Genomic DNA, 115,343 nt, shown 5'->3' with positions numbered 1-115,343 from the left:
CCCCCAAATTCCCGCCAGCCATGGTCATGGAGTTCCTGCTGCGCCACCATGCCCGCACCGGCGGTGCCGATACCGACACCTCAGCCCTGCACATGGCCACCCACACCGCCCATGCCATGGCCCGGGGCGGGATGTACGACCAGCTCGGCGGCGGCTTCGCTCGGTATTCGGTCGATGCCCAGTGGATCGTGCCCCACTTCGAGAAGATGCTCTACGACAACGCGCTCCTCGCCCGCGCCTACGCCCACCTGTGGCGCGCCACCGGCGACGAGACGGCCAAGCGAGTGGCGGTGGAGACGTGCGACTGGATGGTCGCCGACCTGCTCACCCCCCAGGGCGGCTTCGCCTCTGCCCTCGACGCCGACAGCGAGGGGGAAGAGGGGCGCTACTACGTGTGGACCCCTGCCCAGCTGCGTGAGGTCTTGGGGCCCGACGACGGGGCGTGGGCAGCCGAAGTGTTCGGCGTCACCGAAGCCGGCACGTTCGAGCGCGGCCGTTCCGTGCTGCGCCTGCCCGAAGCGAGCCGTCCGCGGGAAGAACCCGAGCGCTACGCCCGTGTGCGCGCCCAACTGCTCGCCGCCCGCGCCACCCGCGTCGCCCCCGCGCGCGATGACAAGGTGGTAGCGGCCTGGAACGGGCTGGCAATCGCGGCTCTGGCCGAGACGGGGGCGCTGTTAGCGCGCCCGGATCTGGTGGAGCGCGCCCGCGCCACCGCGCGGCTCCTCACCGACCTGCACATCCGTGACGGTCGGATCGTGCGCACGTCACGCGACGGCGTCGCTGGGGACAGCGCCGGCGTGCTGGAAGACTACGCTGATGTCGCCGAAGGTCTGCTCGTGCTGCACGGCGTCACCGGCGAGCCGGAGTGGGTCGCCACGGCCGGCGAGCTGCTCGACGCGGTGCTGCGCCACTTTCCCGACGGCAACGGCGGCTTCTACGACACCGCTGACGACGCCGAGGCCCTGTTCAACCGCCCCCAGGACCCCACCGACAACGCCACCCCCTCGGGCGCGTTCGCGGCTGCGGGCGCCCTGGCCAGTTACGCGGCCCTCACCGGGTCCCCGCGCCACCGCGACGCGACTGCCGCGGCGTTGGCGCCGGTCACCACACTGGCCCGCAAGGTGCCGCGCTTTGCCGGGTGGGGGATGGCAGTCGCCGAGGCTTTCCTTTCAGGGCCCCTGGAGATCGCGGTGGTCGGCTCCGAGGCCGATCCCGACACCGACAGTCTGCACCGTGCGGCCCTCATGGCTGTGGCCCCTGGCGCCGTGGTCAGCCGCGGCGACGGTCACGACGATAAGGGGATCGGGCTGCTCCGTGATCGCCCCTTGGTGGCGGGCCAGCCGGCAGCCTACGTGTGTACCGGTTTCACCTGCCGAGCTCCCGTGACCACCGTGGCGGAACTCCGCGAGGAGGTTGGTGCGGCCTAGCCATACGCTGGGCGCCCTTCCGGAGGCAGTCTCGTCAGCCCGTCAGGGGGCCGTGGGGCGGGGCCGTATGGGGCTGGGACCGTGGCGTCCTCCCGACCCCAGGGCGACGGGGAGAACTCGGCTCTCATCGTTACCGGATGTGTGCTTCTCCCGGTAGCGAGCGAGACCGAACGGGAAATACGAGAAAAAACCGTTGACTTGCTCCCCGTGGTGAACGAGGGGGGTTCCGACTGTGCCTGAGGGGACGGTTCCGCTCACGAGGGCTGCCTCACGGCAGCGGTTTCCCGCTTGGTCGCCGACTGCGGACGGGAGGTCCCGTGCCGTCTGCCACCGGTTCCACAGGCCTCGCCCGCGTGGTCGCGGGCTGCGGCTCGACCAGCCGCAACGACACCGCCGACACCTCGGACAAAACCCCAACTCGCCGGTCTTCTTCCACCGGCTCAGCGCCGCATCGGTCCGAGCATAGGAGGTCTGCTCGCCGCGTTCGTGCCAGGCGGTGTGGCGCTGGGCCAGGGTCGTGTGCCACATCAGCCGCACACACCCGAACGTGCGCCCCAACGGGGCCGCCTGCTCGGGGGGCGGACAGGCCCGGCGCTTGTACGTCATCCGCACCTCCCGCTTGTACAGAAGGAAACGACATGAACACACCACGCACCGGATTTCTCCCCGACATGAAAGCCGGGGCATCCCCCGGAAGAAACGGTGAACCTGGCGCGGCCCGCGTGCGTGTAATTGGAGAAAGGACGGGCTGTCGACAGGAGAGGGGCCAGTATGGGAGATAGCAACCATTCCTTCAGCGCGGCGCGCCAGGACCACGACCCCGGTTCCTCCCAGCAGGGGCGGGCCGGTGGCGGACCCGCTACGGCCGCCACCGCTGGAAGCGGTGTCGAGGAGCTGGTCAGGCGAGCGCGCGGTGGGGACCGCCGGGCGCTGGAACTCCTGCTGCGGCGGATTCGGCCGGAGGTCTTGCGTCGCTGCGCTCGTTTTTTGCCCTATCGGCAGGACGCCCAAGAGGCGTGCCGCCAGGCGCTCGCCCGCGTCGCTTCCGGGATCGAACGCTGCGCTGACGATTCGCGGTTCACCACCTGGCTGTATACGGTGGTGTCGAACTCGGCGCGCCAGACCTACCGGTCGATGAAGCAGCGTGCCGCTGTCGCGCCCGCTGAAGCCGGGCGGGCACCATGCCAGCGCGATCCGCGTACCACCAGTGTCATCGCTGGCTCGCGCGTGGAACTGCTGGATGTGCTCGACCAGTTGGAGCGGGAGCGTCCCGGCCTCGTGGCGCCACTGGTGCTGCGGGATCTCTGCCAGATGGACTACAGCGAGATCGCCGCTGAGCTGCGGGTGGCTCCGAACACGGTCAAGGCGCGGGTCCAACAGGGGCGCAACCTCGTGCGGAGATCGCTGGCCATGACATAGTCCGGTGAGCGGCCTATGGTAGAGGAGCCCCTGTCGCGTGGAACATCGGGGCCCGCGTTCCGTTGGCAGCCAGCGCTCTCGCGCGCGGGCGCATGGTCGTGCCCGGGCCTTCGCTCGTCATCCCTTTTCGAAGGCTCCTCTCAATACCAGCGAAAGGTAGCTTCTCATGGGGCTGCGTGATCCCCTGTACTGGCTCTACGAGCGGCGTCTGGAGCGCAAGCTCGGCAGCTACGAGATCCCCAAACATGTCGGCGTCATTCTCGACGGTAACCGCCGTTGGGCCAGGACGAGCGGACTCGCCAACATCAACAAGGGGCACCAAGCCGGAGCGGAGAAGATCTTTGAACTGCTCGGCTGGTGTAACGAAGTGGGTGTGCAGGTCGTTACGATGTGGCTGCTGTCCACGGACAATCTCTCCCGCCCCCGCGAGGAGCTCGACCCCCTGCTGCGCATCATCGAGGACACGGTGCGCAGGCTGGGCCGCGAGGGGTGGCGCGTCAACCCTATGGGGGCGCTGGATCTGCTGCCCGATCCCACTGCTCGTGCCCTGAAAGAAGCCGCTTCGGCCACATCCGGTTACCCGGGCCTGATTGTGAACGTCGCGGTTGGGTACGGAGGTAGACGTGAGATCGCCGATGCGGTGCGGGCGCTCTTGTACGCCGAGTCGGCCAAGGGCACCAGCATCGAGGAGCTCGCCGAGCGCCTCGATTCGGAGCACATCGCCCAGCATCTCTATACCCGTGGCCAACCCGACCCGGATCTGCTTATCCGGACCTCGGGAGAGCAGCGCCTGTCTGGCTTCCTGCTCTGGCAGAGCGCGCACTCGGAGTTCTACTTCTGTGAGGTCTTCTGGCCCGCATTCCGGAAAGTGGAATTCCTGCGCGCACTGCGCTCTTATGGCGCGCGGAATCGACGTTTCGGCTCATGAGCGAGGCTGTACCCCTCCCCACACCGCTGTCTACCGGAAGGTCATCGCAGTAACCCGCTGTTCACGCATCGGGCTTTTCCAGGGGCTTGCTCTTTGTTCCGAGCCGGGTACCGTCGAACACAGTGGATGGTGCGCATCCATCCGCTCGGGAGGCCCCGACTCATTGCTAGTTCTGGTTTGTGCGGAACTTAATTTGACGAGGGCCGGTCCCGGCCCTTGCGGGGCTGGTCCCGGTCCTTGGAATCCCGTGAGTCGAGGGCGCCCCCGCGGCGCTCAAGGGGAGAACGAGTGGCTAGTACCTCGATCCACCGCCGCGACCTTCCGTACCCCACCCCCTCGCTTGAGGGGGAGCGGCGCACCTACGTGCTCGACACCAGCGTGTTGCTGGCCGATCCCATGTCGATCACCCGTTTCGCTGAGCACGAGGTCGTCCTACCGATCGTGGTCATCACCGAGCTTGAGAGTAAGCGCTACCACCCCGAGCTCGGGTACTTCGCGCGTGAGGCGCTGCGCAAGCTAGACGATCTCCGGATCACCCACGGCAGCCTTGACGTTCCGGTTCCGGTCAACCCTGAGGGCGGCACTCTTCGCGTGGAGCTCAACCACAGCGATCCGAGCATTCTGCCTGCGGGTTTTCGCCTCGGCGACAACGACACCCGGATACTGACGGTCGCGCGCAACCTCGCGGGCAAGGACGGGGAGGCCGCCGAGGTCATCCTGGTCAGCAAGGATCTGCCCATGCGGATCAAGGCCGCTTCGATCGGGCTCGACGCCGACGAGTACCGCGCCGAGCTGGCCATCGAGCATGGCTGGACTGGCATGGCCGAATTGGAGGTTCCCGCCCACGAGGTGCAGGAACTCTTCGACAACGGCACTGCCGACATTGAGGCGGCCCGTGACCTGCCGTGCCACACCGGGCTCATGCTCCTGTCGGAGCGGGGCAAGGCGCTGGGACGGGTGCTGCCCGACAAGTCGGTGAAGGTGGTGCGCGGCGAACGCGACGTGTTCGGCCTGCACGGGCGCAGCGCCGAGCAGCGCATCGCCCTCGACCTGCTCACCGATCCCGAGGTCGGCATCGTGTCGCTGGGCGGACGCGCCGGAACCGGCAAGTCGGCGCTTGCCCTGTGCGCCGGGCTGGAGGCCGTACTGGAACGCCACCAGCACCGCAAAGTCGTGGTGTTTCGCCCGCTCTACGCGGTGGGTGGCCAGGATTTGGGCTACCTGCCCGGCAGCGAGTACGAGAAGATGTCGCCGTGGTCGCAGGCTGTCCACGACACCCTCTCGGCGGTAACCAACCAGAACGTCATCGACGAGGTGATCGACCGCGGGATGCTGGAAGTCCTGCCGCTGACGCACATCCGGGGCCGCTCGCTGCACGACTCTTTCGTCATCGTCGATGAGGCGCAGTCACTGGAACGTGGCGTGCTGCTGACCGTGCTCTCTCGAGTCGGGGAAAACTCCCGTGTGGTGCTCACCCACGACGTCGCCCAACGCGACAACCTGCGCGTGGGCCGCTACGACGGTGTCGTGGCGGTGATCGAGAAACTCAAGGGTCACCCGTTGTTCTCCCACATCACCCTGAACCGCTCCGAGCGCTCGCCCATCGCGGCGCTGGTCACAGAGATGCTGGGCTCCTGACCCGCGCGCCCGGCCGCGCCGCTCCCGGCGCGGCCGGGCCCCACCACGGCCGAAGCTGTGGGGAGCCGTTTCCCTTCTTTGGGAGCGCGGTCGCCGCGCGCAGCGCCGCCGCCCGGCCCGTGGTCGGCTCCTCCGGCGCCCGGCCCCCGAAGGACGCCGCCCCCTCCGCCGGTGTCCCGGCGGGCGCCGGAGGAGGTCAATCCATGTCGCTCAGTACGCGGCCCAGCCGCCGCAGGTCGCGCAGCCGCCGCTCGTAGCGGGCACCGACCAGCAGCAGCGCGACCCCCGCGGCGCCCACGGGTATCCAGTTCGGCAGCGCCACCACGATCTCCCACAGCGGCGGCCCCACCGCCTTGCCCGTGGCCAGCACCAGCACCACACCGCCGATCAGCAGCGGTGCCTGGAGCCGCCAGCGTGCCCCACACAGCGTCACTGTCAGCGCCACCGCCCCCAGTGCCGCCACCCGCCACGGTTCGGCCGGTACCGCGTAGCCCACCACCAGCCCGGGCACCAGCAGCAGTCCAAGGCCGGGGCCGTAGGCCAGCCACGTGCTCGTGCCGGTCCGGCGCCGCCGCCACTCTCGCCCCACCGCCAGCGCGGCCAGCGCCGGAAGCGCGGTGTAGGGCTCGGGGGCCGCCACCCCCACCCATCCCAGGAACAGCCACAGCGCGGCCAGCAGCAGCGTCGCACCCACCACACCGAACCACCAGCGGCCCTGCCGCGCCGCGCCCGCCAGGGCGATCGCCCCCAGACACGCCAGCGCCAGGCTCGTCAACTCCAGTCGGGTCCCGCCCGCGAAGGTCAACGCGATCGAAGCCGCCGCGAGCACGCCAAGCGACACCTCCGCGGCCACCACAACGGAGCGCTCCAACCGCACCACGCCGATCGTCGCCATGACAGCGGCGATCACCGCGATCGGCGCCAGCGCCGCCACGTCCGCCCGCGCCCCCAGCGCCAACGGCAGCGTCAGCGCGAACGCCCCGGTGGCCACTGTGGCGACCGCGGTGGCCCCCGCCACGAACGCCACCGGCTGCGGCAGCCTCTCGACGCCGGCGCGCCCCGTCTCGGCCATGAACGAGCACAGAGCCGGCCCCGTAGCGGCGATCACCGCCACCATGCCCAGCGTTACCAGCGTCGCCGGCCGCTCGGCCAGGCCCCACGCCACTGCCATCGACGCCGGCCACAGCGCCGCACCCCCCGACAGCGCGGCCAGCCTCGGCCGGGTGGTGAGCGTGCCCGCCCCCACCAGCGCGGTCGCCACGAACAACAGCCACCCCAACGCCACCCCGTAGGTCAAGCCCACCGTGGTCGCGTAGGGCGCCAACACCGGTGTGGCCAGCAGCACTGCCGCATGCGGCAGCAGCCGCGGCCGGCGGCCTCGCACCAGCAGCAGCGCCCCCAGCGCCACCGCGGCCACCACCACCGGCAGCGACGCCTCACCGTTCACGGCTGCCGCCCCCGGAGTCACCACCTCATCGGCGGGAGTGAGCATCCCCGCAGCGCCCGTCCCACGCCACACCGCGCTCAACCACGTGTACGGGCCGACCAGCACCAGCAGCAGTCGGTCGGCCACTGTGGCCAGCGCCACAGCCATCGTCGCCACGCCCACGCCGGCGAGCACCGTCGCCGCTCGCCGGCGCAGCGAGACCGTCAACGCCAGCAGCACGAGCGCCGCTCCGGCCCACACCAGCCCCGGCGAGGCCGGTGACCCGGCCCCCAGCATCGGAGCCAAGACCACCGTGGCCAGACCACCCCCGATCAGGCCGCCCCGCTGGTGCGGCCGTTGCCGTAGCGCGTCGATCCGCGCCACCGCCGCCACAGCCCCCGCCAAGGCCAACGCCAGGAACGGCTGCCGCCGCGGGTCGGCGCTCACCCCTGCATAGGGCAGTGCCGCCGAGCACGTCAGTACGGTCACAGTCACCCCGAACGCCGCCAGCGCCGTAAGCGACCGGACGGCGCCGGGCGCGCTCTGCCTGGTCCCGGCCGTGAACAGGGTCGCGGCGAGCACCGCGGCCCCGCTGACGCCGCTCAGGACCGCGATCGTGCGCACCGGATCGGTCAGCGCCCAGCCCGCTCCCAGTAGCGCCACGGCGGCGCCGGTCCACACAGCCGCGTGCGCACCCCAGCCGCCGGCCGCGGTCGCGCGCAGCCACAGCAGAGTACTCGTGGCCACGAGGATCGCCAGCCCAGCATCATGGGCCACCGGCAGGTGTGTCACCAGCAGCGGCGCCATCGCCCCCGCCGCGACGATCGGCGCCGTCGTCCCCACCCGGTGCCCGCGCCCCACGGCCGGCGCCATCGCCACGACCAGCAGCGCCACGGCACAGCTCAGCAGGAACACCGGCCCCGCCGGGGCACCGGCCATCGCCAACCCCTCCGCCCCCGTATCGCCGCGCCACGGGTCCATCACCGTGGACAGGGGGCCGGCCGCTGTCGCGGCGATCGCGGCGGCAACCACCAGCAGCGCGCTAACCGCGGTCCCGCCGGCGCTCGCGGCCAGCACCATCCGCGTGCGCGCAAGCCGCCACCGGCGCAGCCGCGCCGCCCCGCCCGGGAGCCGGTACCCGGCCGGTCCGGTGAGCCGCTGGGCCCCGAGCGTGCCCTCCGCCGCGGGAGCGTCGGCGGCGCCGGGGGAGTGCCCCCACCCTCCGCTGTCCGCCTTGCCCGCAGCGAAGCGGTCGCGCTGCCACCACTGTGCCTGCGTGTGGGTCGCCGCAACGAGCGCCAGGAGAGCGCTGACCGCCACCGGCAGCGCTGCCATGGGGGCGCTGCCGCTGCCCGCGGCCACGCTCACCGCGACCGTCGCCGGCAGCACCGCCGCCGCGTCGAGGGCCCCGACCTGGATTCCGCGCCGGCGTCCCAGCGCCAGGATCGTGGCTGTCCCCACGGCCAGCGCCGCCACCGCCAGCATCGCCAGCGCCGGCACCCCCGCCGTGGGCACCCCCAGAACCATCGCGGCCGAGGGCGGCGACGACGCGAGGAACCCGGCACCCACCAGGGCGGTCACCAGCGTCACCGCCCCCGCCGCGCAACCGGCCCGCAGCCGCGGCGCCGTCGCCGGCACCCCCGCGGTCACGGTGGCTGCCGCGAGACACGACAGCACTGCGATCGTCGCTGCGGCACCACTCAGCCCGGCGCCGACAGCCAGCACCGACACCGCCCCCGCCAGCAGGGCGGCGCTGTCGCGGCGCGCCCCCCATCCCATCGGCGTGTCGCGGTCGGCCGCCACCGCCACCGCGATCCCCCCGACAGCCACAGCCGTAACCAGTGCGACTGTGCCCCAACCGGGCAGCCACACCGCCCCAACCAGTCCCACCAGCGCCGCCAGCGCCGCGCAGTCGAACAACCAGTCGCTGCGCGTCCGTCGCCACGCGCCCCAGCCGGCGACCGTGGCGGCAACGAGCACGACGGCGGCTGTGACCCCGGCATCGGGCTGTCCCTCCGCCACCGTGATCACAGTCCCCTGCCACGGCGATCCGAACCACAACAGGTGCCCGACCGTGGCGTGGATCAGCAGCGGCAACGCCAGCGCCGTCGTCGCGGCCAGCGCGCAGCACGCGGCGACCTCCGCGCCGCGGCGCGTCTCGCCCTGTAGCCGGGCCGCAGCCACTGTTATGGCGGCTCCCGAGGTCGCCAGCGCCGTCACCGTCCAGCCGGCCGGCAGGGGGCTGGCAGCCGTCAGCACAACGGGAACGGCACCCCACGCCAGCATGGCCGCGCACCAGAACGCCGCTCGGCCACGCGCGGCTCCGGGCAGCGCCAACGCGGCGGCGGCGCCGGCCAGCACCAGCGCCGTCGCCGCCGCAAGAGCGGCCGGGGAGGCCAGGGGGACGGCCGTGCCGGGAGCCGCCATCGCGACGTATCCGGCCCGCGCCAGTAGCCACACGGGCCAGGCCGTCCCCAGGCACCCGGTCACCGCGGCCAGGCCAAGCGCCAAAGAGCGCAACCGCCCCCGCCCCAGCCACCGGGCCAGCGCCACGTCCCCCAAAGTCGTCAGGAGCACGGCGGTCGGCACCCACGTGGTGTCGGTGCCCAGCGCCGCCATAGCCAGGACCGTCACTGGCTGGGCCAGTACCACCGCCACCGCGCGCGGACCACGCAGCCGGACCCGCCACCCGTAGTAGCCCAGGAGCCCGGCGATGAGGGCCGCCGCCGTGGCGGCGTAACCGAACGGGTCGAGCCCCGATCCGATGAACCGCCATAACGCGAAGGCATCCAGGGCCAGGAGCACCGCGGCCAGGGCCCCAGCGGTTTCGGCGGTGGCACCCATGCCGCGCCGGCGCAACGGCACGGCACAGGAGGCGGTCGCCACCGTGACCCCTGCCAGGATCGCCGACTGGCCCCCGATACCGATGCGATCCCAGGTGACCACGGTGAACACCACCGCGGCGATCGCTACCAGCAGCCCGCCCAGCGCCAGCAGCGTGTTTTGCACCGACCGCGCCGTGATCTCCCGGGGTGGGCGCGGCGCGCGCCCTGCCGCCGGCGCGTCGGCGAGTGGTGGGGCCGGTGGCGCCGCCGGCGCGGCGACCGGTGCGGAGGAGCCGGCTGGGGCGTGTCGCGCCGGCGCTCCCTGGGCCTCGTGCGCTGCGGTGGCGCTCCGGTCGCGAGCGTGGGAGACAGCGGCGCGGCGAGCGGCGCGTTCGGCGCGCAGCCGTTCCAGGAGCGCGGCGTGCTCCGCTAGCAGGTTCGCTCGGTCCCGTTCAAGCCGGTACAGCGCGTCCGTCACCTGGAGTAGCCGCGCGGCCTCGCGGCCGGCCAGCGGCAGCCCGCACGTGCGGCAGTCCCCAGCCGAAGGAGGCACGGGGGTCGCGCACTCCGGGCAGCGCGGAAGAGGCGGGGAGGCGTTCATACCTGCCACGCTGCCAGCCGGCACGAGCACGCACCATCGTGTCGAGTACTCAGATCGCGTGAGTACCCCATCTCACCGCATTTTCCTTAACATCACAATATGTAGTTATATGCTAGGCAAAAAGGGTATTAATGTTCACTTTAGGTAGTGTGACATATATCATGGGCAGTTTTGTGTTACACGTCCGTGATCGTGCTGCAAGGTAGGCTTCGGCCTACCAAGGCCCCAGCGCGCGGGCTCGTAGCCTGCCCCCAGCGATTCGCTCTCCCGTGCGCGGCGATCTCCAGCGCTACCCCGCCCGCCGGCGGCAACAGCACGCTCCCCCTGAGAGCGTTCCCCTCGCGTCGGAGATCGTGCCACCCCCTCCGGCAAGCGACACGCGAAAGGCAGTTCCCTTGCTACGTAACGCCTTCCCGCTCCGTTCTCGCCGCGGGCGAGATCGCGCCACCTCTCCGGGCAAGCGGCGAGCGAAAGGGCAGTTCTCGCTGCGGAGCGCTCTCTCCCTGGCGTCTCGCCGGGGCAAGAAACGTGTCGCCTCGGCCAAGCGAGGCAGCGGCGGACGGTTCCTGCCCCGCACCCGGGGCACGCTGTGGGCCGTTACCGCCGCCGCCTCGGTCATGGTGGTGGCCGGCGCGGTGCTCGCCGCGATCGTCCTCATGGGAGACATGGACACCACCCCGGGCTCCGAGCAGGCGGCGGCCGACATGCGGGCCCTTCCCACCGTCTCGGAATCCGCCGCCTCGGAGTCCCCCTTCTTCCCCAAAACCCAGGAGACGGCCGAGGAAAACCTGGCCGCGCGCCTCGACGAAGCCAGGAAGAAGCGCCAGGAGGCCGTCGACTCCGCTAGGAGCGGCGCTGCCGCCGACGTCGCGGCCGAGCAGGAGGAAGAAGAGGAAGAGCCCGAGGAGGACACCGGCTCCGACGACACCGACGGCCCCGAGTACTCCGGTGACCCCAAGAGCATCGCCCAGGCCATGCTCGCCGACTACGGCTGGAGCGCCGACCAGTTCAATTGCCTGGAACCGCTCTGGGAGAAGGAGAGCAACTGGGACCACACGGCACGCAACCCCAGTTCGGGCGCCTACGGCATCCCGCAGGCCCTGCCCGGCTCCAAGATGGCCACGGCGGGCGCGGACTGGCAGACCAACCCGGCCACACAGATCGAGTGGGGCCTGGGCTACATCTCAGAACGGTACGGCACCCCCTGCGGTGCCTGGGAGAAGTCGCAGACCGACGGCTGGTACTGACCGCCGGCCGGCGCCCGCCGCTGGATGCGGTCAACAGCGCTGCGCAGGCCCCGCGCTCGGTGAGGGCGGTTGCGGGGGAGCGCCGGGCGCTTTGACCACGACGAGCTCGAACCGCTCGGCGACAGGTGAGCCGCGAGAACCGCCCAGCGACGACAACTCGCGGTGATCGGTCGCGTCGGCGGGGGCTCACAGGTTCGGGCGGAAGGAGTGGTTGACCTCGTCGATGATCCGCCGGTAGTCCGAGCGCTTGTCGGTGGGCAGGTCCCAGATGAGCCAGTGGGCCTCGTAGTCCGGCGACTCCTCGTCCTCCTCACCCACGAGGATCTCCACCCGAATCCGCGTGCGTTCGGGGTGGTCCTCGTGCTGCGCGGCGTCGGTGTAGGTGAACTCCCAGACGTGCCCGCTCCAGTGCGCCGGCAAGAAGTCCTCACCGTAGGGCTCGTCGCGTACGCGCTGGTAGTCCTGGAGTTCCTGCTCCCACGTCTGGGCCTCCCGGTTCTGCAACGCCTCCTGCGCCGAGGACACGTCCTCCGGGTCGTACCGGTTGAACGAGATGCTGATGGTCTCGCGGCTGTCGGGGTGGGAGATAGTGCCGCTTTCGTCGTAGTCGGTGGGGGTGACCTCCCAATCGTGGGGATAGGTCACCGAGGTTCTGTCGTCGACGTAGAGCCGGTACCGCGTCTCCAGCGGGCGGTTGACGAACCACACCGCGGCCACGGCGAGCACCACCACCACGACCAGCCCCCCTGCCACAGCGGCGTAGATCCCCCCGCGGCTACGGCGCTGCCGCACGGCGCCAGGAGCCCTGTCGCTCGGCGGCGGTGGACTCTGCATCGCCGCCTCAGCCCCCGATGGCGGGGCAGCGGCCCCCGCCGCCCCCGCTGATCCCGCCTGAGCCGCCGCTCCGGCGTACTCCGCCGCTCTCGCAGCCATAGGCGGTGCACTCCCCGCGGGCGGGGTGGCAGCGCCGCCTTGCCCCGTCGGATAGGGCGCTGTGGGCACTGTGGCGGCCATCATCTGCTGCGCCCGCACCGCGTCGAGCCGGCGCTGCGGGTCGCGTTCGAGCATGCCCAACAGCAGCGGTGTGAGGAAACCGGCCCGCTGCGGCGACGGCACCGGCGCCGACATCACCGCCGATATCGCCGCCGTAACCGTCTCGCGCCGGAACGGGGACTGCCCCTCGCACGCCGCGTAGAGCGTCGTCCCCAGGCTCCACATGTCGGAGGAGGTGTCCGAACGCTCGTTTTGCAGCCGCTCCGGCGCCATGTACTCCGGTGAACCGATCAGCGACCCCGTGCGCGTGATCGCGGTGTCGCCGTCGATCGTGGCGATACCGAAGTCGGTGAGAACGACGCGGCCGTCGTCGCACAGCATCACATTGCCCGGTTTGATATCGCGGTGGACCACCCCTTTGGAGTGCGCCAGCACCAGCGCCGACAGCAGCGACGCCGCGATCCCCGCGACGTGCTGGGCCGGCAGTGGCCCGTTCGTCTTGAGCACCCGGGCGAGGGAACGCCCGTTGAGCAGCTCCATGACGATCCAGGGGTGTCCCTCGAAATCGAGCACATCGTGGATGGCCACGACGGAAGGGTGCGACAGTCGCGCCGCCGACCGCGCCTCGCGCCGGGTCCGGGCGTGCATCTCCTCACGTTCGGACTCCGGCAGGTCGGGCGGGAGCAGCACCTCCTTGATGGCGACCTCGCGCTCCAGCTCGGGGTCCCAGGCCCGCCACACGACCCCCATACCGCCACGGCCGAGTTCCTCGCGAACCTGGTAGCGACCGGCCACAGTCCGATCGTGGGGGTGCTGTCCGTCTGTCATGGTGCCTCACGCCGAATCGTCAAGGGGAAAGCAAAGGGCGCCGTGGAAAGAGCCACAGCAGGATACGGGAAACGCCCGACACATCGGTGGGCGCGGCGCTTGGGGAGGGGATCTCGCGCCGCGCCCACCGATCCTGGGTGGCAGGCAGGGACTATCCGGACTGGGCGGTGGGGTTGGTCATCGCCAGCACGTCCAGCGCGGCGTCCAGTTCCGCCTCGGTGAGCTTGCCCTCAGCCACGTAGCCACGCTCGACCACCACCTGACGGATCGTCTTGCGCTGCGCCAGGGCCTCCTTGGCGACCTTCGCGGCCTCTTCGTAGCCGATGTAGCGGTTCAGTGGCGTCACGATGGAGGGCGAGGACTGCGCGTACTCGGCGCACCGCTCCTCGTTGGCTACGATGCCCGCCACGCAACGGTCGGCGAACACCCGGGAGACGTTGGCCAGTAGCCGAATCGACTCCAGCACGTTGCGCGCCATCATCGGCAGTTGCACGTTGAGTTCGAAGTTTCCGCTGGAACCGCCGAAGGCCACCGCGGCGTCGTTGCCCACCACCTGCGAGGCGACCTGGAGCATGGCCTCGCACAGCACCGGGTTGACCTTGCCGGGCATGATCGAAGACCCCGGCTGTAGGTCCGGGAGGAACACTTCGGTGAGCCCGGTGCGCGGACCCGAACCCATCCAGCGGATGTCGTTGGCGATCTTGGTGTAGCCCACGGCGATGGTGCGCAGTTGCCCCGACAGTTCCACCAGGCCGTCACGGGCGCCTTGGGCCTCGAAGTGGTCGCGCGCCTCGGTCAGCGCCAGCCCGGTCGCCTGTGCGATCTCGGCGATCACCCGGGAGGCGAAGCCCTCCGGCGTGTTGATGCCGGTGCCCACGGCCGTCCCGCCCAGCGGCAGCTCCGCCACACGCGGCAAGGCGGCCTCCAGCCGCTCCACCCCGTGACGCACCTGCGCGGCGTAGCCGGCGAACTCCTGGCCCAGCGTCACCGGCGTGGCGTCCATGAGGTGCGTGCGGCCACTCTTGACCACCGTGGCGAACTCTCGGGACTTGCCCAGGAGCGTGTCCTCCAGGTGCCGCAACGCCGGGATCAGGTCGTTGACGACGGCGTCGGTGGCCGCGATGTGGATCGACGACGGGAACACGTCGTTGGAGGACTGGGAGGCGTTGACGTGGTCGTTGGGGTGGACCGGACGGCCCAGCGCCTCGCCGGCCAGCGTCGCGACCACCTCGTTGGTGTTCATGTTGCTCGACGTGCCCGAGCCGGTCTGAAACACGTCGATGGGGAAGTGGTCGTGCCAGGAACCCTCGGCGACCTCCAGGGCAGCCGCGCGGATCGCCTCGCCGAGATCGCGGTCGATCACCCCGAGTTCGGCGTTGACACGCGCTGCGGCGGCTTTGATGTGGGCGAGAGCGCGGATGTGGGCGCGTTCGAGCCCCTGGCCGGAGAGGGGAAAGTTCTCCACGGCTCGCTGGGTCTGCGCCCGCCACTTCGCCTCGGCGGGGACCTTGACCTCACCCATCGAGTCGTGCTCGACGCGGAATTCACTCATCGGTTCGTGACACCTCCAGGAAGATTTGAGGTCAAGACTGCCAGACCCGCAGGTGGCGCGGCGCTCAGGGACGGCTTCGGCGCAGTGGCTGTCGACGCCGGCCCTGTCCAGGGCCGATGACACGCAGCGAACCCAGCAGCGAGAACCCGCCGATCTCCAGGGTCGGTGCCGCCCCGCTGCGCACCGGCCGGGTACTGGTGGAGCGCCGTCCCAGGAACGACCACCCCCGCACCCGCACGTCGACCCCCTCGGGCACTCGTACCCGTACCCGTCCCAGGAGCGTGGCGACGCTCATCCGCACGTGCCCCTCGGCGAAGAGCGCGTCGCGCATGTCGACATCGGCGGTGCCCAGCAGCGCGACCACGAGTTGACCGGTGCGCACCACCCAGCGGCCGGCACGCGCGTCGTCGCGCAGCAGCGCCGCCACCGGCCGCTCACTCAGGTGGATGGGCTGGTCGTGGGGCGCCACGAGATCGGCAGTGACGGCGGGGAGCTCACCGAGGACACGGGCACGCTGTACCCGCTCGGTGCGCTCCTCGAATTCCGGCAGGCTCAACCGTCCGTCGGTCACCGCCGCGCGCAGCACCGCCATCACGCGCTCCCGGTCCCGGTCAGAGGCCCGCAGCCGAGAGGCGGGCGTGTGCTCGCTCACGGCTTTACGTTACCGGGAGCCGGTGTCGACCCGCAGCAAAGGAAAATAACTGGAGAAACCAGTGCCATAGCTCCTACGGTGAGCCTTATGACGAGGCCGTCGCTCCACGAGCACACCGCGGAGACCATCGAAACTCCGAAAACCGCCATATCCCTACGTGGGGTGGTGAAGCGCTTCGGTAACATCACCGCTGTCGACGGGCTCAACCTCGATGTCACTGGTGGGATCATCCTTGGCCTGTTGGGTCCCAACGGCGCGGGAAAGTCCACCACGATGCGCATGCTCACCGCGCAGAGCCGCGCCGACACCGGTGAGATCACCATCCTCGGCCATCAGGTGCCGCGCGAGTCCAAACGCGCCCGTGCCCTCATGGGGGTCGTGCCTCAGCACGACAACCTCGACGAGGAACTCACGGTTCGCGAGAACCTTGAGGTGTTCACCCATCTGTATCGCGTGCCGCGCCGCGAGCGCGCCGCCGCTGTGCTGCGCGCCCTGCGGATCGCCCACCTGGAAAACCGGCAGAACACCCGCACCGACAAGCTGTCCGGAGGCATGCGCCGCCGCCTGCTCATCGCCCGCGGCCTCGTGCACCGGCCCCGCGCGATCCTGCTCGACGAGCCCACCGTGGGACTCGACCCGCAGATCCGCCAAGAGTTGTGGGGGCTCATCACCGCGCTGCGCGAAGACGGGGTCACCGTGCTGATGTCGACCCACTACATCGAGGAGGCCGAACGGCTCTCCGACGAGGTCGCGCTCATGGCCAGCGGCAAGGTTGTCAGCCACGGCGCGCCGAGCGACCTCATCGCCGAATACGCCGGTGCCGTGGTCGAGGAGTTTCCCAGCCGCCCCACCGAGATCGCGGATCTGGAGAAGCTCGCACACGGCGCTGGTTTCGTGACCCGACGCACCGGCGCCACCCTGTCGGTGCTGCACGCCGAGCAACTCTCCGGCGAACTGCGCGACCGGCTCGGCCCGGGAACCCAGCGCGCCGCCAACCTTGAGGACGTATTCGTCACGCTGACCGGGGAGACCGTGGATTGACCGCCGATACCGACACCGTTGAGACCGCCACGCGCAGGCAGGTAGCCACCTCGCCGCCCGGGCGCTTCGAGATCGCCCCCGTGGCCGGCGTGCTCGCCCGCGAGTGGGCGCTGTACCGCCGCAGTTGGGCCCCCACCACGTTCGCCGCCATCGTGGAACCCGTCATCTTCGTGCTGGCCTTCGGGTTCGGCCTGGGATCGCTGGTGGGCGCCATCGGCGGCTACAGCTACATCGAGTTCATCGGTACCGGCATCGTGGCCATGTCGGTGCTGTTCACCTCCATGTTCCCCGGCCTCATCGACACCTATGTACGCCGGGTGTTCCAGCACTCCTACGAGGGGATGCTCGCGGCGCCGGTCGACGTTCGGGAACTCGTCACGGCTGAGGCGAGCTGGATCGCCCTCAAGGCCGGTGTGTACGGGTGCGCGCCGCTGCTGGTCGCCCTCGCCTTCGGGTTGCCGCCGGCGCCCACGATGCTGCTCGTCCCGTTCATCGCGTTCGTCACCGGCTTCGGCTTCGCCCTGCTGGGGATCTGGTTCTCAGCCCTGGTGCCCTCGATCAAGACGATGGACTACATCATCTCCGGGGTGATCACGCCGTTGTTCATCATCGCCGGCACCTTCTTCCCGGTCGACACGCTGCCGTCGTGGGTGCAGGTGGCGGCCAAGGTGAACCCGCTGTACCACTGCGTGGAGCTGGTACGCGACGCCTCGTTCGGGCTGCGGCCCCTGGCCGACCTCGGCCATCTCGCCGCCATCGTGGGCTTCGTGGCCGTGGCCTGGTCCCTGGCGGTGCTACAGATGCGGCGGCGCCTGATCGACTGAGAGAGCCGAGGCCGCCGGTCGTCTGTTCCGGACCGGTCCAGGGGCTTGGCCCGCGGCTGCCCGCCTTCGCCGAGGTTCCTCGACCGCAACGAGCCGATGCTCCGCCGCTTCGTCAGCCGGGAGGTTCACCCGGTCCACACGGGTGATTGGGTGCCTCTTGGGGTGATGAGGGCGCCCTTCGGCGGCACCAGGCGGCGGGCTCCGCCGCCGCGGAGGTCCACAACTGCCTCTCCCCTGGGGGCGGGGTAGCCGGCGCGGGGCAGGGAACCAGCTACCCGTGTCGCGCCGGGCCGCCGCGACGGCTCGGCGTGGCGGAGCCGCTGCCCGCAGGCGCGGCCGACGCCGCCATGATGGCGTACTCCGTGACTGCCGGGCACACCCGGCCCGGAAAGCGCGGTCGGCCTCCCCCCTGGGGACGCCACACTTTCAGCGCGAGCCGACCGGCTACCGGCCGCCGCTGGGGGCCCAGCGCAGGTTGATCGACACGTCGCTGTCGGTGTTGTAGTCGACCGCCCCGCCGATCGCCCCCCACTGGTCGGCGTCGGCCATTCCCGACTGCTCGGCGAAGGGCGCCACCTTCATGTAGTAGCCCAGGTTGGCCTGCTCCAGCCCGACCATCGTGGTCTGGAAGTGCGCGTCCTCGCCGAGGGTGCCCGTGCCGGGACTCTCGTTGTAGACGAGCACGGCGTCGCCGTCGCCGGTAACGGTGGGCGGCTCGCTGTAGTTGCCGGAGGCGATCGCGTTGACCAGTTCGCTGATCATCTGCTGGTCGGCGCCTACCGCCCGGTAGTGGAAGAGGTCCTGCGACATACTGCCGTAGGTGTCCCAGCCGTCGCTTCCGGCGCTCAGTTCGGTGAAGCCCAGGGCTGTCCTGGTGCCCAACAGGCCGGTGAAATCACCTGGCAGCGAGATCCCCAGAGCCCCCAGCCCTTCCTCGAACTGGGCGAAGCCTTCGAGAGACTCCAGCGTTTCACGGTTGGCCTGCCACGCTTGACGCGCCATCTGGTCGAGTCCGCCACCGCCGAAGCCGAGCACGGTGTTCGCGGGCAGTTCCTCCAGTGCGCTGATTCCGGCCTGGTCTGACTGTAGCTGCTCATAGGGTTCACCATCGAAGGTGAAGTCCAACAAGTCGCCGCGCAACTGCATGTAGTCGGCCTCAATGCGCAGCGCCAGCACCAGTCGCCCCGTGAACTCGGGCATGCCGGCCATCAACTCTTCCGGGACCTCTCCCGAGGTGGAGACGCTGATCCACTCGTACCACCGGTTCATGTCCATCCATGCCGAGGCGATGTTGTCGTCGCCGGTGGTGTCCATGTCGGAGAGGTAGTCGGGGTTGGAGTCCAGCGTTCCATGGTTTCGCACCTGGGCGACGAGGTCGTCGAGTGCGGCCTCATTGCCCGATAGCAGAGCGAAACCGTCCCTGACCTCGAACGCGAAGTCACTGTCCCGTTGGATCTCGGTCAGCGATTCCCGCGCCTGGGCTTCGTCGGTCACGGCGACCGCCGCGGCCATGCTCACCCCTTCGTTGCTGCTGAGCATCGCCTCGGGGGCGTCAGTGGGCCACAGTGACACGCCGAACCTGCGTCCCAGCCACGGCTCGACCTCAGTGGCGAAGTCGACACCAGGCATCATCTCGGTGACGAGCGGTTCGGCGAACGACTGGTCTTGGGGGCCGGTCTCCTCGACCACGCTGTCGGGAAGCTTGCTGTAAAACTGGCCGTAAGCGGCCAGTTGTGCGCCTGTGGGCTTGAAGTCGGCCTTGGCGAAAGCCATCGAAGACGCCGGCAGCACCGACTCCGGCTGTGGTCCGCCGAAAATGTTCTCGACCACGGAGTCCGACGCCCACACCACCGTGGTCATCATCGCCAGGCTCAGCACGACCGCGATCGGGATCAGCCACACTGGACCACGCCGGGGCTGGCCACCGGGGGGAGACCCACCGTGGGGCGGGTGCCAGGCCGGCGGCTGGCCGGCCGGCGGCTGTCCCGGCTGCGGCCACGGTGGCTGCTGCTGGGGGGAGTCAGAATAGGACATCGGACCTCCGGTCTGGCATTCGGGAACCGTACGAAGGTACCAATCTCGGAACGACGAAAAGCCCTAGTGCCAGGATCTCGCCAGCGGCCCGACCGGTTCCCCGCCAGCCAGGTGACCGGCCCCGCGGTGGCGCGGTCGCCGCGGGGCGGTGAACAACGCTTAGAGCCAGGAGAGCCGGATCAGCCCGCCGCGCCGAAGTCGATCCCGCTGTAGGTGGCGAGCTTGCTGAGCCGGTGCTCGCTGTAGATCCGCCGGGTCGTGCCGCTGCGACCGCGCATCACCAGCGAGTCGGTGATGGCGCCCCGCTCCTCGTAGCGCACGCCGCCAACCAGGTCGCCCTCGGTGATGCCGGTGGCGGCGAAGAACACGTCCTCAGAGGACACGAGATCATCGGTGAGCAGCACCCGCGACAGGTCGTAGCCGGCCTCCTCGGCTCGGAGCCGCTCGGCATCGTCTTGGGGCCACAGTTTGGCCTGGATGACACCACCCAGACATTTCAGCGCGCACGCCGCGATGATGCCCTCGGGGGTTCCGCCGATCCCCAACAGCAGATCGACACCGGTTCCCGCCCGCGCCGCGGTGATGGCGCCGGCCACGTCGCCGTCGGTGATGAACTTGATCCGTGCGCCCGCCTCGCGCACCTCCCGCACGATCCGCTCATGGCGCGGCCGGTCGAGGATGACCACCGTCACATCGTTGGCTCTGCCACCCTTGGCGGCGGCGACCGCTTTGATGTTGTCGGCGATGGGAGCCTCGATATTCACTGCCTCGGCCGCCGCAGGCCCGGTCACCAGCTTCTCCATGTAGAACACGGCCGAAGGGTCGAACATCGAGCCGCGGGGACTCACCGCGATCACCGAGATCGCGTTCGTCATCCCCATCGCGGTCAACCGAGTGCCGTCGATGGGGTCCACCGCCACGTCGCACTCGGGCCCTGCCCCGTCGCCGACCTGCTCACCGTTGTAGAGCATGGGAGCGTGGTCCTTCTCACCTTCACCGATGACCACGGTGCCCTTCATGGACACGGTGCTGATCAGATGACGCATACCGTGGACGGCAGCGCCGTCGGCGCCGTTCTTGTCGCCGCGGCCCACCCACCGCGCCGCGGCCAGCGCCGCGGCCTCGGTCACCCGTACCAGCTCTAGCGCCAGGTTCCGGTCGGGAGCTTCCGCTGGGGGAGTAGAAACAGGGGAATCGCTCATGTCGGCCTCTCAAACGGATGAGTAGCCCCACGCAGCGCGTGTGGGCTCTTCCGGGTTCACAAACGCCGGCTCGACCCCCTGGAGCGAGCCGGCCTTGAGGCCAGACTATTGCGCTGACGTAGCCTCGACCTAGGCGGGCCGACCGTGCGCCGCCGTAGACGATGGGGTTTTCAAGTGGAGAAGTCGGAGAAACCGGATCGCGCCGCAAACCGCGGCGCGGCCACGCGAAGCGCGCTCCTCGAAGCGGCGGCACACGTCTTCCGCACCGACGGCTTCGCCGGGTCCGGCGTGAACGAGGTCGTTACGCGCGCCGGCGCCAGCGTAGGGAGCCTGTACCACCACTTCACGGGCAAGGCCGACCTGTTCCTGGCCCTCTACGAGGAGTTCCAGCAGCGCCAGCAGGACCGCACGCACCAAGCCGTCGCCCACGCCCGCGCCCAAGGAGAGCGCCATCCCGCCCGACTGATGACCATCGCCGCCCGCGCCTATCTGGAAGGGTGTATCGAAGAACGCGAGACCGCCTGGCTGTTCTTCAACGGCGACAGCCCGCCCGGCTTCGACTCCACCCTGCGCGACCGGCTGCGCCAGTGGACCGACCGCAACGTGGCACTGTTTCGCAAGGCCGAGGAACCGGTAGACGAGGCGCTGCTCATGGTGGTGAGCGGCACCATGCTGGTCGCGGTCAGCGAGATCGTGCGCCGTCCTGACGACGCCCAGGCACGCGAACTGGCCGACGACGTTATCGCCGTGCTCAACCAGCTCGTGCCGCTCCGCAGCCAGGAGACCTTGAGCCTGGGCGCCTTGGGGACGTGACTCGGGGGACGCTGTTTCAGCCGACCGGCTCGTTACGCAGGTCGCGCCGCAGCTCCTTCGGCATGGAGAACGTGAGACTCTCCTGGGCGGTCTCGACCTCCTCCACTGTGTCGAACCCGCGTTCGGCCAGCCGATCCAGCAGCTCCCGCACCAAGATGTCGGGGACCGAGGCGCCGCTGGTGACACCGACCGTAGTGATCCCGGTCAGCCACGAGTCGTCCAAGTGGGAGGCGTTGTCGATGAGGTAGGCGGTGTCGGCACCCGACTCCAGCGCCACCTCGACCAGGCGCACGGAGTTGGAAGAGTTGTTGGAGCCCACCACGATGACGAGTTCGCATTCCCGCGCCATGGCCTTCACGGCGTCCTGGCGGTTGGAGGTGGCGTAGCAGATGTCGTCGCTGGGCGGGTCGAGCAGGTTGGGGAAGCGCTCGCGCAGCGCACTGACGGTGGCGTTGGTCTCGTCGACTGACAGCGTGGTCTGCGACAGCCATGAGACATTGTCGGGGTTGCGGACCTCGACCTTGTCGACATCGTCGGGGCCGTCGACGATCTGGATGTGCTCGGGAGCCTCGCCGCTGGTGCCCTCAACCTCCTCATGGCCGGTGTGGCCGATGAGGATGATGTCACGGTCCTCGGCCGCGAACCGCTTGGCCTCCTTGTGCACCTTGGTGACCAGGGGGCAGGTGGCGTCGATGGTTTTGAGTTGGCGCCGCTGGGCCTCCTCGTGCACCTGTGGTGCCACACCGTGCGCGGAGAACACCACGATGGCTCCCTCGGGAACCTCGTCGGTCTCTTCGACGAACACGGCGCCGCGCTCCTCAAGCGTGCGCACGACGTGCGTGTTGTGCACGATCTGCTTGCGCACGTAGATTGGCGCGCCGTACTGTTCGAGGGCCTTCTCAACGGTGATAACGGCACGGTCAACCCCGGCGCAGTATCCGCGGGGGGTGGCGAGCAGGACACGGCGGCGATTCGTCGCAGTCATGGGCCCCATCCTAAAGGGACAACGCCCTATAACGCCTGCGATGAGTGACTCCATCTCACATCAGCGCGTATCGCGCATAACACATGGGGCTCACCTCGGTTCCGAGCCGGCGAAAAAGCCCGCTCCACCCCCTGTGAAAAGCCCTGACTCTCCTATTGTGACTAATCTGCGTAACACAACAGCGCCTGGGCAGCGGTCCGCCCCCGCCCACATGGCACGGCCGTTCACTCGTCGAGGGCCGGGACGCTACGCACCGCTGTGCTACCCACCCAGATCGCGAACATCCAGGAGTCCCCAAGTCCCATGTCGAAACCGTCCATCATCAACCGCATTTCCACCGCGGTTCAACGCATGTTCCGCAGGTCGCCCCAGACCGTGACGGGTGGCGAGTCCGAGGACCACACCACGAGGGCCACCCAGGAAGGGGCCCACGGCCAAGCTGGCGCCGCACCGGCAGAGGAGTTCACCACGGAGGCCACCAACTCCGCCGCCTCGCCCGTCACCGAGGGCTACGTGGAGAGCACCCCCGTCCCCCTGGCTGAGCAGCAGGCCGAAAGCAGCGATTCCACCGAGTCCCCACAGGCGGCCCCAGCGACGGACGAGCCGGCCGCCCAGACCGCTCAACCGTCCGCGGCCGAGGGCGACAGCGCCGGTGAGCAGGAGCAGGGCCACGACGACACCCCGGCCGGCGCCGACAGCGCCGACCAGGACGGCACACAACCGCCGTCGGCCGCTGCTTCCCAACCAGAGGAATCCCCGGCCACGGAGCAGCCGCAGGCCACGACCACCGACTCCGCAGTTCCCGACGTCGAGGACCTCCCCGTCCCCAACTACGACACCCTGACCCTGCCGTCCATTCGCGCCCGGTTGCGCAAGCTCACCGCCGATCAAGTACGCCAACTGCGGGCCTACGAGGCCGCCAACGCCAACCGCGCCGAATTCGTGCAAATGTACGACAAGCGCATCAGCAAGCTCGAAGCCGAAGCCGCGGCCGGCTAGCTTCTGCTGGGTGGCCCCGTTTCGCTATCGCCGGCAGGGCGGGCGCGGTAACCGCGCCCGACCCCGCCGCCGGACTATGGGCCGGCCGCGACCGGGCCATGCGGGAACGCGGCCGGAGCGAGCGGGGCAAGGTGTTCGTTCTGGCCTCCAGCTCGCCCCGCGCCACCCGCGGCGCCATGCGCGGGGGATTGTCCCCGCTCTCCTCTAGGCTCGACTGACATGGGTATGGAGAGTTCCCCCGAGGCGCCGCAGCCCGTCCGCACGGTCATGCAGGCTGTGGGCGGCTGGATCGGCCGGCTCGGTCACATCTGGGTCGAGGGCCAAATCGCCGAGCTCACCCGGCGCGGCGCGACCGTGTTCATCACGCTGCGCGACCCGGTCGCCAACGTCTCAGCCCGCGTCGTCTGCCCGGTGCGCACCCTGGAGGCCACAGCGTCGCCCCCGCAGGCCGGCGCCCGCGTCGTCATCCACGCCAAACCCGACTTCTGGGTCGCCCGCGGAACGTTCTCTCTGTTGGCGCTGGAGATCCGCCACGTCGGGTTGGGAGAGTTGCTGGCCCGGCTGGAACAGTTGCGCGCCACGCTCGCCGCCGAAGGGCTCTTCGCCGACACCCGCAAGCGGCCACTGCCGTTCCTGCCCGGCACGGTCGGCCTTGTCTGCGGCCGTGACTCCGCCGCCGAGCGCGACGTGCTGGAAAACGGCAAGCGCCGCTGGCCCGCCGTACGGTTCGAGGTGCGTGAGGTGGCTGTCCAAGGCGACCGCGCGGTGGGCGAGGTCCTTGAGGCCCTCAAGGACCTCGACGCCCACCCGGAGGTCGACGTCATCGTCATCGCCCGTGGCGGAGGCTCCCTGGAAGACCTGCTGCCCTTCTCCGACGAGGCGCTGGTGCGCGCGGTCGCGGCCACACGCACCCCCGTCGTCAGCGCCATCGGTCACGAGCAGGACAATCCCCTCCTCGACCTCGTGGCCGACGTCCGCGCCTCCACTCCCACCGACGCCGCCAAGCAGACCGTGCCCGATGTGGCCGAACAGCTCCACCTCATCCACCAGCTCCGCGACCGTGGCCGCCGGGTCCTCCAAGGCGGCATCGCCCGGGAGCAGGAGTGGTTGCGCAGCGTACGCTCCCGGCCAGCTCTAGCCGATCCGCTACGCGAGATCGACCGGTTGGCCGAGCAGGTCACCGGCTTGCGCGATCGGGCCCGCCGCTGTTTGCACACCGCCCTGTCCAGCGCCAGTGCCGACCTGTCCCACACCCGCGCCCGGCTACTGGCACTCTCGCCCGCCACGACCCTCGCCCGCGGCTACGCCATCGTCCAGCGCGACGACGGCACTGTGCTGCGTTCCGCACAGCAGACCAGCCCCGGCGAGGCCCTACGGGTACGGTTCGCCGAAGACAGCCTCGCCGTCACGGCCGGCGACACGATCGATCAGGAGAACAGTTCATGAACAGTGAGAACCCCGCCGAGGGCGGCGCCGCGGCCGGTACCGAACCGCAGGCAGACACCGAGCTCAGCTACGAGCAGGCCCGCGACGAACTCACCGACGTCGTGCGCCGCTTGGAGGCCGGCGGCCTCACGTTGCAGGAGTCGCTGGCGCTGTGGGAGCGCGGCGAACGCCTCGCCAAGACGTGCGAAGAATGGCTGGAGGGAGCTCGGGCCAAACTCGCCGCCACCATGGCCGCCGAGGACAGCGGTCAGGGCGAGGAGGACCCCGCCACGCCGTTTTGAAACCGGACGTCACCGTGGCGCAGTGGTCCCAGAGCCGGAGCCTCTCCCGCACCGCTTACTCGTCACTCGCGTCGGCGTTGCGTGCGGCCACTCATTTCGTCGCCCAACTCCCGCACGTTGCTCGACAATCCCCGCGCCAAGGCCACCACGAGCACGACCGCTGTGCCGGCGAACAGCCACGGCGCGATCTCGGCCAGCCGGGTGCCGATGCCGATGGTCAAGGCGCGCACGAAATCCTCACGGCCCAGGGTCAACACGATTTCGGCCGCTAACGCCGCCGTGAAGTAGGCCAGTGGCGGGCTCACACTCAAGACCAACAGGTCACCGCGCCGCACCAGCAGCGAACTGAGCACACACGCCGAAAAGAACGCCACCCCGTTGACAGCGGGGGCGCTCACCGCGTCGGCCAGCATCGCCGCGCCGAAGCTGACCACGATCGTGCCCACGATCGCTCCGCGCGCGGTCAGCCGTAGCCGCGCCGGGCGCGCCGCCCCGCTACGCTGCGGTGCCTCCTGCGCTCCGCGCGAGCGCTGGGGACCGCCACTGCCACCCGTCGTCATCGGTCCTCTCCTTGTCGCTGCCCAGTCGCCTCTAGGACAGGGGCGTGTGGCCCGGCTTCGTGACCGGCGCCTCGTCAGCGGTCGGCTGTTGGCGCGTCGCGGCACCGTCGCCGTCAACCGCCGCCCCGTTCAGGGCGCCTGGGGGGTCGCGGTCAGTGGGGGCCGTGTCCGACTGCGGCGAGCCGTCGCCGTTGTCGGACGTCTCGGGGACGGTCAACTCCGGCGAGGACAAGGGGCGTGCCTGCTCCGTCACTCCTCTGGGCACGTCCAGGTCGGTGTCGACCAGTCCCAGGTCGCTAAACCTGCGCGCGCTCACCAAGACGCGCCCCTCCAGCGATCCAACGGCCTGGTTGTAGGCGGTGACGGTGCGCGACAGCGCCTTGCCCAGCCCGTCGACGTGCCCGCTGAGGGTAGCCAGCCGACTGTGGAGCTGTTTGCCCAGTTCAAAGACGGTGCGCGCGTTTTCGCTCAGTGCTTCCTGCTGCCAGGCGTACTGCGCGGTGCGCAGCAGGGAGATCAGCGTCGTGGGGGTCGCGATGTGGACTCGCCGCTGCATCGCGTATTCCAACAGCCCGGGGTCGCGCTCCAGCGCCGGCGCCAGAAACGCCTCGCCGGGGATGAACAGCACGACGAACTCGGGCGCGGGGCTGAAAGCGGCCCAGTAGGACTTGGCCGCCAGTTGATCCACATGGGAGCGCACGTGGCGGGCGTGGGCGTCGAGAAAGCCTTCGGCCGGTGCCTGGCCATCTCCGTTATCGACGGCGTCCAGGTAGGCGGCCAGCGGAACCTTGGAGTCGACCACGATGTTCTTGCCCCCGGCTAGGCGTACGACCATGTCGGGCCGGCGCGCACCATCGTCGTCGGAACCGGTGGCCTGCTCGTCGAAGTCGCAGTAGGCGGACATGCCCGCGAGTTCGGCCACGCGGCGCAGTTGCAACTCTCCCCAACGTCCGCGAGCCTCCGGGCGCCGCAACGCAGTGACCAGGGAGCGGGTCTGTTCCCGCAGCCGCTCCGAGCCCTCCCGGACGTGGTCGACCTGCTTGGCCAATTCGGCGTGGGCGGCGCGGCGGCCCGCGTCGACCTCACGCAGTTGGGTCTCCACCCGCGCAAGGGTCTCCCGCAGCGGCGCCACCAAATGCTCCACGGCCTGGCGGCGTTGCTCCAGATCTTTGCCGGCCTCTGCGTTGACCGTGCGCAGCCGTCCCTCGGCCATCTCCAGGAATCGCTGATTGGTTGCGTCAAGCGCCTCGGTGGACAGCGACCGGAAACGCTCGGCGAGGCGCTCCTCGATATAGGAGGCCCGTTCTTCGGCGGCCTTGGCTCGCGCCTCGGTGGTCGCGTTACGACCGCGGGCGAGCAGCCACCCCAGGGCGACACCAATGGCGATTCCCACGAGGAGCATCAGTATCGAGTAAAGGCCGTCCATGACGGCCCATGCTCTCAAGCGCCGCCGCCGCAGTCGCGTACCAACGCGCGCCTACCGTGGCCAGGGCTGCGCATGGGGATGGCTATCGAGCGGGTCACCACCGCCTAGACTCGAACCCTGTGAGTCTGTCTATTGGGATCGTCGGCCTGCCAAACGTTGGCAAGTCCACGCTGTTCAACGCGCTTACCAAGAACCAAGCTCTGGCGGCGAACTACCCGTTCGCCACCATCGAGCCCAACGTCGGTGTCGTCGGCGTGCCCGATTCCCGGCTGGGGGCGCTGGCCGAAATGTTTGACTCGGCCAAGGTCGTGCCCGCCACGGTCACCTTCGTCGACATCGCCGGCATCGTCCGCGGCGCCTCCGAAGGGGAGGGCCTGGGCAACCAGTTCCTCGCCAACATCCGCGAGACCGACGCGATCTGCCAAGTCATCCGGGTGTTCGATGATCCCGACGTAACCCACGTCGATGGCGACATCGTGCCTTCGCGCGACATCGACACGATCAACGCCGAGTTGATCCTGGCCGACATGCAGACCCTGGAGAAGGCCGTGCCACGGCTGCGCAAGGAGGCCAAGACCAACGCCAAGGACAAAGACAAGCAGGCCACGGCCGATGCCGCCGAGGCCGCCCAGCGTGTCCTTGAGGAGGGCCAGCCGCTGTCTTCGGGAGGGCCGGCCGCCGGGATCGACCTCAGCCTGCTGCGCGAGCTGAACCTGATGACGGTCAAGCCGTTCCTGTACGTCTTCAACCTCGAAGCCGAGGAATTGGCTGACACGGAACTGCGTAAACGCCTCGCCGACCTGGTGGCGCCCGCAGAGGCGATCTTCCTCGACGCCAAGATCGAGGCGGAGTTGGCTGAACTCGACGAGGACGAAGCGGCCGAGCTCCTGGAGTCGATGGGCCAGACCGAATCCGGGCTTTCACAGCTTGCCCGGGTCGGCTTTGCCACACTTGGCCTCCAGACCTATCTCACCGCCGGGCCAAAGGAAGCCCGCGCGTGGACGATCAAGAAGGGCGCCACCGCCCCCGAAGCCGCCGGCGCCATCCACACTGACTTCCAGCGCGGCTTTATCAAGGCCGAGATCATCTCCTACGACGAACTCATGGCGGCGGGGGGACTCCAGCAGGCCAAGGCCGCCGGCAAGGTCCGGCTGGAAGGCAAGGACTACGTCATGCACGACGGCGATGTCGTGGAATTTCGTTTCAACGTCTAGCCACCCCGCACGGCCCGACCGGTCGGCGGGGCCGCAGCCCGCGCGACCCACCCCCTGAGAGGCACCGTGCGACAACCCCCGAACCACTCTCCACAACGCCACACTTTCCTATCCAACGATCGGTTTTCCCATTTCGGTCATACCCGAATGAGATCAACGACCTTGTCTATACCTCGCTTTGCCTGGTGAATTCTGCGAAGACGCAGCTTTGGTGAGAAGAAGAGCCGGGTAGAACCAGCGGGCTGGCTTGAAACGAACGAAACACGGTCGTGTAATCGCCGTGTAGATCCCAAGTCATGCCGCACCATAGAGGATGGGGTAAACAGACCAAGGCGGACGGCAGTGGCGCTCCCCGGCGGGCGCTTGTGGAACGGGATGGAGACGTGATGGCTCGCAAGTCGACCGCACGGCGTGGCGGCGCCCCCTCCGACAGCGCCTCCACCGCGTCGACGGCCGACACCTGGGAGGGCGTTCGAGCCCGTCGCCCCCGAAGCGGGGCGGGCGGACGCTGGTGGGTGTGGCTCGGCCGTGCCCTGCTGTGGGCGTTCATCCTCGTGGTTATCTTCAACGGCATCTGGATGCCGTTGCGCTCGGGCTTTGCCCAGCAGCCCGACCAGCCCTCCGAGGCCACCGACGCCCCCGACTTCCCCCGTACCGCCGCGGCTGCGTTCACGCTGCGCTTCGCCGAGGTCTACCTCAACACCCAAGACAGCGAGCAGCAGCGCGCCAGCGACCTCGCGGAGTTCCTCCCCGAAGGCCAGGCCGCTTCCCTCGCCACCGACGCCGCGACCCTGAGCGCTGAGAACATCCAGGTGCTCAAGGTCGAGGTCAAGGACGCCAACAACGCCATCGTCACCCTCAGCGCCGACATCAACGGCGCCCCCATGAGCCTCGATGTTCCCCTCTACGCCAGCCACGGCGGCTCCGCCCTCGTCGTCTCCGGCAGGCCGGCCCTGATCTCGGCTCCCACCAAGGCCCAACTGCCCGAGCAGGCCGGGATCACCGGCGACAGCCAAGTCCGTCGGGAGTTGGAGCCCATACTCGAAGGGTTCTTCGAGTCCTACGCCGAGACCCCCGAGCACCTAGCGCGCTACCTGGAGTCCGGAAGCTCCATCAACGCGCTGCCGACCGGTACGGTCTCCTTCGCCGAACTGCGGAAGGTGTTCGTGCCCACCACCTCCGAGCAGCGCAGCGCAGACGTGCGCGAAGTCCGAGCCACCGTGGTGTGGCGCCTTCCCAGCGACGGTGAGGACGACAGCGATGACACGGCCGAACTCGTCCAGAGCTATTTGCTGACTGTTGTCAAAGACGGCAGCTCCTGGTACGTCCGTGCCGTGCAGGGTGCCCCCAACTCGTTCGGTACGTGAGCGCCAAGACACGGAGTCGATCAGGGCGCCCCCAGTAAGGAGACGTGACAAGACCATGCAGAACACACCGATCAGACGGGATACACGAGAGGGCGGTCAGTAGATGCTCCCCCTCCTGATGAGTGTCGCCGACAGCGCCTCCAGCGCCTATGACGCGACGGTCGCCACGGTGCTCGCCGGGACGCCCGCCCCCACAGCGCCCGCCGGCCCCGACACCTCCGGGCTGGCGGACTGGCTACGCGGGTTCTTCGGACCGCTGTTTCTCGTCATCGTCTCGATTGTCGCGATCTTCTTCCTTTTCACCAGGGAGATCACCCGCTTCGCACAGTTCATCATCCTGGCCATCTTCATCGGAATCGTCTTCTACGTGCCAGGAATCATCGAAGTGATCGCGGTGGCCATCGCGCGTGCAATGGGCGTGACGACCGAGTAGGAGGCCGCAGACGTGGACCTGCCCACGTACACCAATATCTGGCGTATCGAGAAGCGGCTGTACAAGCTCTACGATTTTCGGCTGCCCAGGCCGCTTCCAGTCGTCACCTTTGGTGTGTGGCTGGGGGTCACTGTCGTCTGGTGTGTCCTGATGCAACTGGTCGGGATACCGTTCGCACCGCCCTTTGGCCATGTGGTGTGGCTCGTCCCGCCGGGCGTGATCGCCGTCTTGGCCTCGCGCCCGGTCATCGAAGGCAAAAGACTCAACGAGCTGCTGCTCTCCCAAGCCCGCTATATCGCCGAGCCGCGCGTCTACACGCGCCTCGCCCCGCAACACGAACCCACCGAGATCACGGTCACCGCCCGCGTCTGGCACCGCGCCTTTCCCGCGCGCGCCCGTCAGGGGCACCCCGCCACCGACACGGCTGAGACCGCCCGGGAGCACGGCGCCCCCGACCGTGGCGAGGTCGAGCACGAGTGGAACCACGAGCCCTTCGCCCAACCACTCGGCTCCCTCATGGCCGCCGCCGAACCCCCACAGCCGGCCCAAGCCGCCCCCGAAGCCGACCCCGAACCCACCACCGATGCCGAGCAGGGGCCTCCCGCCCTCGCGCCGGCGGCGCTGCCCACCACCGACATCGACCGTACCCCTCTCACCTCCCCGTCGGCCGAGCCGCGGGAAACCGCCGAGGAAGACCCGCTGGTCGTCAGGGCGGCCTCGCCGTCTCTGGAGCAAGCACCGGCCGAAGCAACCGAAACCGCCCCGGACGGCGACGCCTCGCCACAGCCGGCCCCCGCAACCGCGGCCACGGCCGAATCCGCCGAGCCCGCCCCCGCCACGCAGGACTCCCCGCCCAGCTCCCCCGCATTCGCACCCCACACGGAGGAGGAACCGCTCCACGTCCCCGGCACGTGGCCCTACGCCGAACACGATCACCACACCCCCGCCCCGAAGCAGTGGCGCCCGGTCCAGTCAGCTCAGCAGCCCCAGCAGGAACAGCGCCGGCGCCCCCGGTCGCTCGGCCGTCGCGTGCTCAACTACTTCGGCTTCGCCCTCCCCAAAGCTCCATCCAAGGACACAACGTCCTCCGACGGCGCGGCGCGGCACACTCCCGAGCCGTCGCGCCCCAAGGCGCCCAGCCGTCCCGACCCCCCCGAGCGCCACCGCGCCGGCGACGAGCCCGCTGCGCCTGCGCTCCCCGCGCCGTCGAACGAGGAGCCCGAAGAAACCGAGAACGCCCCCTGGTACACCTCTCTAGGCGTCTCCTCCGGGGAAACCCCCTGGCCGCTGTCCTCCAAGGCCGCCTACCAGCGCGGCGACACCCAGCCCATGGCCCCATCCGCCCCCGACCGCACGGTGGCGCGCCGCAGGGCCGAAGAGATCATGGCCGCCCCCGCACCCGACAACGAGCAGCCGTCAGCGGTCGCTCCCGAAACCGCCGGATGGCTGCCCCAGCCAACAGCCGAGGAAACCGATCCTCCAACAACCCAGGCCACCGACTCGGCTGAGGCCACGGGGGAGACCACTGCCCCGGCCGCCGCCGACCCCTCCCGGCCGGCCACGCAGGCCGCACCCCCCTCCGAGAACGCCCCCTGGAACCACGAGTGGGCGCGGCGCCGGCTGCGCGGGCGCGGCCAAAGCGCCGCGATCAAGCGCCGCCTGGAACGCGAACGCGCCCACACCCCACAGCCCCCCGAGCGCGGGCACGGCCTCGCCACCCCCGCCACCGCGGAGGAGGCCCAACAGCAGCAGGAACAGGCGCTGCCCCGGGAACGCCCCCACGCTGCCCCCTGGGAACTGGCCGACCCAGCGCCCCATCGCGACGGCGAGCCGACCGCCGAGATCGCGGACACGCCCGAAACCGCGGCCCCCACAGCCGAGCCCGCCACGCATGGTTCGGCCGTTGCCCCCGAGGACATCGGCGATCACCCGCTCGCGGCCACTGCTTCCGACACCGGTGAGCACACCGGAAGAGACAGCGACTCCCCCGAGGACACCGGGCTGTCACCGGCCCCCGACACCGGTCTCGTCCAGCCAGGACAACAGCCTGACCCGCTCACCGAGTGGTTCGGCCCCGAGGCCCCCGAAACCCAGCGGTCAACCCCCCACGCCCCCACCTCCGGCGCCGATGCGCCGCGCGACGACACCCCCCGCCGTGGCGGCTCCGGGCTGACCGAACGGCGCAAGCGACTGCGGCGGCAGAGCCAGCCCGCCACCCCGCCCTACGGTCAGCGTTCCGCCGACGCCGCAGCCCCCAGCGAGCCCACCGACCCGCCCCGCGAGCAGGAACCGCAGCCCGCCCCACCTGCCGCGGAACCCGCCCAGCCCGCCGAAGCCGCGGCGAACTCCGATCCGCCGGCCGCTCCACAGCCCGCACCGGATGAGGACCGCCCCACGGCGTTCCCCGGTGTCGCGGTCCCTCCCCCCACGGCCGACACCGCGTCGGGGCTCGGCGAGACCGCTCCAGCGCCACCAAAGGACCGCGCTGCCGAACCTAGCCGCCAGGCTCCCGAGGCCGCCGAACCGTCTCCCCAGCCTGTGGACCACGCCGCTCCGGCCGCCCCGCTCCAGTCGCCGGCGGCGCCTGCCGGCAACGCGGCCGGCTCTCCTCAGCCAGAGCCTGGGATCTCGACACCACCGGCCGACCGGGACGAGCGTGAGCCCGCCGCCAGTGAGGGGACCGCCTCGACCGACCCAGCGGAGTCCGTTGCCCCCGCTGGGGCTCACGACGCCCACGAGCGCCCCGCCCAGACCGGTGAGAGCACCGACTCCCAGGCTCTCGCCGACACGCCGCCAGCGGCCCAACAGCCCTCCGCAGCCGCTCCCAGCGATCCCTGGGGCAGCGACGCCCCGGCACCCACCGGTGACGCCGCCCCCCAGGCCCAGACCGCCGCGGCTTCCGCCGACGCCCCGGAGCCGCCGCAGTTCAAGCCGTCGCTGGAACTCGACCACAGCACCGGCGAACACGAGAGTTTCTCCGACGTCTCCGGTCCGCGCAGCCGCCGCACCCTGCACGACTTTGAAGCCGCTGAGCGCGCCGCCTTCCTCGCCCGGCGCGGCGATGCCGGCACAAACGACACCGCCGACTCCCCACCGCCGGCCCACCAGCAACGTTCCCGAGCCGCCGGGGACGCCGGACCCGCGTCGTCCTCCCCCAGGGGAGCGGCGCAAACCGAAAACACCGACGAACACACCAGCGCCCCCGCTGAGCCGCCGGCCGCCCGCTCCGCGGATCGGCTTTCCCGCGGCGTCCGGTCCGGTGGCGACCCGCACGCTTCGCCGCAACGGCTCGCCGCTTCCGATCAATCCTCCAGCGACGAGAGCGTCTTCACCCGCGTCGCCAACAACGCCAGTCGCATGGGGCAGCTCTTCACCCCCTCAGAAGGAGCCGTCCCCGAGGACCACACAGAAGCATCCACCGAGGACCGCGCCACCCCTTCCGCGGCCCCCGCGTCCAGCCGGCCAGACCAGCCGAGTGAACCGAGCCAGCCCACCGCCCAGGGCCCCCACGAGCCCGACACCCCCAGCCAAGGCGCCGCTGTCGACAAGCCAGGTCTGCAACTCGACCACGGAACCGGCGAACAGCAGCTACTGGCGGGAGCCCCCGGCATCGCCACACCCCCCGGAGACGACAACGGCACCGACACCGCCGTCGCCTCCGCCGACATCGCCGGCACCGGCCACTCCACCACCCCACCCGGCCAGCCAGAACACGCCGATACCTCCACCGGCGGCGCCAGCGGGCCCGCCCAACCGGAGGCCGCGCCCCCACCGGCGAGCAACGCTTCCCCCTCGCCCAGCGGCGGCACCCGCGGCTGGCGCCGGCTCGCCCGCGTGGTCACCGGCGGCAACGCCGCCACCCCCAAGACGGAACTCCCCGAAGGCGACCTCAGCCGCCTGCGCACCCCCATCGAGGGCAGCCGCCGCGTCGTCGTCCTCGGCTGCACCGGCGGTGCCGGACAGACAATGACAGCGCTCATGCTCGGCCACACCCTCGCCGCCTACCGCGACGGCCGCGTCGTCGCCGTCGACGTCAACCCGGGCAGCGGCGGCCTGTCCCGCCGCATCCAGGCCGAGACCCCCGAGACACTGACCTCGCTGCTGGCCAACACGGGAGGCGTGCACAGCTACCCCGGAATGCGCGGCTTCACCTCACAGACCAGCAGCGGCCTGGAAGTCGTCACCAGCTTGGACGACCCCTACGTGCAGACCCTCGACGACCGCGACTACGCCGGGCTCACGGGCCTGCTGGAGCGGTTCTACGAGATCACGCTGCTCGACCCAGCCGCCACCGGCGTGGCACGCGCCCTGCCCGTCGTCGACAGCCTCGTCCTCGTAGCCCCGGCCAGCGCTGACGCGCAACGCGCGGTCGCCATGACCTTTGAATGGCTCGATGGTCACGGCTACGGCCATCTGCGCTCTAAAGCGGTCGTTGTCGTCAACGGGGTCAGCAAACGCAGCCTCAACGACGTCGACGCCGCCGAGCACGTCGCCCGGGGGCGGTGCCGCGCGATCGTACGAGTGCCCTGGGACGATCATCTCGCCGCTGCACGCGACGTCATCGACGTCGACGCCCTGCGCACCACTACCCGCCGCGCCCACGCCGCACTGGGCGGGGTGCTCGTCTCTGGATTCGCCACCGCCTCGGATGCCGCCCGCCCCTCGTCGGAGGCACGGCGGTGAGCACTCCGGACACGACGCCACGACAGCGTGCTGCCGTGACCCCAGCCCCGCGCGCATGGGAGACGGCTGTCCCTCGCCGCTGCCGGCGCGCCCTGGCAGAGCAGGGGAGCGCCTCCCCAACGCCACGCGGCCTACCGCACCCGCCCCCGCGCCGCGCAGCCAAGCGTCGTCAGCGGCGCCCCCCAGCCTCGCCGACGGTGACCATCTACCACACCCCCTCCGGCACCGTCGTCGCCACGAGCAGCACTACCGGGAAGGACACGCCATGAACGGCAGCAGAGGCGCCAGCAGGCTGGCGGTCCGCTACTTCGACGACCGCGTCCTCCTCAGCGATACCGAAGCCTGGGCCTACTTTCGGCTGCCCACGGTCTCCTACGAGTTCTCCACCCCGGAAGAGCGCGAAACTCTCGCCACCAACATCACCATCGCCCTCGCGGCCATCCGCATGAACGACGCCGAGGTCCACCTGCGTGTCGCCCACCGCACCTACCCCGCGGCGTCATGGGCCACCAGGCTCGACCGCACCTCCGACTCCGGACCCGGCTGGTACGGCTACCTCGAAGAGATGTACCGCCACGTGTGGGCCAAAGACTTCTGGATCAAAGAGGTCTACCTCGGCGTCCGGCTCGGCCAACGGGGCGTGCGCGCCCAACTCTCCCAAGGCATCTTCTCCCAGCTCTTCACCGCCTACCAGCGCACTGAGCAGATCCTGGGTTTGGAGGACGACGCGATCGACGCCAAAGAGATCGAGCGCTGGACCGAACAGGCCGAACGCCTCGGCCGCGCCCTCTCCGCCAGTTCCCTGCACGCCCGCCACGCCTCCTCCACCGAGCTCGCCTGGTTGTTCCGCCACGCTGTGACCGGCACCGTCGAAGAGCCACGCCGCTCAGCAGCCGGCCGCCGCACGTGGGGGCGCGGCGAGATCGAGGCGCTCGTCGAAGGCGTCATCCACAATGGGCGTTCCATGCTTTGCCTGGAACAGCCCGCCGGCTCCACCTACGTCGCCTACCTCTCCTTCTCCCGCTTCCCCGACCTCATGGCCTTCCCCGACGGCGAACCGTGGCTGCACTACATGGACGCACTGCCGTTCCCCGTCGAAGCCAGCCTGCGGATGAAACTCGTCCCCCCGGCTAAAGCCAGCAAGGACGTCGGCCGCAAACTCGCCCACGCCCGCGACATGGACGCCCACATCCGTGAGGCCGGGGTGGAGGCCCCCATCGCCCTCGCCGAGCAGATCGATGCCGCGCGCATGCTGGAGCACGGCATCACCAAAGAGCGGCTCCCCTTCGTCTACGGCTGGCACCGCCTCATGGTGTCGGCACCCACTGAGGAACTGCTGGTGCAGCGGGTTGAGGCCGTCATCGAGCACTACCGCGACATCGGTATCGACATCGTCAACTCCACCGGCGACCAGTTCTCGCTGTTCTGCGAATCGCTTCCCGGGGACCGTATCCGGCTCAGCTCCTATGCGCAGCGCCAACCCCTGCGCACCATCGCCGGCGGTATGCCCGTCGCCACCGTCGACCTCGGTGACCGGGTCGATTCCTCGCAGGCGGGGTGGATCGGTCCCTACATCGGCGAGACGTTGGGGCGCGCGCGGTCGATCGTCCACTTCGACCCCATGGTGGCCGCTGCCCGCAACCGGCCCACCGCGATCGCCATCACCGGCGAGCCCGGCGGCGGCAAAACCACGTTGGCGCTGCTGCTCATCTACCAACTCGCACTGCGTGGGGTGACTGTCGCCGCCATCGACCCCAAGGGCGACGCTGAATCCCTCGTGCAGTTGTTGCAGCGCCGGGGCCGCAAGGCGCGCGTCATGTCCCTGGGCTCTGCCGAGCCTGGGCTGCTCGACCCTTTCGGGTTCGGCGACGACTTGCCCATGAAGAAGACGATGGCCACCGAGACCCTGCGGCTGCTGCTGCCCCGCATGAGCGAGGAACGGGAGTCGGCCATGATCCAGGCGGTCTCCGCTGTCGCCAACCAGCCACGTCCCAGCCTCGCCAAAGTGGTGGACTACCTGGAGGCATCGAACGATCCGGCCTCACGCAACCTCGGCGCTGTGCTGCGCTCCATGTCGGAGATGCGGCTGGCCAGCCTGTGCTTCGACCCGCAGGGGGAGCAGCAGATCGAGACGGAAGGGTGGACGACCGTCTTCACGCTCGGCGGTCTCACGCTGCCCGACTCCGCCATCCAGCGCGAGGACTACAGCTACGAGCAGCGGCTGAGTGTCGCCCTGCTGTACCTGGTCAGCCAGTTCGCCCGCCGCCTTATGAACGGGATCGACCGCAACCTGCCCAAAGCGATCTTCCTCGACGAGGCGTGGGCGGTCACCTCCACCCCGGAGGGAGCCAAGCTCGTTCCCGAAGTTTCCCGGATGGGCCGTTCGCGCAACACCGCGCTCATCCTGGTCAGCCAAAACGCTGGTGATCTGCTGAACGAGCAGGTCACCAACTGTCTCTCCTCAGTGTTCGCCTTCCGTTCCTCCGAGCGGGTCGAGGTCGACAGCGTCATGGCCCTGCTCGGGGTGGAACCCTCCGAGGAGCACACCGCCATGCTGCGCAACCTCGGTAACGGCGAATGCATCTTCCGCGACCTCGACGGCCGTGCGGGACGCATCGCCGTCGACCTTGTGTCGGAAGAGCTGCTGCGGTGGCTCGACACTAACCCGACGAGAGTACGGCCCGACGTTGAGGAAGACGGTGCCTTGATCAGCACTGGGCAGGAGCTGCGAGGATGACGGAATCGACCAACCGACGCCGAGGACCGCTGTGGCGCTTTGGCCGCACCGTGATGCTGGCCGTGCTGATGCTGGCCTTCGTCACGCTCCCTCTGGGATCGGTCCAAGCCGCCGTTCCAGGCTGCGAAGGGGACCCCGCGCCCCAGCCCGAAGCCGCAGGCTCAGGAGCCGACGGCCTGCTGGTGCCGCCACAGTCGCAGGCAGCCATTGACGGCTCTCCAGACGGGTTGCCTCCCGACGCGAGCCTTTATGGCCAGTACGGCACAGCGGGACAGCAGTGGCATGTCATCCGCGAGTCGTGCGTCGACAAACTCGACTCCAGCGCGGTGGCCACCCTCAGCAATACCGCATGGGATCTGTCGAAGACAATCAATCAGTCGACGATCACCGTCTACCAGGCCGCCACTTCCGACGGACTGCTCGCCAGCTTCAACGAACTCGTTGAGAATGTCATCGTCGAACTCCGTGAAGGGATCTGGCGCCCCCTCCTGCCCACCGTCATCATCCTCGGAGCGGTGTGGCTGGGCTGGTACGGCCTCATTCGGAAACGGGTCACGCTGACCATCGAAAGTGCCGTATGGATGGTGCTTGCTACGGCATTGGGAATCTGGATTCTGGTCAACCCCGGCCAGATCTTGAACTACGCCGGATCGGCGGTCAACACTGGGGGACAGCTTGTTAATACGACTGTCTCGCAGATCTCTGTTTCGGGGGTCTCTAATTCGTGTCCGGCCGGATCTCCGGAGATACAGAAAGCGGACTGGGAAAGCGAAAATGACTTCATGGTTCGCAAGAATTCTCAGATGCTCTGGACGGGATTGGTTTGCAGGCCTTGGGTGGCTGGGCAATTTGGAAGTGGAGTTATTTCTAGTAGTGCAGAAGAAAAATATGGCCTGGATCTGTTAAGGGCTCAAGGTATCAGTCGGGCTGAGCAGCAGCAGATAAGCCAAGGGGAAATTGATCCAGTTGAGCTTGCTGAAAGTAAGCAAGAGAGGTACGAAGAGATATCTCAGGATATCCAACGGACCTATCCCGAGATTTATCCTATTTTTGAAGGTGAGCAGCAAGGAAGTAGGCTAGGGGTTGCTACTTTGGCGCTTTTCTCTTCGGTTTTTGCCGGAGGACTCATCCTTGCTGGCTCTGTGGCGCTGATAGTTCTGAAAATCGGGTTCCTTCTTCTGCTGCTTCTTTCTCCGATTTTTCTTCTGATTGGTGTTCATCCAGGTTACGGTCGTTCTGTTTTGCTTCGCTGGTTTGAGATGGTACTCGGGCTTCTGCTGAAGCAAATATTTATTGTTCTTCTTATATCTCTTCTGGTGATGTGCTACGGCCTGGTGATGGGGCTGAATTTCGGTTGGGGTTTGCAGATGATTCTGCTTGCCCTGTTCACGGTTGCCCTCTTCATCTATCGCAAGCCGTTCGCTCACCTCTTTGCCTCGGTCAATGCGAATACCTTCACCTCTCGGATGGTCAGTGACGCGGTCAGCAGTAACGCGCTGAGTAAGAGCGCCAATGCCTTGCCGCCTGTGGCCTACATGCGGGCACAGAAGTGGGGGCTGAAGCGGGCCCCACAGTTGGCTTCTGCTGCGGGGGCCATCCCCGCCGGCGCGGGTGGGGGTGGGGCAGCCATGGGTGCTGCGGAGGCTGCCGAAGGTGGCCGAGCTCCCTCGACACCGGCCGAGAGCGACACTGCGGCGCAAGATGGCGCGACAGTCCGAGGTGAGGGTGGACGTGCCCGCGGAGTGGGGGGGTACGGTCGTGCGCGTGGAGGCGCAGCGCCACCGCCCCTCAACCTCGACAACCAGGCAGCTCGTGAGGACGGCGGACGCCAGCAAGGAGCTTCCCCGAGCCGTAGTTCGTCGCAGGCTCCCAAACTCAGCGATGCGGCTGCTGCCAGCGGAGGTCTTAGCTCCTCACCCTCCTCGGCTAGTAGTAGTGTCCCGCCTCGCCCTGCCGGCGGTTACACGGGAAGCGGCGACACTGGGTGGTCCTCGGTCTTTGGTGGCTCTGCAAAAGGCGGACAGCAGCGTCCCGCACCCCGCGCCAGAGCCAGTGGTGGGACAGCAGAGCCTGCTGAGCCCACCGAACGTCCGGAGTCCAGTTCCGGACGTGGAATATTCGACGGCCGTGCTGCGACTCCTCCCCGTGGCAAGGTTCCTCCCGAAGGCTCCCGTTGGGGAGGTTCCCGTAACAAACGCCAGGCACCACCCCCGCCGCGAGCCTCCCGGCCAGCATCGGAACAACGAGACGGCGACAACTGGTTCAGTTCGGGCACCAGTAGCAATGAGAGTCAGGGGCCGATCAACACCCCCTTCTGGGCCAGCTCCGAGGGGCAGCGCCGCCGCGATGCGAGCGGCGACATCCCGTTTTGGCTCCGTGAAGACGAGGACTGATTCAAGCTCAAGCGATAGGGCGTTGCGAGAGGGGGGAGCTGCCGGCTTCACTTCGCAACGCTCTACTAGGGCCGAACCCTCCCAGCCGTTTCTAACGCCCTGCTCCGATCGATCTCTTCTCGCACGGACTTCAGGAACAGTTTCTTATGCCCAAGCCCCTCTCTGATGGTCAGCAGCGTCTCGTCTTCGGTGTCCTCGTCTTGATTCTGATCGTCTTCGGTGTCTACCTCATGCTCGGTGGGTTCGACGGCGGCGACACCGCCGAAGAGCAGCAGGGCGATGAGAACACCACGAGCGAATCCGCGCAGCAACAGGAAGCTGCGACGCCCGTCCCGATCCCTACAACGGCGCTGGAAGACGCCAACGTCATGGACTGGTTTCCCTTCGACGAGCAGGAGTTTAGGGCCGCCGCCGCGGTGGCGCAGTCATTTGCGGTGGCCTACGGCACTGTGGACTACTCCAAGACGCCAGAGGATTATTACGACCGCTTGGAGGAATTCGCCACCGAGGACTACGCGAAGAGTCTCGCGCGGAACTCCGGTGCGAGTGCCCTATGGGGAGAGATGTCGGAGAAAGAAGCTGTAGCTGAAGGCAGTGCCAACATCGATTCAGTTCGTAGCTTCGACGATAGTTCTATCGTCTTCCTCATCAACGCGCAGTCGATCACTCAGGACGAGGACGGTTCACAGCAGGATCTGGGTGAGTTCGCGATCACGATGGTCCAGAACGGAGGCGAATGGAAAGTCTACGACTTTCAGCCTGCCGACGCTGGAAACTTCGGTGACCCCCAATGATGCGAGTACTCTTTCGGTCTCCCTATTCCGACGAAGGCTCATGCGCTACTTGGCTGGCCGTAGGGGTAGGCCTATTTATCATTGGCATCCTGCTCCTGAGCCTTGTACTCGTGCCTACGGCCATGTTCGGTCCCGGCGTGATGACAGCCGTAGGTGGGATGCAGTGCACCAGTGAGACCGAGCAGGTGGATTCTTCCGGTTACGCGGAAGACTCCATCCCCCAGAACTATCTCGACCTGTACAAAGAGGTGGGCGAGGAGAAGGGGGTTCCGTGGAACGTCCTCGCTGGCATCGGTCAGGTGGAGAGCGATCATGGCCGTTGGCCGGGAGAAGGCATCACAGAAGGTCACAATGCCTGGGGAGCCGCTGGTCCGATGCAGTTTGGTGCACTGGACGGATCTGCGGCCGGCAACAGTTGGGGCGGTGAGCCCATCATGCCTGTCGAAGAACGCCCCGAAGAAGGATACGGCCAGGACGGTAACGGCGATGGGGTTGTCAACGTTTACGATCCAGCGGACGCGATCCCCGCGTCGGCCGACTATCTTCTCGCTCACGGCGCGGAGCAGGATATGGCGGGCGCGATCTACGCTTACAACCATGCTTCGTGGTATGTCGACGACGTACTCGGTTGGGCAGAACAGTACGCGGCGGGAGATTTTTCCACCGACTCCGCTATCCAGACAGCCGTTGACTGCTCCCTAGACGCGGCAGGAGAACCGATCGGAGCGGCCCCCGACGAGCTGACCCAACAGGTCGTGGACTGGGCGCTCGCGCAGCGAGGTAAGCCATACGAATGGGGCGGCACGGGTCCCTACGCCTTCGACTGTTCTGGACTCATGCAGCAGGCCTACGCGAGTATCGGGGTCGCTATCCCACGAATATCAGAAGAGCAGTGGCGCTTCGGTCCGAAGGTACCTGAAGGGGAAGAGCAGCCAGGAGACCTAGTTTTTTTCGATGTACCCAGCCAGAATGGCTACTCCGATGCTCCCGGCCACGTCGGCATGGTGGTTGGCGACGGTCTGATGGTCGAAGCCTGGTGTACAAACTGCGGACCGATTGCAACTCGTGAGTATCATAATCCCAATCGTTCTGATGTTTTAGGTTTTACTCGTCCACTGGAAAATCGAGAAGTAAAAATCCAATTGGAGGAAAATGGTGGATAGGGGGTATGCAAATAAGGCGACTGGGGGGTTAAAAGGGTGGCGTGCCCTGGTTTCTATTCTTGTTTCCGGCACCTTAGCTGCCTTCGTTGTTTTTTCTATTGTTTTTTTGATATTTAGAGGGGTTTTCTCTTCTCTTTCTGATTCGGATTCAAATGGACATGCCACACCTACGTGGCAGCCTCTTGATACTTTATCAAAAAATGAATTGGATCTATGCGGAAAAACAATGAAAAAGCTAAATATAGTGACTGAACGGCTGGATTCTTCTGGTGACTATAAAGATAAAGAAGTGGGAACAGGAGAACAAAAAAGGCGAATAATCCGCGACGATTGCCAATGGAAGATTTCCTCCTCCTCTGGGGAGATGATCATGCATTTAGACTATCAAGTGGATATTCCAATTTCAAACAAATCGTCTGGCTTGAAAAGGGCGGAAGATAGATATAAAAAAGAAAAAAATGAAGCTGAAACTCTTTTTGGTTCATTAGAAGAAAAAGGACACCAAGAGAGTCTTGGGGAAAATATAGAATATTTCTATGGTTATCTTGAAAATGACGATAAAAAGCCTGCCTATGTTCTCGTTGGTCGAGACAGGATTGGTGTCTTTAAAATGCGCTTGCAGCAAAACGAAATTCTAATTGATGGTTCTCGCTTTGAAAAATCAGACTTTCTTGTTGTCGCAAGAAATGTAGTTCCTCATATTCGCACGAATCTCCAAAGATGGATTCCAAGTTGATTCAGTTTTTAGTTTTTATAGCTTCTTTTGAGTCGGGTGGCATCTCCCTGTGGGATGCGCGATGATGGCTCACTGTGAGCGAGATGCGCAACTCCGTGACCGGGGTACGTTCCGAGGTTCTGGTGCAGGCGGGCACCGTGCATGGCGGGGTGCACATTCACGATGATGGGGCTGGCCGGGTAGAGCCACAGCAGCTTCCGGTGGCAACTGCGACGTTTACGGACCGGGAGGGAGAGACCGCCCGCATTGAGCGTCTGATCGCTGCGGAGGATACCCCTGAGCGTCCCACGATTATCGTCATCACCGGGATGCACGGTTCGGGAAAGACCGAACTCGCCCTGCAATGTCTGGCCAGTGCCGCGGAGCGGTTTCCCGACGGCCGCTACTATGCTGACCTTTCGGGGCAGGCGCCGGCTACCGCCGCCGACCCTGGCGCTGTCTTGGACGTTTTTCTCCATGGTTCCGGCAACGGCACGAGCGTGACCACCGCCGACACGCAGGCGAAAACCGCGCTTTTCCGCTCGCTCACCGCCGACCGCGCTGTCGCTATTCTCTTGGACGACGCCCTCAACGTGGGGCAAGTGACCTCGCTGCTGCCCACCAGCGCGCGGGCACTGGTCATCGTCACCAGCACCTCGCCCCTGCCCGGACTCGCCAGCATGGGGGCCGAGCCGCTGCGCTTAGACCCCATGGACACCGAAGCCATCCTGGAGTTGTTTCGACGCCACCTAGCCCACATCGCCCCGCGTCGACTGGATAGTGAATCGCGGGCTGCTGTCCGGCTCGCGGAACACTGCCATGGGTTGCCTCTTCTTGCTCGGCTCGCCGCTGTGCGGTTGGCGGAAGATCCCTACGAGCCCATCGCCGATATCGTCGCCGAGATCGAGGCGCACGGTAGCTTGCGGGTCCTCAGCGACGGGCACGGGGAGAGCGTGTCGCTGTCCGCTATGCTCGACGCTTCCTACCGTCGATTGAGCCCGTCCGCCGCCCGTGTTTACCGCGCCCTTGGCGCGCACCCGGTACCCGAGTTTGACCAGTGGGCGGTCGCGGCGGTGTTGGGCGTCGACGTGGCTGCCGCACGCGGTCATCTTCGGGAGTTGTCGCGTGGCGCTCTGGTCGAGCCGGCGCCACATGGGCGTTACTGGATGCACAGCCTCGTCCATGAGCACGCTCAGACGGTGGCTGTTCAGGAGGGGGAAGGGGCGGAGAGCGCTCAAGCCGTCGCCGGTTTCGCCCGCTACTATTTGACGGCGGCGGTCGCGGCAGACCGGCGGCTCAATTCGCGGTGGACAGTGGGGCCCCACTACGACACGCCACCGCAGGTGGCCATCCCCGAGTTCGCCACCCCCGAAGAGCGCTCTGCTGCTTCCGAGCCCCAGCCGAGTGGGCTGACGCCGCTGGCCTGGACCGGCGACAACCTCCGGGCGATCATGGCTTTGGCTGAGCGCCATAACGACCCTACGCGCGGCCCGTGCGGTGAGCCGGGTTACGTTTGGCAGCTCGCGGAAGCCACCGACAGTTTCTTCCGGGCTCGGGGGCACTCCGCTGACCGTTTCCGGCTCGCCGAACTGGGCGCCCACGACGCTCGGGCCTGCGGGGACGTGTTCGCTGAGGCGCGGGTACGCAACCAGTGGGGGTTTGCGCTGCTTGACCACGAGCGCTTCACTGCAGCCTACGAGCAGTTCTCGTCGGCGCTTGAGCTGTCCGAGCGTGCTGAGGACCGGCGGGGGCAGGGGGCGGCGCTGGAGTGTTTGGGGATCGTCTCGTGGCGGATGGGACAGTTCGCCGCGGCGCTGGACTACATTGACCGCTCCCAGCCGTTTCTCGCGGAGTTGGGCCGGCCACGGTCTCTCGCGTTGCACCATCTGCACCGTGGCCGTGCGTTGGCGGGGTTGGAACGCTACGAGGAGGCACTGTCAGCGTTCGATCGGGCGTGGCAAGGGCTGCGGTCGCTGGCGGGCTCGGGGCAGCCGGACCGCGTCAACGAGGGAAAGGTTCTGCTCGCGCGGGGGGACGCGCTGGCCGCGTTGGGTCGGGGCCGCGAGGCTGTCACCGCTGGAAAGGAGGCGCTGGCGCGCTTCGTCGCGGCCGAGAGCAGGTTCCAGCAGGGGCAGGCCTACGAGGTGCTGGCGCGGGCGGAGGCGGCACGCGACGGCTCTGCCGCCGGCCGGGATCGGCTGCGTACTGCCCTGGCGATCTATGGTGAGTTGCGTAACGAGGCTGCGGCAGCGCGGGTGCGGTCGCTGCTGGGGGAAGGAGAGGAGTGACCCTGGCGCGGGCCAGATCTTTGCTGCGCCCGGGGTGTATCGGGGGTGGCCTCAGACGGCGTCTAGCGTCGTGGTCCCTACGGTCACCGTGGTGGTGGTCGTGTCGGTGGCGACAGTGAGTTGGCCGGGTTTGATCAGCGCGGCCTGCGGTGGTGCGGTTGCTGCCCGTTGGCACAGCACGCTGGCCAGTAGGCAGGGCCTGGGGGCGTGGGGGGTTGATTCCAGGGTGAGGCTGGCGTGGCGGCCGTCGCGGGTGCGCAGCAGGCAGTGGTCGGGGCCGTAGACTGCTGCGGCCCGCGCGCCGGGGCGGTGGTGCAGCGTTTCTGCCAGCCAGTCTGCCGGATCGTACGGCAGCTCGTGGGTGGGGCACAGGATGACGTCGGCGAGTTCGGTCAACCGCCGGTCGGGTTCACTGTCCCAGACCACGAGTAGGGCTTCGCTGGCCTGATGTCCGGGGGTTTCGTCGGCGTCGGGCGCGCGGTCGAGGGTGGCGGCGGGCAGGCGACGGGCGTCGACGCGGTGTCCGTCGTGGCTCCAGGTGAGGATGGTCCACAGCGCTGTAGGTGGAGTGGTCGGGAAGGCGGGGGGCGGGACTGTGGCGGTCAGCGGTGCGGTCGTTGGTTCTTTGGCGGCCATGAGGCGGTACATGGTGCGGCGTAGTAGGTGCAGTGAGCGGCCCGGCGCGGCGGAGAGCCAGCGGGCTGCGATGGTCTCGGTGGCGGGGCGTCGCCTTTCGGCCTCGGCGAGTTGGTCGGTGAGGGGACGGTCGAGTTCCAGGGCCGGCGCGGTCCGCAGCAGTTGGGCGATGGGGGAGGTGGGGTCGACGTCGTCGGCGCCGCCACGGTCGAGGAGAACGGGGCGGCCCAACGCCGCAGCGTAGTAGGGAACGGAACCGTGGTCTCCGATCACGGCGTCGGCTGCCAGTAGGGCAGCGCGCCACCCTTCGCGCGGGGGTACCAGGATGAGGCCGGAGCGTTGGGCCGCGGCCAGCCAGGCGTCGATTTGTCCAGGGCCGTGGCTGTACCAGATGTTGGGGTGCAGGATGAGAGCCACGCGGTAGCTGTCGAAGGCCAGTTCGGTGAGCAGTTGGTGGGCGAGACCGGGGTGACGGCCGAACAGCGAGTGCGGGCCCCATGTGGAGGTGAGGACGAGCAGGCGTTGCCCTTCGCGGAGCCCTAGAGCGTTCCGATGGTGCCGGCGTCGCGGTAGCCCCGCGATCAAGCGGTCATAACAGGGGTCGCCGGCGACCACGGTGGCCGGCAGTGCTTCGGGACAGTCTCGCGCCAGTCGCTCGCGTTGCTCGTGGTGGGAGAGCACGATCGCCGAAGGAACCAGTCGGCCCTCGTGCAGCAGCCATTCGGCGGAGAGGCCGAAAACTGTCGGCTCTTCCGCGCTTCCCGATTTCTGATTTCTGATTTCTGATTTCTGATTTAAGTACTTATTATATCCCATTCCATGTGGAATTCGTAGGATGGGGGCGCTCACCTCGTGCAGTTCTCCGCCCAGGCTGGTGGTGAGGGCCAGATCGAACGCCATATCTCTGGCTTGGTCCCAGGTGAGGACGGGGTAACCGGTGTCGGCTAGCAGGCGTTGCACGCCGTCGGTGAACACCGACGACCTGGTCCAGGTAAGGAATATCTGGACCCGTGGATCGTCGGCCAGGGCGGGCAACACGTCCAGCATGCGGGTGGCCGAGGTGACGTTGTGGACGATCGCCAAAACCAGCAGTGAGGGCCGCAGGGTTTGCCATTGGGGGTCGATCGCGCTCAACCGCTGGGTGCTGTCGACCGTTGCGGCCGTGTCGGTGTCATCGGTGTCCCATCCTGTGCCCACAACGGAGCAACTTTAGCTTTCCCGCCCCCTCCTAGAGGAACCACCCCTCGTGATGACCGGCTCTGCCGGGGAGCGGCGAACATCCGACTCGTGTGCAGAGCCGGAACGGTACCGTTGACGCATGGCGCGGGATAGACAGCGGCCGGGGCGGCGCAGGATCTTGGATGCGGCCGGGCGGCTGTTCTACGAGCAGGGGGTGCACAGCGTCGGCGTCGACAGCGTGATCGAGGCCGCTGGTGTGGCGAAGATGACTCTCTACCGCAACTTCGCGTCAAAAGCCGAACTGGTGGCGGCCTACCTGGCCGAGCGGGACGTGCGGTGGCGGACGGAGTTCGAGGCTCGGCTGGCCGGGGCCGGTGTGGAGCCGGTTGCGCGGGTGGGGATGGTTTTCGATGTTCTGGGGGAGTGGTTCGATTCTCCCGACTTCCACGGCTGCGCCTTTATCCGGGCGAGTGCGGAGAACACCGACGAGGTGGTCCAGGCGGCCATCGTGCGCCACAAGCAGTGGTTTCGGGAGTTCTTGCGAGGGTTGCTTCTCGACGCCGACGTGGCCGAGCCCGATCTCGTGGCAGAGCAACTCTTCGTGCTCGTGGAGGGGGCGATGGTAATCGCGGCGATGGAGGGGCGTTCTGTGGTAGCCGACCACGCGCGGCAGGCGGCCGAACGGCTGGTGGCCGACGCGCGAGTGGCCACCAGCCGCGTTACCGTGCTCAGCCAGGAGTGACCTCCCGGGAGAGGTTTCTCGTACGGTCAGGTGGTGGCGTAGATCTTCGACAGGTACTTCAGGCCGGTGTCGGGGAATACCGTGACGATGGTCGCCGGCACCCGCACTTCCTCGGCGAGCTTGCGCACGCCCCACAGGTCGGCGCCGGAGCTGCTTCCCGTGAGGAGGCGTGGGAAGGGCTAGGTAGCGCGGTCGCGGAAGAGGGAGATAGCGACGGCGCCGGCAAGGGCCAAGAGTGCGAGCAGGAGGAGACCAGGCGTGTAGCTGCCGGTCGTGCTCAGTAACGCTCCGAGGAGGGCGGGACCCGCTGCCGAGCCGATCCCCACGGCGGTGTAGGTGAGGCCGAGGAGGCGGCCCAGATCGGTCAAGCCGAACTGTTGGCTCAACACGACGCTGGTCAGCGCGATGTATCCGCCGTAGCCCAGGCCCAGCACGATGGAGAAGACGAGCAGGACGGCGTAGTTCGAGGCCGCTCCCCAGATCCAGAAGCTGAGTGCGATCACGATGGAGCAGGCGCGGTAGAGCACCAAAGTGCTGACCCGGTCGGCCAGCGCCCCCAGGGCGATTCTGCCGAAGACGCTGGCCAGTCCGATCGTCGAGACCAGCGCTGCCGCTGTGACCGCTTCCACACCCAGATCTCGGGCGGCCGGCGATAGGTAGACGAAGGGGACGTACAGCCCGATGTTGGTCAACAGGGCTGAGGTGTAGAACAGGAGGAACCGTCGGCGGCGTCGCCGGCGATCTGCGGCGTTTCGACTCCCCGGTTCCCGCGAGGGTGGAGGGTTCGCCATCAGCGCGGTCGCCAGGAGCAGCACCGCGCAGATCGCGACGGCATAGCAGCGGTAGGCCGTGGGCCAGCCGTAGCTTTCCACCAGCCAGGCCGAGACCGGCGGCACGATCACCGTGCCTAGGCCGATGCCGGAGACCACGAATCCGGTGGCTAGCGAGCGCCTACGCTCGAACCAGCGTCCTGTGGCGGTGACGATCGGAACGTAGACGCAGCCCACGCCCAGACCGATGCCGATCCCGTAGGCCAGGTAGGCCTGCCACAGTTCCTGGGTGTAGGACGTGGCGATCAGCCCGCTGGCGATCAGCACGGTCGCCGCCCCCAGCAGGAGGCGCGGCCCCACCCGGTCGGCCAGCGGTCCGCTGCCGACTCCCAGGCAGAAGAACACCAGGGAGGTCACCGAGAACACGGTCCCGCCGGCGGTGCTGGGAGCGCCGAAGTCCGCGGCCATCGCCACGAAGAACTGCCCGTAGCTGTAGGCCAGGCCGAAGGCGACGAACAGGGCCATGAACCCACCCGTCGCGGCCAGCCACGCCCGTGTGGAGTCGCGTTGCGCCGCTGCGGGGGACGACGGCAGCCGAAGATCTGTCCGATTCGCGGTTTCCTGAGGTGTCACAGCAAAAAAGATACAGACCTACCTCTCTCTTTTTAAGAGAGGATGGCGCACTGAGAACAAGTGGCCACGGATGGTCACGTGCTTGCCGTCGAACGAGGCGCTGTGTTAAGCGCCCAGTGAGGTAGGCGTCCGGCGTCGGCCGGGCGTGCGATCATCGCGGTTGCGGGGCCGCGTGTCTCTCTCGCCCCCTGACGTGACGGGCAGCCGAACGTCCCCGCGCTGTGCGATTATTCGGTCGCTGCGAGGAGGTGTGGCCATGACCACCGATCGGGGGTTTCGCCCCGCCGTATTGGAGGGGGTCCTCGAACGTGTCACCTACGCCAACGAGGACAACGGCTATACGGTCGCCCGTATCGATCCCGGGCACGGTGGTGAGTTGGTCACGGTGGTGGGCTCGCTCCTTGGGGCGCAGCCGGGGGAATCGTTGCGCCTGGAGGGGCGTTGGGGGTCCCATCCGCAGTACGGCCGGCAGTTCCAGGTGGAGAACTACACGACCATGCTGCCGGCCACCGTACAGGGGATTCGCCGCTACCTTGGTTCGGGGCTGATCAAGGGGATCGGGCCGCGGCTGGCCGAGCGTATCGTCGACTACTTCGGTGTCGAGGCCCTCGACGTCATCGAAGAGACGCCGCAGCGGCTCATCGAGGTGCCCAAGCTCGGCCCCAAGCGCAGCGATCTCATCGCCCGCGCGTGGGAGGAACAGAAGGCCATCAAGGAGGTTATGGTCTTCCTACAGGGCATCGGGGTGTCCACCTCGCTGGCGGTGCGCATCTACAAAAAGTACGGCGACGCCTCGATCTCGATCGTGCGCAACGAGCCCTACCGGTTGGCCACCGATGTCTGGGGCATCGGGTTCAAAACCGCCGACACCATCGCCCGCGCCGTTGGTATCCCCTCCGACAGTCCGGAGCGCGTCAAAGCCGGTATCCAGTTCACCCTGTCGGAGTCGACCAGTGACGGCCACTGCTACCTCCCGCGCGAACGACTCATCTCCGCGGCGGTCAAGATCCTTCAAGTCGACCCCGGGCTCGTCATTGACTGCCTGGCCGAATTGGTCGCAGAGGAGGGGGTGGTCGCCGAGGAGCTTCCCGGTAGCGAGCACGACGACGACGGCGAGCACGCCGTCACCGGTGTGTACCTCGTGCCGTTCCACCGGGCCGAGATCTCGCTGGCCAACCAGGTGCGCACCCTGCTCAACTGTCCAGAGGACCGCATGCCGGCCTTCGCCGACGTCGACTGGTCAGTGGCGCTGGAGTGGCTGCGCGAGCGTACGGGGGCCGAGTTGGCCTCCGAGCAGGAACAGGCGGTCAAGCTTGCGTTGACCAGCAAGGTCGCGGTACTCACCGGTGGTCCCGGCTGCGGTAAGTCGTTCACGGTCTCCTCGGTGATCACGCTCGCGGCTGCCAAGCGAGCCAAGATCGTCTTGGCCGCGCCCACGGGCCGGGCCGCCAAGCGGCTCACCGAGTTGACCGGTCACCCCGCCTCGACCGTGCACCGGCTGCTGGAACTCAAGCCCGGTGGGGACGCCTCGTACGACAAGGATCGCCCCCTCGACTGTGACCTCCTCGTCGTCGATGAGGCCTCCATGCTCGATCTGCTGTTGGCCAATAAGCTCGTCAAGGCCGTGCCTGCGGGGGCTCACCTGTTGTTCGTCGGCGATGTGGACCAACTGCCCTCGGTGGGCGCCGGTCAGGTGTTGCGCGATCTGCTTGTGCCTGGCTCGCCGGTACCCAACGTGCGGCTTACGCACGTGTTCCGCCAAGCCCAACAGTCGGGGGTGGTCACCAACGCGCACCGCGTCAACTCCGGGAAGCCTCCGCTGGTGCAGGACATGAGTGACTTCTTCCTGTTCTCCTCCGACGACACCGAGGCCACCGCCGAACTCACCGTCGATGTGGTCGCCCGCCGCATCCCCCGCAAATTCGGGCTCGACCCGCGGCGGGATGTGCAGGTACTCACCCCCATGCACCGAGGGCCGGCCGGTGCCGGCAACCTCAATACGCTGCTACAGGCAGCGCTTACACCACCCCGGGAGGGCCTGCCCGAACGGCGGCTGGGCGGGCGGGTCCTGCGCGTCGGCGACAAGGTCACCCAGATCCGCAACAACTACGAGAAGGGCGCCAACGGGGTCTTCAACGGCACCATGGGGGTGGTCAGCGGGGTGGACGTCGAGGAGCAGGAGGTGACTGTCCGCACCGATGAGGATGAGGACGTCAGCTACGATTTCGCCGAGCTCGATGAGATCGTCCACGCCTACGCTGTCACCGTGCACCGCTCCCAGGGCAGCGAGTATCCCGCTGTGGTCATCCCGGTGACCACGAGCGCGTGGATGATGCTACAGCGCAATCTGCTCTACACTGCGATCACCCGGGCCAAGCGCCTCGTCGTCCTCGTGGGGGCGCGCCGGGCCATTGCTCAGGCCGTGCGTAACGCCGGGGCGGGGCGTCGTTACACAGCGCTGGACAATCGGATCACGACGGCGGTGTGAATCGGCCCAGCGCCGCGGTCGGCCGCATTTTTCGTATCCGAGCAAGAACCTCCCGATGACAGCTCGTCATTGCCCCGTTGATTTCCGTGACCGCACCACGTGGGAGGCGGTAGCGATTTAGCCTCCAGATATGGAGATCAAAGCCGCGTCCCAAGCGCACATCGTGTCGGATGCGGAGCGGTTGCGCGTTGAGGCCCGCCAACTCGAAGCCGATGCCCCGGCGTTTCCCGACGATCGGGCGGCGATCTTGGCTGAGGCGGCGTCGCTGTGGCACTGTCTGGGCGACGACGAGCGTGCGCTGCGTCTGTGCGGCGAGGCGCTGGCCACGGGCGGCGCGGGAGAGGGGAGTCAGCTCGCGCGGCTGCGGCGGTTGGAGGTGTATGCCCATCATGGCCAGTGGTCTCACGTTGCCGCCGAGTTGCGCGCGTTGCGTGCTGAGCCGGTCAGCCCGCGGCCGGCACATTTGGTCGCTGAGGTACTTGAGCGTTTCGGCCGCCCCGGCGAGGCACTGGAGTTCTTCAGCTACGCCTGTGGCCCGCTGCTGACCGAACTCGACCGCGTCGAGCCCGCCGAAGCGGGGAAGTATTTGGTCTACTTCGACTCCGCGGAGGGGCGTGCCCGGGTTCGGGCCGCGCTAGGGATGCCTGAGGACGAGCTCGACGCTGTCATTCGTCGTTCCTACGAGGAGGAGACGGTTCCCCTCAACGGTGTCGACTGTGTGGCGCCGCAGCCCGGCGATGGGAAGTCCCCGGTTGCCGGATTCGTCGCCCGCGCCGATCTGGGGAGGTCGCACGGGTGGGAGCCGCTTGTTCCCGCCGAGTTCCGGTCGTTGGGGCCGCAGGAGTACCTCCTCCTGTTAGAGGGGGAGTGGCGCGTTTTCACCCAGTGCCGTCCGGGCGGGCTCACGCTGGTTCCCGTGCGCGTCGAGGAGTACCAGACCTTCGCCCGGCAGGTCGGTCCTTCACCATCGGCGCAGCGCCTCCGTCACGACTTCCTGCGTGAGCGGCTGCGCAGCGGTGATGTTGTCCACTGGCCGCCCCACCGCAACGCCGCCTGCTGGTGCGGGGCCGAGCGCAAGTACAAGAAATGCTGCGGTGCGCCACACCGTGCCTGAACGCTGTCGCTCTTTCCTTCCCTCCGCACGAGGGGCGGCCCCGTGGGTGTTGCTTCGGCCGGCGCCCACGGTGGGGGCCGCGCCGCTCCCAGGGGCTGGCGAGGGTCACTCCGGTTGTCGGTTTCGGCGCAGTACGACCTTGGCGCAGCTCAGGGTGAGCGCTGCGGCCTCGGAACCGAAGGAGAACGTCAGCCGGATCGACTCGGTGTCGTGTTCGGTGTCGACGCTGGCCACGGTTGTTCCGGAGTTCAGGCCGGGCAGGTGGTCGGCGAAACTGAAGTCGGTGACGCCTTGTAGGACCAGAGTGTGATCGGTGACGTTGTGTGCCTCGCGCGTGCGCAGGGTTACCTTCACCTGGTGCCCCTGCTCGTCGATGTGGACGTCTTCGAGTGTTGCTCCGTTAACAGCGTCGAGCGTGGCCATCCCGCCCGTACCTCCCCCATGACGGTCCCCTCCGGCGAGTGTTCTGCCCCATTGTCCACATATGCCCGGATTATCTGTTCGCCACACGGTCGCGGCCGATGTCGGCAGTCAGGTGCTACGTCCTTGGTCGCGCGAGGGCGCGGGTGGGGCAGTAGGGGAGTCAGACGCGAAGTGCGCGGGGGTGGAGTAGAGGGAGACGTCGTAATCAAAAATTAATAGAAACGCAAACATTGTGTTTGCGGGGCGGTTGGGGGTGGGTACGGGAAGAAAAGACTACGGCGGTACGTCCGCCGGCCATCTCCCGGTGTACTGGATCTCGAGACCCGGCATGGTCCCGGCTAATGACATGGAAAGGCACACGTTCCGTGGGCACCCTCTCTTGGATCGATCCCTCCCTACGGCTCACACCGGTCCAGGCCGTCAGCATGCTGCACAGCTATCTCACGGCGGCCGGTATGCGGCGGCTCTACGCCGCCGGGCATGCCACGGTGGCCTCGCTGTCGATCCGCGCCGGACTCACCGTGTGGTGCATGGGGGGAACCTTTCGCTGGTCCGACGAGCACGGGCACACGACGACCCACCCCGCTGACGACCCCGAGGGAGCGGCGCGCCGTCTCAGCGGGGTGTCCTCGTCCATGCCCGCCGCCGCGTGAGCGTTTCCGTCGGCTCCCCAGCAGGAGCCGGGCAGCTGGCGTGTTCGGGAGCCCCCGGCACCCCACCGGCAGGTAGCGGTTCCGGCGAGGCAGTAGCGTTTTGAGGCGTGAGCGATTCCTTGACCGTCGTCGGCGCCGCTATCGTCTGTGGAGGGGCACTTCTCGCCGCCCAGCGCGCGAGCCCGCCGCAGTTGCGTGGCAGGTGGGAGCTGCCCGGCGGCAAGGTCGATCCGGGTGAGACCGAGGAGGTCGCCCTCGTCCGGGAGTGTCAGGAGGAGCTCGGGGTCAAGATCCGTCCGCGCCTGTCCCTCGCCCGCGAGGTCGCCCTCCCGCTGCGCCCGCAAGCATCGCCGGCGCTGCTGCGAGTGTGGATCGCCGATCTCGTTGACGGGACCCCTCAGCCGCTAGAGCACCTCTCCCTGCGCTGGCTGTGCGCGACCGCACTCACCGACGTCGACTGGCTGCCCGCTGATGTGCCGTTTCTGGCTGATATCCGGCCTTACCTCGATTGCGGGCAGGAGCAGTGAGCTTTCCGGGCTCACCGGCCGCGCCGCCGGCCGATCTCGGGGTGCGCTCGCGCACGGCCGGCGGCGCAACCGTCCTGGCTCACGCCTGGCCCTGGGCCGCCTTGCCGAGCTCGGGCACGAACTCGTCCATCGCCCATGGCAGGCTCAGCGGGTTAGGGGTCGACACGGCCATCGCCAGTGCCGGGTCGTTGAAGGCGATGTAGCCGCCATCGCGCACGGCCGGGATCTGCTGGAACACCTCGTTGTCCTCGATGCGCTGTTGGTCCTCGGCGGTGTTGAACCACATCACCATGGTCTGCGCATCGATCTTGTCGGCGTTTTCCATGCTCAGCGTCCCGTAGAACTGCCCGTCGGCCACGTGCAGCTCATCGGTCACCTCCGCCGGAGTGAACCCGAGCTGCTTCATCAGCTCCGCGCGGGGTTCGCCTTCGACGTAGAAGGCGAACTCGCCTTCGTACATGGTGCCGATGACAAAGGAGGTGCCCTCGAACTCGGGGTGCTCCGCGGCGAGTTCGGCGAGGTAGTCCTCGGTCTCCGCTACGAGGGCTGTGGCCTCGTCGGGCTTGCCCACCGCCGTGCCGATCGCCTGGGTCTGTTCCTGCCAGCCGGTCATCCACGGCTGGTCCAGGTAGGGGATGGTCGGCGCGACCTGGGAGAGGTCCTCGTACTCGCTCTCTTGCATCCCCGACTGCACGCCCAGGATCAGGTCGGGGGCCAGTGTGGCGACCTGCTCGGTGGGGATGCCGTTGTCGGTGTTGATCAGGGTGGGCAGCTCGCCGCCCAGCTCCTCGATCTTGGCGACGTCCCAGGGCAGGTAGCCGTCTTCGCTGGCGAAAGTCGATTCCGCTATACCCACGGGCACGATCCCCAACTCCAGCAGGGTCCCCTCGTCTGACCAGCCCACGGTAACGATGCGCTCCGGGCGTTCGGTGATCTCGGTGGAACCGTAGGTGTGCTCGATCGAGACGGGGAAGGCGCCCGTGTCGGCGGATTCGGCGGCGGTCGAGCCCCCCTCGTCCGACTCGCCGGAACCGCCGCAGCCGGTCAGGGCAGCAGCGGCCACTATGGCCGTCGCGGCGCCGGCCAGCCGCCAGGCCGGGGCGCGGTGTGCGTCGTCCAACATAGACCCCCCTATTAGGTCAAAAAAGCACGCTTTACGTGGAAATACGGCAAAGCGCTCTAAATATGCCCCAACATGGACATAGGTAATTCAGGGTAGCCTGACCTAACTTTTGACGTATGGGCGGGGGTGGGTCGTCGGCGCATCCCGTCCCAGGACACCGGACCGCTGCGCATAGACTGACACACGGCCGCGGGAAGCGCGGTCGTTCCCACCGGATGAGATCGAGACTTTCGCATGTCCAGCGCCACGCACGCTGTAGGCTCCGCGCGCCGTACCGATATCCGCAACGTTGCCATCGTCGCCCATGTCGACCACGGCAAGACAACCCTCGTCGACGCCATGCTCTGGCAGTCGGGCGCCTTCCGAACTAACCAGGACGTCGATGAGCGCGTCATGGACTCCAACGACCTGGAGCGCGAGAAGGGCATCACCATCCTCGCCAAGAACACGGCCGTGCACTACACCAGGCCGGGAGCCGAGGACGTCGTCATCAATATCATCGACACCCCCGGCCACGCCGACTTCGGCGGCGAGGTCGAGCGGGGCCTGTCGATGGTCGACGGCGTGGTGCTGTTGGTCGACGCCAGTGAGGGCCCGCTCCCCCAAACCCGGTTCGTCCTGCGGAAGGCGCTGGCCGCCAAACTCCCCGTGATCTTGGTGATCAACAAGGTCGACCGTTCCGACAGTCGGGTCGATCAGGTCGTTGACGACACCTATGAACTGTTCCTCGACCTCGACGCCGATGAGGATCAGATCGATTTCCCCATCGTCTACGCCTGCGCCCGAGACGGCCGGGCCTCCTTGGAGCGCCCCGCCGACGGCTCCGTTCCGGAGAACCCCGACCTGGAGCCGTTGTTTCGCACGATCCTCGACACCATCCCCGCCCCGGAGTACGTGCCCGGGGCGCCGTTGCAGGCTCACGTCACCAACATCGACGCCTCTCCCTTCCTGGGTCGGCTCGCGCTGTGCCGGGTGCGCCAGGGCGAGATCAAAAAGGGGCAGCAGGTCGCCTGGATTCGCGGCGATAGCACGACTCAGCAGGTCAAGATCACCGAGTTGCTCATGACCGAGGCGCTGGAGCGCCAGCCCGCCGAGCAGGCCGGTCCCGGCGACATCATCGCCATCGCCGGCATCCCCGACATCATGATCGGCGAGACCCTGGCCGCTCCGGAGGACCCGCGCCCCCTCCCACTGATCACAGTCGACGAGCCCGCCATCTCGATGACGATCGGCATCAACACCTCGCCGCTGGTAGGCCGGACCAAGGGCACCAAAGTCACCGCCCGGTTGGTCAAGGAGCGCCTCGACCGCGAGCTGATCGGTAACGTCTCGCTGCGCGTGCTGCCCACCGACCGTCCCGACAGTTGGGAGGTTCACGGCCGCGGTGAGTTGGCGCTGGCGATCCTCATCGAGACGATGCGTCGCGAAGGCTACGAGTTGACCGTCGGCAAGCCGCGGGTAGTCACCAAGCAGGTCGACGGCCAGGTGCACGAGCCGGTCGAGCGGCTCACCGTCGACGCCCCCGAGGACTACCTTGGTGCCATCACCCAGCTTCTCAGCGTCCGCAAGGGGCGTATGGAGCACATGACCAACCACGGTATGGGCTGGGTGCGCATGGACTGGCTGGTCCCCTCCCGCGGCCTTATCGGGTTCCGCACCGAGTTCCTCACCGAGACTCGTGGCAGCGGGATCGCCCACCACGTCTTTGAAGGCTTCGAGCCCTGGTTCGGTGAGCTGCGTACCCGCCCCTCGGGATCACTCGTGGCCGACCGCTCCGGCCAGGCCATGACCTATGCCATGTTCAATCTGCAAGAGCGGGGGGTCCTCTTCGTCGAACCCGGCACCGAGGTCTACGAAGGCATGATCGTGGGCGAGAACTCCCGCTCCGACGATATGGACGTCAACATCAGCAAGGAGAAGAAGCTCACCAACATGCGCTCGTCCACCTCTGAGGAGTTGGAGCGGCTGGTGCCCCCGCGCAAGCTCTCGCTGGAGCAGGCGTTGGAGTTTTGCCGCGAAGACGAGTGCGTCGAGGTCACCCCGGACGCGGTGCGGATTCGCAAGGTCATCCTCGACCAGAAGGAACGCGGCCGGATCGCGGCCAACCGCAAGCGCGGCTGAGCTTTCCCCTACCGGTGGGGCTTTCGGGCGGACAAACCCCACCACAGCGGGCTCGTGCGTCCCGGCTTTTCTTCAGCGATCGTACATGGTACGAATACTGTATTCGTACACACGATCGAATTGGAGGGTTTGTGGTTGACCAGAGCTTCCTCCATGACGGGCTTGACTTCATGGCCGGCAAGGTCGGCGGTATCGGTTCGATCCCGCTGACCGCTCCCACCCCCTGCCGGGAGTGGGAGCTGGGTGCGCTGCTCAACCACGTGATCGCCACGACCACGCTGCTTTCCCGCATCGCCGCCGGACACCCCGTCGAGGCGGAGCACCTCGCCCCCGCTGCCACGGCCGCCACCGCGTTCACCGGCGAGCCGGAGCAGGCGTTTGCAAAGGCCGCCGCCTTGGCTCGGGAGACCTTCGCCGACCCTGGCGGTTGGGAGCGCACCGTCGCGATGCCCACCGGGGCCGAGTTCCCCGGAGCTGTGCTGGCCAAGCTCATCGCCCTCGACGCCGTCGCCCACGGCTGGGACATCGCCCGCGCCACCGGACAGGACGACACCCTCCCCGCCCCGCTCGTCGACACCGCGATGGCCTTCGCCACGGACTTCGTGCGTCCGGAGGTGCGCGGCACCACGATCGGCCATCAGGTCCACGTCGGCCCCGCGGCGACGAAAACGGAGCGTTTCGTCGCGTTCCTCGGTCGACAGCCGTAGCCTGGTTTTCCAAAGCCGTTATTTTCCGGGGGTTACGACCGCTGGAGTGAATCGGAGGGCGACGCCATGGCGCAGCCGCACGCTGTCGTGATCGGGGGCGGGGTTGGTGGACTCGCAGCAGGCGCGGCCCTTTACCAGCGAGGCTGGGCCGTCACGGTCTGTGAGCGCGCCCCCGCTCTCGATCCGGTGGGGGCCGGCCTCGCGGTGGCGCCCAACGGGCTGCGGGCTCTCGACGCCCTTGGGGTGGGCGACTCCGTGCGGGAACGCTCCGCCGTTCAGGGAGTGGCGGGGCTGCGCCGCCAAGACGGCCGCTGGCTCCTGCGCACCACAGTCGGCTACATGCGTCGCAGGCTGGGCGATGAACTCGTCGTGCTGCTGCGTTCCGAGCTCATCGCCGCCTTGGCCTCGTGCTTGCCGGCGGGCGCGCTGCACACCGCGACCACCGTCACCAGTGTCGACCCGGGCGACACCCGCCGCCCCGCCCGCGTGGGCACCGGTTCCGGCGAGCTGACCGCCGATCTTGTCGTGGCCGCTGATGGGTTGCGCTCCTCGGTTAGGCCCGAACTGTTCCTGGAACACCCTGGCCCCGTCTACGCCGGCTTCACCTCGTGGCGGTTCGTCGTCGACCGCCCCAGCCCGGACATGGCCTACGGCGAAAGCTGGGGCAAAGGCGGTGTGGTGGGCATGCTGCCCCTGGCCGGCGATCGTGTCTACTGCTACGCCACCGCGAACGTGCCGGCTGGGCAGAAGGCTGTGGACGAGCGGGCTGAGCTGTTGCGCCGGTTCGGGGATTGGCACGCCCCCATCCCCGACCTGATCGAGGCGGCCGAACCGGAGGGGGTGCTGCGCACCGATGCCTGGCACATCGACACTCCGTTGCCCGCCTACGGCAAGGGACGCGTCGCGCTCCTGGGAGACGCGGCGCACGCGATGACTCCCAACCTCGCCCAAGGCGCGTGTCAGGCGATCGAGGACGCTGTGGTGCTCGCCCACCACGTCGACGAATCCGTCGCCTACGTGCCCAACGCGTTGCGCTCCTACACCGACGCGCGGTTGCCCCGTACCACTCGGATGGTGCAGCGCTCCGCCCAGCTCGCCGAGATGGCGCAAAGCGAGTCGCCGTTGCTCATCCGCCTCCGGGATACCGGAGCCAGCGTCGTGGGAAAGCTCGCGCCGCTGTTGCTGTCGCAGTATGTGCGTCCCGCCCAGGATTGGCAGCCCCCCGGCGGGGCCGCGCGCCGCTGGGCGTGACGTCCTGCGGCGGCTAGCTGCCCGGCCGCCGGTACCGCGACGGCCGGGCGACATCGTTCGTCTCGCGTGTTAGGGCCTCGGCGGGGCGAGCGGTGTCAGCTCTGCTCCCCGCGGGGCTGCGAGTTCGGCTTGGTGTTGGGCACGATCGGCGTGTCCCGCAGCCCGGGACGCAGTCCGATCTTGCTGCCCAGCCATACCAGCGGGTCGTAACGGCGGTCGGCCACGCGCTCTTTGAGGGGGATGAGAGCGTTGTCGGTGATCTTGATGTGTTCGGGGCACACCTCGGTGCAGCACTTGGTGATGTTGCAGTAGCCGAGCCCGAACTCGTCCTGGGAGATCGCGCGGCGGTCGGCGGTGTCCTCAGGGTGGAGTTGAAGTTCGCTGACGCGCATCAGGAACCGTGGCCCGGCGAACGCCTCCTTGTTCTCCTCATGGTCGCGGATGACGTGGCAGACGTCCTGGCACAGGAAGCACTCGATGCACTTGCGGAACTCCTGCGAGCGCGCCACGTCCTGCTGCATCATGCGGAAGTCGCCCGGCTCGGTGCCGGCCTCGGGGGTGAAGGACGGGATCTGGCGCGCCTTCTCGTAGTTGTAGGACACGTCGCACACCAGATCGCGGACCACGGGAAAGGTGCGCATCGGCGTCACCGTGATGGCCTCGTCCAGCGGCAGTGTGCTCATCCGGGTCATACACGACAGTCGGGGGCGCCCGTTGATCTCCATCGAGCACGAGCCGCACTTGCCCGCCTTGCAGTTCCACCGCACCGCCAGATCCGGGCACTGGGTGGCCTGAAGCCGGTGCAGCACATCGAGAAGCACTTCGCCCTCGTGGGCCTCGACCTCGTAGTCGACGAGTTCACCGGCGCCGCTGTCTCCGCGCCACACGCGCAGCCTCGCCGTGCGTGCCGTCGTCTCACTCACCTGTGTCGCCCTCCTTGCGTGCGTCGGCCATGGCGAGTTCTGCTTCGGTCAGGTATTTGGCCAGCTCGTCCCGCTCGAACAGGTTGAGCAGGTCCGGCCGCAGCTCGTCCAGCGGCTGCTGGCGTAGCCCCACCCCGTCCTCGGTCAGGTGGGAGACCAGGGTGACGCGGCGCCACTGTGAGGACATGTGGGGGAAGTCGTCACGGGTGTGCCCGCCGCGCGACTCCTCGCGCCGCAGCGCCGAACGTGCGATGGCCTCGGAGACCAGCAGCATGTTGCGTAGATCCAGCGCCAGATGCCAGCCGGGGTTGTAGGCGCGCCCGCCTTCCGCCCGCACCTCGGCCACTCGTTTGTCCAGTTCGGCCAGTGCTTCTAGCGCCTGCTCCATCTCCGGGCCGTTGCGGATGATGCCGACGAGTTCGTTCATGGTGTTCTGGATCTCCTGGTGCAACAGGTAGGGGCTCTCCCCGCTGTCGCGCTCCAGGGGTTCGAGGAGGGACTGCGTGGCCGCGGCTACCGCCTCCTCGCTCAGCGCCGGGCGCTCCTCGCCCAGTTCGTCGAGGTAGGCCGCGGCGCCCATGCCGCTGCGGCGGCCAAACACCAGCAGGTCCGACAGGGAGTTGCCTCCCAGCCGGTTGGAGCCGTGCATCCCGCCGGCGACCTCACCGGCGGCGAACAGGCCGGGGACCAGCGATGCGCCGGTGTCGGGCTCGACCTCGACACCTCCCATGACGTAGTGGCACGTCGGCCCGACCTCCATGGGCTCGGCGGTGATGTCGACGTCGGCCAGCTCCTTGAACTGGTGGTGCATCGAGGGCAGCCGCCGCATGATCTCCTCAGCCGGCATGCGGCTGGAGACGTCGAGGAAGACCCCGCCGTGTGGGGAGCCGCGCCCCTCCTTGACCTCGTTGTTGATGGCCCGGGCTACCTCGTCGCGGGGCAGCAGCTCGGGTGGCCGGCGGTTGTTGTCGGGGTCGCTGTACCAGCCGTCGGCCTCGGCTTCGGTCTCGGCGTAGTGCGAGCGGAAGACGTCGGGCACATAGTCGAACATGAACCGGCGCCGCTCGGAGTTGAGCAGCACACCGCCGTCGCCGCGGACCGACTCGGTGACGAGGATGCCGTTGACGGAGGGAGGCCACACCATGCCGGTGGGGTGGAACTGCACGAACTCCATGTTGATCAGGGTCGCCCCGGCACGCATCGCCAGCGCGTGGCCGTCGCCGGTGTACTCCCAGGAGTTCGACGTCACCTTGAACGACCTACCGATGCCGCCGGTGGCCAGGACGACCGCCGGGGCCTCGAACACCACGACCTCGCCGGTGTCGCGCAGATAGCCCACGGCGCCCGCGATACGCTCGCCGTCTTTCACCAGTTCGGTGATGGTGGTCTCGGCGTAGACCTTGAGCATGGCTTCGGGGTCGCCCAGTTCGGCGGCGTCGGCTTGCTGGAGTTGCACGACGCGCTGTTGGAGGGTGCGGATCAGTTCCAGCCCCGTGCGGTCACCGACGTGGGCCAGGCGCGGATACTCGTGTCCGCCGAAGTTGCGCTGGCTGATCGTGCCGGTGGGGGTGCGGTCGAACAGGGCGCCCCAGTACTCCAGTTCCAGGATGCGCTGGGCTGCCTCTTTGGCGTGCAGTTCGGCCATGCGGGGGTTGTTGAGGAATTTCCCACCGCGGATGGTGTCGCGGAAATGCACCTCCCAGGTGTCATGAGCGTTGACGTTGCCCAAGGCGGCTGCGGCGCCGCCCTCTGCCATGACGGTGTGCGCCTTGCCGAACAGCGACTTGGAAATGACGGCGGTTCGTTTTCCCTGCTGGCGGGCCTCGATCGCGGCGCGCAGACCGGCGCCGCCGGCCCCGATCACCACGACGTCGTAGGACTCGCGGGAGTGGCGCGTTGTCTCAGACATCTGCGTGTCTCTTTCGCGGATTCGTGGAAACGGTGGATCAGTTGATGATCCGAAGGTCGGTGAGAACGCCGCTCGACACCAGGGCGACGTAGAGATCGGTGAGGACGAGGGTGCCCAGGGTGATCCACGCCCACGTCATGTGCCGGGTGTTGAGCACGCTGATCCAGGTCCACAGTCGGTACTGCAAGGGGTGGCGGCCAAAGCTCTTGAGGCGGCCACCGAAGACGTGTCGGCAGGAGTGGCACGACAGCGTGTAGCACCACAGCAGGATCACGTTGGCCAGCAGGACGAGGTTGCCCACGCCGATGCCGAATCCGCCGTTGGTGCCGTAGGCGAACGAGACGGCCGCGTCGTAGGTGTTGATCAGCGAGATGAGGACGGCGGCGTAGAAGAAGTAGCGGTGCAGGTTCTGCCCGAGCATCGGGAATCGGCTTTCGCCGGTGTAGCGCTGGTGAGGCTCCTGGACCGCGCAGGCGGTAGGCGCTTGCCAGATCGAGCGGTAGTAGGCCTTGCGGTAGTAGTAGCAGGTGAACCGGAACAGCAGCAGGAACGGCAGGGTGAAGAGGGCGTAGGGCAAAAACCAGGGAAATTCCCAGGGCAGGGTGCCAAATACCGCCGATCCCGGTGCGCAGTTCGCGCTCAGGCAGGGCGAGTAGAACGGGGTGAGGTAGTGGTGTTCGGCTACCCAGTAGTGGTTCTGCTGGAATACCCGCACTGTGGCGTAGCTGACGAAGCCGGCCAGTCCGAGGGTGGTGAGCAGGGGACCTACCCACCAGCGGTCCTTCCGGAGCGTGCGGGCGCTCATCTGTGGGCGGGACCTGCCGGTCTGACCTGACGGGGGTAGCGTCGCTGTCATCCTCGTGGCATCTCCATCTTCGCTGTAGAGACGGCCGGAAGCGCACAAGAGCGCGGGGGCGACGGCCGCTCTCCGTGGTCGTGAACAGTCCGTGTCTGTGTGGTAGGCCACATTAGGTGACGGGGATTACGGATTCAGCAAGAGGTTCATGCAATTTGACTGTGACAAATGCCACGCAGGGGCGAGGGTGGGCAGATTTTTATAGCTAAATGACGCTTCTTATCGGCTTTTTTAAGTAGTTTTTTACTATTTTTTGTGTAGGGGGTTGCCAATTGCCGACCGGTGCTCCGCACCGGCGAGCTACCGCTGTGCTCAGGCTCCGGTGTCGACAATGACCTCCAGGTCCGTTCCGAGCTCTTCGGGCGTGAGGCCGTTGAGGTGACTCATCAGGCTGTGGCGAAACGCCTTGGCAGTCGGGGAAGGTTCCACGTCCTTACGGTGGGCCAACGCGATCGTGCGCAGCAGGCGGGGCCACGACAGGGGGGTACCCCGCAGTCCGGGCCGGTTCGTCAGCACCATGCTCGGCACCACCGCCAGCCCCAGTCCGGCCTCGACGAATCGCAGCACCGCGTCCATCTCACCGCCCTCCACCGCCAGGGTCGGCTCGAAGCCCGCCGCGCGGCAGGCGTGAAGGGTCGCTTCGCGCACGTCGTAGCCGCGCCGGAACATCACCAGCGGCTTGTTGCGCAGTTCGGTGATGCGCATCGAGGTCCGGTATGTGGGCGGCGGCCGGTCCACCGGGCTGACCACGACCAGGTTCTCCCGCAGGATCGGGGTCGTCACGAACGCCGGGTCGGTGCTGTGCAGCGGCAAGATGATGAGAGCCAGGTCGAGCTCGCCGCGTCCCAGCGCGCGGATCAAATCGCGCGATCCGCTCTCCTCCACCTGCAATTCGATGCCGGGAAAGTCGGTGTGGAAGGCTGACAGCGCGTCGGCGAGCAGCCCCGCGCACAGCGACGGTGTGGCCCCCAGCCGCACCCGCCCCCGCCGCATCCCGGCCAGCTCGGCGACCTCTCGGCGGGCCGTCTCCAAGTCGGTGACCATGCGCCGCGCCAGCGGCAGCAGCGCCTCACCGGCCGGTGTGAGTGTGATATTTCCCCGGGCGCGGCTGAACAGCGCCGTTCCCAGCTCCTCTTCCAGCAGGCGGATCTGCCGGCTCAGGCTCGGCTGCGCAACCCCCGCGATCTCGGCAGCCCGGGTGAAATGCCGTGTTTCGGCGACAGCCAGAAAGTAGCTCAGTTGTTGGAACCGCATGCTCGATAGCCTATGGCTATTGACACAAGCATTCCTATGACTTAGACGGTTCTCTTAGCCTCCTCTTAAAGTTCATGGTGTGGCGAATACTTCCCTGACCAAGCAACGATCGGCAGCATTCAGGTCGACGGTGGCGCTCAAATCGGCTATGGCCGTCACCGGCGTGATCATGGTGCTGTTCCTGATCCTGCACATGTACGGAAATCTGATGATCTTCGGAGGTCAAGAGACCTTCGACGAGTACTCACACCATCTACGCGAACTGGGCTCGCCGATGATCCCCTACAGCGGCGCCCTGTGGATCACCCGCGTCGTTCTCCTGGCGAGCGTCATCGTGCACGCCTACTCGGCGATCGTGCTGTGGGCTCGCGCCAACCGGGCGCGCCCTGCCGGACAGCGCTACCAGACCCGCAAGCGCGTTCAGCAGAGCTACGCCTCCCGCACCATGCGCTGGGGCGGGATCATCATCGCGCTCTTCGTCATCTACCACATCCTGCACCTGACCACGAACACCATCCACCCGGGCGGGGCGGCCAACAGTCCATACGACCGTGTCGTGAACGGATTCCAGATCTGGTGGGTAGTACTCAGTTACACCATCGCGATGCTCGCCGTGGGTTTTCACCTGCGGCACGGCATCTGGAGCGCGATCACCACACTCGGCGGTAACAAGGAGCGCCGCCAGCACGCGCTCAACATCATCGCCACGACGTTGGCACTCGTCATCACCGTGGGCTTCTTGATTCCGCCGTTCTGCGTACTCTTCGGGCTGGTGGGCTGAAATGTCTGAGCTTTACATCGAGGGCGACCCGATCCGCGACGAGAAGGCGCCCAAGGGACCGATCGAGAACCGCTGGGATCAGCGGCGCTTCTCCGCCAAGCTGGTCAACCCCGCCAACCGCCGCAAACTGTCGGTCATCGTGGTCGGTACCGGCCTGGCCGGCGCCTCGGCAGCCGCCACGTTGGGGGAGGCCGGTTACCACGTCACCTCCTTCTGCTACCAGGACAGCCCGCGACGCGCCCACAGCATCGCGGCCCAAGGCGGCATCAACGCCGCCAAGAACTACCGCAACGACGGCGACAGCATCTACCGACTGTTCTACGACACCGTCAAAGGCGGCGACTTCCGCTCGCGCGAGTCCAATGTCTACCGCCTGGCCCAAGTCAGCGTCGAAATCATCGACCAGTGCGTCGCTCAGGGGGTGCCCTTCGCCCGCGAGTACGGCGGCCTGCTCGACAACCGCTCCTTCGGCGGTGTGCAGGTCTCACGCACCTTCTACGCCCGCGGCCAGACCGGACAGCAGTTGCTGATCGGCGCTTACCAGGCGCTGGAGCGTCAGGTCGCGGCCGGCACCGTGGACATGAACACCCGCCACGAGATGCTGGAGCTCATTGTCGTCGACGGCCGCGCCCGCGGTGTCGTCGTCCGCGACATGGTTACCGGCGAGATCGAGACCCACCTCGCCGACGCGGTCGTCTTGGCCTCCGGCGGCTACGGCAACGTCTTCTTCCTGTCGACCAACGCCATGGGCTGCAACGTCACCGCGTCGTGGCGTGCGCACCGCAAGGGCGCGTTGTTCGCCAACCCCTGCTACACCCAGATCCACCCCACCTGCATTCCCGTCAGCGGCGACTACCAGTCCAAGCTCACCTTGATGAGTGAGTCGCTGCGCAACGACGGCCGGATCTGGGTTCCCAAGGAGACCGGAGACAGCCGCGATCCGCGCCAGATCCCCGAGGAGGAGCGCGACTACTACCTGGAGCGCATCTACCCCTCGTTCGGCAACCTGGTGCCGCGCGACATCGCCTCACGCGCCGCCAAGAACGTCTGCGACGAGGGCCGCGGTGTGGGGCCCGGCGGGCTGGGGGTCTACCTCGACTTCGCCGACGCCATCAAACGCATGGGCCGTCCCGCGGTCGAAGCCAAGTACGGCAACCTCTTCGACATGTACCAGCGCATCACCGGCGAGAACCCCTACGAGGTTCCGATGCGCATCTATCCGGCCGTCCACTACACCATGGGTGGCCTGTGGGTCGACTATGACCTGCAAAGCACCATCCCGGGGCTGTTCGTGACCGGGGAGGCCAACTTCTCCGACCACGGCGCCAACCGGCTGGGCGCGAGCGCGCTGATGCAGGGGCTGGCCGACGGCTACTTCGTGCTGCCCAACACCATCAACGACTACCTCGCCAACGGACCGTTCGACCCGATCGACGAAGAGCGGCCCGAGGTCAGCGAGGCCGTATCGGCGGTGCGTGACCGCATCGACACGCTGCTCTCCATCAACGGCACCCGCACCGTCGACTCCTTCCACCGCGAGCTCGGCCACATCATGTGGGACTACTGCGGTATGGAGCGCAACGAGGAAGGGCTGCGCAAGGCCATTGACAGCATCCGCGAGCTGCGCGCCGAGTTTTGGCAGAACGTGAAGGTCACCGGCACCAACGAGGAACTCAACCAAGCGCTGGAAAAGGCCGGCCGCGTGGCCGACTTCTTCGAGCTGGCCGAACTCATGTGCATCGACGCATTGCACCGCCGCGAGTCCTGCGGAGGACACTTCCGCTCGGAGAGCCAGACCGAGGACGGCGAAGCGCTGCGCCACGACGATGACTTCGCCTACGTCGGCGCGTGGGAGTTCACCGGCGCCGGCCAGCAGCCGGTGCTGCACAAGGAAGCGTTGGAATACGAGTACGTCGAGATGAAGCAGCGGAGCTACAAGTGAAGATCACCCTGCGCGTATGGCGCCAGAAGAACCGCAACGCCAAGGGCGAGATGGTCCGCTACGAGGTCGACAACGTCTCCACGGACATGTCCTTTTTGGAGATGCTCGACGTTCTCAACGAGCGGCTCACCCTTGAGGGGCAGGAGCCGGTGGCCTTCGACCACGACTGCCGTGAGGGGATCTGCGGCGCGTGTGGCGTCGTGATCAACGGCGTGGCCCACGGCCCGGAGACCACCACGACTTGCCAGTTGCACATGCGCAGCTTCTCCGACGGTGACGTCATCGACGTGGAGCCCTGGCGGGCCAAGGCGTTCCCGGTCATCAAGGACCTCGTCGTGGACCGTGGTGCCTTCGACCGCATCATCCAGGCCGGCGGCTACATCAGCGCCCCCACCGGAACCGCGCCCGACGCCCACGCCACACCCGTGGCGAAAAAGGATGCCGACCGCGCGTTCGACGCGGCGACTTGCATCGGCTGCGGGGCGTGTGTAGCGGCCTGCCCCAACGCCTCGGCCATGCTGTTCACCGCGGCCAAGGTCACCCACCTGGGGACGCTCCCGCAGGGCCAGCCCGAGCGTTCGGCCCGCGTCGTGCAGATGGTCAATCAGCACGACGAAGAGGAGTTCGGCGGCTGCACCAACATCGGTGAGTGCGCCGCCGTGTGCCCCAAGGGCATCCCGCTGGACACGATCTCCGAGCTCAACCAGGACCTACTGGGCGCGCTGGCCAACGGCGAGCTGTCCTAGCGTTCCGGTCGAGCCCGCGTGAGGGTCTAGATCCTGTTGTGCGAACGGCCGGGGGAGGGGCCGTGGGGGTGCTCTCCGTTGGCTCGTGCCTCGGTCGCTGCGCGAGCTCGCCAGCCCGCGGGGCGACAGCGGAGGCGTTCACCCGCTTTTCGCCCACCGCCCGCTCTCGCTGCTTCCAAAAAACAGAACCTAAGGCGGTGGTGGGCGCGCTCCGCGGCGCGTCCGCCACCGGCTCACCCGGCGGCGGTTGTCACCGTTTCTCCCGGAGGATGCTCCGGCGTCCGGGGCGGGGAGGAATCCGGTGCGTGGTGTGTTCGTGTCGTCTCCTTCTGTAAAACCGGGGGTGTGCGGAAAGCGCACAAGTGCCGGGTCTGTTCGGACTCCGAGTAGGTGGCCCCGTTGGGGCGCACGTTCGGGTGTGTGCGGCTGGGGTGGAACACGACCCTGGCCCAGCGCCGCGAGGCGTACCACCGGCGCGGTGAGACGATCTCCTATGCCCGAACCGATACGGCGCTGAGCCGGTGCACGAAGGGCGTGGCCGCCGCCCACCGCACGGTCCGCCACGCCCGGGCCGACTTCCTGCACACGACCACGACCCGCCTGGTGCGCGAACATGCCGTGATCGCCATCGACGACCTCAACGTCGCCGGCACGACCACCCCGGCCAGAGGCACGGTCGGAATCCCCCTCGTTCACCACGGGGAGGAAGTCACTCTGTCACCTGCTGGCCGAACACGTGGCGGCGTACCCAGGCGTGCATGGCGATGGCGGCGGCTGCCCCGGCGTTGATGGAACGTGTGGAGCCGAACTGGGCGATGGACAGCACGGCCTGGCACACCTGGCGCGCCTCAGCCGACAGTCCCGGCCCCTCCTGGCCGAACACCAGCACACACTCGCGGGGCAGCGAGTAGGACTCCAGCGGCACCGCCCCCGGCAGGTTGTCCACCCCCAGCAGTGGCAGCTCGCGCTCAGCGGCCCAGCTCAGCAGCGCGCTGGTGTCGGGATGGTGGTGCACGTGCTGGTAGCGCTCGGTGACCATCGCGCCCCGGCGGTTCCAGCGCCGCCGGCCAACCACGTGTACCGCTTCGGCGCAGAAGGCGTTGGCGGTGCGCACGACCGAACCGATGTTGAAATCGTGCTCCCAGTTCTCCACCGCGACGTGGAAGGGGTGCCGCTGCGTGTCGAGGTCGGCCACGATCGCCTCGCGACGCCAGTACCGGTACCGGTCGGCGACGTTGCGGCGATCCCCCCTGGCCAGGAGTTCGGGATCGTAGTGCTGCCCTTCGGGCCAGGGGCCGACCCAGGGCCCCACGCCCACGCTCGGTTGTTGCTGTTCGGCGGGCTCGGTGGGCTCAGCGGGGACCGATGATGCGACCTGCTCACTCACGTCGACCAGCCTATGCGCGGCGACGCGTCCCCCGGCCCTCGATGGTCAAGCCGCCGTGGATGTCGCGGGCTTGCACGGCCGTACCGCTGATCTCTCCTTCGATCGTGTTCGTGACGTCCCCCTCGCGGGTGAAGTGGGGCCGCAGTCGCCCGACGAGTTCGGCGATCCCGCTGTCGTCTCGCTCGACGGCGGTGATGTGCCCAGCCAAGGCACGCACGGCCCCGCTGTCCTCGGGATCGTCTTGGGCCGCCTCTAGCGCTGCCCGCGCGTCAGGGTTGCCACGGAACCGTTGCCGGACGGATCGTCGCAGGTGGACCAGAGTCTCCCTGGCGCTGGTCGCCAGCGTCTCGGTGGCCTTACCTGCGACGGCGCTCGCCAGGGAAAAGGTGACGTCGTCCACGTCGCAACTCCCGTGACTCGGGGAACAGAGCTCCCTTGGGATTTACCCTGCCGAGCCTCCGTTAAGGCGTGGGCGGCCGGCATCGGCCATTTCCCCGTCCCTTCCGCTTGTCCCGGCCCCGTCCCAGGAGGGGTCACCTCCGCCCGCGCGCCCGCCGCCGGAGCCGCGCCACTGCCGCGGTACCACCACGCCAACCCAGCAGCGTCGCCGCCAGGAACACGCCGGTGACCACGGCGAAGGAAACGGCGATCCCGTCGCCGGTGGCCCACCGCACCGCCAGCCCAACCGCCCATGTCGCCAGCCATATCCCCAGGCCGGGGGAGACCACTCCGATCGGCGCGCGCCAGGCCCGAGTGGCAGCCCAGCCCACCGCCAGCCCCGCTATGAACGGCCAAGCGGTTCCCAACGTTGCCATAATCGCGCCCGACTCGTCGTGGCTGAGCCGCCCGATAACGGCGAACGCGAGCACACAGCCCAGGTCGGCCGCCAGGGCCAGGGGAGGACGCATGTTTTCACTCTAGGGGGCGCTGGCTGGCCTTCCCGCCGGGAAGGCCAATCGGCCCCGGACGCGATGAGCCCCGGCCGCGGCGGCGGACCGTGGCCGGGGCGTTCTCCCGCGTTCGGGAGAGACGAGTCAGCGCCTTAGCTGGTAACCAGGGTCAGGTTCCACTGGTTGAGGATCGGGTTGACGGGTTGGAAAAAGGTGAGGCCGCCGGAGGTGCAGTTGCCCGAACCTCCGGAGGTCACCCCTTGTGCCTGGCTACCGCTGATGAACGAGCCGCCGGAGTCGCCGGGCTCGGCGCACACGGTGGTGCGGGTGAGCCCGTAGACCGTGCCTTCGGCGTACCGCACGGTCTGGTTCTTGGACTGGATCGAGCCGCAGTGCCATCCGGTGGTGGAACCGGAGCGGCAGACCGAGGAGTTGGTGGTGGCCTCCTGCGATCCCTGCACCGTCACATAACTGCCGTTGTAGGTGTTGACCAGAGGCAGCGGAGTGTGACCGGGGGCGCTCACCCAGCCCATGTCGTAGTAGGGGAAGATCGAGCCCGCGACCGTGCCGCTGGGGCTGCTGGTGGTGGTTCCCGAGTCGCCGCAGTGGCCGGCGGTGACGAATCCACCCTGGACGGCGAAGCCGATCGAGCAGCGGTAGGGGCCGGGGTAGTAGGCGTTGCCGCCGATGATATCGATGAAGGTCTCGGGTCTGGTCGATTCCTCTTCGATCTCGACGGCTTCGGTGTTGACGCCCGCCTCGGCGATCAGTTCCCGCGCGGCTGCGGTATCGCCCTCGACGACGGTCACGACCACGGAGTTGTCGGCCGTGTCGCGATACCAGCCGGTCACCTCGCTGTCGGCGGCGTCGCTACTCTCGTTGAGGTCGGCGACGATGCCGTCGAGCTCCTTCGCGCTGAACTCGACGAGTTCGGGCACGGCGCCCAGGTTACGCACTTTCGCGGCGGCTGCCTTGCTGGTGACCGAAACCGTCAGTTCGCCACTGTCGGCGGCGAAGACACTGCCGGCGAAGGCGTCTCCCGCTGCTTCGCGCGAAGCAGCCGATAGTTTTCGAGCCTGGGCCTCCTGTTCAAGTCGCTGGTCAGCCTCGGCCTTGGTGAGGTCGAGGTCGCGTTGCAGCGCCGACATCATCTCCGGGGAGACGTCGCTCGCGGCGTCGGCCGCTGCCGGTTGGGCGGCCATGCCGACCACGCCGGCGGTCAGCAGGACAGTGCTGAGCGCTGCGAAGACGGGGGGTTTGGGGGACTTGTGCATTCCTGCCCTTTCTGGGGGAGGTCGACTGCCCCCGTGCTGGTTGGTTGGGAACCTGGCACGGGGCACTGGCAGGTGACCGTCTTTGTGAGACAGCCCCAGGCGTCGCTTTCCCGACGCTCTGTCATTGATTGAAGACCATTGGTCACTTTTGATGGTTTTCAGAGGTTTGCCAGTTAGTTAACTGTTGTGAGTCTTTTTAAAAAGGTCAGGATTCTCGTTCGGCGATGCCGTTCTCTGGGGTGGGAAGTGAGAACGTCGCACGTCAGAAAGTGCCTGCCGGTGCGGTGCTCCACGGTGGGGTGTGAACATCCGTGCGCCCCTGTCGCGGCGACCGTGGTCGCCGCGACAGGGGCGCTGCACTGCGATTGAGCGGCTACGGAGAGTCAGATTTTCGTGGTTGCCCTCAGGCGGTCATGGTGTTTCGGCGAAATTTCCGACAGATTTCTTCGCAGGTGGTTTGGGGAGAGAGAACGATCCGAATCAGCTCGGCTCGGAGCCCTCGACCTCGCCCCGCCCTCGCGACAGCGCCTCCCGCAGGAACTTCACCTGGAGCACCAGCAGATTCTCTGCCGTTGACTCCTCACTGGCCATGTGGGTGATCCCCGACAGTGGCAGCACGGTGTGGGGGCGGCCGGCGGCCAGCAAAGCGCTGGAGAGCTGCTGGGTGTGCGCGAATACCACGTTGTCGTCGGCGAGGCCGTGGATCAACAGCAGCGGTCGCCGCAACCCGGCCGCCTCATCCAGCAGGGAACTGGTGGCGTAGTGGTCCGGCTGTTCCTGGGGCAATCCGAGGTAGCGCTCGGTGTAGTGGGTGTCGTAGAGCTTCCAGTCGGTCACCGGAGCGCCGGCGATGGCGGCGTGGAAGACGTCGGGTCGGCGCAGCACCGCGAGTGCCGCGAGGTAGCCCCCGAAGGACCAACCGCGGATGGCGACTCGGCTCAGGTCCAGTTCACCGAAGCGTTCGGCCGCGTCATGGAGCGCCGCCACCTGGTCGGCGAGTACGGGCGTGGCCAGGTCGCCGCGGACGGCTTGCTCCCAGGAAGTGCCGATCCCCGGCGTGCCCCGTCCGTCGGCGATGAGGACGGCGAAGCCCTGCTCAGCTAGCCACTGTGCGGTCAGATAGGCGCCGCGTGCGTGGACGACCCGCTGGGCGTGCGGCCCGCCGTAGGGGTCCAGCAGCACGGGCAGTGAGCCGGACCCGGGCTCGTGCCAGGAGGGCAGCAGCAATGCACACGGGATCTCTCGATCCGTGGCCCGCCACGTGTGGGGCCGCGGAGTGGGCAGGTCGGGGCGCTCGGCCAGCGAGGCGATGTCGGCGACCGAGGAGTGGTCCGGGCTGTGGATGTCGGTCATCGCCACCGTGCGCGCGCTGTCGGTGTCGAGGTCGCGGCGCTGGAGCACGAGGGTCCCGCCGCGCAGTCGCCCGGAGTGTAGGCCCGGCGCCTCCGTGGCCCCGCCAGCGGCGGTGTCGGGGAACCGCACGGGCGTGGGCTGGTCCGCATCTCGCTGGGCCAGCCACAGCGATATCTCCCCGGGAGCCGTGGGTCCTGAAGCGGCGTACAGCACCTGGTCGCCGTCGACGTCGACCACGGCCCGCACGTACTGGTCCGCGGCGCTCACCGGCCGCTTTCCGATGTGGAGCCGGCGCTGCTCGCCGTCGCCGCCGGTACCGATCCACACCAGTTCACCGCTGCCGGTGAACGCCGGCACGCCAGGCATGATCTCCACCCAGGTCGTGTCGGTCTCGGTCAGGAGTTCCGTGGTGTGCTCGCTGTCGGGGGCGGCGCGCAGCACCGTCATCGTGCGCTGGTCCCGACTTTGCGCGGTGAAGACCACGGTGGGGCGCTGGTCGGCGCCGACCGTCCACCCGCCGGTCACCACATAGGGCAGCGCCGCGCGGTCCCAGCGGAGGAAACGCGGCTCCACCGCGCCGGAGGGCTCCTGCGACAGCGCCAGCACGGCCAGGCTGGTGTCGGTGTTGCGCGTCCCGGCGGCGGGGTAGGCGATCACCTGAGGCTCGGTTGCAGGGGAGGCGGGGTCGGCGATGTGCCAGCGGGTCACGGGACTGTCGTCGACGCGCGTGGCCAGCAGGGCCGAGCCGTCGGGCGCCCACCACATCCCCCGGTAACGCCCCATCTCCTCGGCCGCGATGAAGTCGGCCAATCCCCACGTGACGTTCTCCGCGTCGGGCTCGGCGAGCACGCGGTCGCCCGTCCCGTCGACGCCGATGACGCGCACGGCCCCCTCCGAGACGTAGGCCACCTTGGTCCCGGTGGGGTCGAGCATCGGGTCGATCACGGCGCCGGCGGTGGCCAGTTCGCGCGGTGGCGTCGACTCCTCGGTGAGAGTGGCGATGAAGAGCTGTCCCGCCAGGGTGAAGGCCGCCAGCGCGCATGCGTCGTCGACGGTGTAGGAGACGATCCCGCCGCCGGTTTCCCGGAGCCGCTCCCGCCGGGCCCGCTCTTGCGGGGGCAGTGCCGTATTGTCGGCCTCAGCCGCCACGGTTTGCGGGTCGGCGGCCACCCACTCGCGTCCGCTGTCGAGCTCCAGCACCCACAGACAGGCTGCGGCGTCGGTGCCGTGGCGACCGCGGAGGAAGATCACGCGCCGACCGTCGGGAGAGATCTGGAAGCCTTTGGGGACGCCGAGTGTGAAACGTCGCGTCCGGGCCTGTTGTCGGGGAAAGCTCATGTGCCGATTGTGGCAGGGCTGCTGACGGTACGTCCGCCGCCACACGACGCCATCATGCGGTGAATGAGGACTGTTTGCCGGTATCGTCGCTTCTATGACGGATCGTCGGCTGCTGCTGGTGCACGCCCACCCCGATGACGAGTCCATTGTCACCGGAGCGACCATGGCCAAGTATGCGGCCGAAGGCGCTGCGGTCACGCTCGTCACCTGCACCCTGGGGGAGGAGGGCGAGGTTATACCCCCCGAGTTGGCCCATCTGGCGGCTGACCAGCAGGGCGGGCTGGGCAAGCACCGCATCGCAGAGCTTGAGCGGGCCTGTGTGGCTATGGGGGTGCGCGACCACCGCTTCCTCGGCGGTCCGGGCCGGTACCGCGACTCAGGCATGATGGGCGCGGCCAGCAACGACCACCCCGACTGCTTCTGGCGGGCCGATGTCGAGTCGGCCGCCCACGAACTCGCCATCATCATCCGCGAAGTCGCCCCCCACGTCATCGTCACCTACGACGACAACGGCGGCTATGGCCACCCCGATCACATCCAGGCCCACCGGGTAACCCTGCGCGCCTTCGCCAAAGCCGCTGAGCGGAGCCTGCCCGGCTCTCCCTGGCGCACCAACAAGCTCTACGCCGTTTCCCAGCCCCGCTCCGTGCTGGAGGAGTCGGTGGCGCGGCTGCGCGTCTCCCCCGGTCCGTTCACCGCTCCCGAACAGTTCACCGACATCGCTCCGGGCGTGCCCGACGCGGTTGTGACGACCCGTATCGACGCCTCACCCTTTTGGGCGGCCAAGACGCTGGCGATGCGGGCCCACGCCACCCAGATCAGTGTGGCCGGTGACCGGTTCGCGCTCTCCAACGGCATCGCTCAGGAGATCTCCGCGGTCGAGTACTTCACGTTGCTGCGGGGGCAGATGACCAAGCCCGGCCCCTCCGGTTTCGAGACCGACCTGTTCGCCTGAAGCGCGTGCGCCGCCGGTGGGCGGACACTGCGCCGGTGGGCCGCAGCGGTCGCCGGTGGGGATACGCTGCCCATGTGGTCGCCGTTTCCGAAAACCCCGACCAAGGGGGGAGCAAGATCGCGCGGATCGCCACCGCCGTGCTGCTTGCAGTGGGCTACGCCGTCCTGCTCAGCTTGGGGTTCGTCGCCGGTATCGTCTCTGGACTCGCCGCGAGTTGGCTGTCGTGGCTCTGGCAGACCGGTTCGCTGGGCAAGGTCGTCGCCGGCGTGACGCTGGTGGTGCTGTGCGGCCTGCTGTTCGCGGGCTGCCGGGCGGCCGAGTGGGGGATGGGCTCGCGGATCGGCTCGGCCCTGCCCGCGGCGGGGTGGGTCGTGGCCGGGTTCACGCTCATCAGCGTGTCCTCAGCGGGCGACATCGTGATGACCTCGGCCGTGATCAACTACGGTTTCCTGTTCGGCGGGATCGGCGCGGTCGTGCTGGCCACGGCCGTGAGCTCAGCCCCAGGGCCGGGATCGCCCCCCTCGGACGATCAGCCTACCCAGAATTGGAACAGCGCCTGAGCGAAGCCGACATAGTTCTGGTTGATCCCCAACAGCTCCATCAGGGAGAACATCAGGCTCAACAGCGCCGTGTGCACCGGCGGGAACCACAGGACGGCGAAGACCGCGACCGTCCCAAAGATCGCGGTGGGCCGGGCCTGCGCCCACGCTGCCGCCCTCTGGGGCAGGTAGGGGGCGATCGCGTTGAAGCCGTCGAGGCCGGGAAGCGGGAGCAGGCTGACGAGGGCGGCGGTGAGGTTGAGGAAGCACAGGTAGATCAGGCCGGCGATAGCCCAGTTGTCGGTGGTGAACCCGTCGGGGATCAGGGCCTTCACTCCCGCCCACAGCGCGACGGCCAGCGCCAAGCTCACCAGGGGACCGGCGAGGGCGACCGCGCTGCGGCGCAGCCGGCCGGCCACCGCCGTGCGGTCCAGGTACGCTGTCGGCCCGGTCATCCCGAACCCGCCCAGCAGCACAATCACCACTGGCAGGAGCAGGTTCGCGAACCCTTCGCTGAAGCGGAAGGGGTTGAGCCGCAGGTAGCCGCTGCCCCGCAGGGCGCGCTCGCCACAGCTCCAGGCCACCAGGGCGTGCCCGAACTCGTGGAGGGCAAGGCATACGAGCCAGCCTCCCATCATGAACACGAAAGGGGCGTACACGGCGTCGCCGGGGAACCACTCCGTCTCGGTCCGGTTCCACGAGAGGGCACCCGCCAGTACCGTCATGCCCACCAGCAGCACGAAGATCGGACTGGGCAGGACTGCGAACCGGGAACTCCCCTCGGGGGCGGCGCCGCGGCGCTCCGAGGGGAACGTGGCCGCTCCCGTGTTCGCTTGCCGCTCCATGGCCGCGGTGTCGGCTGCGGTCGTCGCCTCGCCGGAGGAGTCGTGCGGGGCCGGCTCGGGCGTGGACATAGGGCTCCCCTGGGGTCTGCTGGGTCGGGCGCGTGCGCGGTGTGGCCGCTGCCCTTAGAGGATCACGCTCTCGGTGTCAGGCTACGGGGTGTCGCGTGGCGCCCTGCCCCCACCCGGCCTCGTTAGATGGAGGCGCGCGGGGTGGTGGCTGAGAGGTGGATCGCGGTCAGGGCGAACGCGCGCCCGACCTTCGTCAACCGCATCGATCTGCCGCCGCCGGGCAGGTCGTGGCCCACCACGCAGCCCAGCGTCTCCAGCAGCCATGTCACGGTCAGCAGCACGGAACGGACGCGTTGGGTGCCCGGCTCGGTACCGGCCTCGCCGTCCTCCCAGCCGCTGTCGGCCAGGATCGACCGGGCCTCTTCGGCGACGTCGACGTTGCCCTCCCGGCTGTGGTTGCCGGGGGAGCGCAGCAGAAGCAGTCCCAGCAGCGTCTCGGTCGCGGCCTGCTCGAAACCGTCGACGTGCAGCATTCCCTCGGCCACGGTCTGCCATAGCGCCTCGGTGCTGGCGTGCAGTTGGCGTCCGCGCCGGGTCAGCATCAGCTCGCGCCCCGATCGGCGCACCGCTCGCGTATCGCGCAACAGCTTGTGCAACGCGATGAGCTGGATGACGTCGGTCTCACTGCGCGGCGGGCAGGGTGCGGTGGCCCAACCGAACTCCACGCACAGTTCGCGCACCACGGTGGGGGAGATGTAGCCGATCTGGGTGAGCCCGATGCCGTCAGCGGCGTAGTCGAGTAGCCGCTGGACCGGGGCCAAGGCTGCACGAGCGCCGACCGGGGGTTCGGCTCCGGCGATGATCTGCCCCAGCAGCGGCAGCAGCCGCTGCCGGTGGGCGTGGGAGGGGGCCGACAGCCAGTCGCGCACCCGCTCCTCTCGGATTTTGTCGAGCCGGCTACGCCCGTGGGCGTCGGGCTGGGTCAGAAACATCCGGGTCTGCTGTTGCTGCGCGACGCGCCAACGCCGACCACCGGGGCGGACCTCGCCGGCGGCGATGGCCAACTCCAGTGCGGCCGAGGTGGCCTGGTAGGCCTCGATTTCAGCGCTGCCCAGAGTCGCTCCCCAGGTGAGCTCCGGTAGGTCGGGCGGTTCCACTCCCGAGGCGCGCATGTGACGTTCGTGTGCGCGTACGCCGCTGCTGTGACTCTTGACGTAGGCGTCGAGGATCTCGCGGGTGGTCGAGGAAGTGCAGATTTCGGCGTAGCGGGGAAGGTCGAGCAGGTTGAACAGCTTGCCCAGGGAGCGCACCACAAAGGGCCACTCCTGCGACTCGGCCGGGAAACGCACCGGAAGTACGTACCAGCAGAACTCCTGCACCGAACGCTGGCTCAGCGTCTCCAGGCTCTGGCCCGCCACGATCGTGGTCAGGGCGTTCTCCGCTACTTGGGCCGCCTTGGAGTCACGGCGGGCAAGCTGGGCGAGCGCGGACGCGATGGTCTCCTGCATGGTGTGACTTCGCCACCTCCTGCTTCGCCCTACTTCGCCGCACGCGCTGCCCTAGCAGTGCTACGCGGTCCCCCTGTCCTCGCCGACGCCTGTCCCGCACCTTAGAGGCCGGTGCGGCGCCTCGGTGGCTGTTGTGGCACGATCTTGCTTGCCACAATCTCTTTCTCTATGACGCGCGCCACAGTATCGTCACGGCGTCGCACCTGGATAACACCGTCTTCCCACGACTCCAGCACTCCGACGATATCCCGGAACCGCCCGTCAGAAAGCTGGACGCGCACAGTGGCGCGCCGACCGATATCTTTCGGTGTTACCCGGTGGACTAGCCGTCCGGCCATTCCCATCCTGGACCCCCCAACTACGCTCGACAGCAGGGGCACAGCAATACTAGAGACAGCCAAATGTGTGTCACGCTAGCCGACGAACCCCAAACTGGACATGTGTCCGCGCTCATCGTTCCCTGAACGTGCCCCTTGCACACCCTGGGGTAAGTCAGCCAGGCCACACGGCAGGCACACATCTGTCGCGGTCAACGTGGCGAAGACCGAAGAGGAGTACGAGGTGACCTACGTCATCGCGCAGCCGTGCGTCGATCTGCTCGACAAGGCGTGCATCGAGGAGTGCCCTGTCGACTGCATCTACGAGGGCAAGCGCATGCTCTACATCCATCCGGACGAGTGCGTCGACTGTGGCGCCTGCGAGCCGGTGTGCCCTGTAGAGGCCATCTACTACGAGGATGACCTGCCCGAGCAGTGGTCGGACTACTACAAGGCGAACGTGGAGTTCTTCGACGAGCTGGGATCGCCCGGCGGGGCGTCCAAGGTGGGGCAGGTCGACCGCGACCACCCCTTGGTCGCGGCGCTGCCTCCGCAGACCGAGGACTGATCCGGCCCGCGTTCACCCGCCGCGCTTCGCGGCGGCACAAGAGGCATGTGTCGCGCCGCCCGGTGGGCGGCGCGACAACGTGTTGACCACAACGTTACTTATTTTTTGGTATTCGCCCTCTCGCCCCGGTTAGCCGTGGCGGGTTCCGTGCGCTGCCCGGGCGGGGGCGATGCAGGTGGATGGGGACGGAACCGAGCAGATGCCGCAGCGACAGCGCGTGGTGGACCGACTGCCGACTTTCCCATGGGATCGGCTGATCCCGCACAAGCAGGTCGCAGCCGAGCACCCCGACGGGATTGTGGACCTCTCCGTGGGCACACCGGTCGACCCGGTGCCCGAGGGGTTGCGCGCCGCACTGGCGGCGGCGGCTGACGCCCCGGGCTATCCGACCACCCACGGGCCGCGGGAGGTGCGGGAGTCGATCGCGGGATGGCTCGCGCGCCGCCGCGGTGTCGAGATCGACCCTGACGCTGTGCTCCCCACGGTCGGTTCCAAAGAACTCGTCGCGTGGCTGCCCACCCTGTTGGGGCTGGGGCCCGGCGATACCGTCGTTCACCCCGAGTTGGCCTACCCCACCTACGACATCGGTGCGCGCGTCGCTGGTGCCACCCCCATGGCCGCTGACGGGCTCACTCGGTTGGGGCCGGCGCCGGTGGGGTTGGCGTGGCTCAACTCCCCAGCCAACCCCACGGGGCGCGTGCTGCCACCCGAACATCTGCGCAAAGTCGTCGACTGGGCGCGCGAGCGGGGCACGGTCCTCGCCTCCGACGAGTGCTACATCGAACTCGACTGGGAGGGCACGCCCCCCGTGTCGATCCTGCACCCCGAGGTGTGCGGCGGGTCCCACGAGGGGCTGCTGGCTGTGCATTCCCTGTCCAAACGCTCCAACCTGGCCGGCTACCGGGCCGCCTTCGTCGCCGGCGATCCCGCGCTCATCCAGGAGTTGCTGGCCGTGCGTAAGCACACCGGCATGATCGTCCCGGCGCCGGTGCAGGCGGTCCTGCGGGCGGCCTGTGACGACGACGCCCACGCCGAGGAGCAGAAGCGCCGCTACGCGCGGCGCCGCACGCTGCTGCGGGATGCGCTGCACCGCGCGGGTTGGCGCATCACCCACTCCGAAGCCGGGCTGTACCTGTGGGCGGACCACCCCGACCACGACGCATGGACGGCTGTGGCCCGGCTGGCTCAACTGGGGATTCTCGTGGCGCCAGGGGACTTCTACGGCCCCGGCGGGGCTGCGCACGTGCGGATCTCCCTGACCGCTACCGACGAGCGCGTCGCAGCCGCCGCGCGGCGCCTGACCGCCGAGCCTTAGGTCCTGTTCTAGGGCGGCGGTGGGCACAAGCGGGTGAGCGCGTCCGCCGCCGCCCCACGGGCTCGCGAGCTCGCGCAGCGTTCGAGGCACGAGCCAACGAAGCACACCCCACAGTCCCCCACACCCCAGCCGTTCGAAAACCAGAATCTAGGGGCCCGGCGGCGTACAGCGCCGCCGCCGGATCACCCCATCCGCAGGTGGCCCTCAGCTACGCCCTCACCGTGGGGGAGGGTGCGCCATCCATTCTCGCCGGGGGTGGGTGTCCAGCGCTGGTCGCCGTAGGTGACGGAGGAGAGCCCGTACTCCTCGGCGTGGCTGACCGCCCACAGGGCCATAGCCCATCCCAGGTCACCGGTACGACGTGTGTCGCTCACCGGTAGCGCGTCCGGCTCCGCCCCGAAGACGCGCGTCATCTCCTCGCGCGCCGTCGCGGTATCGGCGCGCGTCGTCTCGTCGCGTTCGTACCAGCACGACACGGCGGCCGGCTCCTGGCCGGTGAAGGCCGTGACCATGGTGCGGGCGCGACTTTCGTGCTGGTCGTAGGCGAAGCCGTCGGCGCTGTGCTGCACGGCTTGGGCCGCCTCGTAGACGGGCATGTCCCGGTAGTCCTGCACCGTCACCAGTTCCCCGTAGAACTGGCTGCTGGCGTAGACCGGGTCCAGCAACTCTTCCGGCTCCCCCCACTCTTGGGAGGGGCGCTGCTGGAAGAGGCCAAGCGAATCACGATCCCCGAATTCCAGATTGCGGAATTTTGATTCTTGCCAGACCGTCGCATAGGCGATCACCACGGCATGGCTGGGCAGGTCCTCGGCAAAGGCCACGCCACCGATGGTGGCGGCATTGGCAGCCTGCGCCACCTCCAGTTGGTCGGTGTCGCCACCGGCCATGACAAGACAGCCCGACGCGGGCTCTGGCGGGGTCAGTTCCACTGGTCCCGTCGAGGTGATGACGTAGTACCCGCCCGCCACCAGCCCGCCGCAGACAACTGTCAGTACAGCGAGGATCTTGAAGAAGGCGGAGACTCTTCGACGCTTTCTAGGCACACGCAGACCGTAATGAGGTGGGGGGTGAAGCTATGGCACGATGCCGCAACACCCGAAACGTACAGGTGAGCGCCCACTCTCGTTATGGCAGAGCGGGCCATATGACCCATGGGAATGGGGGTGATCTAGCTGATGGTAGAACGGTAACGGCCCCATCGGCGTGATGCGCATCCAGATTTTCCTCTCGCGTCATCAGACGGATAGACCCGAGCGGAGCGTCCATTCGTTGTCTCGCGGGCCAACCCAGTAAGCTCGGTCCCCATGACCACGCCGTTTACCAGCCCGCTGCCCGAGGCCATCGATGAGCTATGGCAGCGCCGAACCGAGCTGACCCCCCAAGACGCCGAGGCGCGCGCCACGATCGTGGGTGCCGTCGACGAACTCGACGCCGGCAAGGCCCGCGTGGCATTCGTGGACCGAGCCACTGACGAAGTCATCGTCGACGAGCGCGCCAAGCGCTCGATCCTGTTGAGCTTTCGCGTGCTCGACATGGCCGAGGCTCAGGTGGGGGACTTCCACTACCACGACCGCATCCCGCTGAAGACCCGCATGGACGGAGTGCGCGCGGTCCCCGGCTCCATCGCCCGCTGGGGAGCCCACCTGGCCCCCGGCGTCGTGCTGATGCCGTCCTTTACCAACATCGGCGCCTACGTCGGCTCGGGCACGATGGTCGACACGTGGGCCACGGTGGGCTCGTGCGCCCAAGTCGGGGAGAACGTTCACCTCTCCGGCGGTGTGGGCATCGGCGGGGTCCTCGAACCCCCACAGGCATCGCCGGTCGTCATCGAAGATGAGGCATTCCTCGGTTCACGCAGCATGGTCGTGGAGGGCGCCCGGGTCCGCGAAGGCGCCAAGCTCGGCGCCGCCACCATTCTGACCTCCTCCACCCGGGTCTTCGATGCGGAGACCGGCGATGAACTCCCGCGCGGCGAGGCTCCAGCGTGGTCGGTGTGCGTCACGGCCAACCGCGTCAAGAGCTTCCCGGGAGGCGACTTCTCCCTGCCCTGCCTGCTGGTTCTCAAGCGGCTGGAAGCCGGCCAGGAGCACGACAAGCTCGCCCTCAACGAGCTGCTCCGCGAGCACGGCGTCAACGCCTAGCAAGCCACCAGCGTCCCTGCCGGGCTGCTCCGCCGTGGGTGGCTCCGGCAGGGACGTCGTCGCCCACCCCAGGAAAGCGCCCATGCCCGTGCTGGACCTCACCGCGGACGTCTGCGATCTCACCGCCCGCCTTGTCGACATCGAATCCGTGAGCGGGCACGAGGCCGCGCTCGCCGACGCCATCGAGCAAGAGCTGCGCCGGCTGCCCCACCTCACCGTCGAGCGCGACGGCGATGCCGTCGTGGCACGCACCGCTCTCGGGCGTGCCCGCCGCGCCGTGCTGGCCGGCCACATCGACACCGTCCCCACGGCCGACAACGTGCCCTCCCACGTCGCCCATGACAGGCTCTACGGTTGTGGCACCTCCGACATGAAAAGCGGCGTAGCAGTCCAGCTCAAACTCGCCGCGACCGTGCCCGAACCCGTGCACGACCTCACCTACGTCTTCTACGAGTGCGAGGAGATCGAGGCCGAGCGCAACGGGCTGCGCCGGCTCGCCCGCACCCGCCCTGAGTGGCTGACCGGTGACTTCGCCGTGCTCATGGAGCCTACGGACGGCGTGATCGAGGGCGGCTGCCAGGGCACGATGCGCGTCGAGGTCACTGTGCCCGGCCGGCGTGCCCACAGCGCCCGCTCGTGGATGGGGGACAACGCTATCCACGGCGCCGCCCCCGTCCTGGAGATCTTGCGCGCCTACGAGGCCCGCCGACCCGAAGTCGAGGGGCTGCGTTTCCATGAAGGGCTCAACGCCGTCTTCATCTCCGGTGGTGTGGCGGGCAACGTCATCCCCGACGAATGCGTCGTCACGGTCAACTACCGTTTCGCGCCCGATCGCACCGTCGCTGCGGCACAGGCGCACCTGCGAGAGGTGTTCGCCGGTTTCGACATCCGGGTCACCGACGTCGCCGCCGCGGCTCGCCCTGGCCTGGACCACCCCGCTGCCGAGACCTTTGTCGCTGAGGTGGGCGAGGGACAGGCACGGGCCAAACTCGGCTGGACCGACGTCGCGCGCATGGCCGAATTGGGGATTCCCGCCGTCAACTACGGTCCGGGCGATCCCACGCTGGCTCACACCAAAGACGAGTTCGTGCGCCTGGCGGCCGTCACCGAAGCTGAGCGCCGCATGAGGCGCTGGCTTACCGGGCGTGAGGGAGAGGACCGGTAACGCCACGTTTTCCTCGGTGGTTGATTCGATGTGGTTCGGATTTCGGCGTGTGAGCACGCCACACAGGTAGCGTTGGCCCATGACGCAATCTCACCCTGACAACGACATCAGGCAAGCCGGCCCTCTCACCTACCGTGGCCGCTCCATCCCCTCCACCACCACAGATCAGCGGCTCCTCGAAAGCCGGGGACCCTCTGACTGGGTGCACACCGACCCGTGGCGCGTTCTGCGCATCCAGTCGGAATTCGTCGAGGGGTTCGGCCTACTCTCCGAAGTCGGCCAGGCGGTCAGCGTGTTCGGCTCCGCTCGCATCCAGCCCGGCACCTCCTACTACGAGCTGGGTCAGTCGATCGGCGCCAAGCTCGCCTCGGCGGGCTACACCGTGATCACTGGTGGCGGGCCCGGCATGATGGAGGCCGCCAACAAGGGGGCTCAGTCCAGTGGTGGCACCTCCATCGGGCTGGGGATCGAGTTGCCGTTCGAGCAGACCCTCAATGACTACATCGACATGGGGGTCACGTTCCGGTACTTCTTCGTCCGCAAGACGATGTTCGTGAAGTACTCTCAGGCGTTCGTTGTCCTGCCCGGTGGTTTCGGCACCCTCGATGAGTTGTTCGAGTCGATCACGCTGGTGCAGACCGGCAAGGTCACCAGGTTCCCGGTCGTCTTGGTCGGTTCCGCCTTCTGGGGCGGTCTGCGTGACTGGATTCGCGAAGCGCTGCTGAGCGAGGGCGTCATCTCCTCCGACGATCCGGAGTTGATCCGGCTCACCGACGACCCCGAGGAGGTCGTCGACATCATCCGCAAGGCTCACGTCGACCTGGCGCGGCGTGAGTTTGAAACCCAACAGTTCGCCGAGACCGCCGAGCAGGTCACGGCCGCTCAGCGCGCCGAGGACGGGACCTGATTCACACCAGGTAGAGCCCCCGTCCCCAGTCACCCCTGGCGCTGCCCGTGGCGGTGATTCCGCCTTCTCCGCGCCCCGCTGTTTCGCGGCTCGCGCAAGCGCTGCTCAGGGCAGCGCCCACCCTCCCGGCCTGTTGCGCCCCTGCGGTAGGGGAGCTTCGGTGGAGACAAGGATGTGGCGCCGCTTCACGGCGCCAGCTCCACCGATCGCCCTCGCGCTCCCGGGGGCGTCTGATATGGCACGATCGAAACCGTGAACTTAATCATTCTGATACTGACCGCGCTCGTGTCCGTCGCCGTCTTAGCCGGCGTCGCTCTCGTCGTCATGGGAAAGGGAGGTCAGCTCGCCCGGTTCGAGGCTGACCATCCGCCGCTGGACCTGCCCGCCGATGGCAGTATCGCCAGCAGTGACGTCACGCGCGTCCTCATCCCCCTCTCCCTGTGGGGCTACCACGTGCGAGCCGTCGACGAGGTGCTGGCCCGGCTCGCGACAGCCCTCAGGGAGCGCGATGCCCGAATCGCGGATCTGGAACACCGGCTCGCTGAACAGCCCCGAAGCGCCGCCCCGCAAACGCTGTCCCCGCGTCCCCAGGCGGTTACCCCCACGTTCGATCCTGAGACCGGCAGCCGCGGCCCCGACTCCCCCGAGACCGCAGAGTCCGCCGAGTCGGTGCGCGCCGCCGTCGGCCACTCCGAAGAGCACCCCGCCGAGCAGGGCCCGCGGAGCGACACGTGAGTTCCCCCGACCGGCGCGTGCGACTTACCGTGAGCCGGCCGTGCCCGGCGCCGGCTGACCGAGTGTGGGACACGCTGGTCGACTGGCGCCTACACAAGCAGTGGATGGTGCTGACCCGCGCCCACGGCGGCAGCGGTGTGGGCGCGCGGGTCGAGGCGTTCACCGGTGTCGGCCCCCTCGCGTTCCGCGACCCTATGGAGATCACCGGCTGGCAGCCCGCCACCCCCACCACCGCCGGATACTGTGAGACCCGCCACCTGGGGAAGGTCGTGCGCGGCTGGGGCCGTTTCGACGTCGAGCCCGCACCCGGCGGGATGAGCACCGTCACGTGGACGGAGTGGGTCGACCTGCCCCTCGGACGTCTGGGACGGGCAGGCTGGCCGATTGTCCAGCCGCTGCTGGCGAACATGTTCGACCGGTCACTGCGCGCCTTGGGGCGCCTGGCCGCCCGAACGCGAAGGTGAGAGCAACCAATGGAGGAGACGCCGGTGGCCACCACCGAGGGGGCAGCCCGCCCCGGCCCTGACGGCCGCCATCGATGCCTGTGGGCGCTCAACAGCGACGACGAATTGCGCTACCACGATGCCGAATGGGGCTATCCGGTCCAGGACGACCAGGCCATGTTCGAGCGCATCTGCCTTGAAGGCTTCCAAGCGGGGCTGTCGTGGCTGACGGTACTGCGCAAACGCGCGGCGCTGCGCGAGGTCTTCCAGAACTTCGATATCGCCACGGTGGCCGGATACGGGCCCGAGGACGTGACACGCCTGCTGGGCGACGCTCGCATCATCCGCAGCCGTCCCAAGATCGAGGCGGTCGTCGCCAACGCCCGTGCCGCCCTGGAGATACCGGGCGGGCTCGCCGGCTTCGTCTGGTCCTACGCCCCCGCACCCTCTTCCGCCCCGGTCACCGTCGGGGATCTGTCCGCGGCCACCTCTGAAAGCACCGCCTTGGCCAAGGCCCTGAAACGACACGGCTTCCGCTTCGTCGGTCCCACGACCGCCTACGCTACGATGCAGGCGACCGGTATCGTCGACGATCACCTGGCCGGCTGTTACCGCCGCGGCGACAGCACCCCCCAGCCAAGCGCGTAACGTGTCCAGGGGCCGACCGTACGCATGACCGGTCCCCCCGCGCACGTGGCCACCATCACCCCTCGAACCACGCGCCGGGCCAGTCCTGCCAAGTCTCATTCGCTGTACTCGCGAGCCACGGCCAACGCCCGGTTCGCGCTGGAGGGAGCGATGTTGCATACCCAGCATTACCCCGACCGCGCTGTACCCACCGCCGCTGTGGGGCCACGGTGAGCGCCGTGTCGACCGAATCCGACTCCTCGCAGTCTGCCGCGGCGCCCGCTGGCGACCCGGCCCGCTCCGGATCGCCCTCTCCCATCCGCCGCATGTCGCTGTGGCCGCCACCCCGGTCCGCGCGCCATGCCCACCGGCGGCGCAAGGTCGCGCTGCTGACCGCTGTGGCCACCGTTCTCGTCCTCGTCATCGTTACCGGGGTCGTCTTGCTGCTGCCTGGCTCGCCCCCCGGCGAGTCGACGGGTGTCCCCGCCGCCTACGCCGGCTCCTGGAGCGGTGAGATGTCGCAGGAGGACGAGCAGGGCCGCCATATCGTCGACTGGAACGCCCAGCTTCAGTTGGAGGCCGGCGCGCAGCGGGGAACCGCCAACTGGAGCAGCCTGGACTGCCGGGGCAGCCTCAAGCTCACCGAACGCGGCGATGACCATCTGACCTTGAACTACAGCGAGACCTACGACCCGGCGCAGCACTGCATCGACACCGTCACTCTTACGCTGCGCCCTGGCGCCGCCGGCGACACGTTGCGCGCCGAATGGGTGGCCACCTCCCACAGCGGCACCCTCATGACCTCCACCGGAACGCTGCGGTAGCCATGCTCAGGGGGAAACGGTGTCCGCTCCTTCACCGCGCTCAGGCCGAGGGGGGACGGTGCCGCTGTGTCAGCCCACGCCGCCCCTGTAGTTTCGCCGGCCCGTGGGCTAGGCTGAAACCGTCCTGAGGGGCAGCAACGAAGGCCCGTGTGCCGTCTCCGTGGGGCGCGGCGCTGGGGTGACGACTCAGGGCGCGTCACAGCCCCCGCGTTTCCCATACTCCCCAATAGACGTCACTCCACCCGCGTCTGCGGGATGGGCTCCACTGGTGCCAGCCAAGCGGAGGAAGTCACATCAAAGGATTGACGGAGGACGATCCACGCGCGGTCGCGGATTATGCGTTGATCGGGCGGCTGGGCCAGGGCGGGCAGGGCGTCGTCTATCTCGGCCGGGCTCCCGACGGTGCCCAGGTGGCGGTGAAGCTGCTCCACGCCGATCCGCTCGACCAGAGTGGGCTGCGGCGTCAGTTGGCGGAGGAAGTCGAGCTGGCGCGGCGCGTCGCGCGGTTTTGTACTGCACAGGTGCTGGCCGCCGACGTCATCGCCGACCCGCCTTATGTCGTCAGCGAATACGTTGCAGGCCCGTCGCTGAGTGCCCTGGTGCGTTCCCGCGGGCCGCTCAGCGGCCCGTCGCTGGATCGGCTCGCCATCGGCACGCTCACCGCCCTGGCCGCCATCCACCAGACCGGGGTCGTCCACCGGGACTTCAAGCCGGCCAATGTGCTTATGGCACCGGAGGGGCCCCGCGTCATCGACTTCGGCATCGCCCGTGCGCTGGAGGGCACCGCAGTCCTCACCAACAGCATCGCCGGCACCCCCGCCTACATGGCTCCCGAACAGATCGCCGGCGCTGCGCTCGGCCCGGCCGTGGACATATTCGCATGGGGAGCCACCATTGTCTTCGCCGCCACCGGCGGCGGTCCTTTCGGCAATGATTCGTTGCGGTCGGTCATCAACCGAGTCCGCAACGATCCGCCCAACCTGGGGGAGTTGGCCGATCCGCTCCGCGAGATCGTGCGGGAGTGTCTGGAGAAAGACCCCAGTGCGCGTCCCACGGCCGCACAGACCCTGCTGCGCGTGCTGGGCGTCGGTGGCGGGAGGACACTCCCTCCGCCTGACGCCGCACCCAAGGACGCCCCCGCCGGCGACGGTAACGACACCGGCCCACCTGCTGCGCTCCCCCTGGCCACACTTGAGGCGGCGGCTATCGCGGCGGCCGACACCGCAGCGCGCGAGCGCGCGACCGAGGAGATCTACCGCTCCTTTCCCCAAGCCGAGACACGCTTGCCCGCCCCAGAGGGCGCGTGGCGGAATATCGCCGCTTCGCCCCCGCTCGCAGCGCCGCCGTCGCCGGCCGCGCCACCCACCGCCCCCGCCGTGAGGGCCGCGGGCCGTCCGGAGCCTGCGCCGGCTCCGGCCGCGCGGGAGCCACGCTCCAGGAGCGTCAACGTGGGGCTGCTCATCGGCCTCCTCGGCAGCGTCGTCGCCGTGGCCGTGATCGGTTTCGTGGTGCTGCTGCTGATGCTCGGCTGGCTCGGCGGCTAGCCACTCTCGGGCTCGTCCGGCCAGGAGCGCCCTCACCGCCCTTCGAAGGAAGGGGTCTCCTTGTTGCGGAAGGCCACCGCGGCGTTGTGGTGATCCGACGTCGCCGCGCACTGTTCCTGGAGGTTGGCCTCCATCTCCAAGCAGCTCTCCAGATCCAGGCCGGCACCCAGATTCAGTTCGGCCTTGATCGCGGCGTAGGCGACGGTGGGGCCGTTGGCCAACCGTGTGGCGAGGGCGTGGGCCGCCTCCGGCAACTCCACCGCCGGGGCCACCTGGTTGACCAGCCCGATTTCCAGGGCGCGTTCGGCTGTCACGGGTTCGGCGAGCATGAGCATCTCCATAGCGCGGGCGTGTCCCACCAGGCGTGGCAGGGTCCACGCCGCCCCCGAGTCCGATCCCAATCCCACCTTGGCGAAATCCATAAGGAACGAGGCTGTATCCGAAGCTACCCGCAGGTCGCAGGCCATGGCGAAGGCGGCGCCCGCACCGGAGGCGACACCGTTGACGGCGGCCACGACTGGTTTGGGCATGCGCGCCAACGCGACGACGATCGGGTTGTAGTGTTTGCGGACCGTATCGTTGAGCTTCTGGCCCGTGCCTGTCGTTTCGGCGTGCTCCTGGAGGTCCTGTCCGGCGCAGAACGCCTTACCGTTGCCGGTGAGTACCACCGCTCGGGCCGCGCCGTCGTTCTTGGCGCGTTCCACGGCGGCGAGCAGCGTTTCCCCACCCTCGGTCGTCAGCGCATTCATCGCCGCGGGGCGGTTGAGGGTCACCGTCGCGACGCCGTCGGACACCTCGTAGGTAACGCTGACTGCATCAGACAACCCGAACTCCCTGGGATTCGTTGACATGTGGGTCCGCGCCGGCCTCGCGGGCATCCCCGGCTTATAACCTTAACTCTTTGCGATCTTGGGAGCTGAGCGCCTAGCGACGATTCGATCGTTCCCATCCGGGGCCCAAAACCGAGATAATGACAGACCAGTGACTCGTTCTGTGAGTCACGCGGATGCGGCCCGGGCGCCCAGGGCCCTGGTCCCGGCGGCCCACGCGGTTCGGGATGGGCCCATTCACCCGCGAAAGCTTTTCGATGAAAGGGGATACGGCATGGCGGCGATGAAGCCGAGGACCGGCGACGGCCCGATGGAGGTCACTAAGGAAGGCCGCGGCATCATCATGCGGGTCCCGCTGGAGGGCGGTGGTCGCCTGGTCGTCGAGTTGACACCCGACGAGGCGACGGAGTTGGCCGAAGCCCTCAACGGCGTCGTCGGCTGACGCGGCCGTCTCACCCACGACCGAGGTTCTGGTGGGCGTTGTGCGCCTGACCACCATGGTCCACCCCTCATGGTTCGTTGGCGCCCCCTGCCCGCGCTGCCCCGAACGCGGCTTTGCCTAGTACAGATTGCGAGCGTCCGTGCCTTTCGCTACGGAGATACGTCCGGCTCCGGGATTGTTGATCGACTCCACCGCCGACCTTGTGGCGCTGCCCATCCGTTCGGGCACGGCCGGGCCGGTCATCGTCACCGAGGGGGTCGGTCGCAGCGCCACCGCCCTTGACGAGCGCCTCCCGGCGCCCTTGGAGGCGCTCGCCGCGCAGTACGACCTCAAGGGCAAGTCGGGGGAGACCGTGGAGTTTCCCGTGGATCTCGGCCGTGGCCTGGTGCGCATGGCCCTGTTCGGCGTTGGTGAGGCGACCCCTCGCGAGCTGCGCCGGGCCGGAGCGGCACTCGCCCGCTTGGCCAAGGGCCGGGATTTGCTCGCCACGACCGTGGCCGCACTGGACGACGTAGCCGACGAGGCTCTTAGCGCTTTCGTGGAGGGAGCGCTGCTCGCCTCCTACACTTTCTCCCTGGCCACCGGGGCGAACCGGCCAAAACCGGTCCCCACCGCCGAACTGTTCGGCGCCGACCCGGAACGGATCGCCGAGCCCCTGCGGCGCGGTCACGCTCTGGCCCAGGCCACCGCCCTGGCTCGGGACCTCATCAATACTCCCTCCGGGGAGAAAGGGCCGGCGTGGCTGGCCGAGCAAGCCCAGCGGGTCGCCGCGGAGACCGACCTGGACAGTGCGGTCTGGGACGAGTCTGACCTCGCCCGCGACGGTTTCCGCTCCATCCTTGCAGTGGGGCAGGGCGCGGCGCGCCCGCCACGATTGGTCCAACTCTCCTACGAGCCGCCGGGAGCCACCCGCCACGTCGTACTCGTCGGTAAGGGCATCACCTTTGACACGGGCGGGTTGTCGTTGAAACCCAACGACAACATGATGGTGATGAAGACCGACATGAGCGGTGCTGCCATTGTCCTCGGCGCGATGTCGGTATTGGCGCGGTTGGGTGTTACGGCGCGCGTCACCGGCCTGCTGCCCATCGCCGAGAACGCCTTCTCCGGGGAGGCGCAGCGTCCCGGGGACGTCATCACCACCTACAGCGGTCACACGGTGGAGGTGCTCAACACCGACGCCGAAGGGCGCCTGGTGATGGCCGACGCAATGGGCTATGCCACCGGATCACTAGCCCCGGACACGCTGGTCGACGTGGCCACCCTCACTGGCGCGGCCAAACTCGCGCTGGGCACCGGTATCGGCGCCCTCTTCGCCACCACCGACGATCTCGCTTCGGCGCTGACGGACGCGGGCGAGCGCTCCGGCGAGACAGTGTGGCGGCTGCCGCTGGTGGAGGACTACCGTGACGCGCTCGACTCCCCGGTGGCCGATCTCGCCAATGTGGCCACCAAGAGTGACCACGGCAACCCCGGTGCCATCAATGCGGCGCTGTTCCTGCGCGAATTCACCGCGGGCATCCCTTGGGCCCATCTCGACATCGCCGGTCCTGGCCGTTCGACGACCGAGGACGCCGAGATCACCAAGGGAGGGACCGCGTTCGGGACCCGTCTGCTGCTGCGCTGGTTGACTGAACAGTAAAACGTGGCGCCACGGCTGACCGTACCGCCCCGGCCCGCGCCGCCTCCGGTCGGGCCGGGGGCGGTCAACCGTTGCGGATGACCGCCAGGAGGCCGTCGCCTACCGGCAGCATGAGGGGGATCAATCGTTCGTCCTCGCGAACGAGCTGCCCCACGTCGCGCACGGCGGCGGCCTCGGGGGCGGCCACGCCCAGGGGGCCCTCATCGGGGTGGGGAGCGTCGAGGGCGTTGTTGAACACCGCGATGCCGCCGCGGCGCAGGAGACGCAGCGCCTCCTGGAGGTAGGCGGGGTACTCCGTCTTTACCGCGTCCATGAAGACCATGTCATAGGCGCCGTCGGTGAGCCGGGGCAGCACCTCCAACGCTCGCCCGTGGATCAACCGGGTCCGGTTGGCCGCGAAGCCGGCCTTACTGAAAGCTCCACGCGCCGACTCCAGATACTCCGGTACAACGTCGACGCTGGTGAGGATGCCGTCAGAGCGCATCCCCCGCAGCAGCCAAATCCCGGAGCCACCACACCCGGTGCCGACCTCTACGACCGTGCGGGCGTCGATGGCGGCGGCCAGAAAACGCAGCGCCGCGCCACTCGACGCGCTGATGGGGCCGGCCTGCCCCTGTGCTGTCGGCCCGGATGGGCGTTCGGCGACCAGCGGGTCGTCCTCAGCGGCGTATTTTTCGATGTAGGCCAGTGTGTCGTCTCGGCTGGCGATGACGGCCTCCCCGCGTATGACGAGCGTGTCGGAGTCGGACCCCGACGGCCCGATGGCGTACCTCGGCCGGCACGCTCCGCATGGATCTCACGATTTCACACTCCGCGGCTAACCTGCTGTCAGGCCACGGTTACCGCAGAGTCGTGTCCCGCCGCACAGATTAACCCGATCGGGACGCTGCGGCGCGTCGGGAACGTATTCGACCTTCGCGACGTTATGCCCCTGGAAGGCCTCTCGTGCCCGGTCCCGCGGGACGGGCCCCGAGACCAACCCCCAACGCGGCCGTTCCCGAGACGGTCGTGCTGACGAAGGGAGCGCCGGTGGCAGCCGCCGAATCCGCCGTCGACTTCGACCGGTGGGAACCCCCGAGCTGGGACGAAGTGGTGCGCAACCATTCGGCTCGCGTGTACCGGCTCGCCTACCGCCTCACTGGCAACCAGCACGATGCCGAAGATCTCACCCAGGAGGTCTTCATCCGCGTGTTCCGCTCGTTGGCCAACTACACCCCCGGCACGTTCGAGGGGTGGCTCCACCGCATCACCACCAACCTCTTTTTGGACATGGCGCGCCGGCGGGCCCGTATCCGCTTCGAGGGGTTGGCTGACAGCGCTGACGAGCGTATGCAGGGACGCGAGCCCTCTCCCGCCCAAGCCTATGAGGAGCGTCACTTCGACGCCGATATCCAGGCCGCCCTCGATGCGCTCCCCGCGGAGTTCCGAGCCCCCGTGGTGCTGTGCGACATCGAGGGGCTGTCCTACGAGGAGATCGCCGCGACCCTGGGGGTGAAGCTTGGGACCGTCCGTAGCCGCATTCACCGTGGCCGCGCGCAACTGCGCACCGCTCTCATGCATCGCCGTCGCCTCGCCGCTCAGCAGGATGGCCAGCGAACCGGTCAGTTGATCCAGGGGCAGCAGGCACTGGCATCGGGCCGAGACAGCGGTGCGTCCGGTGCTGTTGGGGAGGAGGACGGCCAGTGAACCACCTCGAAGAGCGCCTGTCGGCCCTGATCGACGACGAGCTTGGCCCCACCGAGCGCGAGCGGGCTCTCGGCCACCTCGCTGGGTGTGATTCGTGCCGGTTCGAGGCTGAGATGTTGCGTGAGCTCAAACGCGGCATGGGCCAGCTCGACCCTCCCGAGCCGTCTGTGGATTTCATGGGGCGGCTGGCGGCTATGGCGCCACCGTTGACTCCGGAGGGGCCACCCTCCGGTGGCCCGCCGGCGGGGCCGCCCCCGTCGTCGGGGGAGTCCGCCGGCGGGCCACGGCACCGGCGACCGGCCGAGCGCTTCGGTTCCCGCCGCAGGATCGGGGAGTCGACCCCATTGGGCGGCAGTCGTCCGTTGGGAGGAGCCACGGTGGCGCCCGTGCCACGGCCATGGCTGCGGCCCAATTTTGGGCGCGCGCGTTACGCGGTCGCGGGAGCGTCGGTGTTGGCCATGGCGCTGGGAACCGCATTCGTGGCCAGCGGCCAGCGCGCGGAGCAGCCTCCAGCGGTCGCCCCGCCGCTCGCCGATTCCACGGTCGAGCGCCCGGTCACAGCGCGCCAGGTGTCGCTGTCTGAGGCGCCTGTGGGGCTCACGCCCTCCCCCCTCCAGGCCGAGACCGGCTGGTTCGGCGGCCAGGGCGCTGTCCCTGCCGCTATGGCTGACTCGCAGTAAGCCGCTCCCGCGCTGGGCAGTCCCTCCCGTTGGTCTAAGCAGCTATTCGGATGGGTTATTGGGTTATCCGGCCCACGAGGCGTGGCCAGCGTTGTGCCCAGGCGAGGGCGCGTGGCTGTTCGCTATGACCACGCCAGAATTGGACCGACCGGAACCAGTGATATGTGTGGGGCGTCGAAACCGGTGCGGTGTCGGCGCTGTCGACGGCCAGCATGTCGCACCATTCGCCTGGTAAGCCGGTTGACCTCCCCTCACCCTGTCCACGGTCAACTGTCGCTGTCCTGCGGGCGGCGGTGCTTGCTGGGTGGCTCCCGCCACGAAACCTCCCGCACCTGTCACGTGCGCAGGCCGTGCCCGTCCACGGCCGGCCCGTGTAGCACGGCGATGGTCGCTGTCGCCATCACATACTGAAATAAGGAACGCTTCCGCACAGATCCGGTTAATCAACTGTTTACGTCATGTGCGGCAGGCTTGGCATGCGTACCGATATACGGAGAGCTCATGACCGACGAGACCGGACCCCGTGCCCCCAACGCGGGGGAGCAGAGCTGGTCGCGCCACCCCGACGGTCGGCCCGCGGGCTCGGGCGGGGCTCCCTACCCGCCACGGGCCACCCCATCCCCGCCCCCGCCGTCTCCCACCCCCTACCCGGCAGTGCCTGAGTACGGCGGTCCACCCCCCGGCACCGGTGCGCAACCGCATTTTGGACCCCCGCACAGCAACGGTCCCGACACGCCGCCAGAGGCCACGGGAGGGCGGCCCTACAGCTTCTCCGCGGCCCCACCCCCTGGAACTGTTCCCCCGGAGAGGTTCGGCCCCCCACCCACACTGCCGCCCAGCCCTCCCGCCGGCGTATGGCCACCCCACCCCCCAAGGCCGGCCTCTCATGGCCGCAGCATGCCGTTGTGGGCCGGAGTGGTGGCAATGGCTGTGGTCGCGCTCGTGGCTTCAGGCGTGGGCGGGGTTATCGGCGGTTTCATTGGCGCCGACAGCACCGTACAGCGCACCGGTGGCACCGGGCTCGACAACAACACCGTCCCCAGCGACATGCCCAGCCGCCCTCCGGGCACGGTCGCGGGTGTCGCACAGCGCGCCAGCCCCAGCGTGGTCTCCATCCAGGCGGCCGGCTCGGAGGTGACCGGTAACGGTTCTGGCTTCGTGATCCGTGACAACTACGTTGTCACCAACAACCACGTCGCCGACGCTTTACAGGGCCGTGGGATCGAGGTCGTCTACAGCGACGGCCGTGTCAGCCAAGCCAGCATCGTCGGTTCCGCGCCCAGCTCCGACCTTGCCGTGCTCAGCCTGGCCGACCCGATCGCTGTCGAGCCGTTGCGCTTCGGTGACTCCGACGCCGCCACCGTTGGCGATTCAGTCATCGCCATCGGGGCCCCACTAGGGTTGGACGGCACCGTCACCACCGGCATCATCAGCGCGGTCGACCGCCCCGTCACTGTTGGGCAAAGCGGCGAGGAGACCTATTTCAACGCCATCCAGACCGACGCCGCGATCAACCCGGGCAACTCCGGCGGTCCTCTCGTCAACATCCAGGGCGAGGTCATCGGGGTCAACTCCGCGATCGCCACCATGGGGGGTGGGATCAGCAGCGAACAGTCCGGCAGCATCGGCCTCGGTTTCGCCATCCCCGCCACCCAGGCCAAGCGTGTCGTGGACCAACTCATCGCCACCGGCGAGGCCCCACACGCGGTTATCGGCGCGATCCTTGACACCCGCTACCAGGACACGGGTGCGCTCATCGTTGCCGAAGAGGACGCAGAGAGCGACCCGGTCCTCCCCGGCGGCCCCGCCGACCAGGCGGGGCTCCAGCCTGGCGACGTGATCGTGGAGTTCGACGGTGAGACGGTCCACGACGCCAACCAGTTGGTCTCCCTGATCCAGGAGAAGTCGCCGGGGGATCAGGTTGAGGTGGTCTTCGAGCGCGACGGTCAGCGGCGCAGCGCGACACTGACGCTGGGCTCCTCCGACGAATGAGAACCGGCGGCCGGTCGGGACGGGATCTTCTCCCGCCCCGCGACCGGCCGCCGGTCCCTCCAGCGCCCGCAACAGGGCGCTTCAGCAGTTCGCAGTGTCCGGCGGTCTCAGCGACCGGCCGGGGAAATACCCAGTTGCAGACCGGCCAGCCCCCGCGGCTTGCCAGTGAGTTCACCGGCCACGCCACTCAGCACCTCGGCGGCCTCGGAACCGGCGTGGCGCACCACATAGGGGACGCCCGCGTCGCCGCACTCGCGCAGCCCCACCTCTAGCGGGACCTGACCCAGCAGCGGAACCTGGGCTCCCAGGGCCTTGGTGAGGCCGTCGGCGACCGCCTGCCCGCCACCTTGGCCGAACAGATAGGTGCGCTCGCCGTCGGGAGTGACGTAGTAGGACATGTTCTCGATGACACCAGTGATGCGCTGGTGGGTTTGCGACGAGATGGCCCCGGCACGCTCAGCCACCTCGGCGGCGGCTAGTTGCGGGGTCGTGACCACGAGGATCTCGGCGCTGGGGAGCAGTTGGGCCACGGAGATGGCGATATCTCCGGTTCCCGGCGGTAGGTCGATGAGCAACACATCCAGGTCGCCCCAGAAAACATCGGCCAGGAACTGTTGCAGCGCGCGGTGCAGCATCGGACCACGCCACACCACCGGCTGGTTGCCCTTGGTGAACATACCCACCGAGATGACCTTGATGTCATGGGCCGTCGGCGGCATGATCATGTCCTCGACCTTGGTGGGGGAGCGGTCGACCCCCAACATCCGCGGCACCGAGTGTCCGTAGATGTCGGCGTCGACAACGCCCACCTTCTGGCCCTGCTCCGCCATCGCCGCTGCCAGATTGACCGTGACCGAAGACTTACCGACGCCGCCCTTGCCGGAGGCGATCGCGTACACCTTGGTCAGCGAGTTGGGGCGGGCAAAGGGGATCTCCTTCTCCGCTTGGCCGCCACGCAGCTTCGTCTGGAGCGCCTTGCGTTGCTCCTCGCTCATCACGTCGAGTTCCACCACGACACGCGCGACCCCTGGAATCTTGGAGACCGCCTCGGTGACATCGCGCTCGATCCGGTCGCGCATGGGACAACCCGCGACCGTGAGATAAATACCGACGTTGACGACACCGTCGGTTCCGACATCGATGCTCTTCACCATGTCGAGGTCGGTGATGGGGCGGTGAATCTCAGGGTCCTGAACGGTGGCCAGGGCCGTGTTCACCTGCTCGGTCGTAGGTGTGGAGGACATATACCCAATGGTACGTAACAGCGAAAGCAAAAACCGACCCCCGTCCCGTGCGCGGTGTGGCGCGCCCCGCGTCACGTTCCCGCTGCCCCTACCGGTCGGCTCACCTCCGAAGGTGCCATGGGTAGCCAACCGGTGGCCTCCTGCGCGGTCGTCTCTCGTCCCCTACTTGTCGGCGCCGGCGCACCGAGCGTTTCCGCACGGTCTACTCCACGACAGCGCCCGCTGTCAGTGCTGTTGGCAGCCGGCGGGCCATGCGAGAGACGCCGGTTCCGACCAGGGCCCACCACCCAGGTCCGCGTCATCTATCCCCCGATAGAGCGCCAGCTCGATACACGACGGTGTCGCTACACACGGTAATCGGTTCGCTAGAGATCCTGGTGGCGAGGTGCTGGTCAAAGCTGGGGCAAAGCCGGTGGCGAGACGGTGCTCTTAACACGGCCAATACACGGCGGAGTAGTAATCTCGACAAACGATGGGAAATGCGTCGCCACCGCCCGGGGCTCCGTGGCCCTCCGAACCCACGGGGTGGAACCGGCCACCCGAGTCTCCGGCATGGGCGTTTCCGCCCCAGCCCTCGTCAGGGCAGGGGGGCCAGTCGCATGTATGGACGTGGCCGCCACCTGCGCCGCCGCGGTCGCGGCCGGCCAGTCTCGGTGAGCCTGCCGCCGGCACGGCCTACCACCGGCTGGCCCGCACCTCGCGGTACCGGTGGTGGGTGCCGCTCCTGGGCGTGGTGGTCGCGTTCATCCTCTATGTGCTGGTGCAGTTCTTCCTGGGCATCACCGCAGGTCTGATCGCCCTGTTCAATGGCATCCGCATAGAAGGTGGCTCGTTCTTCGGCGCCCCGGCCCCCGATCTTGCGGTGCAGCTCATCATCATCGCGATGATGATCCCGGTGGTGCTGTTCACCGTCCGATTCGTCCATCGGCGTCGGGCGGGCACGCTGCTGTCGGTGGAAGGGCGGCTGCGCTGGCCCTGGTTGTTTGTCTGCGCTGGAGTCGCCGTCGTCAGTGTGGCGCTGTCGATCACGTCCGTGGCGCTGCTCTTCGGTATCAGCCGGCCCGACGCGGCCTTCGTGGGGGAGTGGGTCGGTGCCCGCGAGTTCGCGGTGGGCATGCTTGTCGTGGTGCTCCTCGTTCCCTTCCAGGCGTCGGCCGAGGAGATCGCGCTGCGGGGTTTCCTGATGCAGTCGGTGGGCAGCTACGGCGCGCCTCGCGGGGAACTGCTCGCCGCACCCAAGCGCCTCGAATGGCGCGGGCCGGCGCGCATGCCCGTGGTGGCCGCCATCGTCACCGCAGTGGTGCGCGCCTCCCGGTGGCCCCCGCTGCACCAGTTCCTGCGCACCCCCATCTTGGCCATCGTCGTCAGCGGCAGCGTGTTCGCGTTGCTGCACCCCTACAGCGCGTGGGCCATGGCTGACGTCGCGCTGTTCGGCGTCACAGTGGCGTGGCTGGCCTGGTACACCGGCGGTCTGGAAGCCCCTATAGCGCTGCATGTGGTGCACAACCTCGCCGCCTTCGGGCTTTCCGCCTACGAGGGGACGTTGGAGCAGCGCGCAAGCTCGGGAAGTTGGCAGGGGCTTGCCGGAACCGCGATCGAGATGGCGCTGTTCTGCGCAGTCGTGGTGATCCTCGCTCGGCGCATGCGGCTGCGGCGCACCGTCGCAGACAAGGAGCACGACGACTCGCCCCCGCCGGCCCTCCCGCCGACGCCGGCCGGGCCGCCGCAGCAGGGCCAGCCGCGATTCCGGCCGGACCAGGAACCGCACCATCCGCCCCCACGCTAACCGTCCCACCACTGGTTACCGTTTCTCCTGGAGGATGCCCCGGCCTTTAGGGCGGGGAGGAATCCGGGGCGGTGTTCCCGCGCCTCATAAGCGGAACCGTACCCTCAGGCACAGTCGGACCCCTCGTTCACCATGGGGAGCAAGCCAAGTTTTTCACCTGCGTGTTCGGGTATCACCACCGGCAACCATGAAGTCCGAGCCGTCGTGCCCCCGATGTGGCCGCGCCGTCCACCCGCCAGGGTTGTGGTCGAGCGCGTGGCAGTGCGACGCGCACGGACCGGTGGTACCACTGCGCCATCTGCTAGAACCCACCCTCGCTTCCCTGGAACTGCTCAGCGACTCCGCCCAAGTACCCATGTGGATTCCCTGGCCGTTACCGTCGGGCTGGGTCGTCACGGGGTTCGCCGACGCCGGTGACGAGCGCAGCGGCGCTCTTGCCACTGTGGTCGCTCTCTCCGGCCCTGCCCCGTTGGGCGGCGTGGGGGACCTGGCCATCGTCGCAGAAGAGCCTGGGATCGGCTTGGCCTGCCGCCTGGCCGGCATGGCCGGCGCCGACCCCGGCGACGGGTTCGACTCCGGCGCTCCTGACGGCAAGGTCCGCCACGACGGTCATGACATCGCGCTATGGAGCATCGACGCAGGTGCGCAGTACGCTGTTTACGTAGGTGAAGCTATGGCGAACTGGCTGTGGTTCGTGTTCAGCCCCGCTGACACCGGCGTGTTGATGTGCGAGATCACCGCGGTTCGCGACCTCAGTGACCGCCACGACGGTGACGTGGCCATGGAACCGCCTTTCGGCGCGCTGTCGCCGTTCCTCACCGAAGCCCTGCGCCCGCGCCAGTGAGCACCGTTGCGATGGTGACGGAGCCCGCGGCCGGGCACGGACCCGCCTAGGATGTGGCTGATGCGCATTGATTTGCACTCGCACAGTTCCGTGTCCGACGGCACCGACCCGCCCCGGGAGGTCCTGCGTTACGCAGTCGCCGCGGGACTCGACGTGCTGGCTCTGACCGATCACGACACCGTCGCCGGGCACGCTGCTGCCGCATCCGGTCTGCCCAACGGTCTCACCCTCGTTCCCGGGATGGAGTTGTCGTGTGTGCACGCCGGTGCCAGCGTCCACGTTCTCGCCTACCTTTTCGACCCCGCCTCCTCGGAGCTAGCCGAGCAGTTGCGACGTATCCGCGACGATCGGTTTACGCGGGCCCACACGATGGTGCAGCGCCTGCGAGCCGCGGGAGTCGGGGTCACCTGGGAACGGGTGTGCGAGCTCGCCGGTGACATCGCCGGTGAGGACGGCCCGACAGTGGTAGGCCGCCCCCACGTCGCCCGCGCCGTCGTCGAGGCGGGGGCAGCCGCCGATGTGCAGGACGCCTTCGACCGTTGGATCGGCTCGGGACGGCCGGCCCATGTGGCGCGTTATGCCCTGGAACCGGTGCGGGCCGTGAGTTTGATCGCCGCGGCCGGAGGGGTGTCCGTGCTGGCCCACCCCGCACGTGGCGAGGGAAGCGCTGCCGGTGCGGTCCCTGTCGAGTTGGTCGAACGCATGGCGCGCGCCGGCCTCGCCGGGATCGAGGTCGACCACCCCTCGCACACCGCAACGGAGCGGCGAAACTGGAGAGGGGTGGCCGTCGATCTCGGGCTCGTCGTCACCGGCGCCAGCGACGACCATGGCGCCCTGACCGACCACCGGCTCGGTTGCGAGACCACCCATCCCGAGGCCTATGCCAGCCTTGTCGACTCGGCCACCGGTGCCGAACCCGTCACCGTGTGAGCGCCGCGGGATGGCTGACGGCCACTCCGCCTCTTACCGAAGTCTTACGGGTAATTGTCAGCATGTCCCTTCCCCGGCCGCGCGTCGTGTCTCGCGAGTAGGCATCTGCGGCCGGAACCGGGACAATGGGCCCGCGAAAACAGCACAGATTTGACCGTCACACGTTCAGCGAAGGGTCGGAACCGTGTTCTGGAAGCGCAAAGGCAAGAAGAAGGACGGCGACGACGCCGGTTCGACGACGGCAACCGCCGAAATCGACCGTGCCGAGGCGGCTGACACCGAAGAGACCGCCGAGGGCACGAAGGGGGCCACCACCGTCAGCGATGACGCCATCGAGCGGGTCGAAACCGCCGGAGCGCTCTCCTTCGAGGGTCAGGAGTTCGAGACGGTCAGCAACACCTGGATTGTCCCCGCCGACGACGAGGGCGTCATCGTCGTCGACCCGGCCCATGACGCCAAGGCGATCCTCACCGCCGTCGGCGAGCGGGAGATCTACCTTGTTGCCTGCACGAACGGCTACAACACCCACATCGGTGCAGCGATCGAGGTGGCCGATCGCGACGAGGCGCCCATCGCGCTGCACCCACGGGAGATGCGCTCCTGGCGCCGCGTTCACGGCATCGAGCGCAAGCCTGACTGGGAGGTCGAGGGCGGCGGCTCGGTGCAGGTCGGCGAGTTGGAGATCGACATCCTCGCCGTTCCGGGCACATCGTCGGGAACGGTGGCCTACTACATCCCTCGTCTCGGTGTGGTGTTCTCCGGCGACACGCTGCTCGACGGTCGGCTCGGCACCGTGGGGGAGGGCTACGTCGACTTCACCACCCAGCTTGCCTCCGTCGGGGAGACGCTGCTGTCGTTGCCGCCCGACACTCGGGTGTTGCCCGACACCGGCCCGGAGACCACTGTCGGGCAACAGGCGGAGAACTTCGACTCCTGGGTCGCCGGCGACTAACTCAGCCGGTGCGTTTGGGAGCCTCAGCGGCGTTGAAGAACTTCGTCAGGGCACTAGCCGTGGTCTCGGGCGCCTCCACGTTGGGGGAGTGGGCCGCGCCCGGGACAACGACGCGCTCGGCACGCAGCCGCTTGGCCATCGTGTCCTGAACCTGCGGTGACCAGACGTTGTCGTTTTCCCCGTAGAGAACGAGCATGGGCAGCTCTACGGCGGCCAACTCCGCCGTCCGGTCGGCGGCACTGGTCAACTCCGCCGCCATACGGGCCAAGCCCACGGGCGAGTTGGCCAGCATGCGTTCGCGCAAAAAAGTGTAGACGTCCTCGGGCAGCCCGCTTTCGCGCGCGGGGGCGTCCATGTGCCGCCACCAGATCTGGGCGAGTAACTCCGAGGTGGGGGCCTCGCCCAGTGCCGTCACCAGTTGCTGGGCGTCCAGTGCCGAGGAGCCCTCGACGGCGCTGGGACCCGAGCTCATGAGGGTGTAGGACAGCAGTGGGGCGTTGCCCGCGAGTACGGTCTCCCGGGTGACCAAGCCGCCGAAGGAGTGCCCCAGCAGGTGAACGGGGCCGTCAGCCACTGACGTCACCACGGCGTCGATGGTCTGTCCCAGCGCGGCGCACGTGTAGGCGGCGGGGTCCTCAGGGCCGCGGGACTCGTACTGGCCGGGCATGTCGATAGCCACCACTCGCCGTCCGGCCTGGGCGAGGGTTTGCAGCAGCGCGATGAAATCCTCTTTGCTTCCGGTGAACCCCGGCACCAGGACCGCCGGCTGGCGCTCGCAGCCGCCGGCTGCCGGAAGGGCCTCCAAGGCGGCGATGCTTCCGAGCGGGGTAGCTACGTCCACCCGCCGTGCGCCGGGTGGCAGATCCAGAAACCGAGGCGTACTCACGTCGCTTCACACTAGACGATCCGATGTGGGGAAGGGGCCGTGGGGAAAGCCGCGAGCGTGGCCCGCCCGCGTTTCCGACGCCATACGGCCCCCTGACTTAACCCTGGTCCCGAGGCACTTCGACACCGCCGCGGGTGCGCCGGCGGCGAGAGGAGCGCTTCGACTTGGCCGCCTCGGTGCCGCCGGCATTTCCGTTGGCCGCGGGGGCGCTGGTCGACTCGCCCGCGGCGCTCTTGGCGCTGGCGGCCGTCTCTCCCTCACTGCCGCGCTTGTCCGTGCCGCCGGCGTTCCGGGGAGCGGACTTGCCACCGCGTGTGCGCTTGCGGGAGCGCCGGTTGCGTGAGCGTTGGGCGCCGCCGTCACGGCTGGTGCGGGGGTGTCGCTCTTGGCGGCCGTTGCCGGTGTCGCCGATGTCTTCGACCGCCTCGGCCTCCAGACCGGCCCTGCCCCTGCGCTCCGCGGCGAGCGTGCCCTTGGTGCCGGGGGCGATCCCCAGTTCGGCGAAGAAGTGCTCAGAGGTCGAGTAGGTCTCGGGCGGCTCGGCGAAGGGCAGGTCCAGCGCCGCATTGATGAGTTTCCACCGCGCGGTCTCCTGCCAGTCGATGAAGGTGACAGCGCTGCCCGAGCGCCCGGCCCGACCGGTGCGGCCGATCCGGTGCGTGTAGGTCTTCTCGTCTTCGGGGCACTCGTAGTTCACCACGTGCGTGACGTCGTCGACGTCCAGGCCGCGCGCAGCGACGTCGGTGGCCACGAGAACGTCGATCTTGCCGTTGCGAAACGCCCGCAGTGCCCGTTCACGCTGGCTTTGCCCGAGATCGCCGTGGACTGCCGCCGCGGCGAAACCGCGCCCTTTGAGGGCGGTGGCCACCTGGTCGCAGACCCGTTTGGTCTGGCAGAAGATCATAGTCAGGCCACGGCCCTCGGCTTGGAGGAGGCGCGCCAGCATCTCCAGCTTGTCCATGGGGTGGGTGCGGAAGACGTGCTGGCTCGTCGTGCCGGGCAGGCGTTCCTGCTCGTCATCGTCGTCGGTGCGGACATGGGTGGGGCGCCGTAGGTAGTTGCGCGACAGTGCGACAATCTCGCTGGGCATGGTCGCCGAGAACAGCATGACCTGCCGTTCTTGCGGGACCTTGACCAAGATGCGTTCGATGTCGGGCAAGAATCCCAGGTCGAGCATCTTGTCGGCTTCGTCGAGGACGAGAGCCTCGACGTCGCTCAGTCGCAGATGCCCTTGCCCCTCCAGGTCGAGCAGGCGACCGGGGGTGCCCACGACGATGTCCACCCCGCTGCTTAGGCCGCTGATCTGAGGCTCGTAGGCACGGCCGCCGTAGACGGTGAGGATACGAGCGCCGGTGCGCTTGCCCGCTGTCGTCAGATCGGCCGCGACTTGGATGGCCAGTTCGCGCGTGGGGACAACGACAAGCCCGCGGGGCCGGTGCGCTGCGGCGGGGCGTTGCTGGACCCGTTCCAGCAACGGGAGGCCGAAGGCGAATGTTTTGCCGGTGCCGGTGCGGGCCTGCCCGATGATGTCGGTGCCCGTCAGCGCCAGCGGCAAGGCGAGGGACTGGATGGGGAAGGGTTCGAGGATGCCTTCGGCTTCGAGTGCCTCGGCGATGTCGGGGCCGACGCCGAGGTCGCGGAAGGTTTTTCGGGGTTCGTTAGTTGTACTCATGCTGGTCAGGGCTCATGCCTCCATCTGGGCAGCCGCTTTTTCGTTCGTCGTCTGGTATCGCACGGAATGGGCACCGCTCGAAAGCTCGGCGCCGACGATCGGCCCACGCTGGGGGAACCGGTGCGGCTCACCGTCGCGGGTGTCTCTCCGCCCGACGGTGGCGCGTCTTCGGCGGCGAGTGGTGTCGCTCGCCTCGTATCCACGATCGGCGCGCAGTGTCCATCCGTTGGGGTTGTCCGTGTTGTCTGTGCTGTCGTCATAGCGGGAGCGCGACAGGGGATGAACGCTGGTTGGGGGCGTTCCCCTGCGCGCGTCCCCGTGACTTTGGGCGGGGCTCGCGCGGCCGATCGCTCTGTCAGCCCGCCCCGGCCGGTTGCTGTGGGCGGGTTAGTTCCCTGGGTGGTCGCTGTAACGGGCCGAACCGGCAGCCGCCGCGCTTGTGTGATCGACCTGCGCCGATCACCTGCCTGAGTCTATCCTGCGTGCTCACACTGACGGCAGTGTGTTCGTCAGCTCACATCTGCGGTGGCGTGCGTTCGTTGTGACCACTGGGGCGGCCGGCAGTAGTAACCGTACGGCCATGTGGCCATGTCCGCGTTGGCGCCGGCGCGCGGGCTAAGCTGGCTCGCATGACGAACGGCTCAACGCTCGATTCGCCCTTTACCTCTGGCGATCCCGGTGGGGAACCCGCCCGTGCCGCGGTGGTCGACCTGCTCGGGCTGCTGGCTTATGCCGAGTTGGTGGCCTTCTTCCACCTGGCCGATGACGCCGGCCTGGCCCCTACGCTGCGAGACAAGGCCGAACTTGCCGGCCTCGCCGCGACCGAGCACGCTCACTTCACCCGGCTGCGTGAGCGCTTGGCGGAGTTGGGCGCCGATCCAGAAGCGGCGATGGAGCCCTTCGTGGCGCCGCTGGATGCCTGGCACGCCCAGACCGAACCGCAGAGTTGGTTGGAGAGCCTGGTCAAAGCCTACGTCGGCGACGGTATCGCTGGAGATTTCTACCGCCAGGTCGCCCATCTCGCCGATCCCGAGACGCGCGAGCTGGTTATGGGTGTGCTTTCGGAGACGGGACGTGCGGAGTTCGTTGCGCGCAAGGTGCGTGCTGCCATCGCCGACGAGCCCCGGCTCGCGGGCCGGCTCGCGTTGTGGGCCCGCCGTCTTGTCGGCGAGGCGTTGAGCCAGGCCCAGCGTGTCGCGGCCGAGCGCCCCCGGTTGGCCGCGCTGTTGACGGCGGAGGAGGCCAAGGGCGACGAGGCCGCGGCCCGGCAGAGTGATCTGGCCGCGGTCAGCCGGGTGTTTGCCAAAATCACCGACTCCCACACGGCGCGGCTGCAAGCTATGGGGTTGACTTTCTAGACCATGGGGAGGAGCGCCCCCGGAAAGCGGTGGGAAGAGGAGCGTGTACCCCGATTCCCCAGTTCGCTAACCAGTTTCCGTTGTCATTTTGCCCCACAATCCCAGTTTTTACCCTGTTTTGGGGAAGTCCGATATATAGTCAGTGGTGCTTCTGCTGTCGGTACGTTGAGGTAGTCATCCATGCTTCGTGGGTTGTTCGCCAAGTGCCCGCTGTCCCGGCTGTCCCATGATTTCGGACAGTTTGGGTTGCTTGGTGCGCATGCCACCCCTGGCCTGACCGCTGAGCTTGACCAGCACGCTGCGGCTGTTCGCGACGCCATCGAGCACGGCGGCGCGCGCATCTCCCGGCAGAGCCTCACGCACTACCTCCACGGCTTCTTGGACGGCTGCCGAGAGCGCGGTTGGTTCTCCGCCGCCATCGAGTACGAGTGGGAGCTGCTCCGACTTCTCGCGATCTGCCGCATGGCCAAGGAATACGGATTCGTCCGCTAAGTTGGTTGGGTCCGCATCACGGTCTCCGAGCGTGCGCCCCGGTGATCGTCGAAGTGCCCACGGGGGCGCGTTCACTGGGCGTACTCTTGGTCCTATCTGAGGTGTGTCTGTGCTCCCCCCGGTCTCGACCTCGTCGATGACAGGGCACCCTCTAAGGCTCACGGCCCATATGCGGTCCATATGCGGAGTCCACCCGGCCCTCCAGGGGATCCGCCCCGTGAACGAAGATGCGGCCAGTCGCGCGCCGCGAGAAAGGAAGAGCAGATGAGGAGCGGTCGGCATGGGGCGGCGCGCCCACCCATCGCGGTCCTAATCCAGCAGGACCGGCTCGATTTCATCCTTTTGGTTTTCCAGATACTCGTCGCTGCAGCCGTCATGGTGGTTACCGGTCCCCTGAGCCTGCCGTTCTGGCTCGCTTTCCTGCTGCTCATCGCGAGTATTGTGCTCGCTGTCCGCAGGATCGACCGACTGTCCCGCCAGGAGGTCGCCGGCGACGAACTCCTCTAGCGGGCTCCGCTAGGGACCGAGCGAGCGCAGGCGAGCCGGAACCGGCGCTGGAGGGCAGCCCGTCGCTTCGCGGCGTGCTCGCTGCCGGTTGGCTAGGGTGGGATTACCACGAAACGTCCCCTCCTCTCCCGATGGCTGGCGCCGCGGGAGAGGAGGGGAGTGCTCTGCCGTCTCGCCTTAGCTGCGGGTCAGATCCCAGCCACTGATGCCGCGCCAGGCCAGCCGGGCGATGAGCTGCTCGGCGGCGTGCTTGGGCACCGATCCGTAGTTGTTGAGCCAGTAGCGTGCGCTTGTCTCGGCCATGCCTACCAGCGCGACGCTCAACAGGTGCGCCTCGTCGTCGGAGACACTGGTGTCTTGGCGGATCACCTCGCCGATCAGTTCGGCGCAGCGCTGCTGGGTCTCCTCGGTCTTTTCCCGCACCGCCTGCAAGTTACGCAGATCCGACTCGAAGACAAGACGGAACGCCTCGCCCTCACCTGCCACAAAGTCGAAGTACGCCTGGAAGCTCGCCGCCACACGTTGCCGGTTGTCGTCGGTGGACTCCAGCGCCTCGCGTTGCTTGTCCACCAATACCTCGGAGTGCTGTTCCAGCAGCGCCAGGTACAGCTCCAGTTTCCCCGGGAAGTGCTGGTAGAGCACTGGTTTGCTGACGCCGGCGCGCTCGGCGATGTCATCCATCGCCGCGGCGTGGTATCCCTCTGCGACGAAGACCTCCTGAGCCGCGGCGAGTAGCTGCCGCCGGCGGGCGAGCCGGGGCAGTCGGGTCCCTCGCGGGCGGGCGTCTGAAGGAGCTGTCACACCCACACCCTCCGAATTCCTCGCGGTGGCTGCACCGCGAACCGATTCTTGTGCGACGTGGCCGGGGCGTTGGTGACATGCCTGGTGCCCGGCGCGTCCATCCCACTATCTTACTGAACCGTAGGTTAGCTGGCCCGCTCCTACCCCGAGAGGGAGTCAGCGGTAGTCGTCCTCATCCAGTTCGACCTCGCGGGACTGCTCGACTGCGTCGGCCTCTGAGACCTCGCCACCAGCCAGGGAGGAGGCACGTCGCCACCAGCCCTTGTCATTCTCGCCGACCCCGAGACGCTGTTCGACCACGTCGGCTTCAGGAGACTCCAGATCGTTCTCCTGAGACTCCGGCTCTGGCTCCGGCGCTTGGGCCTCGGCCTCCTCGGCCTCGGGAGCGTGGGTGGAAAGGAAGTGGGCCCGCTCCTCGGAGCCCCCGCGCGGAGTGCGCTGGCGGTTTGCATCAGACGTCACAAGCGACTCCCATCTCGTGGGTGATCGTCTCTTCCACGCTACTGCCCCGTGACCACTGCGTGCAGCCGTACTGCCGCTCCGGCTATCGGCGCGACGAGCCGATACCGGATCGCCTTTAGGGTGCACATTGACTCTACGAGGGAGGTGAGTGCGGTGGAGCCGCGTCCGACCGATACGGCCGGTTCGCTCGTGCCTCCGTGGCCCGGCGAACACGTCACCCTTGGCGGTCGCCCGGTTTTCGTCCGCTCCGATCGCTGCGGTATCGGCTGCGCCGTGCCGCGCCAGCGGACCGTCTACGTCCACGGGCTAGCGGGATCGGCCATGGACTGGACCGACCTCATGGGCGCACTCCACGGCGAGTTCGCCGGAGAGGCGATCGACCTGCCCGGCTTCGGAGAGTCCCCGCCCCCCGCCGATGACGACTACGGTTTCGACGCCCAGGTGCGCGTCGTCACCGACCTCCTCCGTACCGGTCCCTGGCCGGTCCATCTCGTCGGCAACTCCATGGGCGCGGCGGTGGCCACCCGCCTGGCAGCCGAGTCTCCCGAGCTTGTGCGCACGTTGACTCTGATCGCGCCGGCCCTGCCCGACCTGCGCCCCATGCGGGTGCCCTACCAGATGACCGGCGCACTCGTCCCCGTGATCGGGCCGGCCGTCTACGACCGGATACAGCGGCGTCCACCGGAGGCACGGGTGCGCGACACCCTGGCGACCACCCACTACGACCCCGCCGCGATCCCGCGCCAGCGCCTGCTGGAGGCAGTGGCGGCCGAGCGCGCCCGCGACGGCCACCCCTACGCCCGGCGGGCCGTTCTCGAAACGTTGCGCGGTCTGGTCGGGGAGTACCTGCGGCGCGGCCCGCGCGCCTTGTGGCGCCAGGCCGCCCGTGTCGAGTGCCCGACCCTGCTCGTCTACTCGCGTCATGACCGGTTCGTGCACCGGCATATGGCCACCCGCGCCTTCTGGACGTTTCGCCGCAGTCGGCTCGTGCTGTTGGCCAAGGCCGGTCACGTACCGATGATGGAGCTGCCCGGCGTGGTCGCCCGCGAGTTACGCGCCTTCCTCCGCCGGCCTGAGCGGATGGGCCGGTTGCCCGATCCCGCCTGCCAGCCGGTGTGATCGCCCTATGGCCGCCGGCACCTAATCCGAAGTGCCCGAACCGGGAATCAAGAACCCCACCCCGTAGGTTGGGAACAATGCAAGTTCGTTGCGTTCTCACGGTTACCCCGTGCGCGAAGGGGCGTTAACGGGGCGGCACCGCCAGGAGCGCAGCGTCATCAATACGTTGAGGAGCTGTTGTGTCGCTGCCGCCGCTGGTCGAACCAGCCGACGAGCTGACTGTCGACGAGGTACGTCGATACTCCCGGCACCTGATCATCCCCGATGTGGGAATGACCGGCCAGAAACGCCTGAAGAACTCGAAGGTGCTGGTGGTCGGTGCCGGCGGACTGGGCTCTCCCGCCCTGCTCTACCTCGCGGCCGCCGGGGTGGGCACGCTGGGCATCATCGACTTCGATGTTGTGGACGAGTCCAACCTGCAACGCCAGATCATCCACGGTCAAAGCGACGTCGACCGGTCCAAGGCCGAGTCGGCGCAGGACTCCATCCGTGAGGTAAACCCCAATACCAATGTGGTGCTGCACCAGGAGCGCCTGGACTCCAGCAATGCCTTCCGCATCTTCGAGCCCTACGATCTCATCGTCGACGGCACAGACAACTTCGCCACCCGTTACCTGGTGAACGACACGTGCGTGCTGCTCGGCAAGCCCTACGTGTGGGGCTCCATCTACCGTTTCGACGGCCAGGCCTCGGTCTTTTGGGCCGAGCACGGTCCGTGCTACCGGTGCCTCTACCCTGAGCCGCCGCCGCCCGGCATGGTCCCCTCCTGCGCCGAAGGCGGCGTCCTGGGCGTGCTGTGCGCTTCCATCGGCTCGATCCAGGTCAACGAGGCCATCAAGCTCCTCGCCGGTTTCGGCGATCCGCTCGTCGGGCGGCTGATGATCTACGACGCCCTGGAGATGAACTACCGCACCGTCAAGGTCCGCAAGGACCCCGAGTGCCCGCTGTGCGGCAAGAACCCCTCCATCACCGAACTGATCGACTACGAGGAGTTCTGCGGAACCGTCTCCGACGATGCCCAGGACGCCGCAGCCGGCTCGACCATCACCGCCGGCGAGCTCAAGCAGATGATGGACGCCGGCGAGAACTTCCAGTTGGTGGATGTCCGCGAGCCCAACGAGTACGAGATCGTCAAGATCCCCGGCTCGGTCCTCATCCCCAAGGGAGAGTTCCTCAGCGGCGAAGCCTTCGCCAAGCTGCCTCAGGACAAGCGTGTCGTGCTGCACTGCAAGTCGGGGGCACGCTCCGCCGAGGCTCTGGCTGCTTTGCACAACGCTGGTTTCAGCGACGCCGTCCACGTCGGTGGCGGGGTGCTGGCCTGGGTCAACCAGGTCGACCCCAGCCTGCCGACCTACTAGCCGGCCCCGCCGTCCCAGCGGGCACGGCGCATGTCGACGCGAGGCGACCCCGTACGCATCGGGGTCGCCTCCGCGGCGTAGTGGTGCAGCGCCTGCACCTCAAGGCCCGGTGGAGGGCTGCCGTCAGCGCGGATCACCCGCCACCAGGCGACTCCGCCGCCCCACGCTGCCATAACCGCGCCGACCTGGCGCGGGCCGTCCGCGGCGAGATACTCCGCGACGTCGCCGTACGACATCACACGCCCCGGCGGTATCCGGTCGACGAGGTCGAGCACCTGCTCGGCGTACTCGTCGGGATGAGAGTCGCGACGTGGCATGCCTTGACTTTAGCGGCCTCCTCGCCGGCCGTTCCGCACGCTTTTAGACAGCGGGCCTGCTGCCGTAGACGAACGCGAAGCGGTCGGTGAACCGCAGGGTCTGCTCGGGGTGCTGGGCACGCATCTCGGCGGCGCCGGCGGCCAGTTCTTCGTCGCTGAAGGTGAAGAGGACCGACATCCACTTGTTGTGCTGCACCAGTCTGATGTAGTGCTCCCGGTCGACCGAAACCTCGAAGTCGTGGTAGTCGATCCTGGCGTCGAGACCGCCCGCACGCATGCCCGCGGCGATCGTCTCCGGCTCGGGGTGGCGCTCGGCGAAGCGCTCCAGCGCCGCCTGGAAGAGGGGGTAGTCCAGTTTCGGGGGCAAGCTGATGATGAGCATCCGGCCTCCCGGCGCCAGGAGACCGGCGAGTTCGCTCACCGTACGCGCCACGTCGGAGACGTGGTGGATGGTCTCTTTGACGAGGAGGGCGTCGAGTTGGTCGTAAGGGAGAGCGACGCTGCCCTCGGCTACCTCTTCCGCACCGGCGAGTACCGTCCGCATCCGCGCGTCGGCGGGAACCTGGTCCAGCATGCCCTGGATCGGGTCCACGCACAGCAAGGGTGTGTCGGGTGAGATACGGGGCAGCAGCCCGCGGTCGAACAGTCCGGTACCACCACCGATATCGGCTACCCGGTCGCCGGGCTGAACGTCGAGCGTGTCGGCGATCATGCCGTTCATCCACTCGACGTATTCGGCACTATGCTCCCAGTTACCGTCGTAGTCTTGGGCCAGGTGCTCATAGTGTGCCGCGATCGTGTCGCTCACGTGTTTCCTCCTCATACGTGGAGGTGTCATCAGTCACGGTCGCCATCGACCCCATCCGACCTTAGGGGCAGGGGCAGTGGTGCCGCGATCGTGGTTCGGCCGCGGCTCTCTCCTCGGCCTCCTCAGTGGCGGGTGAGGCGAGCACACGCTCCGCGCGCCGAGCCGCAATCGGACAGCGCGGTTTCCACCGCTAGTCCGGCGCCGCCTCGTATCCGTCTCCCAGCACGGCGCACCACCCCGGTGCGCTCCCGCGCGCCCGTTGCCACGGGGCGGCGCCCAGGTGGCGGACAAGACGGCGGGCTTTGCCGCCATCCGTGCCTAAGGTGGTCGTTTGGTCAGCGGCATCTGGTGAACTAGGCGCGATGAGCCTCTCTCCTTACCGGTTGGTGCGGCGCGCACGGCACGCGACGCCCCCGCCCGACCTTGACGACGAGCAGCGCCGCGTGGTCGCCCACCACGGCGGTCCCCTGCTCGTGCTCGCGGGACCGGGAACCGGCAAGACCACCACGATTGTCGAAGCCGTGGTCGACCGCATCGACAACCGTGGGATCGACCCCGCCCGCATCCTGGTGTTGACGTTTGGTCGCAAAGCCGCCCAGGAGTTGCGGCAGCGCATCACCGCCCGGCTGCGGCGCACCACCCGCGAGCCGCTGGCACTCACCTTCCACAGCTACGCCTACGCGCTCATCCGCCGCGAGTTCCAGCGCGCCGGCGATCTCGCCCCCCGGCTGCTGTCGGGCCCCGAACAGTTCATGGAAGTACGCGAACTGCTCACCGGCGAGGTCAGCGACGGCGCCCACCTGTGGCCCGAGCGGCTGCGCGCCACGCTCGACACCCGCGGCTTCGCCGAGGAGTTGCGCGACTTCCTCATGCGGGCCCAGGAGCGGGGGATCGAACCTCCCGACTTGGAGGTGTTCGGCCGGGAGCAGCAGCGCGACGACTGGATCGCCGCCGGTGACTTCCTCGACCGCTACATCGGCCGGTTCGACGTGGCGCCCGTGCCTACTTTCAACTACGCCGAACTGGTCCGTGTCGCGGCCAACCTGCTGGCCGACCCCGAGGTGCAGGCCAGGGAACGTGCCGCCCGCGAAATCGTTCTCGTCGACGAGTACCAAGACACCGACCCGGCCCAGGAGACGCTGCTGACCGCCCTGGCCGGCGACGGACGCGAGCTCATCGCCGTGGGCGACCCCGACCAGTCCATCTACGCCTTCCGTGGCGCCGACGTGCGCGGGATTTTGGAGTTTCCCCACCGCTTTCCCACGCTCACCGGTGATCCCGCGCCTGTGGTCGCCCTGCGCACGTGCCGGCGCAGCGGTCCCGACCTGCTGGCCGCGTCGCGGCGTATCGCTCACCGCCTGCCGGCGGCGCCCGCCGCCGGCAGCGGCCCGGTCAACGCCCACCGTGCTTTGGAGCCCGTCCCTGAGGCTCCGGCCGGCGAGGTGCGGGTGCTCGCCGCGGAGAGCCCGGCCCAGGAGGCCGCGGTCATCGCCGACACGTTGCGCCGCGCCCACCTCATCGACGGCGTAGCGTGGTCGGACATGGCCGTGCTGGTGCGCTCGGCTGCCCGCCAGGTTCCCGTGCTGCGCCGCGCCCTCATCGCCGCCGGTGTCCCTGTGGCCGTGGGCGGCGACGAGCTGCCGCTGGCCGCCGAGCCGCTCGTGCGCCCGCTCCTGCTGTTGATCCGCTGTGCGCTGCGCCCGGAAACACTCGACGAAGAGACCGCACACGAGCTGTTGACCAGCGCATTCGGCGACACTGACGCGCTAGGATTGCGCCGCCTCGGCCGTGCCCTGCGCCAACTTGAACTCGACGCCGGCGGTACCCGGGTGGCCGCCACCCTCATCGCCGAGGCGCTGGCCGACCCGCGGGAGCTGGCCATGGTCGCTCCTGAGGTGCGTGAACCCGCCGAACGTATTGCCGGCTACCTGCGGCTGATCCGTGACTCCGCGGCACAGGGCGGCTCGGCGGAGGACGTGCTGTGGGCCGTGTGGCAGGCCAGCGGGCTCGCCGACCACCTGCTCCGCATCAGCCAGGCAGGGGGGAGGCGGGGCGCGGCCGCCGATCGCGACCTGGACTCCGTCGTGGCGCTGTTCGACAGCGCCGCCCGCTACTGTGACCGTCTCCCTCCCGGGACCCCGCTGGGGTTCTTGGACGACCTTGAAGCCCAGGAAATCCCGGCGGACACGCTGTCGGAGCACACCCCCGAAGGGGATGCGGTGCGCATCCTCACGGCGCACCGCTCCAAGGGGCTGGAGTGGCCCCTGGTGATCGTCGCCGGTGTCCAGGAAGGCGAATGGCCCGACCTGCGGCTGCGCGGTTCCTTGCTGGGCGTGGAGCACCTCCTCGACACCGCCGCGGGGATCACCGAGGGGTCCGGGGCCGCTCTCACCTCCAAGCTGCTCAACGAGGAGCGTCGCCTGTTCTACGTGGCTGTCACTCGCGCGCGGCACACGCTCGTCGTCACCGCGGTCGGCGGTGACGACACCGAGGAGCGGCCGTCGCGGTTCCTCACCGAACTGGGCGCCGGTGAGCCCGAGCGCGTCTCCACGGGCCGCCGCTGGCTGTCCCTGCCCGCGCTCGTGGCCGATCTCCGCTCGGTTGTCACCGACTCCACCAGCCCCGAACCGCTGCGCCGGGCCGCGGCGGCCCACTTGGCTCGTCTCGCCGACGAGGGGGTGCGCGGTGCTGACCCCGCCGAGTGGTATGCGCTGACCGAGCTTTCCGACGATCGGCCGCTGATCGACGAGGACGGTGGCATCCGCGTTTCGCCGTCACAGGTCGAAACCTTCGGCGAGTGCGAGCTGCGCTGGCTGCTGGAGCGTGCCGCTGGAGCCGGCGGCACGCAGGCGGCTTCCACCCTGGGCAGCGTGGTACACGCGATCGCCGTCCTCGTGGCCGAGGGCGCCGATCTGCCTGAAGTGCAGCGTCGGATGGACGACATCTGGTCAGAGCTGGATTTCGGGGGGCCATGGTATGCCGACAAGCAGCGCGAAAAGGCTGAACGCATGGTTCGTAAGCTGCTGGCCTGGCAAGACGACAACCAGCGGGAGTTGGTCGTCACCGAGCAGGGGTTCTCCGTCGACATCGGTGGTGTCGAGATCACCGGCCGGGTCGACCGGTTGGAGCGCGATGAGCAGGGGCGCGCGTTCGTCGTCGACATCAAGACGGGCAAGGCCCCCCCGGAGGCCGAGATTGGTCGCCACGCCCAACTCGGCGTCTACCAGCTCGCCGTGCTCAAGGCCGCCTTCGATCGTTTCGGGCTCACTGAGCCGGGCGGGGCGGCGCTGGTGCAGGTCGGAGAGGAGCGCGTCAAGCCCAAGGAGCAGTCGCAGCGGGCTCTTGGCGACGACCCTGACCCTGGTTGGGCCGAGCGGCTGGTGCGTGACGTCGCCACGGGCATGGCCGGAGCCACGTTCCAGGCTCGACCGGGCAAGGCGTGCACCGTCTGCGCGGTCCGCGCGAGCTGCCCGGCCCGCGAGGAGGGAGAGCAGGTGTGACCCGAGCGTGAGGAGCGCCCGGCCCGGCAGGGCCGACGAGGACGGCCGGGGCGTATCGACGATCGGCGACCAGCCTTCTCGGGGGTTGCGGCGGGGTGGGGGGCTGATCTGTGGGGAGTGCGCGGGGTTTCCCGTCGCTCGTGCCTCGATCGCTTCGCGATCTCGGCAGCCTGGGGCGGGCTGGGGCCAGGGTGGGGTGGGTACCGTTGCTCATCGTCTTCCGATGCGCCCTCTGCCACCCCCTGTGGAGGAGGGTTATCTATTGCTGGACCTCCGCTATAGTGGCCTCTTTAAAATTGTCGAGGTGGGGAGGGTTATCTATTGCTGGACCTCCGCCACAGCGCCCCCCTTAAAGCTGCCGAGATCGCGAAGCGATCGAGGCACGAGCGAACAGCACTCTCTTCAGACCCGGGCAAGTGACAGCCCCCACCCACGACCCACCCGCCACGACCACGCACCGATCAACACACGAGCCAACGCCACCCCACCTCGCTTGACCCCCCACAGAAACACCCCCATTACCTTTTAGGGAGTTCCGCAAGGGAACTCCCGGCCTTCGGGCCCGGCAGGACTGGTCCCCCCTGTCATCGATGATCCGGGGGGTGGTGTCACCGGGCACCGGAGGCACCGCCAGACCGC

At 68.2% G+C, this 115,343-nt stretch carries 96 protein-coding genes (1 of these 96 running past the window's edge); 61 read left to right on the top strand and 35 right to left on the bottom strand.

All coding sequences use genetic code 11. The features are described from left to right. Nucleotides 1-1,427 carry the 3' portion of a thioredoxin domain-containing protein gene (locus tag ABD848_RS10835; RefSeq protein ID WP_344970508.1) on the top strand. The gene continues 583 nt to the left of window position 1, outside the view, so the window shows 1,427 of its 2,010 coding nt (coding positions 584-2,010); its start codon lies off the left edge, out of view; its stop codon occupies nucleotides 1,425-1,427. 42 nt (nucleotides 1,428-1,469) lie between these two features. On the opposite strand, the gene ABD848_RS10830 is transcribed toward ABD848_RS10835, so the two are convergent. Next, the gene (locus tag ABD848_RS10830) at nucleotides 1,470-2,033 is read right to left on the bottom strand and encodes a helix-turn-helix domain-containing protein (protein WP_344970505.1); all 564 of its coding nucleotides are present in this window, start codon (nucleotides 2,031-2,033) and stop codon (nucleotides 1,470-1,472) included. Nucleotides 2,034-2,198: 165 nt separating this feature from the next. On the opposite strand from ABD848_RS10830, the gene ABD848_RS10825 reads away from it, so the two are divergent. The 3 genes from ABD848_RS10825 to ABD848_RS10815 all read left to right on the top strand — a co-directional run bounded on the left by ABD848_RS10825 (nucleotide 2,199) and on the right by ABD848_RS10815 (nucleotide 5,412). Beyond that, entirely contained in the window at nucleotides 2,199-2,846 is a 648-nt protein-coding gene (locus tag ABD848_RS10825) for an RNA polymerase sigma factor (protein WP_344970503.1), read from the top strand. A gap of 166 nt (nucleotides 2,847-3,012) precedes the next feature. Then, on the top strand, nucleotides 3,013-3,774 hold the full coding sequence (locus ABD848_RS10820; RefSeq protein ID WP_344970500.1) for an isoprenyl transferase: 762 nt from the start codon (nucleotides 3,013-3,015) through the stop codon (nucleotides 3,772-3,774). Nucleotides 3,775-4,062: 288 nt separating this feature from the next. Next, nucleotides 4,063-5,412: a PhoH family protein gene (locus ABD848_RS10815; protein ID WP_344970498.1), complete on the top strand. Its 1,350-nt coding sequence runs from the start codon at nucleotides 4,063-4,065 to the stop codon at nucleotides 5,410-5,412. A gap of 196 nt (nucleotides 5,413-5,608) precedes the next feature. Here ABD848_RS10815 and ABD848_RS10810 read toward each other — a convergent pair whose 3' ends face one another. After that, nucleotides 5,609-10,264, bottom strand: coding sequence for an SCO7613 C-terminal domain-containing membrane protein (locus ABD848_RS10810; protein WP_344970497.1), 4,656 nt, complete (start codon nucleotides 10,262-10,264; stop codon nucleotides 5,609-5,611). Between the two features lie 395 nt (nucleotides 10,265-10,659). On the opposite strand from ABD848_RS10810, the gene ABD848_RS10805 reads away from it, so the two are divergent. Continuing rightward, a complete protein-coding gene (locus ABD848_RS10805) occupies nucleotides 10,660-11,511 on the top strand; it encodes an aggregation-promoting factor C-terminal-like domain-containing protein (RefSeq protein WP_344970495.1) in 852 nt (283 codons plus the stop codon). Between the two features lie 186 nt (nucleotides 11,512-11,697). On the opposite strand, the gene ABD848_RS10800 is transcribed toward ABD848_RS10805, so the two are convergent. The 3 genes from ABD848_RS10800 to ABD848_RS10790 form a co-directional block, all read right to left on the bottom strand. Beyond that, nucleotides 11,698-13,332, bottom strand: coding sequence for a serine/threonine-protein kinase (locus ABD848_RS10800; protein ID WP_344970492.1), 1,635 nt, complete (start codon nucleotides 13,330-13,332; stop codon nucleotides 11,698-11,700). A gap of 151 nt (nucleotides 13,333-13,483) precedes the next feature. Continuing rightward, a complete protein-coding gene (locus tag ABD848_RS10795; protein ID WP_344970489.1) occupies nucleotides 13,484-14,884 on the bottom strand; it encodes a class II fumarate hydratase in 1,401 nt (466 codons plus the stop codon). Nucleotides 14,885-14,948: 64 nt separating this feature from the next. Continuing rightward, on the bottom strand, nucleotides 14,949-15,536 hold the full coding sequence (locus ABD848_RS10790; RefSeq protein ID WP_344970486.1) for a DUF1707 SHOCT-like domain-containing protein: 588 nt from the start codon (nucleotides 15,534-15,536) through the stop codon (nucleotides 14,949-14,951). An 87-nt stretch (nucleotides 15,537-15,623) separates the two neighbouring features. Here ABD848_RS10790 and ABD848_RS10785 point away from each other — a divergent pair, with 87 nt between their 5' ends. Then, nucleotides 15,624-16,577: an ABC transporter ATP-binding protein gene (locus ABD848_RS10785; protein WP_344970483.1), complete on the top strand. Its 954-nt coding sequence runs from the start codon at nucleotides 15,624-15,626 to the stop codon at nucleotides 16,575-16,577. Continuing rightward, the gene (locus ABD848_RS10780) at nucleotides 16,574-17,401 is read left to right on the top strand and encodes an ABC transporter permease (protein ID WP_344970481.1); all 828 of its coding nucleotides are present in this window, start codon (nucleotides 16,574-16,576) and stop codon (nucleotides 17,399-17,401) included. Before ABD848_RS10785 ends, ABD848_RS10780 begins: the two co-directional genes overlap by 4 nt. A 444-nt stretch (nucleotides 17,402-17,845) precedes the next feature. Here ABD848_RS10780 and ABD848_RS10775 read toward each other — a convergent pair whose 3' ends face one another. Together ABD848_RS10775 and glpX are read right to left on the bottom strand one after the other, a co-directional pair. Then, the gene (locus ABD848_RS10775) at nucleotides 17,846-19,435 is read right to left on the bottom strand and encodes an acyltransferase (RefSeq protein WP_344970478.1); all 1,590 of its coding nucleotides are present in this window, start codon (nucleotides 19,433-19,435) and stop codon (nucleotides 17,846-17,848) included. Nucleotides 19,436-19,614: 179 nt separating this feature from the next. Beyond that, entirely contained in the window at nucleotides 19,615-20,637 is a 1,023-nt protein-coding gene (glpX, locus tag ABD848_RS10770; RefSeq protein ID WP_344970476.1) for a class II fructose-bisphosphatase, read from the bottom strand. Nucleotides 20,638-20,811: 174 nt separating this feature from the next. Between glpX and ABD848_RS10765 the strand changes: the two genes are divergently transcribed. Next, nucleotides 20,812-21,450 (top strand): TetR/AcrR family transcriptional regulator, encoded by a 639-nt coding sequence (locus tag ABD848_RS10765; RefSeq protein ID WP_344970473.1) that lies wholly within the window; start codon nucleotides 20,812-20,814, stop codon nucleotides 21,448-21,450. 16 nt (nucleotides 21,451-21,466) lie between these two features. Here the strand turns inward: ABD848_RS10765 and ABD848_RS10760 are convergent, their stop codons facing one another. Continuing rightward, nucleotides 21,467-22,435: a 4-hydroxy-3-methylbut-2-enyl diphosphate reductase gene (locus ABD848_RS10760; RefSeq protein WP_344970470.1), complete on the bottom strand. Its 969-nt coding sequence runs from the start codon at nucleotides 22,433-22,435 to the stop codon at nucleotides 21,467-21,469. 303 nt (nucleotides 22,436-22,738) lie between these two features. Between ABD848_RS10760 and ABD848_RS10755 the strand changes: the two genes are divergently transcribed. The 3 genes from ABD848_RS10755 to ABD848_RS10745 all read left to right on the top strand — a co-directional run bounded on the left by ABD848_RS10755 (nucleotide 22,739) and on the right by ABD848_RS10745 (nucleotide 25,161). Next, a complete protein-coding gene (locus ABD848_RS10755) occupies nucleotides 22,739-23,434 on the top strand; it encodes a hypothetical protein (RefSeq protein WP_344970468.1) in 696 nt (231 codons plus the stop codon). Between the two features lie 219 nt (nucleotides 23,435-23,653). Continuing rightward, on the top strand, nucleotides 23,654-24,880 hold the full coding sequence (gene xseA, locus ABD848_RS10750; protein ID WP_344970465.1) for an exodeoxyribonuclease VII large subunit: 1,227 nt from the start codon (nucleotides 23,654-23,656) through the stop codon (nucleotides 24,878-24,880). Further along, complete coding sequence (locus tag ABD848_RS10745; protein ID WP_344970462.1) at nucleotides 24,877-25,161, top strand: exodeoxyribonuclease VII small subunit; 285 nt, start codon at nucleotides 24,877-24,879, stop codon at nucleotides 25,159-25,161. Before xseA ends, ABD848_RS10745 begins: the two co-directional genes overlap by 4 nt. A 62-nt stretch (nucleotides 25,162-25,223) precedes the next feature. On the opposite strand, the gene ABD848_RS10740 is transcribed toward ABD848_RS10745, so the two are convergent. Together ABD848_RS10740 and ABD848_RS10735 are read right to left on the bottom strand one after the other, a co-directional pair. After that, a complete protein-coding gene (locus ABD848_RS10740) occupies nucleotides 25,224-25,721 on the bottom strand; it encodes a DUF6542 domain-containing protein (RefSeq protein WP_344970460.1) in 498 nt (165 codons plus the stop codon). Nucleotides 25,722-25,752: 31 nt separating this feature from the next. After that, complete coding sequence (locus tag ABD848_RS10735) at nucleotides 25,753-27,147, bottom strand: DNA recombination protein RmuC (RefSeq protein ID WP_344970457.1); 1,395 nt, start codon at nucleotides 27,145-27,147, stop codon at nucleotides 25,753-25,755. Nucleotides 27,148-27,266: 119 nt separating this feature from the next. Here ABD848_RS10735 and ychF point away from each other — a divergent pair, with 119 nt between their 5' ends. The 10 genes from ychF (at nucleotide 27,267) to ABD848_RS10685 (ending at nucleotide 44,934) form a co-directional block, all read left to right on the top strand. After that, nucleotides 27,267-28,361, top strand: a complete 1,095-nt coding sequence (gene ychF, locus ABD848_RS10730) for a redox-regulated ATPase YchF (protein ID WP_344970455.1) — start codon at nucleotides 27,267-27,269, stop codon at nucleotides 28,359-28,361. A 386-nt stretch (nucleotides 28,362-28,747) separates the two neighbouring features. After that, nucleotides 28,748-29,728 (top strand): conjugal transfer protein, encoded by a 981-nt coding sequence (locus ABD848_RS10725; protein WP_344970453.1) that lies wholly within the window; start codon nucleotides 28,748-28,750, stop codon nucleotides 29,726-29,728. Nucleotides 29,729-29,831: 103 nt separating this feature from the next. Next, on the top strand, nucleotides 29,832-30,161 hold the full coding sequence (locus ABD848_RS10720) for a hypothetical protein (RefSeq protein WP_344970451.1): 330 nt from the start codon (nucleotides 29,832-29,834) through the stop codon (nucleotides 30,159-30,161). A gap of 12 nt (nucleotides 30,162-30,173) precedes the next feature. Continuing rightward, entirely contained in the window at nucleotides 30,174-34,844 is a 4,671-nt protein-coding gene (locus ABD848_RS10715) for a TcpE family conjugal transfer membrane protein (RefSeq protein ID WP_344970449.1), read from the top strand. 265 nt (nucleotides 34,845-35,109) lie between these two features. Further along, a complete protein-coding gene (locus ABD848_RS10710) occupies nucleotides 35,110-37,581 on the top strand; it encodes an ATP-binding protein (RefSeq protein ID WP_344970447.1) in 2,472 nt (823 codons plus the stop codon). Continuing rightward, the gene (locus ABD848_RS10705) at nucleotides 37,578-39,974 is read left to right on the top strand and encodes a type IV secretion system protein (protein WP_344970445.1); all 2,397 of its coding nucleotides are present in this window, start codon (nucleotides 37,578-37,580) and stop codon (nucleotides 39,972-39,974) included. The genes ABD848_RS10710 and ABD848_RS10705 overlap by 4 nt, the downstream gene beginning before the upstream one ends. A 146-nt stretch (nucleotides 39,975-40,120) precedes the next feature. Beyond that, nucleotides 40,121-40,768: a hypothetical protein gene (locus ABD848_RS10700; RefSeq protein ID WP_344970443.1), complete on the top strand. Its 648-nt coding sequence runs from the start codon at nucleotides 40,121-40,123 to the stop codon at nucleotides 40,766-40,768. Further along, the gene (locus ABD848_RS10695) at nucleotides 40,765-41,931 is read left to right on the top strand and encodes a C40 family peptidase (protein WP_344970440.1); all 1,167 of its coding nucleotides are present in this window, start codon (nucleotides 40,765-40,767) and stop codon (nucleotides 41,929-41,931) included. Before ABD848_RS10700 ends, ABD848_RS10695 begins: the two co-directional genes overlap by 4 nt. Next, nucleotides 41,924-42,667: a hypothetical protein gene (locus tag ABD848_RS10690; protein WP_344970438.1), complete on the top strand. Its 744-nt coding sequence runs from the start codon at nucleotides 41,924-41,926 to the stop codon at nucleotides 42,665-42,667. The genes ABD848_RS10695 and ABD848_RS10690 overlap by 8 nt, the downstream gene beginning before the upstream one ends. 83 nt (nucleotides 42,668-42,750) lie before the next feature. Then, on the top strand, nucleotides 42,751-44,934 hold the full coding sequence (locus ABD848_RS10685) for an NB-ARC domain-containing protein (RefSeq protein WP_344970740.1): 2,184 nt from the start codon (nucleotides 42,751-42,753) through the stop codon (nucleotides 44,932-44,934). Between the two features lie 51 nt (nucleotides 44,935-44,985). Here the strand turns inward: ABD848_RS10685 and ABD848_RS10680 are convergent, their stop codons facing one another. Continuing rightward, on the bottom strand, nucleotides 44,986-46,767 hold the full coding sequence (locus ABD848_RS10680) for a hypothetical protein (RefSeq protein WP_344970435.1): 1,782 nt from the start codon (nucleotides 46,765-46,767) through the stop codon (nucleotides 44,986-44,988). Nucleotides 46,768-46,888: 121 nt separating this feature from the next. Between ABD848_RS10680 and ABD848_RS10675 the strand changes: the two genes are divergently transcribed. Then, a complete protein-coding gene (locus ABD848_RS10675) occupies nucleotides 46,889-47,491 on the top strand; it encodes a TetR/AcrR family transcriptional regulator (protein WP_344970433.1) in 603 nt (200 codons plus the stop codon). 179 nt (nucleotides 47,492-47,670) lie between these two features. Here the strand turns inward: ABD848_RS10675 and ABD848_RS10670 are convergent, their stop codons facing one another. Next, on the bottom strand, nucleotides 47,671-48,894 hold the full coding sequence (locus tag ABD848_RS10670) for an MCT family MFS transporter (RefSeq protein ID WP_344970431.1): 1,224 nt from the start codon (nucleotides 48,892-48,894) through the stop codon (nucleotides 47,671-47,673). A 256-nt stretch (nucleotides 48,895-49,150) separates the two neighbouring features. Between ABD848_RS10670 and recD2 the strand changes: the two genes are divergently transcribed. After that, nucleotides 49,151-51,382 (top strand): SF1B family DNA helicase RecD2, encoded by a 2,232-nt coding sequence (gene recD2 / locus ABD848_RS10665; protein ID WP_344970428.1) that lies wholly within the window; start codon nucleotides 49,151-49,153, stop codon nucleotides 51,380-51,382. A gap of 130 nt (nucleotides 51,383-51,512) precedes the next feature. Then, entirely contained in the window at nucleotides 51,513-52,496 is a 984-nt protein-coding gene (locus ABD848_RS10660) for an SEC-C metal-binding domain-containing protein (protein WP_344970426.1), read from the top strand. A gap of 105 nt (nucleotides 52,497-52,601) precedes the next feature. Here the strand turns inward: ABD848_RS10660 and ABD848_RS10655 are convergent, their stop codons facing one another. Beyond that, on the bottom strand, nucleotides 52,602-52,919 hold the full coding sequence (locus ABD848_RS10655; RefSeq protein WP_344970424.1) for a hypothetical protein: 318 nt from the start codon (nucleotides 52,917-52,919) through the stop codon (nucleotides 52,602-52,604). 365 nt (nucleotides 52,920-53,284) lie between these two features. Between ABD848_RS10655 and ABD848_RS10650 the strand changes: the two genes are divergently transcribed. Further along, nucleotides 53,285-53,572, top strand: coding sequence for a hypothetical protein (locus tag ABD848_RS10650; RefSeq protein ID WP_344970421.1), 288 nt, complete (start codon nucleotides 53,285-53,287; stop codon nucleotides 53,570-53,572). A 107-nt stretch (nucleotides 53,573-53,679) separates the two neighbouring features. Further along, entirely contained in the window at nucleotides 53,680-54,099 is a 420-nt protein-coding gene (locus tag ABD848_RS10645; protein ID WP_344970418.1) for a (deoxy)nucleoside triphosphate pyrophosphohydrolase, read from the top strand. A gap of 79 nt (nucleotides 54,100-54,178) precedes the next feature. Here the strand turns inward: ABD848_RS10645 and ABD848_RS10640 are convergent, their stop codons facing one another. Further along, the gene (locus tag ABD848_RS10640; protein ID WP_344970415.1) at nucleotides 54,179-55,222 is read right to left on the bottom strand and encodes an iron-siderophore ABC transporter substrate-binding protein; all 1,044 of its coding nucleotides are present in this window, start codon (nucleotides 55,220-55,222) and stop codon (nucleotides 54,179-54,181) included. 234 nt (nucleotides 55,223-55,456) lie between these two features. Here ABD848_RS10640 and typA point away from each other — a divergent pair, with 234 nt between their 5' ends. The 3 genes from typA to ABD848_RS10625 all read left to right on the top strand — a co-directional run bounded on the left by typA (nucleotide 55,457) and on the right by ABD848_RS10625 (nucleotide 59,301). Next, entirely contained in the window at nucleotides 55,457-57,343 is a 1,887-nt protein-coding gene (gene typA / locus ABD848_RS10635) for a translational GTPase TypA (RefSeq protein ID WP_344970413.1), read from the top strand. Nucleotides 57,344-57,474: 131 nt separating this feature from the next. Then, a complete protein-coding gene (locus ABD848_RS10630) occupies nucleotides 57,475-58,050 on the top strand; it encodes a TIGR03086 family metal-binding protein (protein WP_344970410.1) in 576 nt (191 codons plus the stop codon). A 66-nt stretch (nucleotides 58,051-58,116) separates the two neighbouring features. After that, nucleotides 58,117-59,301 carry an FAD-dependent monooxygenase gene (locus tag ABD848_RS10625; RefSeq protein ID WP_344970407.1) on the top strand — a complete coding sequence of 395 codons (1,185 nt, stop codon included), beginning with the start codon at nucleotides 58,117-58,119 and terminating at the stop codon, nucleotides 59,299-59,301. Between the two features lie 95 nt (nucleotides 59,302-59,396). On the opposite strand, the gene ABD848_RS10620 is transcribed toward ABD848_RS10625, so the two are convergent. From ABD848_RS10620 to ABD848_RS10605, 4 genes are all read right to left on the bottom strand, one after another. Further along, complete coding sequence (locus ABD848_RS10620) at nucleotides 59,397-60,224, bottom strand: succinate dehydrogenase/fumarate reductase iron-sulfur subunit (RefSeq protein WP_344970405.1); 828 nt, start codon at nucleotides 60,222-60,224, stop codon at nucleotides 59,397-59,399. Further along, nucleotides 60,217-62,133: a fumarate reductase/succinate dehydrogenase flavoprotein subunit gene (locus ABD848_RS10615; protein WP_344970402.1), complete on the bottom strand. Its 1,917-nt coding sequence runs from the start codon at nucleotides 62,131-62,133 to the stop codon at nucleotides 60,217-60,219. Before ABD848_RS10615 ends, ABD848_RS10620 begins: the two co-directional genes overlap by 8 nt. Before the next feature lie 37 nt (nucleotides 62,134-62,170). Next, on the bottom strand, nucleotides 62,171-62,989 hold the full coding sequence (locus ABD848_RS10610) for a hypothetical protein (protein WP_344970400.1): 819 nt from the start codon (nucleotides 62,987-62,989) through the stop codon (nucleotides 62,171-62,173). A gap of 312 nt (nucleotides 62,990-63,301) precedes the next feature. Further along, nucleotides 63,302-64,243, bottom strand: a complete 942-nt coding sequence (locus ABD848_RS10605) for a LysR family transcriptional regulator (RefSeq protein ID WP_344970398.1) — start codon at nucleotides 64,241-64,243, stop codon at nucleotides 63,302-63,304. 79 nt (nucleotides 64,244-64,322) lie between these two features. On the opposite strand from ABD848_RS10605, the gene ABD848_RS10600 reads away from it, so the two are divergent. From ABD848_RS10600 to ABD848_RS10585, 4 genes are all read left to right on the top strand, one after another. Further along, nucleotides 64,323-65,024, top strand: coding sequence for a succinate dehydrogenase cytochrome b subunit (locus tag ABD848_RS10600; RefSeq protein ID WP_344970395.1), 702 nt, complete (start codon nucleotides 64,323-64,325; stop codon nucleotides 65,022-65,024). A gap of 1 nt (nucleotide 65,025) precedes the next feature. After that, nucleotides 65,026-66,966 (top strand): fumarate reductase/succinate dehydrogenase flavoprotein subunit, encoded by a 1,941-nt coding sequence (locus ABD848_RS10595; protein WP_344970392.1) that lies wholly within the window; start codon nucleotides 65,026-65,028, stop codon nucleotides 66,964-66,966. Beyond that, nucleotides 66,963-67,712, top strand: a complete 750-nt coding sequence (locus ABD848_RS10590; protein ID WP_344970389.1) for a succinate dehydrogenase/fumarate reductase iron-sulfur subunit — start codon at nucleotides 66,963-66,965, stop codon at nucleotides 67,710-67,712. The genes ABD848_RS10595 and ABD848_RS10590 overlap by 4 nt, the downstream gene beginning before the upstream one ends. Nucleotides 67,713-68,102: 390 nt before the next feature. Beyond that, nucleotides 68,103-68,501: a transposase gene (locus ABD848_RS10585; protein ID WP_344970386.1), complete on the top strand. Its 399-nt coding sequence runs from the start codon at nucleotides 68,103-68,105 to the stop codon at nucleotides 68,499-68,501. On the opposite strand, the gene ABD848_RS10580 is transcribed toward ABD848_RS10585, so the two are convergent. The 5 genes from ABD848_RS10580 to ABD848_RS10560 all read right to left on the bottom strand — a co-directional run bounded on the left by ABD848_RS10580 (nucleotide 68,422) and on the right by ABD848_RS10560 (nucleotide 73,954). Next, entirely contained in the window at nucleotides 68,422-69,099 is a 678-nt protein-coding gene (locus ABD848_RS10580; RefSeq protein WP_425567492.1) for a TrmH family RNA methyltransferase, read from the bottom strand. The genes ABD848_RS10585 and ABD848_RS10580 overlap by 80 nt on opposite strands. Nucleotides 69,100-69,109: 10 nt before the next feature. Continuing rightward, entirely contained in the window at nucleotides 69,110-69,499 is a 390-nt protein-coding gene (locus tag ABD848_RS10575; protein WP_344970384.1) for a hypothetical protein, read from the bottom strand. Nucleotides 69,500-69,632: 133 nt separating this feature from the next. Continuing rightward, on the bottom strand, nucleotides 69,633-70,007 hold the full coding sequence (locus ABD848_RS10570) for a DUF3054 domain-containing protein (RefSeq protein WP_344970381.1): 375 nt from the start codon (nucleotides 70,005-70,007) through the stop codon (nucleotides 69,633-69,635). 134 nt (nucleotides 70,008-70,141) lie between these two features. After that, complete coding sequence (locus tag ABD848_RS10565) at nucleotides 70,142-71,263, bottom strand: S1 family peptidase (RefSeq protein WP_344970379.1); 1,122 nt, start codon at nucleotides 71,261-71,263, stop codon at nucleotides 70,142-70,144. A 480-nt stretch (nucleotides 71,264-71,743) separates the two neighbouring features. Then, nucleotides 71,744-73,954 (bottom strand): S9 family peptidase, encoded by a 2,211-nt coding sequence (locus ABD848_RS10560; RefSeq protein WP_344970377.1) that lies wholly within the window; start codon nucleotides 73,952-73,954, stop codon nucleotides 71,744-71,746. Between the two features lie 94 nt (nucleotides 73,955-74,048). Between ABD848_RS10560 and mshB the strand changes: the two genes are divergently transcribed. Together mshB and ABD848_RS10550 are read left to right on the top strand one after the other, a co-directional pair. Further along, a complete protein-coding gene (gene mshB / locus ABD848_RS10555; protein ID WP_344970374.1) occupies nucleotides 74,049-74,909 on the top strand; it encodes an N-acetyl-1-D-myo-inositol-2-amino-2-deoxy-alpha-D-glucopyranoside deacetylase in 861 nt (286 codons plus the stop codon). A gap of 74 nt (nucleotides 74,910-74,983) precedes the next feature. Further along, complete coding sequence (locus tag ABD848_RS10550; protein WP_344970371.1) at nucleotides 74,984-75,469, top strand: DUF6113 family protein; 486 nt, start codon at nucleotides 74,984-74,986, stop codon at nucleotides 75,467-75,469. Here ABD848_RS10550 and ABD848_RS10545 read toward each other — a convergent pair. After that, entirely contained in the window at nucleotides 75,439-76,362 is a 924-nt protein-coding gene (locus ABD848_RS10545; RefSeq protein WP_344970369.1) for a site-2 protease family protein, read from the bottom strand. The two genes, ABD848_RS10550 and ABD848_RS10545, sit on opposite strands and share 31 nt — an antisense overlap. Nucleotides 76,363-76,484: 122 nt before the next feature. Further along, a complete protein-coding gene (locus ABD848_RS10540; protein WP_344970366.1) occupies nucleotides 76,485-77,810 on the bottom strand; it encodes a hypothetical protein in 1,326 nt (441 codons plus the stop codon). Between the two features lie 561 nt (nucleotides 77,811-78,371). Between ABD848_RS10540 and fdxA the strand changes: the two genes are divergently transcribed. Together fdxA and dapC are read left to right on the top strand one after the other, a co-directional pair. Continuing rightward, a complete protein-coding gene (gene fdxA, locus ABD848_RS10535) occupies nucleotides 78,372-78,695 on the top strand; it encodes a ferredoxin (protein ID WP_344970737.1) in 324 nt (107 codons plus the stop codon). A gap of 199 nt (nucleotides 78,696-78,894) precedes the next feature. Next, nucleotides 78,895-80,010, top strand: coding sequence for a succinyldiaminopimelate transaminase (dapC, locus tag ABD848_RS10530; protein WP_344970363.1), 1,116 nt, complete (start codon nucleotides 78,895-78,897; stop codon nucleotides 80,008-80,010). A gap of 182 nt (nucleotides 80,011-80,192) precedes the next feature. Here the strand turns inward: dapC and ABD848_RS10525 are convergent, their stop codons facing one another. Beyond that, a complete protein-coding gene (locus tag ABD848_RS10525) occupies nucleotides 80,193-81,053 on the bottom strand; it encodes a hypothetical protein (protein ID WP_344970361.1) in 861 nt (286 codons plus the stop codon). Nucleotides 81,054-81,314: 261 nt separating this feature from the next. Between ABD848_RS10525 and ABD848_RS10520 the strand changes: the two genes are divergently transcribed. The 9 genes from ABD848_RS10520 (at nucleotide 81,315) to ABD848_RS10480 (ending at nucleotide 88,396) form a co-directional block, all read left to right on the top strand. Then, entirely contained in the window at nucleotides 81,315-82,151 is an 837-nt protein-coding gene (locus tag ABD848_RS10520) for a 2,3,4,5-tetrahydropyridine-2,6-dicarboxylate N-succinyltransferase (RefSeq protein ID WP_344970357.1), read from the top strand. An 88-nt stretch (nucleotides 82,152-82,239) separates the two neighbouring features. Beyond that, nucleotides 82,240-83,316: a succinyl-diaminopimelate desuccinylase gene (dapE, locus tag ABD848_RS10515; protein ID WP_344970736.1), complete on the top strand. Its 1,077-nt coding sequence runs from the start codon at nucleotides 82,240-82,242 to the stop codon at nucleotides 83,314-83,316. A gap of 79 nt (nucleotides 83,317-83,395) precedes the next feature. Beyond that, nucleotides 83,396-84,223, top strand: coding sequence for an LOG family protein (locus ABD848_RS10510; protein WP_344970355.1), 828 nt, complete (start codon nucleotides 83,396-83,398; stop codon nucleotides 84,221-84,223). Nucleotides 84,224-84,475: 252 nt separating this feature from the next. Then, a complete protein-coding gene (locus ABD848_RS10505) occupies nucleotides 84,476-84,958 on the top strand; it encodes a hypothetical protein (protein WP_344970353.1) in 483 nt (160 codons plus the stop codon). After that, nucleotides 84,955-85,422, top strand: coding sequence for an SRPBCC family protein (locus ABD848_RS10500; protein WP_344970350.1), 468 nt, complete (start codon nucleotides 84,955-84,957; stop codon nucleotides 85,420-85,422). The genes ABD848_RS10505 and ABD848_RS10500 overlap by 4 nt, the downstream gene beginning before the upstream one ends. Before the next feature lie 9 nt (nucleotides 85,423-85,431). Beyond that, nucleotides 85,432-86,049, top strand: a complete 618-nt coding sequence (locus tag ABD848_RS10495) for a DNA-3-methyladenine glycosylase I (RefSeq protein ID WP_344970348.1) — start codon at nucleotides 85,432-85,434, stop codon at nucleotides 86,047-86,049. A 24-nt stretch (nucleotides 86,050-86,073) separates the two neighbouring features. After that, nucleotides 86,074-86,262: a hypothetical protein gene (locus ABD848_RS10490; protein WP_344970344.1), complete on the top strand. Its 189-nt coding sequence runs from the start codon at nucleotides 86,074-86,076 to the stop codon at nucleotides 86,260-86,262. 5 nt (nucleotides 86,263-86,267) lie between these two features. Continuing rightward, the gene (locus ABD848_RS10485; RefSeq protein WP_344970341.1) at nucleotides 86,268-86,852 is read left to right on the top strand and encodes a hypothetical protein; all 585 of its coding nucleotides are present in this window, start codon (nucleotides 86,268-86,270) and stop codon (nucleotides 86,850-86,852) included. A gap of 302 nt (nucleotides 86,853-87,154) precedes the next feature. Next, nucleotides 87,155-88,396, top strand: coding sequence for a serine/threonine-protein kinase (locus ABD848_RS10480; protein WP_344970338.1), 1,242 nt, complete (start codon nucleotides 87,155-87,157; stop codon nucleotides 88,394-88,396). A gap of 32 nt (nucleotides 88,397-88,428) precedes the next feature. Here the strand turns inward: ABD848_RS10480 and ABD848_RS10475 are convergent, their stop codons facing one another. After that, the gene (locus ABD848_RS10475; protein WP_344970335.1) at nucleotides 88,429-89,247 is read right to left on the bottom strand and encodes an enoyl-CoA hydratase/isomerase family protein; all 819 of its coding nucleotides are present in this window, start codon (nucleotides 89,245-89,247) and stop codon (nucleotides 88,429-88,431) included. Nucleotides 89,248-89,500: 253 nt separating this feature from the next. Between ABD848_RS10475 and ABD848_RS10470 the strand changes: the two genes are divergently transcribed. Further along, on the top strand, nucleotides 89,501-89,668 hold the full coding sequence (locus tag ABD848_RS10470) for a DUF3117 domain-containing protein (RefSeq protein WP_179641882.1): 168 nt from the start codon (nucleotides 89,501-89,503) through the stop codon (nucleotides 89,666-89,668). A 139-nt stretch (nucleotides 89,669-89,807) separates the two neighbouring features. Then, on the top strand, nucleotides 89,808-91,310 hold the full coding sequence (locus tag ABD848_RS10465) for a leucyl aminopeptidase (RefSeq protein WP_344970332.1): 1,503 nt from the start codon (nucleotides 89,808-89,810) through the stop codon (nucleotides 91,308-91,310). Between the two features lie 64 nt (nucleotides 91,311-91,374). On the opposite strand, the gene ABD848_RS10460 is transcribed toward ABD848_RS10465, so the two are convergent. Beyond that, on the bottom strand, nucleotides 91,375-92,019 hold the full coding sequence (locus ABD848_RS10460; RefSeq protein ID WP_425567499.1) for an O-methyltransferase: 645 nt from the start codon (nucleotides 92,017-92,019) through the stop codon (nucleotides 91,375-91,377). A 320-nt stretch (nucleotides 92,020-92,339) separates the two neighbouring features. Between ABD848_RS10460 and sigE the strand changes: the two genes are divergently transcribed. The 3 genes from sigE (at nucleotide 92,340) to ABD848_RS10445 (ending at nucleotide 95,668) form a co-directional block, all read left to right on the top strand. Further along, on the top strand, nucleotides 92,340-92,996 hold the full coding sequence (sigE, locus tag ABD848_RS10455; protein ID WP_344970330.1) for an RNA polymerase sigma factor SigE: 657 nt from the start codon (nucleotides 92,340-92,342) through the stop codon (nucleotides 92,994-92,996). Continuing rightward, entirely contained in the window at nucleotides 92,993-93,676 is a 684-nt protein-coding gene (locus ABD848_RS10450; RefSeq protein ID WP_344970327.1) for a zf-HC2 domain-containing protein, read from the top strand. Before sigE ends, ABD848_RS10450 begins: the two co-directional genes overlap by 4 nt. A 924-nt stretch (nucleotides 93,677-94,600) precedes the next feature. Next, nucleotides 94,601-95,668 (top strand): S1C family serine protease, encoded by a 1,068-nt coding sequence (locus ABD848_RS10445; RefSeq protein ID WP_344970325.1) that lies wholly within the window; start codon nucleotides 94,601-94,603, stop codon nucleotides 95,666-95,668. A 107-nt stretch (nucleotides 95,669-95,775) separates the two neighbouring features. Here ABD848_RS10445 and ABD848_RS10440 read toward each other — a convergent pair whose 3' ends face one another. Then, complete coding sequence (locus ABD848_RS10440) at nucleotides 95,776-96,912, bottom strand: Mrp/NBP35 family ATP-binding protein (protein ID WP_344970323.1); 1,137 nt, start codon at nucleotides 96,910-96,912, stop codon at nucleotides 95,776-95,778. 715 nt (nucleotides 96,913-97,627) lie between these two features. On the opposite strand from ABD848_RS10440, the gene ABD848_RS10435 reads away from it, so the two are divergent. The 4 genes from ABD848_RS10435 (at nucleotide 97,628) to ABD848_RS10420 (ending at nucleotide 101,424) form a co-directional block, all read left to right on the top strand. After that, entirely contained in the window at nucleotides 97,628-98,698 is a 1,071-nt protein-coding gene (locus tag ABD848_RS10435; RefSeq protein WP_344970320.1) for a CPBP family intramembrane glutamic endopeptidase, read from the top strand. 187 nt (nucleotides 98,699-98,885) lie between these two features. Next, nucleotides 98,886-99,542 carry a DUF6758 family protein gene (locus tag ABD848_RS10430; RefSeq protein ID WP_344970318.1) on the top strand — a complete coding sequence of 219 codons (657 nt, stop codon included), beginning with the start codon at nucleotides 98,886-98,888 and terminating at the stop codon, nucleotides 99,540-99,542. A 57-nt stretch (nucleotides 99,543-99,599) separates the two neighbouring features. Beyond that, on the top strand, nucleotides 99,600-100,472 hold the full coding sequence (locus ABD848_RS10425) for a PHP domain-containing protein (protein WP_344970732.1): 873 nt from the start codon (nucleotides 99,600-99,602) through the stop codon (nucleotides 100,470-100,472). A gap of 184 nt (nucleotides 100,473-100,656) precedes the next feature. After that, complete coding sequence (locus ABD848_RS10420) at nucleotides 100,657-101,424, top strand: MBL fold metallo-hydrolase (RefSeq protein WP_344970315.1); 768 nt, start codon at nucleotides 100,657-100,659, stop codon at nucleotides 101,422-101,424. A gap of 1 nt (nucleotide 101,425) precedes the next feature. Here the strand turns inward: ABD848_RS10420 and ABD848_RS10415 are convergent, their stop codons facing one another. Both ABD848_RS10415 and ABD848_RS10410 read right to left on the bottom strand, forming a co-directional pair. Continuing rightward, a complete protein-coding gene (locus ABD848_RS10415) occupies nucleotides 101,426-102,310 on the bottom strand; it encodes an alpha/beta fold hydrolase (protein WP_344970313.1) in 885 nt (294 codons plus the stop codon). A gap of 97 nt (nucleotides 102,311-102,407) precedes the next feature. Further along, nucleotides 102,408-103,982 (bottom strand): DEAD/DEAH box helicase, encoded by a 1,575-nt coding sequence (locus tag ABD848_RS10410; protein ID WP_344970310.1) that lies wholly within the window; start codon nucleotides 103,980-103,982, stop codon nucleotides 102,408-102,410. A gap of 629 nt (nucleotides 103,983-104,611) precedes the next feature. Between ABD848_RS10410 and ABD848_RS10405 the strand changes: the two genes are divergently transcribed. From ABD848_RS10405 to ABD848_RS10395, 3 genes are all read left to right on the top strand, one after another. Beyond that, the gene (locus ABD848_RS10405) at nucleotides 104,612-105,340 is read left to right on the top strand and encodes a ferritin-like fold-containing protein (RefSeq protein WP_344970308.1); all 729 of its coding nucleotides are present in this window, start codon (nucleotides 104,612-104,614) and stop codon (nucleotides 105,338-105,340) included. Nucleotides 105,341-105,520: 180 nt separating this feature from the next. Beyond that, nucleotides 105,521-105,832 (top strand): DUF6401 family natural product biosynthesis protein, encoded by a 312-nt coding sequence (locus ABD848_RS10400; protein WP_344970306.1) that lies wholly within the window; start codon nucleotides 105,521-105,523, stop codon nucleotides 105,830-105,832. Nucleotides 105,833-106,096: 264 nt separating this feature from the next. Continuing rightward, on the top strand, nucleotides 106,097-106,339 hold the full coding sequence (locus ABD848_RS10395; RefSeq protein ID WP_344970303.1) for a hypothetical protein: 243 nt from the start codon (nucleotides 106,097-106,099) through the stop codon (nucleotides 106,337-106,339). Nucleotides 106,340-106,516: 177 nt separating this feature from the next. Here the strand turns inward: ABD848_RS10395 and ABD848_RS10390 are convergent, their stop codons facing one another. Beyond that, nucleotides 106,517-107,140 carry a TetR/AcrR family transcriptional regulator gene (locus tag ABD848_RS10390; RefSeq protein WP_344970301.1) on the bottom strand — a complete coding sequence of 208 codons (624 nt, stop codon included), beginning with the start codon at nucleotides 107,138-107,140 and terminating at the stop codon, nucleotides 106,517-106,519. 156 nt (nucleotides 107,141-107,296) lie between these two features. Further along, nucleotides 107,297-107,602, bottom strand: a complete 306-nt coding sequence (locus tag ABD848_RS10385) for a hypothetical protein (RefSeq protein ID WP_344970299.1) — start codon at nucleotides 107,600-107,602, stop codon at nucleotides 107,297-107,299. 153 nt (nucleotides 107,603-107,755) lie between these two features. Here ABD848_RS10385 and ABD848_RS10380 point away from each other — a divergent pair, with 153 nt between their 5' ends. Further along, on the top strand, nucleotides 107,756-108,721 hold the full coding sequence (locus tag ABD848_RS10380) for an alpha/beta fold hydrolase (RefSeq protein WP_344970296.1): 966 nt from the start codon (nucleotides 107,756-107,758) through the stop codon (nucleotides 108,719-108,721). 179 nt (nucleotides 108,722-108,900) lie between these two features. Then, nucleotides 108,901-110,079, top strand: a complete 1,179-nt coding sequence (moeZ, locus tag ABD848_RS10375) for an adenylyltransferase/sulfurtransferase MoeZ (RefSeq protein WP_344970294.1) — start codon at nucleotides 108,901-108,903, stop codon at nucleotides 110,077-110,079. On the opposite strand, the gene ABD848_RS10370 is transcribed toward moeZ, so the two are convergent. Next, nucleotides 110,076-110,396, bottom strand: a complete 321-nt coding sequence (locus ABD848_RS10370; protein WP_344970291.1) for an MGMT family protein — start codon at nucleotides 110,394-110,396, stop codon at nucleotides 110,076-110,078. The two genes, moeZ and ABD848_RS10370, sit on opposite strands and share 4 nt — an antisense overlap. Nucleotides 110,397-110,439: 43 nt before the next feature. Then, nucleotides 110,440-111,204 carry a class I SAM-dependent methyltransferase gene (locus ABD848_RS10365; protein WP_344970289.1) on the bottom strand — a complete coding sequence of 255 codons (765 nt, stop codon included), beginning with the start codon at nucleotides 111,202-111,204 and terminating at the stop codon, nucleotides 110,440-110,442. 362 nt (nucleotides 111,205-111,566) lie between these two features. Here ABD848_RS10365 and ABD848_RS10360 point away from each other — a divergent pair, with 362 nt between their 5' ends. Beyond that, entirely contained in the window at nucleotides 111,567-114,704 is a 3,138-nt protein-coding gene (locus ABD848_RS10360) for an ATP-dependent helicase (protein WP_344970286.1), read from the top strand. The last annotated feature ends 639 nt before the right edge of the window (nucleotides 114,705-115,343 follow it).

It is taken from the genome of Salinactinospora qingdaonensis (assembly GCF_039539445.1).
GTDB lineage: Bacteria > Actinomycetota > Actinomycetes > Streptosporangiales > Streptosporangiaceae > Salinactinospora > Salinactinospora qingdaonensis.
Note: the sequence above shows the minus strand (reverse complement) of the source record. Positions and strands in the feature narration are given on the sequence as shown.

Bases quoted from the DNA above. Each gene is read 5' to 3' on its own strand.
- ABD848_RS10615 (WP_344970402.1), bottom strand. From the start codon at position 62,133: ATGTCTGAGACAACGCGCCACTCCCGCGAGTCCTACGACGTCGTGGTG.
- ABD848_RS10565 (WP_344970379.1), bottom strand. From the start codon at position 71,263: ATGCACAAGTCCCCCAAACCCCCCGTCTTCGCAGCGCTCAGCACTGTC.
- ABD848_RS10400 (WP_344970306.1), top strand. From the start codon at position 105,521: ATGCTTCGTGGGTTGTTCGCCAAGTGCCCGCTGTCCCGGCTGTCCCAT.
- xseA (WP_344970465.1), top strand. From the start codon at position 23,654: ATGGGTATGGAGAGTTCCCCCGAGGCGCCGCAGCCCGTCCGCACGGTC.
- ABD848_RS10675 (WP_344970433.1), top strand. From the start codon at position 46,889: ATGGCGCGGGATAGACAGCGGCCGGGGCGGCGCAGGATCTTGGATGCG.
- ABD848_RS10410 (WP_344970310.1), bottom strand. From the start codon at position 103,982: ATGAGTACAACTAACGAACCCCGAAAAACCTTCCGCGACCTCGGCGTC.
- ABD848_RS10735 (WP_344970457.1), bottom strand. From the start codon at position 27,147: ATGGACGGCCTTTACTCGATACTGATGCTCCTCGTGGGAATCGCCATT.
- ABD848_RS10740 (WP_344970460.1), bottom strand. From the start codon at position 25,721: ATGACGACGGGTGGCAGTGGCGGTCCCCAGCGCTCGCGCGGAGCGCAG.
- ABD848_RS10475 (WP_344970335.1), bottom strand. From the start codon at position 89,247: ATGTCAACGAATCCCAGGGAGTTCGGGTTGTCTGATGCAGTCAGCGTT.
- ABD848_RS10360 (WP_344970286.1), top strand. From the start codon at position 111,567: ATGAGCCTCTCTCCTTACCGGTTGGTGCGGCGCGCACGGCACGCGACG.
- ABD848_RS10785 (WP_344970483.1), top strand. From the start codon at position 15,624: ATGACGAGGCCGTCGCTCCACGAGCACACCGCGGAGACCATCGAAACT.
- ABD848_RS10495 (WP_344970348.1), top strand. From the start codon at position 85,432: ATGGAGGAGACGCCGGTGGCCACCACCGAGGGGGCAGCCCGCCCCGGC.
- ABD848_RS10510 (WP_344970355.1), top strand. From the start codon at position 83,396: ATGACGCAATCTCACCCTGACAACGACATCAGGCAAGCCGGCCCTCTC.
- ABD848_RS10520 (WP_344970357.1), top strand. From the start codon at position 81,315: ATGACCACGCCGTTTACCAGCCCGCTGCCCGAGGCCATCGATGAGCTA.
- ABD848_RS10395 (WP_344970303.1), top strand. From the start codon at position 106,097: ATGAGGAGCGGTCGGCATGGGGCGGCGCGCCCACCCATCGCGGTCCTA.
- ABD848_RS10695 (WP_344970440.1), top strand. From the start codon at position 40,765: ATGATGCGAGTACTCTTTCGGTCTCCCTATTCCGACGAAGGCTCATGC.
- ABD848_RS10775 (WP_344970478.1), bottom strand. From the start codon at position 19,435: ATGTCCTATTCTGACTCCCCCCAGCAGCAGCCACCGTGGCCGCAGCCG.
- ABD848_RS10405 (WP_344970308.1), top strand. From the start codon at position 104,612: ATGACGAACGGCTCAACGCTCGATTCGCCCTTTACCTCTGGCGATCCC.
- ABD848_RS10800 (WP_344970492.1), bottom strand. From the start codon at position 13,332: ATGACAGACGGACAGCACCCCCACGATCGGACTGTGGCCGGTCGCTAC.
- glpX (WP_344970476.1), bottom strand. From the start codon at position 20,637: ATGAGCGATTCCCCTGTTTCTACTCCCCCAGCGGAAGCTCCCGACCGG.
- ABD848_RS10820 (WP_344970500.1), top strand. From the start codon at position 3,013: ATGGGGCTGCGTGATCCCCTGTACTGGCTCTACGAGCGGCGTCTGGAG.
- ABD848_RS10685 (WP_344970740.1), top strand. From the start codon at position 42,751: ATGCGCAACTCCGTGACCGGGGTACGTTCCGAGGTTCTGGTGCAGGCG.
- ABD848_RS10445 (WP_344970325.1), top strand. From the start codon at position 94,601: ATGGCTGTGGTCGCGCTCGTGGCTTCAGGCGTGGGCGGGGTTATCGGC.
- dapC (WP_344970363.1), top strand. From the start codon at position 78,895: ATGCCGCAGCGACAGCGCGTGGTGGACCGACTGCCGACTTTCCCATGG.
- ABD848_RS10625 (WP_344970407.1), top strand. From the start codon at position 58,117: ATGGCGCAGCCGCACGCTGTCGTGATCGGGGGCGGGGTTGGTGGACTC.
- ABD848_RS10810 (WP_344970497.1), bottom strand. From the start codon at position 10,264: ATGAACGCCTCCCCGCCTCTTCCGCGCTGCCCGGAGTGCGCGACCCCC.
- ABD848_RS10760 (WP_344970470.1), bottom strand. From the start codon at position 22,435: ATGACTGCGACGAATCGCCGCCGTGTCCTGCTCGCCACCCCCCGCGGA.
- ABD848_RS10825 (WP_344970503.1), top strand. From the start codon at position 2,199: ATGGGAGATAGCAACCATTCCTTCAGCGCGGCGCGCCAGGACCACGAC.
- ABD848_RS10710 (WP_344970447.1), top strand. From the start codon at position 35,110: ATGAACGGCAGCAGAGGCGCCAGCAGGCTGGCGGTCCGCTACTTCGAC.
- ABD848_RS10610 (WP_344970400.1), bottom strand. From the start codon at position 62,989: ATGACAGCGACGCTACCCCCGTCAGGTCAGACCGGCAGGTCCCGCCCA.
- ABD848_RS10370 (WP_344970291.1), bottom strand. From the start codon at position 110,396: ATGCCACGTCGCGACTCTCATCCCGACGAGTACGCCGAGCAGGTGCTC.
- ABD848_RS10490 (WP_344970344.1), top strand. From the start codon at position 86,074: ATGACCGGTCCCCCCGCGCACGTGGCCACCATCACCCCTCGAACCACG.
- ABD848_RS10795 (WP_344970489.1), bottom strand. From the start codon at position 14,884: ATGAGTGAATTCCGCGTCGAGCACGACTCGATGGGTGAGGTCAAGGTC.
- ABD848_RS10640 (WP_344970415.1), bottom strand. From the start codon at position 55,222: ATGTTGGACGACGCACACCGCGCCCCGGCCTGGCGGCTGGCCGGCGCC.
- ABD848_RS10605 (WP_344970398.1), bottom strand. From the start codon at position 64,243: ATGCGGTTCCAACAACTGAGCTACTTTCTGGCTGTCGCCGAAACACGG.
- ABD848_RS10720 (WP_344970451.1), top strand. From the start codon at position 29,832: ATGCTCCCCCTCCTGATGAGTGTCGCCGACAGCGCCTCCAGCGCCTAT.
- ABD848_RS10660 (WP_344970426.1), top strand. From the start codon at position 51,513: ATGGAGATCAAAGCCGCGTCCCAAGCGCACATCGTGTCGGATGCGGAG.
- typA (WP_344970413.1), top strand. From the start codon at position 55,457: ATGTCCAGCGCCACGCACGCTGTAGGCTCCGCGCGCCGTACCGATATC.
- ABD848_RS10705 (WP_344970445.1), top strand. From the start codon at position 37,578: ATGACGGAATCGACCAACCGACGCCGAGGACCGCTGTGGCGCTTTGGC.
- ABD848_RS10470 (WP_179641882.1), top strand. From the start codon at position 89,501: ATGGCGGCGATGAAGCCGAGGACCGGCGACGGCCCGATGGAGGTCACT.
- ABD848_RS10570 (WP_344970381.1), bottom strand. From the start codon at position 70,007: ATGCGTCCTCCCCTGGCCCTGGCGGCCGACCTGGGCTGTGTGCTCGCG.
- ABD848_RS10545 (WP_344970369.1), bottom strand. From the start codon at position 76,362: ATGTCCACGCCCGAGCCGGCCCCGCACGACTCCTCCGGCGAGGCGACG.
- ABD848_RS10700 (WP_344970443.1), top strand. From the start codon at position 40,121: ATGCCCAAGCCCCTCTCTGATGGTCAGCAGCGTCTCGTCTTCGGTGTC.
- ABD848_RS10725 (WP_344970453.1), top strand. From the start codon at position 28,748: ATGGCTCGCAAGTCGACCGCACGGCGTGGCGGCGCCCCCTCCGACAGC.
- mshB (WP_344970374.1), top strand. From the start codon at position 74,049: ATGACGGATCGTCGGCTGCTGCTGGTGCACGCCCACCCCGATGACGAG.
- ABD848_RS10655 (WP_344970424.1), bottom strand. From the start codon at position 52,919: ATGGCCACGCTCGACGCTGTTAACGGAGCAACACTCGAAGACGTCCAC.
- recD2 (WP_344970428.1), top strand. From the start codon at position 49,151: ATGACCACCGATCGGGGGTTTCGCCCCGCCGTATTGGAGGGGGTCCTC.
- ABD848_RS10595 (WP_344970392.1), top strand. From the start codon at position 65,026: ATGTCTGAGCTTTACATCGAGGGCGACCCGATCCGCGACGAGAAGGCG.
- ABD848_RS10440 (WP_344970323.1), bottom strand. From the start codon at position 96,912: ATGTCCTCCACACCTACGACCGAGCAGGTGAACACGGCCCTGGCCACC.
- ABD848_RS10755 (WP_344970468.1), top strand. From the start codon at position 22,739: ATGTCGAAACCGTCCATCATCAACCGCATTTCCACCGCGGTTCAACGC.
- ABD848_RS10745 (WP_344970462.1), top strand. From the start codon at position 24,877: ATGAACAGTGAGAACCCCGCCGAGGGCGGCGCCGCGGCCGGTACCGAA.
- ABD848_RS10830 (WP_344970505.1), bottom strand. From the start codon at position 2,033: ATGACGTACAAGCGCCGGGCCTGTCCGCCCCCCGAGCAGGCGGCCCCG.
- ABD848_RS10430 (WP_344970318.1), top strand. From the start codon at position 98,886: ATGAAGTCCGAGCCGTCGTGCCCCCGATGTGGCCGCGCCGTCCACCCG.
- ABD848_RS10540 (WP_344970366.1), bottom strand. From the start codon at position 77,810: ATGCAGGAGACCATCGCGTCCGCGCTCGCCCAGCTTGCCCGCCGTGAC.
- ABD848_RS10560 (WP_344970377.1), bottom strand. From the start codon at position 73,954: ATGAGCTTTCCCCGACAACAGGCCCGGACGCGACGTTTCACACTCGGC.